At 63.5% G+C, this 101,874-nt stretch carries 111 protein-coding genes, 1 tRNA gene, 1 pseudogene and 1 riboswitch (1 of these 114 only partly in view); of the genes and pseudogenes, 53 read left to right on the top strand and 60 right to left on the bottom strand.

The features are described 5' to 3' along the window. A pseudogene (locus tag NKJ35_RS20450) lies at positions 1-572 on the bottom strand (helix-turn-helix domain-containing protein); the annotation flags it as partial. Positions 573-752: 180 nt separating this feature from the next. On the opposite strand from NKJ35_RS20450, the gene NKJ35_RS20445 reads away from it, so the two are divergent. Further along, positions 753-1,553, top strand: a complete 801-nt coding sequence (locus NKJ35_RS20445) for an SDR family NAD(P)-dependent oxidoreductase (protein WP_352649346.1) — start codon at positions 753-755, stop codon at positions 1,551-1,553. A 141-nt stretch (positions 1,554-1,694) separates the two neighbouring features. Here NKJ35_RS20445 and NKJ35_RS20440 read toward each other — a convergent pair whose 3' ends face one another. From NKJ35_RS20440 to NKJ35_RS20425, 4 genes are read right to left on the bottom strand one after another with little or no spacing between them, the layout of a single operon-like run. Then, positions 1,695-2,120, bottom strand: a complete 426-nt coding sequence (locus NKJ35_RS20440; RefSeq protein WP_254816701.1) for a DUF1178 family protein — start codon at positions 2,118-2,120, stop codon at positions 1,695-1,697. After that, positions 2,117-3,001 carry a carbon-nitrogen hydrolase family protein gene (locus tag NKJ35_RS20435; RefSeq protein WP_352649345.1) on the bottom strand — a complete coding sequence of 295 codons (885 nt, stop codon included), beginning with the start codon at positions 2,999-3,001 and terminating at the stop codon, positions 2,117-2,119. The genes NKJ35_RS20440 and NKJ35_RS20435 overlap by 4 nt, the downstream gene beginning before the upstream one ends. Positions 3,002-3,011: 10 nt before the next feature. Further along, positions 3,012-3,281 carry a glutaredoxin 3 gene (gene grxC, locus NKJ35_RS20430; RefSeq protein WP_254816699.1) on the bottom strand — a complete coding sequence of 90 codons (270 nt, stop codon included), beginning with the start codon at positions 3,279-3,281 and terminating at the stop codon, positions 3,012-3,014. Between the two features lie 37 nt (positions 3,282-3,318). Further along, positions 3,319-4,119 (bottom strand): ComF family protein, encoded by an 801-nt coding sequence (locus tag NKJ35_RS20425; RefSeq protein WP_352649344.1) that lies wholly within the window; start codon positions 4,117-4,119, stop codon positions 3,319-3,321. Between the two features lie 54 nt (positions 4,120-4,173). Between NKJ35_RS20425 and NKJ35_RS20420 the strand changes: the two genes are divergently transcribed. Continuing rightward, positions 4,174-5,046, top strand: coding sequence for a methyltransferase domain-containing protein (locus tag NKJ35_RS20420; RefSeq protein WP_352649343.1), 873 nt, complete (start codon positions 4,174-4,176; stop codon positions 5,044-5,046). 47 nt (positions 5,047-5,093) lie between these two features. On the opposite strand, the gene NKJ35_RS20415 is transcribed toward NKJ35_RS20420, so the two are convergent. The 5 genes from NKJ35_RS20415 to argJ all read right to left on the bottom strand — a co-directional run bounded on the left by NKJ35_RS20415 (position 5,094) and on the right by argJ (position 8,272). After that, on the bottom strand, positions 5,094-5,273 hold the full coding sequence (locus NKJ35_RS20415; protein WP_352476309.1) for a Flp family type IVb pilin: 180 nt from the start codon (positions 5,271-5,273) through the stop codon (positions 5,094-5,096). Positions 5,274-5,399: 126 nt separating this feature from the next. Further along, positions 5,400-5,705 carry a hypothetical protein gene (locus tag NKJ35_RS20410; RefSeq protein ID WP_352649342.1) on the bottom strand — a complete coding sequence of 102 codons (306 nt, stop codon included), beginning with the start codon at positions 5,703-5,705 and terminating at the stop codon, positions 5,400-5,402. A gap of 127 nt (positions 5,706-5,832) precedes the next feature. Beyond that, entirely contained in the window at positions 5,833-6,255 is a 423-nt protein-coding gene (locus NKJ35_RS20405; RefSeq protein ID WP_254816694.1) for a (deoxy)nucleoside triphosphate pyrophosphohydrolase, read from the bottom strand. Then, the gene (locus NKJ35_RS20400) at positions 6,252-7,031 is read right to left on the bottom strand and encodes a GNAT family N-acetyltransferase (RefSeq protein WP_352649341.1); all 780 of its coding nucleotides are present in this window, start codon (positions 7,029-7,031) and stop codon (positions 6,252-6,254) included. The genes NKJ35_RS20405 and NKJ35_RS20400 overlap by 4 nt, the downstream gene beginning before the upstream one ends. Next, positions 7,031-8,272 (bottom strand): bifunctional glutamate N-acetyltransferase/amino-acid acetyltransferase ArgJ, encoded by a 1,242-nt coding sequence (gene argJ, locus NKJ35_RS20395; protein ID WP_352649340.1) that lies wholly within the window; start codon positions 8,270-8,272, stop codon positions 7,031-7,033. The genes NKJ35_RS20400 and argJ overlap by 1 nt, the downstream gene beginning before the upstream one ends. A gap of 180 nt (positions 8,273-8,452) precedes the next feature. On the opposite strand from argJ, the gene NKJ35_RS20390 reads away from it, so the two are divergent. Beyond that, entirely contained in the window at positions 8,453-9,679 is a 1,227-nt protein-coding gene (locus tag NKJ35_RS20390; protein WP_352649339.1) for a caspase family protein, read from the top strand. A gap of 3 nt (positions 9,680-9,682) precedes the next feature. On the opposite strand, the gene NKJ35_RS20385 is transcribed toward NKJ35_RS20390, so the two are convergent. Next, positions 9,683-9,919, bottom strand: a complete 237-nt coding sequence (locus tag NKJ35_RS20385; protein ID WP_352649338.1) for a putative antibiotic biosynthesis monooxygenase — start codon at positions 9,917-9,919, stop codon at positions 9,683-9,685. A gap of 111 nt (positions 9,920-10,030) precedes the next feature. Here NKJ35_RS20385 and NKJ35_RS20380 point away from each other — a divergent pair, with 111 nt between their 5' ends. Then, positions 10,031-10,687: a TetR/AcrR family transcriptional regulator gene (locus NKJ35_RS20380; RefSeq protein ID WP_352649352.1), complete on the top strand. Its 657-nt coding sequence runs from the start codon at positions 10,031-10,033 to the stop codon at positions 10,685-10,687. A gap of 43 nt (positions 10,688-10,730) precedes the next feature. Here NKJ35_RS20380 and NKJ35_RS20375 read toward each other — a convergent pair whose 3' ends face one another. After that, positions 10,731-11,648 carry a peptidylprolyl isomerase gene (locus tag NKJ35_RS20375; protein ID WP_352476303.1) on the bottom strand — a complete coding sequence of 306 codons (918 nt, stop codon included), beginning with the start codon at positions 11,646-11,648 and terminating at the stop codon, positions 10,731-10,733. Positions 11,649-11,900: 252 nt separating this feature from the next. On the opposite strand from NKJ35_RS20375, the gene secA reads away from it, so the two are divergent. Then, positions 11,901-14,633, top strand: a complete 2,733-nt coding sequence (gene secA, locus NKJ35_RS20370; RefSeq protein ID WP_352649337.1) for a preprotein translocase subunit SecA — start codon at positions 11,901-11,903, stop codon at positions 14,631-14,633. Between the two features lie 340 nt (positions 14,634-14,973). On the opposite strand, the gene NKJ35_RS20365 is transcribed toward secA, so the two are convergent. Continuing rightward, positions 14,974-15,159, bottom strand: a complete 186-nt coding sequence (locus NKJ35_RS20365; RefSeq protein WP_254816687.1) for a hypothetical protein — start codon at positions 15,157-15,159, stop codon at positions 14,974-14,976. 275 nt (positions 15,160-15,434) lie between these two features. On the opposite strand from NKJ35_RS20365, the gene NKJ35_RS20360 reads away from it, so the two are divergent. Both NKJ35_RS20360 and NKJ35_RS20355 read left to right on the top strand, forming a co-directional pair. Beyond that, positions 15,435-16,835: a lipopolysaccharide biosynthesis protein gene (locus NKJ35_RS20360; protein ID WP_352649336.1), complete on the top strand. Its 1,401-nt coding sequence runs from the start codon at positions 15,435-15,437 to the stop codon at positions 16,833-16,835. Then, complete coding sequence (locus NKJ35_RS20355; protein WP_352649335.1) at positions 16,835-18,115, top strand: GNAT family N-acetyltransferase; 1,281 nt, start codon at positions 16,835-16,837, stop codon at positions 18,113-18,115. The genes NKJ35_RS20360 and NKJ35_RS20355 overlap by 1 nt, the downstream gene beginning before the upstream one ends. A 10-nt stretch (positions 18,116-18,125) precedes the next feature. On the opposite strand, the gene NKJ35_RS20350 is transcribed toward NKJ35_RS20355, so the two are convergent. Then, positions 18,126-18,470: a hypothetical protein gene (locus NKJ35_RS20350; protein WP_254816684.1), complete on the bottom strand. Its 345-nt coding sequence runs from the start codon at positions 18,468-18,470 to the stop codon at positions 18,126-18,128. A 395-nt stretch (positions 18,471-18,865) separates the two neighbouring features. On the opposite strand from NKJ35_RS20350, the gene NKJ35_RS20345 reads away from it, so the two are divergent. Beyond that, positions 18,866-19,474: a hypothetical protein gene (locus NKJ35_RS20345; protein WP_352649334.1), complete on the top strand. Its 609-nt coding sequence runs from the start codon at positions 18,866-18,868 to the stop codon at positions 19,472-19,474. Positions 19,475-19,589: 115 nt separating this feature from the next. Here the strand turns inward: NKJ35_RS20345 and NKJ35_RS20340 are convergent. Further along, positions 19,590-19,674 (bottom strand) — tRNA-Leu (locus tag NKJ35_RS20340). Positions 19,675-19,948: 274 nt separating this feature from the next. Between NKJ35_RS20340 and NKJ35_RS20335 the strand changes: the two genes are divergently transcribed. Both NKJ35_RS20335 and NKJ35_RS20330 read left to right on the top strand, forming a co-directional pair. Then, on the top strand, positions 19,949-20,536 hold the full coding sequence (locus NKJ35_RS20335; protein ID WP_352649333.1) for a YqaA family protein: 588 nt from the start codon (positions 19,949-19,951) through the stop codon (positions 20,534-20,536). A gap of 30 nt (positions 20,537-20,566) precedes the next feature. Further along, positions 20,567-21,085 carry a disulfide bond formation protein B gene (locus tag NKJ35_RS20330; protein WP_352476298.1) on the top strand — a complete coding sequence of 173 codons (519 nt, stop codon included), beginning with the start codon at positions 20,567-20,569 and terminating at the stop codon, positions 21,083-21,085. 220 nt (positions 21,086-21,305) lie between these two features. On the opposite strand, the gene NKJ35_RS20325 is transcribed toward NKJ35_RS20330, so the two are convergent. Both NKJ35_RS20325 and NKJ35_RS20320 read right to left on the bottom strand, forming a co-directional pair. Continuing rightward, positions 21,306-21,863 (bottom strand): HNH endonuclease, encoded by a 558-nt coding sequence (locus NKJ35_RS20325; RefSeq protein ID WP_254816681.1) that lies wholly within the window; start codon positions 21,861-21,863, stop codon positions 21,306-21,308. Between the two features lie 129 nt (positions 21,864-21,992). Continuing rightward, a complete protein-coding gene (locus tag NKJ35_RS20320; RefSeq protein ID WP_254816680.1) occupies positions 21,993-22,634 on the bottom strand; it encodes a DNA-3-methyladenine glycosylase family protein in 642 nt (213 codons plus the stop codon). 123 nt (positions 22,635-22,757) lie between these two features. Here NKJ35_RS20320 and gluQRS point away from each other — a divergent pair, with 123 nt between their 5' ends. After that, positions 22,758-23,633 (top strand): tRNA glutamyl-Q(34) synthetase GluQRS, encoded by an 876-nt coding sequence (gene gluQRS / locus NKJ35_RS20315; RefSeq protein WP_352476297.1) that lies wholly within the window; start codon positions 22,758-22,760, stop codon positions 23,631-23,633. Between the two features lie 149 nt (positions 23,634-23,782). Then, the gene (locus NKJ35_RS20310) at positions 23,783-24,658 is read left to right on the top strand and encodes a DMT family transporter (protein ID WP_352476296.1); all 876 of its coding nucleotides are present in this window, start codon (positions 23,783-23,785) and stop codon (positions 24,656-24,658) included. A 45-nt stretch (positions 24,659-24,703) separates the two neighbouring features. Here the strand turns inward: NKJ35_RS20310 and NKJ35_RS20305 are convergent, their stop codons facing one another. Then, entirely contained in the window at positions 24,704-25,555 is an 852-nt protein-coding gene (locus tag NKJ35_RS20305) for a YihY/virulence factor BrkB family protein (RefSeq protein WP_254816677.1), read from the bottom strand. Positions 25,556-25,612: 57 nt separating this feature from the next. Between NKJ35_RS20305 and NKJ35_RS20300 the strand changes: the two genes are divergently transcribed. The 7 genes from NKJ35_RS20300 (at position 25,613) to NKJ35_RS20270 (ending at position 31,023) form a co-directional block, all read left to right on the top strand. Continuing rightward, positions 25,613-26,479, top strand: coding sequence for an SDR family oxidoreductase (locus NKJ35_RS20300; protein WP_352649332.1), 867 nt, complete (start codon positions 25,613-25,615; stop codon positions 26,477-26,479). A gap of 23 nt (positions 26,480-26,502) precedes the next feature. Then, complete coding sequence (locus NKJ35_RS20295) at positions 26,503-26,694, top strand: twin transmembrane helix small protein (RefSeq protein WP_023677950.1); 192 nt, start codon at positions 26,503-26,505, stop codon at positions 26,692-26,694. 25 nt (positions 26,695-26,719) lie between these two features. After that, positions 26,720-27,301: a cob(I)yrinic acid a,c-diamide adenosyltransferase gene (locus tag NKJ35_RS20290; RefSeq protein ID WP_254816675.1), complete on the top strand. Its 582-nt coding sequence runs from the start codon at positions 26,720-26,722 to the stop codon at positions 27,299-27,301. A gap of 22 nt (positions 27,302-27,323) precedes the next feature. Continuing rightward, positions 27,324-28,127, top strand: a complete 804-nt coding sequence (locus NKJ35_RS20285; RefSeq protein WP_254816674.1) for a rhomboid family intramembrane serine protease — start codon at positions 27,324-27,326, stop codon at positions 28,125-28,127. A 205-nt stretch (positions 28,128-28,332) separates the two neighbouring features. Then, the gene (locus NKJ35_RS20280) at positions 28,333-29,082 is read left to right on the top strand and encodes an electron transfer flavoprotein subunit beta/FixA family protein (protein ID WP_352649331.1); all 750 of its coding nucleotides are present in this window, start codon (positions 28,333-28,335) and stop codon (positions 29,080-29,082) included. 18 nt (positions 29,083-29,100) lie between these two features. Next, on the top strand, positions 29,101-30,030 hold the full coding sequence (locus NKJ35_RS20275; RefSeq protein ID WP_352649330.1) for an electron transfer flavoprotein subunit alpha/FixB family protein: 930 nt from the start codon (positions 29,101-29,103) through the stop codon (positions 30,028-30,030). Between the two features lie 114 nt (positions 30,031-30,144). Further along, positions 30,145-31,023, top strand: coding sequence for a 3-hydroxybutyryl-CoA dehydrogenase (locus NKJ35_RS20270; RefSeq protein ID WP_352476291.1), 879 nt, complete (start codon positions 30,145-30,147; stop codon positions 31,021-31,023). Between the two features lie 9 nt (positions 31,024-31,032). On the opposite strand, the gene NKJ35_RS20265 is transcribed toward NKJ35_RS20270, so the two are convergent. Both NKJ35_RS20265 and NKJ35_RS20260 read right to left on the bottom strand, forming a co-directional pair. Next, positions 31,033-31,671: an NrsF family protein gene (locus NKJ35_RS20265; RefSeq protein ID WP_352649329.1), complete on the bottom strand. Its 639-nt coding sequence runs from the start codon at positions 31,669-31,671 to the stop codon at positions 31,033-31,035. 2 nt (positions 31,672-31,673) lie between these two features. Next, positions 31,674-32,216 (bottom strand): sigma-70 family RNA polymerase sigma factor, encoded by a 543-nt coding sequence (locus NKJ35_RS20260; protein ID WP_352649328.1) that lies wholly within the window; start codon positions 32,214-32,216, stop codon positions 31,674-31,676. 201 nt (positions 32,217-32,417) lie between these two features. Here NKJ35_RS20260 and NKJ35_RS20255 point away from each other — a divergent pair, with 201 nt between their 5' ends. The 3 genes from NKJ35_RS20255 to NKJ35_RS20245 all read left to right on the top strand — a co-directional run bounded on the left by NKJ35_RS20255 (position 32,418) and on the right by NKJ35_RS20245 (position 36,254). Next, a complete protein-coding gene (locus tag NKJ35_RS20255) occupies positions 32,418-33,425 on the top strand; it encodes an iron ABC transporter substrate-binding protein (protein WP_352649327.1) in 1,008 nt (335 codons plus the stop codon). Positions 33,426-33,591: 166 nt separating this feature from the next. After that, the gene (locus NKJ35_RS20250; protein WP_352476286.1) at positions 33,592-35,175 is read left to right on the top strand and encodes an ABC transporter permease; all 1,584 of its coding nucleotides are present in this window, start codon (positions 33,592-33,594) and stop codon (positions 35,173-35,175) included. After that, positions 35,172-36,254: an ABC transporter ATP-binding protein gene (locus NKJ35_RS20245; protein ID WP_352476285.1), complete on the top strand. Its 1,083-nt coding sequence runs from the start codon at positions 35,172-35,174 to the stop codon at positions 36,252-36,254. Before NKJ35_RS20250 ends, NKJ35_RS20245 begins: the two co-directional genes overlap by 4 nt. Before the next feature lie 22 nt (positions 36,255-36,276). On the opposite strand, the gene ugpC is transcribed toward NKJ35_RS20245, so the two are convergent. From ugpC to ugpB, 4 genes are read right to left on the bottom strand one after another with little or no spacing between them, the layout of a single operon-like run. Beyond that, positions 36,277-37,344: a sn-glycerol-3-phosphate ABC transporter ATP-binding protein UgpC gene (gene ugpC / locus NKJ35_RS20240; protein WP_352476284.1), complete on the bottom strand. Its 1,068-nt coding sequence runs from the start codon at positions 37,342-37,344 to the stop codon at positions 36,277-36,279. 7 nt (positions 37,345-37,351) lie between these two features. Beyond that, positions 37,352-38,200, bottom strand: coding sequence for a sn-glycerol-3-phosphate ABC transporter permease UgpE (ugpE, locus tag NKJ35_RS20235; RefSeq protein WP_352476283.1), 849 nt, complete (start codon positions 38,198-38,200; stop codon positions 37,352-37,354). 8 nt (positions 38,201-38,208) lie between these two features. Continuing rightward, positions 38,209-39,126, bottom strand: a complete 918-nt coding sequence (ugpA, locus tag NKJ35_RS20230) for a sn-glycerol-3-phosphate ABC transporter permease UgpA (protein ID WP_352649326.1) — start codon at positions 39,124-39,126, stop codon at positions 38,209-38,211. A gap of 48 nt (positions 39,127-39,174) precedes the next feature. Next, positions 39,175-40,485: a sn-glycerol-3-phosphate ABC transporter substrate-binding protein UgpB gene (gene ugpB / locus NKJ35_RS20225; RefSeq protein WP_352649325.1), complete on the bottom strand. Its 1,311-nt coding sequence runs from the start codon at positions 40,483-40,485 to the stop codon at positions 39,175-39,177. Positions 40,486-40,777: 292 nt separating this feature from the next. Between ugpB and NKJ35_RS20220 the strand changes: the two genes are divergently transcribed. Continuing rightward, positions 40,778-43,210 carry a bifunctional diguanylate cyclase/phosphodiesterase gene (locus NKJ35_RS20220; protein ID WP_352649324.1) on the top strand — a complete coding sequence of 811 codons (2,433 nt, stop codon included), beginning with the start codon at positions 40,778-40,780 and terminating at the stop codon, positions 43,208-43,210. Between the two features lie 2 nt (positions 43,211-43,212). Here NKJ35_RS20220 and tlpA read toward each other — a convergent pair whose 3' ends face one another. After that, entirely contained in the window at positions 43,213-43,896 is a 684-nt protein-coding gene (gene tlpA, locus NKJ35_RS20215) for a thiol:disulfide interchange protein TlpA (protein WP_352649323.1), read from the bottom strand. 35 nt (positions 43,897-43,931) lie between these two features. Between tlpA and argH the strand changes: the two genes are divergently transcribed. The 3 genes from argH (at position 43,932) to lysA (ending at position 46,896) form a co-directional block, all read left to right on the top strand. Next, positions 43,932-45,332 (top strand): argininosuccinate lyase, encoded by a 1,401-nt coding sequence (gene argH / locus NKJ35_RS20210; RefSeq protein WP_352649322.1) that lies wholly within the window; start codon positions 43,932-43,934, stop codon positions 45,330-45,332. A gap of 71 nt (positions 45,333-45,403) precedes the next feature. Next, the gene (locus NKJ35_RS20205; protein WP_023677931.1) at positions 45,404-45,610 is read left to right on the top strand and encodes a hypothetical protein; all 207 of its coding nucleotides are present in this window, start codon (positions 45,404-45,406) and stop codon (positions 45,608-45,610) included. 17 nt (positions 45,611-45,627) lie between these two features. After that, entirely contained in the window at positions 45,628-46,896 is a 1,269-nt protein-coding gene (lysA, locus tag NKJ35_RS20200; RefSeq protein WP_352476278.1) for a diaminopimelate decarboxylase, read from the top strand. Positions 46,897-46,906: 10 nt separating this feature from the next. Here the strand turns inward: lysA and NKJ35_RS20195 are convergent, their stop codons facing one another. After that, entirely contained in the window at positions 46,907-47,209 is a 303-nt protein-coding gene (locus NKJ35_RS20195) for an ArsR/SmtB family transcription factor (RefSeq protein ID WP_352649321.1), read from the bottom strand. A gap of 63 nt (positions 47,210-47,272) precedes the next feature. Between NKJ35_RS20195 and NKJ35_RS20190 the strand changes: the two genes are divergently transcribed. Together NKJ35_RS20190 and NKJ35_RS20185 are read left to right on the top strand one after the other, a co-directional pair. Continuing rightward, positions 47,273-48,214 carry a threonine/serine dehydratase gene (locus NKJ35_RS20190; protein ID WP_352649320.1) on the top strand — a complete coding sequence of 314 codons (942 nt, stop codon included), beginning with the start codon at positions 47,273-47,275 and terminating at the stop codon, positions 48,212-48,214. Positions 48,215-48,426: 212 nt separating this feature from the next. Next, complete coding sequence (locus NKJ35_RS20185; protein ID WP_352649319.1) at positions 48,427-51,042, top strand: TIGR02302 family protein; 2,616 nt, start codon at positions 48,427-48,429, stop codon at positions 51,040-51,042. A 71-nt stretch (positions 51,043-51,113) separates the two neighbouring features. On the opposite strand, the gene NKJ35_RS20180 is transcribed toward NKJ35_RS20185, so the two are convergent. Continuing rightward, complete coding sequence (locus NKJ35_RS20180) at positions 51,114-51,971, bottom strand: LysR family transcriptional regulator (protein WP_352649318.1); 858 nt, start codon at positions 51,969-51,971, stop codon at positions 51,114-51,116. A gap of 223 nt (positions 51,972-52,194) precedes the next feature. On the opposite strand from NKJ35_RS20180, the gene NKJ35_RS20175 reads away from it, so the two are divergent. Then, positions 52,195-53,145, top strand: coding sequence for a DMT family transporter (locus tag NKJ35_RS20175; RefSeq protein ID WP_352649317.1), 951 nt, complete (start codon positions 52,195-52,197; stop codon positions 53,143-53,145). A 19-nt stretch (positions 53,146-53,164) separates the two neighbouring features. Here the strand turns inward: NKJ35_RS20175 and NKJ35_RS20170 are convergent, their stop codons facing one another. The 3 genes from NKJ35_RS20170 to NKJ35_RS20160 all read right to left on the bottom strand — a co-directional run bounded on the left by NKJ35_RS20170 (position 53,165) and on the right by NKJ35_RS20160 (position 54,617). Further along, positions 53,165-53,536, bottom strand: a complete 372-nt coding sequence (locus tag NKJ35_RS20170) for a response regulator (RefSeq protein ID WP_352476273.1) — start codon at positions 53,534-53,536, stop codon at positions 53,165-53,167. 61 nt (positions 53,537-53,597) lie between these two features. Beyond that, positions 53,598-54,140 (bottom strand): hypoxanthine phosphoribosyltransferase, encoded by a 543-nt coding sequence (hpt, locus tag NKJ35_RS20165; RefSeq protein ID WP_254816654.1) that lies wholly within the window; start codon positions 54,138-54,140, stop codon positions 53,598-53,600. A gap of 186 nt (positions 54,141-54,326) precedes the next feature. Continuing rightward, positions 54,327-54,617, bottom strand: a complete 291-nt coding sequence (locus NKJ35_RS20160) for a hypothetical protein (protein ID WP_254816653.1) — start codon at positions 54,615-54,617, stop codon at positions 54,327-54,329. 236 nt (positions 54,618-54,853) lie between these two features. Here NKJ35_RS20160 and ftsE point away from each other — a divergent pair, with 236 nt between their 5' ends. The 3 genes from ftsE to NKJ35_RS20145 all read left to right on the top strand — a co-directional run bounded on the left by ftsE (position 54,854) and on the right by NKJ35_RS20145 (position 57,336). Continuing rightward, a complete protein-coding gene (gene ftsE / locus NKJ35_RS20155; RefSeq protein ID WP_023677923.1) occupies positions 54,854-55,513 on the top strand; it encodes a cell division ATP-binding protein FtsE in 660 nt (219 codons plus the stop codon). Next, on the top strand, positions 55,506-56,489 hold the full coding sequence (locus NKJ35_RS20150; RefSeq protein ID WP_352621635.1) for a cell division protein FtsX: 984 nt from the start codon (positions 55,506-55,508) through the stop codon (positions 56,487-56,489). The genes ftsE and NKJ35_RS20150 overlap by 8 nt, the downstream gene beginning before the upstream one ends. 88 nt (positions 56,490-56,577) lie before the next feature. After that, positions 56,578-57,336, top strand: coding sequence for a YdcF family protein (locus tag NKJ35_RS20145; RefSeq protein ID WP_352649316.1), 759 nt, complete (start codon positions 56,578-56,580; stop codon positions 57,334-57,336). A 30-nt stretch (positions 57,337-57,366) separates the two neighbouring features. Here the strand turns inward: NKJ35_RS20145 and NKJ35_RS20140 are convergent, their stop codons facing one another. Next, positions 57,367-57,987 (bottom strand): pyridoxamine 5'-phosphate oxidase family protein, encoded by a 621-nt coding sequence (locus NKJ35_RS20140; protein WP_352649315.1) that lies wholly within the window; start codon positions 57,985-57,987, stop codon positions 57,367-57,369. Between the two features lie 132 nt (positions 57,988-58,119). Here NKJ35_RS20140 and NKJ35_RS20135 point away from each other — a divergent pair, with 132 nt between their 5' ends. Both NKJ35_RS20135 and NKJ35_RS20130 read left to right on the top strand, forming a co-directional pair. Beyond that, positions 58,120-59,028 (top strand): LysR family transcriptional regulator, encoded by a 909-nt coding sequence (locus NKJ35_RS20135; protein ID WP_352649314.1) that lies wholly within the window; start codon positions 58,120-58,122, stop codon positions 59,026-59,028. 106 nt (positions 59,029-59,134) lie between these two features. After that, positions 59,135-59,935 (top strand): lysophospholipid acyltransferase family protein, encoded by an 801-nt coding sequence (locus tag NKJ35_RS20130; protein ID WP_254816648.1) that lies wholly within the window; start codon positions 59,135-59,137, stop codon positions 59,933-59,935. 27 nt (positions 59,936-59,962) lie between these two features. Here the strand turns inward: NKJ35_RS20130 and NKJ35_RS20125 are convergent, their stop codons facing one another. Beyond that, positions 59,963-60,583, bottom strand: coding sequence for a LysE family translocator (locus tag NKJ35_RS20125; protein ID WP_352649313.1), 621 nt, complete (start codon positions 60,581-60,583; stop codon positions 59,963-59,965). A gap of 78 nt (positions 60,584-60,661) precedes the next feature. Next, complete coding sequence (locus tag NKJ35_RS20120; RefSeq protein ID WP_352649312.1) at positions 60,662-61,609, bottom strand: aldo/keto reductase; 948 nt, start codon at positions 61,607-61,609, stop codon at positions 60,662-60,664. A 331-nt stretch (positions 61,610-61,940) separates the two neighbouring features. On the opposite strand from NKJ35_RS20120, the gene NKJ35_RS20115 reads away from it, so the two are divergent. Next, positions 61,941-62,921 (top strand): zinc-binding dehydrogenase, encoded by a 981-nt coding sequence (locus NKJ35_RS20115; RefSeq protein ID WP_352649311.1) that lies wholly within the window; start codon positions 61,941-61,943, stop codon positions 62,919-62,921. Between the two features lie 44 nt (positions 62,922-62,965). On the opposite strand, the gene NKJ35_RS20110 is transcribed toward NKJ35_RS20115, so the two are convergent. Beyond that, entirely contained in the window at positions 62,966-63,499 is a 534-nt protein-coding gene (locus tag NKJ35_RS20110; protein WP_352649310.1) for a gamma-glutamylcyclotransferase, read from the bottom strand. 114 nt (positions 63,500-63,613) lie between these two features. Between NKJ35_RS20110 and NKJ35_RS20105 the strand changes: the two genes are divergently transcribed. After that, a complete protein-coding gene (locus NKJ35_RS20105; protein WP_352649309.1) occupies positions 63,614-64,615 on the top strand; it encodes a DUF2125 domain-containing protein in 1,002 nt (333 codons plus the stop codon). Positions 64,616-64,646: 31 nt separating this feature from the next. On the opposite strand, the gene NKJ35_RS20100 is transcribed toward NKJ35_RS20105, so the two are convergent. Further along, complete coding sequence (locus NKJ35_RS20100; protein ID WP_352649308.1) at positions 64,647-65,582, bottom strand: prephenate/arogenate dehydrogenase family protein; 936 nt, start codon at positions 65,580-65,582, stop codon at positions 64,647-64,649. A gap of 6 nt (positions 65,583-65,588) precedes the next feature. Next, entirely contained in the window at positions 65,589-66,698 is a 1,110-nt protein-coding gene (hisC, locus tag NKJ35_RS20095) for a histidinol-phosphate transaminase (protein ID WP_352649307.1), read from the bottom strand. 138 nt (positions 66,699-66,836) lie between these two features. Further along, positions 66,837-66,914: riboswitch (SAM riboswitch) on the top strand. 95 nt (positions 66,915-67,009) lie between these two features. Here hisC and metX point away from each other — a divergent pair. Next, positions 67,010-68,179: a homoserine O-acetyltransferase MetX gene (gene metX, locus NKJ35_RS20090; protein ID WP_254816640.1), complete on the top strand. Its 1,170-nt coding sequence runs from the start codon at positions 67,010-67,012 to the stop codon at positions 68,177-68,179. Positions 68,180-68,351: 172 nt separating this feature from the next. Beyond that, positions 68,352-68,966 carry a methionine biosynthesis protein MetW gene (gene metW, locus NKJ35_RS20085; RefSeq protein WP_254817066.1) on the top strand — a complete coding sequence of 205 codons (615 nt, stop codon included), beginning with the start codon at positions 68,352-68,354 and terminating at the stop codon, positions 68,964-68,966. A 25-nt stretch (positions 68,967-68,991) separates the two neighbouring features. On the opposite strand, the gene NKJ35_RS20080 is transcribed toward metW, so the two are convergent. Continuing rightward, complete coding sequence (locus NKJ35_RS20080) at positions 68,992-69,312, bottom strand: DUF1330 domain-containing protein (protein WP_352649306.1); 321 nt, start codon at positions 69,310-69,312, stop codon at positions 68,992-68,994. Between the two features lie 272 nt (positions 69,313-69,584). On the opposite strand from NKJ35_RS20080, the gene NKJ35_RS20075 reads away from it, so the two are divergent. Both NKJ35_RS20075 and NKJ35_RS20070 read left to right on the top strand, forming a co-directional pair. Next, positions 69,585-70,331 carry an SDR family NAD(P)-dependent oxidoreductase gene (locus NKJ35_RS20075; protein ID WP_352649305.1) on the top strand — a complete coding sequence of 249 codons (747 nt, stop codon included), beginning with the start codon at positions 69,585-69,587 and terminating at the stop codon, positions 70,329-70,331. Positions 70,332-70,373: 42 nt separating this feature from the next. Beyond that, the gene (locus NKJ35_RS20070) at positions 70,374-71,399 is read left to right on the top strand and encodes an RNA polymerase subunit sigma-70 (RefSeq protein WP_352505083.1); all 1,026 of its coding nucleotides are present in this window, start codon (positions 70,374-70,376) and stop codon (positions 71,397-71,399) included. Positions 71,400-71,417: 18 nt separating this feature from the next. On the opposite strand, the gene NKJ35_RS20065 is transcribed toward NKJ35_RS20070, so the two are convergent. From NKJ35_RS20065 to NKJ35_RS20055, 3 genes are all read right to left on the bottom strand, one after another. After that, the gene (locus NKJ35_RS20065) at positions 71,418-72,224 is read right to left on the bottom strand and encodes a DUF1194 domain-containing protein (protein ID WP_352649304.1); all 807 of its coding nucleotides are present in this window, start codon (positions 72,222-72,224) and stop codon (positions 71,418-71,420) included. Between the two features lie 76 nt (positions 72,225-72,300). Then, the gene (locus NKJ35_RS20060) at positions 72,301-74,133 is read right to left on the bottom strand and encodes an ABC transporter ATP-binding protein/permease (protein ID WP_352649303.1); all 1,833 of its coding nucleotides are present in this window, start codon (positions 74,131-74,133) and stop codon (positions 72,301-72,303) included. A gap of 128 nt (positions 74,134-74,261) precedes the next feature. Next, positions 74,262-75,032 (bottom strand): class I SAM-dependent methyltransferase, encoded by a 771-nt coding sequence (locus tag NKJ35_RS20055; protein ID WP_352476256.1) that lies wholly within the window; start codon positions 75,030-75,032, stop codon positions 74,262-74,264. Positions 75,033-75,130: 98 nt separating this feature from the next. Between NKJ35_RS20055 and gloB the strand changes: the two genes are divergently transcribed. Then, positions 75,131-75,898 carry a hydroxyacylglutathione hydrolase gene (gene gloB, locus NKJ35_RS20050; protein WP_352649302.1) on the top strand — a complete coding sequence of 256 codons (768 nt, stop codon included), beginning with the start codon at positions 75,131-75,133 and terminating at the stop codon, positions 75,896-75,898. Positions 75,899-75,919: 21 nt separating this feature from the next. Next, positions 75,920-76,348 carry a cupin domain-containing protein gene (locus tag NKJ35_RS20045; protein ID WP_352649301.1) on the top strand — a complete coding sequence of 143 codons (429 nt, stop codon included), beginning with the start codon at positions 75,920-75,922 and terminating at the stop codon, positions 76,346-76,348. A gap of 99 nt (positions 76,349-76,447) precedes the next feature. On the opposite strand, the gene NKJ35_RS20040 is transcribed toward NKJ35_RS20045, so the two are convergent. The 5 genes from NKJ35_RS20040 to NKJ35_RS20020 form a co-directional block, all read right to left on the bottom strand. After that, a complete protein-coding gene (locus NKJ35_RS20040; protein WP_352649300.1) occupies positions 76,448-77,047 on the bottom strand; it encodes a short chain dehydrogenase in 600 nt (199 codons plus the stop codon). After that, complete coding sequence (locus NKJ35_RS20035; RefSeq protein WP_352649299.1) at positions 77,044-77,406, bottom strand: MerR family transcriptional regulator; 363 nt, start codon at positions 77,404-77,406, stop codon at positions 77,044-77,046. The genes NKJ35_RS20040 and NKJ35_RS20035 overlap by 4 nt, the downstream gene beginning before the upstream one ends. A 309-nt stretch (positions 77,407-77,715) precedes the next feature. Continuing rightward, complete coding sequence (locus tag NKJ35_RS20030; protein ID WP_352649298.1) at positions 77,716-78,384, bottom strand: lysoplasmalogenase family protein; 669 nt, start codon at positions 78,382-78,384, stop codon at positions 77,716-77,718. Continuing rightward, positions 78,384-79,271 carry an aromatic amino acid exporter YddG gene (gene yddG / locus NKJ35_RS20025; RefSeq protein ID WP_254816632.1) on the bottom strand — a complete coding sequence of 296 codons (888 nt, stop codon included), beginning with the start codon at positions 79,269-79,271 and terminating at the stop codon, positions 78,384-78,386. Before yddG ends, NKJ35_RS20030 begins: the two co-directional genes overlap by 1 nt. A 40-nt stretch (positions 79,272-79,311) precedes the next feature. Continuing rightward, the gene (locus tag NKJ35_RS20020; protein WP_352649297.1) at positions 79,312-80,103 is read right to left on the bottom strand and encodes a DUF3108 domain-containing protein; all 792 of its coding nucleotides are present in this window, start codon (positions 80,101-80,103) and stop codon (positions 79,312-79,314) included. Positions 80,104-80,698: 595 nt separating this feature from the next. On the opposite strand from NKJ35_RS20020, the gene rpmB reads away from it, so the two are divergent. From rpmB to NKJ35_RS20005, 3 genes are all read left to right on the top strand, one after another. Further along, entirely contained in the window at positions 80,699-80,995 is a 297-nt protein-coding gene (gene rpmB, locus NKJ35_RS20015) for a 50S ribosomal protein L28 (protein WP_006328411.1), read from the top strand. A gap of 82 nt (positions 80,996-81,077) precedes the next feature. Next, positions 81,078-81,758 carry a queuosine precursor transporter gene (locus NKJ35_RS20010; RefSeq protein WP_352649296.1) on the top strand — a complete coding sequence of 227 codons (681 nt, stop codon included), beginning with the start codon at positions 81,078-81,080 and terminating at the stop codon, positions 81,756-81,758. Positions 81,759-81,844: 86 nt separating this feature from the next. Continuing rightward, positions 81,845-82,516, top strand: a complete 672-nt coding sequence (locus NKJ35_RS20005; protein WP_352649295.1) for a spermidine synthase — start codon at positions 81,845-81,847, stop codon at positions 82,514-82,516. A gap of 106 nt (positions 82,517-82,622) precedes the next feature. Here the strand turns inward: NKJ35_RS20005 and NKJ35_RS20000 are convergent, their stop codons facing one another. The 4 genes from NKJ35_RS20000 to NKJ35_RS19985 all read right to left on the bottom strand — a co-directional run bounded on the left by NKJ35_RS20000 (position 82,623) and on the right by NKJ35_RS19985 (position 87,293). Continuing rightward, positions 82,623-83,648: an esterase-like activity of phytase family protein gene (locus NKJ35_RS20000; protein WP_352649294.1), complete on the bottom strand. Its 1,026-nt coding sequence runs from the start codon at positions 83,646-83,648 to the stop codon at positions 82,623-82,625. Further along, positions 83,645-85,543, bottom strand: a complete 1,899-nt coding sequence (cobT, locus tag NKJ35_RS19995) for a cobaltochelatase subunit CobT (RefSeq protein ID WP_352649293.1) — start codon at positions 85,541-85,543, stop codon at positions 83,645-83,647. The genes NKJ35_RS20000 and cobT overlap by 4 nt, the downstream gene beginning before the upstream one ends. An 11-nt stretch (positions 85,544-85,554) precedes the next feature. Beyond that, on the bottom strand, positions 85,555-86,541 hold the full coding sequence (gene cobS / locus NKJ35_RS19990) for a cobaltochelatase subunit CobS (RefSeq protein WP_023721131.1): 987 nt from the start codon (positions 86,539-86,541) through the stop codon (positions 85,555-85,557). A 122-nt stretch (positions 86,542-86,663) separates the two neighbouring features. After that, positions 86,664-87,293, bottom strand: coding sequence for a J domain-containing protein (locus tag NKJ35_RS19985; RefSeq protein WP_254816626.1), 630 nt, complete (start codon positions 87,291-87,293; stop codon positions 86,664-86,666). Between the two features lie 133 nt (positions 87,294-87,426). Here NKJ35_RS19985 and NKJ35_RS19980 point away from each other — a divergent pair, with 133 nt between their 5' ends. Next, positions 87,427-87,729 (top strand): BolA family protein, encoded by a 303-nt coding sequence (locus NKJ35_RS19980; RefSeq protein WP_352476246.1) that lies wholly within the window; start codon positions 87,427-87,429, stop codon positions 87,727-87,729. Between the two features lie 5 nt (positions 87,730-87,734). Here NKJ35_RS19980 and NKJ35_RS19975 read toward each other — a convergent pair whose 3' ends face one another. The 6 genes from NKJ35_RS19975 to NKJ35_RS19950 all read right to left on the bottom strand — a co-directional run bounded on the left by NKJ35_RS19975 (position 87,735) and on the right by NKJ35_RS19950 (position 92,005). Then, positions 87,735-88,127, bottom strand: coding sequence for a type II toxin-antitoxin system VapC family toxin (locus NKJ35_RS19975; RefSeq protein ID WP_352649351.1), 393 nt, complete (start codon positions 88,125-88,127; stop codon positions 87,735-87,737). Between the two features lie 2 nt (positions 88,128-88,129). Continuing rightward, positions 88,130-88,363 (bottom strand): type II toxin-antitoxin system Phd/YefM family antitoxin, encoded by a 234-nt coding sequence (locus NKJ35_RS19970; protein ID WP_352649292.1) that lies wholly within the window; start codon positions 88,361-88,363, stop codon positions 88,130-88,132. Between the two features lie 160 nt (positions 88,364-88,523). Next, positions 88,524-89,330 carry an alpha/beta hydrolase gene (locus NKJ35_RS19965; protein WP_352649291.1) on the bottom strand — a complete coding sequence of 269 codons (807 nt, stop codon included), beginning with the start codon at positions 89,328-89,330 and terminating at the stop codon, positions 88,524-88,526. A gap of 40 nt (positions 89,331-89,370) precedes the next feature. Continuing rightward, complete coding sequence (locus NKJ35_RS19960; protein ID WP_352649290.1) at positions 89,371-90,267, bottom strand: HlyC/CorC family transporter; 897 nt, start codon at positions 90,265-90,267, stop codon at positions 89,371-89,373. Beyond that, on the bottom strand, positions 90,264-91,406 hold the full coding sequence (aroB, locus tag NKJ35_RS19955) for a 3-dehydroquinate synthase (protein ID WP_352649289.1): 1,143 nt from the start codon (positions 91,404-91,406) through the stop codon (positions 90,264-90,266). The genes NKJ35_RS19960 and aroB overlap by 4 nt, the downstream gene beginning before the upstream one ends. Beyond that, entirely contained in the window at positions 91,403-92,005 is a 603-nt protein-coding gene (locus NKJ35_RS19950) for a shikimate kinase (RefSeq protein WP_352649288.1), read from the bottom strand. Before NKJ35_RS19950 ends, aroB begins: the two co-directional genes overlap by 4 nt. 161 nt (positions 92,006-92,166) lie before the next feature. Between NKJ35_RS19950 and NKJ35_RS19945 the strand changes: the two genes are divergently transcribed. The 5 genes from NKJ35_RS19945 (at position 92,167) to NKJ35_RS19925 (ending at position 96,093) form a co-directional block, all read left to right on the top strand. Next, positions 92,167-92,316 (top strand): hypothetical protein, encoded by a 150-nt coding sequence (locus NKJ35_RS19945; protein WP_023677884.1) that lies wholly within the window; start codon positions 92,167-92,169, stop codon positions 92,314-92,316. After that, positions 92,313-93,230 carry a site-specific tyrosine recombinase XerD gene (locus tag NKJ35_RS19940; RefSeq protein WP_352649287.1) on the top strand — a complete coding sequence of 306 codons (918 nt, stop codon included), beginning with the start codon at positions 92,313-92,315 and terminating at the stop codon, positions 93,228-93,230. Before NKJ35_RS19945 ends, NKJ35_RS19940 begins: the two co-directional genes overlap by 4 nt. A 99-nt stretch (positions 93,231-93,329) precedes the next feature. After that, the gene (locus NKJ35_RS19935; RefSeq protein ID WP_352649286.1) at positions 93,330-94,280 is read left to right on the top strand and encodes an acetyl-CoA carboxylase carboxyltransferase subunit alpha; all 951 of its coding nucleotides are present in this window, start codon (positions 93,330-93,332) and stop codon (positions 94,278-94,280) included. 209 nt (positions 94,281-94,489) lie between these two features. Beyond that, the gene (locus NKJ35_RS19930; RefSeq protein WP_352649285.1) at positions 94,490-95,818 is read left to right on the top strand and encodes a L,D-transpeptidase family protein; all 1,329 of its coding nucleotides are present in this window, start codon (positions 94,490-94,492) and stop codon (positions 95,816-95,818) included. 5 nt (positions 95,819-95,823) lie between these two features. After that, entirely contained in the window at positions 95,824-96,093 is a 270-nt protein-coding gene (locus NKJ35_RS19925) for a sulfurtransferase TusA family protein (protein WP_352649284.1), read from the top strand. Between the two features lie 158 nt (positions 96,094-96,251). Here NKJ35_RS19925 and NKJ35_RS19920 read toward each other — a convergent pair whose 3' ends face one another. Next, on the bottom strand, positions 96,252-97,397 hold the full coding sequence (locus NKJ35_RS19920) for a CobW family GTP-binding protein (RefSeq protein WP_352649283.1): 1,146 nt from the start codon (positions 97,395-97,397) through the stop codon (positions 96,252-96,254). 4 nt (positions 97,398-97,401) lie between these two features. After that, positions 97,402-98,580 carry a D-alanyl-D-alanine carboxypeptidase family protein gene (locus tag NKJ35_RS19915; protein ID WP_352649350.1) on the bottom strand — a complete coding sequence of 393 codons (1,179 nt, stop codon included), beginning with the start codon at positions 98,578-98,580 and terminating at the stop codon, positions 97,402-97,404. Between the two features lie 270 nt (positions 98,581-98,850). Here NKJ35_RS19915 and NKJ35_RS19910 point away from each other — a divergent pair, with 270 nt between their 5' ends. Next, positions 98,851-100,014 (top strand): M20 aminoacylase family protein, encoded by a 1,164-nt coding sequence (locus tag NKJ35_RS19910; RefSeq protein ID WP_352649282.1) that lies wholly within the window; start codon positions 98,851-98,853, stop codon positions 100,012-100,014. A 15-nt stretch (positions 100,015-100,029) separates the two neighbouring features. On the opposite strand, the gene NKJ35_RS19905 is transcribed toward NKJ35_RS19910, so the two are convergent. From NKJ35_RS19905 to NKJ35_RS19895, 3 genes are all read right to left on the bottom strand, one after another. Further along, positions 100,030-100,320 (bottom strand): hypothetical protein, encoded by a 291-nt coding sequence (locus NKJ35_RS19905; protein WP_352649281.1) that lies wholly within the window; start codon positions 100,318-100,320, stop codon positions 100,030-100,032. Positions 100,321-100,456: 136 nt separating this feature from the next. After that, positions 100,457-100,981 carry a hypothetical protein gene (locus NKJ35_RS19900; protein WP_502904654.1) on the bottom strand — a complete coding sequence of 175 codons (525 nt, stop codon included), beginning with the start codon at positions 100,979-100,981 and terminating at the stop codon, positions 100,457-100,459. Between the two features lie 127 nt (positions 100,982-101,108). After that, on the bottom strand, positions 101,109-101,435 hold the full coding sequence (locus tag NKJ35_RS19895) for a DUF1330 domain-containing protein (RefSeq protein WP_023677873.1): 327 nt from the start codon (positions 101,433-101,435) through the stop codon (positions 101,109-101,111). 173 nt (positions 101,436-101,608) lie between these two features. Here NKJ35_RS19895 and NKJ35_RS19890 point away from each other — a divergent pair, with 173 nt between their 5' ends. Next, on the top strand, positions 101,609-101,874 hold the 5' portion of the coding sequence (locus NKJ35_RS19890; protein ID WP_352649279.1) for a winged helix-turn-helix transcriptional regulator. 427 nt of this gene lie beyond the right edge of the window; only the first 266 of its 693 coding nucleotides appear in the window; its start codon is at positions 101,609-101,611; its stop codon lies off the right edge, out of view.

The raw sequence follows: 101,874 nt of genomic DNA, 5'->3' as shown, positions 1-101,874 counted from the left end.
CCTTCCCCCCCCCCGCCGCCGCCCGGGTCCCGCCCCCCCGCCCCCGCCGCGCCCCCCCGCCGCGGGCGGCGGGCCCGCCCAGGACCGGTCCGCAAGCGGCGGATGGCGATGCCGGCGACAGCCAGCTCGTGGGCGGCCCGCGATGCCGGCGGCAGCGGCGAGGGATCGAAGCCGTCCAGCCTGCGCTCGGCTTCGTCGAGATGGCCGATCAGCAGCAAGCGCCGGACTTCGAGGTTGCGCGCATGTGCGGCATTGACGCGGTCGCCATGCCTTTCAAGCGTCGCCCGCGCGGCGTCGAGTGTCTTGGCCGGCCAGGCGAGGTCGCGCGAGACGAGCGCGATCTCGGCCTCGGCGACTATACACCTCGCGCGGGCCACGGCCTCCCTCGGACTGAATGCGTGTGCCGCCCTTTTTAGAAGAACCTTCGCCCGAACCAGATCGCCAAGCTGCGCCATTGCGATACCGCGCAACGCCAGTGCCGGCGCATCGTCGCGCAGCGCAACCCGCTTCAAGGCGCCGAGCGGATCGCCCGCCGCAAGCGCATGCGCCGCGGCTGTAATCAGCGAGTCCATCGGAATCCCGTCACACTTGTCACTCCCATGGCTTCGACATCCGGCGCTAAGTCCATCTCACCAACCAGTCGTATCGACAACGGCGACTGTAGCCAACCTGAGTTGCGGCGCGCCAACCTTGAGTCGCGGCTAGATTGTGCACTGGGCTCGAACGCAACGATAAGCACTAGGAGAGACGCAGTGAAGATCGAAGGTACAGCCATCCTGGTGACTGGCGCCAATCGGGGCATCGGTCGGGCACTGGTCGAGGAAGCCCTGAGCAGAGGCGTAAAGCGCGTCTATGCCGCAACCCGCCAATCCATGGCCCACCCGGACCGGCGTGTGACGTCCCTGACCATGGATGTGACCAACGTTGCGCAGATCCGGGAGGCCGTCGAGAAGATCGATGCTCTCGATATCCTCATCAACAACGCCGGCGTATCGCCCTTCGATGACCTCAGCGACCGTCGTGTGCTCGAACAACAGCTCGCCGTAAACCTCTTCGGATCGTATGACGTTACCCAGGCTCTGCTGCCGTTGCTGGCCCGGTCGCGGGGAGCCATCGTCAACATTCTGTCGCTGGCCTCGATTGCCGCCGTGCCGTTCAGTCCGGCTTATTCGATCTCGAAGGCGGCCTCATTCTCCCTGTCGCAGTCGTTGCGCACCCTTTTGGCCGGACGGGGTGTCAGCGTCCACAGGGTCCTTCCCGGCCCCGTGGACACGGACATGACCCGAGGCCTGGACATAGCGAAGGCCTCTCCGGAGTCTGTTGCGTGGGCAATCCTGGACGGCGTGGAGAATGGCGAGGAGGAGATCTTCCCCGATCCCATGTCGGAATCCGTGGCGGAGGGCTGGCGCAGCAGCGCGGTCAAGGCGCTTGAACGCCAGTTTGCAGCCTATGCGGAAGCAAGCCCGGCAAGTGAAGCAAGCCCGTCAGGCAGTGGGCATGAAGGAAAGAGCGAAACGATTACCCGCGAGGCCCATCCGTGCTGCTCGGCCTGAAACGAACGCTTGTGGAAGAGAGCGGCAGCATCGCCGCCCTCGACGCAGCCGGTCGCCTGTCGCCGACGACGGCGCCGACCTTCACGATCATGGCTCTGCCTGGCGAAGAATGCCTCGCTATGTCTGGAGCAAGTTGACCGATCAGTTGCGGTCGTCGGGGAAACTTGGAATAGGCAAGAATTCGACGCCATCCTCGGCCAGGCTCTTGGCCTCCTCCAGCGTCGCCTCGCCATAAATGCCGCGCGGATCGCTCTCGCCAAAATGGATCTTGCGCGCTTCCTCGGCAAATTTGTCGCCAACATAATCGGCGTTCTCGCGCACCTTCTCGGCAAGCGCCTTGAGCTGCGCCAGCGCCTGCTTTTGTGCCTCGCCCATGGCCAGCGCGATCTTCTCCTGGCTGCGCCCGGTCGAGACGGCAGGCGCCATCAGCGCCTTCTCGACCTTGTGCGAGCCGCAGGCCGGGCAATCGATGAAACCGCGCCTCTTCTGTGTGTCGAAATCGTCGTTGCTGCGGAACCAGGCCTCGAATTCGTGCTCGTGTTCGCAGATCAGGGAAAAGCGGATCAAGAGGCGGCACCCCTGAGCGGCATTGCCTCCGCCGAACCGGCGTTTACGGCAAAATCGCGTGCGTTTTTGAGATTCGGTATCTTCTTGCGCGCGGCGACTGACTGCACCGGGTCGATCTCGGCGACGATCACCGCCGGCTCGTCATGCGCCGCCTCGGCGACGATGCGGCCCCAGGGATCGACGATCAGCGAATGGCCATAGGTTTCGCGGCCGTCCTCGTGCACGCCGCCTTGCGCGGCGGCAACCACATAGGCGCCGTTCTCGATGGCGCGCGCCCTGAGCAGCACATGCCAATGCGCTTCGCCGGTCTGGCGGGTGAAGGCGGCGGGCACCGAAAGCAGATTGGCGCCGGCCAGCGCCTCGGCACGGAACAGCTGCGGAAAGCGCAGATCGTAGCAGACGGCAAAGCCGAGCTTCACGCCATTGATTTCGGCGACGACGGCCTCGGTGCCAGGCTCATAGGCGGCGGATTCGCGCCAGCTCTCGCCATTGTCGAGATCGACATCGAACATGTGGATCTTGTCGTAGGTGGCAATCGTGGCACCGTCCGGCCCGAACAGAAGGGCGCGGTTGGCAAGCTTGCCGTCGGCGCGCAGAATGGCGGTCGAGCCGATATGCAGGAAGATGCCGAGCTCCTTGGCCAGCCTCCGCGACGTCGAGACGACGATGTCCTTGTCTTCGGAGGTGAAGGAAGCGGCCCGCGCTTGGCTGTCGCGGATCAGCGCGCCGGTCATTTCCGGCGTCTGGACATAGGACGCGCCAAGACCTGCCGCCTCGCGGACCAGCCGTTCCAGATCGACCGCATTGCGCTCCGGGCTGGTTCCCGAACGCATCTGGATCGCCGCTGCCTTGAAAGCACCCCCGGTCTTGAAAGCACCCATCGTCATGTCCTTACCTGGTCGAGCCGTTGGCGAGCAATCCGTCCAGCCGTCCTTCCGCCTCCAATTCGTGGAGATCGTCAGAGCCGCCGACATGCGTGTCGCCGATGAATATCTGCGGAAAGGTGGAACGGCCATGGGCCCGGGAAATCATTTCCTGGCGCAGTTCCGGCGAGAAGGAGGCGTCGTGCTCTGTATAGGCGACGCCCTTCCTGTCGAGCAGCCGTTTGGCCGCGGTGCAATAGCCGCACATCATCCGCGTGTAGATCGTCACATCGACCATCGGTCAGCAATCCTGCCTCGTTCTGCTGTCATATAGGCTATATAGGCGCCGATTCGTCGGCCCGAAAGTCCCCCGGCAGCACGCGCGCGAAGGTCAGTACGTCGACCGCGCCGGCACCGCCCTTCTTCAATGCCCTGGCGACCGCGCGGACGGTGGCGCCGGTGGTGTAGACATCATCGATCAACAGCACCCGGCGGCCGGCGATTTCGATCTCCGCCTCGTCCGGCACTTTGAATGCGGCGCGAACATTTTCCTCGCGTTCCCGCCGCTCCAGCCCGACTTGCTGGCGCGTGAGTTTGACGCGCTTGATGGCTGATGGCGCGAAAGGCCGCTCCCCGAGCTGCGCCACCGCCCGCGCCAGTTCCGCGGACTGGTTGAACTGCCGTCGGAAGAAACGCCGCCAGTGCAGCGGCACCGGCACGACCACGTCGGCCTCGGCGATGAGTTCGGCACCGGCGCGAAGCATCCAGCGCGCCATCCACGGCGCCAGATCGGTGCGGTCCTGGTATTTCAGCCCTTGCACCATCTGGCGGGCAACGCCGGAATAGGCAACCGCCGCCCGCGCGCGTTCGAACGGCGGCGGGTCGGCTATCGCCTCCGCCGACAGGAAACCCTCACCCATACTGTGGGTGAACGGCGTGCCCATCACCGGGCACCATGGCCGTTCCAGCAGCCTGAGTTTCGGCCAGCAGGCGCCGCACAACACGCCGGGCTGCGAGACATGGCGGCGGCAGCCGGCGCAGACCGGCGGGAACAAGAGGCGCGCCGGCCAGCCCACTGCCTTGCGGGCAATGCTCTTGATCGCAATACGCTTGATCTCTGGCATGGGATCGGCCACGTGGTTGGTCCTCCGCATCACTATATCAGAGAGCGAAGCACAAGGACCTGCCCATTGCAGCCTGTAATCGACACCTCGCTCTGGCTGGCGCGCAAGCGCCGGGCACTGGCCCGTCCTACCGCCGGCGCGGATTTCCTCATGCGGCGGGCGGCCGAGGATCTTGCCGACCGACTCGGCGCCGTCGAACGCAGGTTCGGCAAGGCGGCCTCATTGTTTTGCCAGACGCCGGCAGCAGCAGAAGTGCTCGCCGAAAGCGGCAAGGTGTCGGAAAACGTTCGCGTCGAGGCCGACGCCGCTTTCCTGGGTGGCCAGCCAGGGCTGTTGGCGCCGTTGGAAACCGTGCCATTCGAACCGGAAAGCCTCGACCTCGCAGTCTCGCTGCTGTCGCTGCAGGCGATGAACGACATTCCCGGCATGCTGGTGCAGATCCGCCGGGCGCTGAAGCCGGACGGGCTTTTCCTCGGTGCCTTCGCCGGCACAGGCACGCTTTCCGAGCTGCGCGAAAGCCTGCTTGCCGCCGAGACCGAGCTCTATGGCGGCGCCAGCCCGCGTGTGATCCCGTTCACCGACGTCCGCGACGCCGGCGCGCTGCTGCAGCGCGCCGGCCTGGCACTGCCGGTGGCCGACGTCGAGACGATCACGGTGCGCTACGATTCGCTATTTGGCCTGGTCGCCGACCTGCGCGCCATGGGCGAGACCAGTGCGCTTGTCGACCGCAGCAGGCGGCCGGGCACGCGAGAGCTGTTCGCGCGCGCCGCCGAAATCTATGCGGAGCGGTTTTCGGATGCCGATGGCCGCGTCAGGGCGAGTTTCTCGGTGGTCTGGATGTCAGGCTGGGCGCCCGATGCCTCTCAGCAAAAGCCGCTGAAGCCGGGCTCGGCAAAAATATCGCTGAAGACAATCCTGGAAAACCCCGGCGGCCCCTGAGCGTATCCTTGCGCAAAAGCTAAGCGTATCCATCAAAGCTAAGCGGGTCACTGCGCAAAAGCGTTGGCAAGCCTGCTGCTGTTGTCGCTGAACAGCCACTGAATCGCATCGGCAGCCCGGCCGACACCAGCGACAATGGCAAGCGACAGCACGGCAACGATCAAACCATATTCGATAACTGTCGCGCCCCTCTCGTCTTCTAAAAATCGTTGCAGCAAGATTTTCATGGGCGCCCATCCCTCTTGCCCGAACCTAGCGCCGACCCGTTAAGAAAGGTTAACGTGACAGGCTTAACGCGCGGTGAACCAGCCGCATTCTAGGAAACAGCCGAATCCTAGATAGTTGTTGAGGAGTCAGCAGTCGCCGCTGCTTCTGCCATCGGCCCGTATAACGCAGACCGAACTGGGCAGCGGCTGCAGCACGCTCTTGCGGAGCGTATAGCTATCGCGCTGGCCGATCGAGCCGGTGCTCATCGTATCAAGCCCATCGCGGGCAAACTGCGAGCGGGTCCGGCTGTTGAGGTAGGGCGTCGCGATCAAGGCCAGAGCCACCGCGGCCGAGCCGAACAAGAGGGCGATGCGCAATATTCCCATGCCGGCATTGGCCGCGCCAGGAAGGCGGTCGGGCCAAGGCGAGTCCCAGTCCTTGTCGAGGCTCATGCAAATCGGTCCCCAGCGGTGGAATCGGCGTAACCGCTTTGCGTCAATTTTTCACGACCAGATAAATCTTTCATTAATGCTGCCGATATCGCGTTGAGGAGTTGCCCGGTTTACGGCAGGCCGGCCGTTAGAGCAGATCGATGAGGAACTGGATCAGCGGGGCGTCGGCCGGCGGCATCGGAAAATCGCGCATCTGGCGCGGCCGTACCCATTTCAGCACCTGGCCTTCCTTCGGCCGGGCAATGCCGCGGAATCGACGGCAGACGAACAGCGGCATCAGCAGGTGAAAATCGTCGTAGGAATGGCTGGCGAAGGTGAGCGGCGCCAGGCAAGGGATATCGGTCTCGATGCCGATCTCCTCGTACAATTCGCGGATCAGGCATTGTTCCGGCGTCTCACCGGGCTCGACCTTGCCGCCCGGAAACTCCCACAGGCCGGCGAGTTGCTTGCCTTCGGGCCGCTGCGCCAAGAGGACGCGCCCGTCGGCATCGACCAGCGCGCAGGCGGCGACCAGGAGCAGGCGTTTGCCGACCGTATCCAAGCCGCTCATGCGCCTTGTGGCCGGCGATAGTGATAACGATAGACTTCGTCGAATCCGAGCGAGCGATAAAGCGCCAGCGCCGGCGCGTTGTCCGCCTCGACCTGCAGCCAGGCTTCCCGCGCCCCGCGCAGCCGCGCCCATTTCAATGCCGAACGGATGAGGTGGCGGCCATGGCCCTGGTTGCGCACCGACCTGTCGGTGGCGATCTCGAACAGGCCGGCAAGGTCGCCGTCATGCACGCAGATCAACGTTGCCAGCGGCTCGCTGCCGGCCTCCAGCGCAAACAGCCCGGCCTCCGGCTGGATGGCGCCGATGATCTCCGACAGGCCCGGCCGCAGCGACACATCCGAACCGCTCACCTTGAGCGCCGCGCCGATGAAACGGCTGATGTCCCTCAACGGAATCTGGTCCATGGCATCGTCGAGCGCGGCGTCGGCCAGCGGCAGCCGCATGACCAGCGACTCCGCGAACGTGCTCCAGCCTTCGCTGTCGAGGTACTTTGAAAGATCAGGCCCCGACAGCGGTGAGATGCGAAAGGTCAGCGGCCTGCCATAAGCGTCGAAGCGGCGGCTGGCGCGGCCGATGCGCTCGGCAATGTGCTGGATGTCGCCCGGATCGAGCGGATTGACCGAGTTCAGCCGCTTGGCCGGGTGGCCGGCCGTCAGCCGGACCACCCAGGTGCCGTCATAATGGACGGCGGCCGCCGGCCAGGCCCGAAAGCCGGCCGCCTCATAGCGGCGCACGATCGCCAACACGCTTGCCGGATGTCTGGAAGCCAACGCCATCAGCTCCGATAATCGCCGTTTATGGCGACATATTCCTTGGTGAGATCGCAGGTCCACACCGTCGCCTTGCCGCGGCCGATGCCGATATCGGCGCGGATGCGGATCTCGTCGCGCTTCATATACGCCGAAGTCGCCTCCTCGGAATAGGCCGCGTCGCGCTCGCCCTGATAGGCCAGGCGGTTGTCGCCGAACCAGATCGACAGAAGGTCGCGGTCGGCCGGTTCGCCGGCCTTGCCGACAGCCATGACGACGCGGCCCCAATTGGCGTCCTCGCCGGCGACCGCCGTCTTGACCAGCGGCGAATTGGCGATCGACAGCGCGATGCGCTTGGCCGAGCGGGCCGATTTGGCCCCGGTGACGGTGACCTCGACCTGCTTGCGGGCGCCCTCGCCGTCGCGCACCACCTGCAGTGCCAGCGATTTCAGCACCTTGCCGAGGGCACGGCGGAACGCGCCGAGGCGCGCATCCTTGGGGTCGGAAATTGCCGGCGCGCCGCGCCTGGCGGCAGCACCCGTGGCGAACATCAGCAGCGTGTCGCTGGTCGAGGTGTCACTGTCGACGGTTACCGCGTTGAAGGTCTTGGCCGTGCCGCGCGACAAGAGATCCTGCAGCACGGGTGCTGCGATCGGCGCGTCGGTGGCGACGAAGGAAAGCATCGTCGCCATATCGGGCGCGATCATGCCGGCGCCCTTGGCGATACCGTTGATGGTGACGTCCGTATCGCCGAGCTTGACCGTCACGGTCGCCAGTTTGGGATAGGTGTCGGTGGTCATGATCGCCTTGGCGGCTTCGGTCCACAATTCCGGCTTGCCGTCCTTGACCAGCCCGGCCAGCAGATGGCTGAACTTGCCGGCGTCGAGCGGTTCCCCGATCACGCCGGTCGAGGCCAGGAACACCTCGCCCGCTGTGCAGCCGGCCGCCTTCGCCGCCACCTCGCCCGTGAGTGCCGTCGAGGTGCGGCCCTTCTGACCGGTAAAGGCATTGGCATTGCCGGAATTGACCACCAGCACGCGTGCCTTGCCAGCCACGAGGTTCTGCCGGCAGAAATCGACCGGCGCCGACGAGCATTTCGACCTGGTGAACACGCCGCCGACGGTGGTGCCGGCGTCGAACACCATGGCCAGCAAGTCGGTGCGGTTCTTGTATTTTATGCCGGCCTCGGCGGTGGCGATGCGCACGCCCTCGATCACCGGCATCTTGGGATATTTCTTCGGCGCGAGCGGCGAAACCTGTGCGGACATGGAAGACCCCGGGCGGGAAAAATCGCGAAAGGAACGCCGGTTTGCCCGATAGCACGCGCCGGCGCAAGGCGTTTTCACACCCGTTATAGGTACCGGAAGCCTGACACCGTCTCATGCCGCAAGGAGGCTGTTGCAAATTTGTTGGTGTCGCTGCGACCGATAGCGCTATGATCCTGCCCCATGGGCAGGCTTGTGGTCTTGGCACTGGCGTTTCTGGGCTTTCTGCTGCTGCACGCCGATGCGCAGACGGCGCGGCGCGTGGCGCTTGTGGTCGGCAACGGCAGCTACGCCGAAGCCGGCACGCTGGCCAATCCGGTCAACGATGCGCTCGACATCGCCGACAAGCTGCGCGCCATCGGTTTCGAGGTGATCGAAGGCAACGATCTCGGCAAGCGCGAGCTCGAACGCAAGATCGGCGAATTCTCCGATGCGCTGCAAGGTGCCGGTGCCGGGTTGTTCTACTATGCCGGCCACGGCCTGCAGGTCGACGGGCGCAACTTCATCGTGCCGGTCGACGCCAGGCTGGACATACCGGTCAAGCTGCAACTCGAGGCGGTGCCGATCGACGAGGTTCTCGACATCATGGAGCAGCAGACCAAGGTCAGCCTGGTCTTCCTCGATGCCTGCCGCAACAACCCGTTTGCCCGAAGTCTCAGCCGCAGCGCCACGACGCGCTCGGCGACGGCTCTCGCCGGCCTTGCCCAATTCGAGTCGACACGCGGCTCCTTCATCGCCTTCTCGACGGCGCCCGGCGCCGTGGCAATGGACGGGACGGGGCGCAACTCGCCCTTCGCCGCGGCGCTTTTGCGGCACATGGCCGAGCCCGGACAGAGCATCAACGACATGATGATCGCGGTGCGCCGCGACGTCGTTTCCGCAACGCGCGAGGCGCAGCGTCCCTGGGAGCAGGGGTCGCTGCTCGAACGTTTCGAATTCGTTCCGGGCGGAGACACTGCCCAGCAACCGAAACCGGCCGTCAGCCCGGCTCCCGCGTCGCAGGTGGCTGCGCTCGAACGCTCCGTCGGCGACGAGGGTGCCATCGAAAAATTCTTGCGCGAAAACTATCTGGCGCCTGATGCCAGGAGAATGCGCGAAACCGTCAGACGGCTTTACGGTTCGTCGGCCACCATCTACGGCACGCGTTACGACAGCGAGGCCATCGTCAAGGTCAAGACCGACTGGTTCGCGCAATGGGCGTCGTGGTCGTTCGGTCTCGAGCCCGGCAGCCTTGAGGTGATGCCGCACGGCAAGGATCGTGCCGACGTGGTTTTCGCCATGAGCTACGACTATGTGCCGAAAGACAAATCGGCGCAGCGCCTGACCGGCAAGGCGCGGGTGACGCTGGAACTCGTTCTGGCCGACGGCGAATGGCGCGTTGCATCGGAAACGTCGCAAGCGCTGGAATGACCGTCACCGGACGGTCGGGTTGAGGAAGCCACGAAACATCCGCTGCACACCCGGAATCAGCCCCCAGATCATGATCGAGACCATCACCGGCGCGATGACCAGCGTGCGCTGCCAGATCTGCCATCCCTGCGTCAGCGGAAAAACCACGTACAAGATGGCAGTGATCAGCGGATAGACGCCGAGCAGTTCCAGCAGGGCGAAGCGCAGGCGCGAAAAAAGGATCACGACGGCCGAAGTCATTGCTGTCCCTCCTTATCGTTACGGAACGTTTCGTTACATATAAAACGGATCGTTCCGTTTCGTCAAGAGTTGTATATGATGACTGCTGAAATCGCGGGTAAGGAAGAAGAGATGGGCGAAATCACCGATCCCGGGCGCAAGTCAGCCGGCGCACGGCGCAGCCCCGAAAGCGCCGATGCCATTCTCGATGCCGCCGAGGCGGTGCTGGTCGAGGCCGGTTATTCCGGCTTCTCGATCGAGGCGGTGGCGCGCCGCGCGCGTGCCGGAAAACCGACGATTTATCGCTGGTGGCCAAGCAAGGCCGCCTTGCTGCTCGACGTTTACCAGCGGCAAAAGCGCGTCGACAATCCCGATACCGGGAACCTTGCGGAGGATCTCGCCGGCTTCCTGAAGAGCTTGTTCGCGCATTGGCGCGACACATCGTCGGGCAGCGTGTTCAGATCGCTGATCGCCGAGGCGCAGTCGGACGAAAAAGCCGCCGCCGTCCTTGCCGAATACGCGAGAGGGCGTCGCATCCACACCGGCCAGATGGTCGAACGCGCCAAGGCAAGGGGAGAGGTGGCAGCCGATGTCGATGCCACTGTCGTCGCCGACCTGATTGCCTCGTTTGCCTGGGCGCACCTTCTGACAGACCGCCTGGACGAGGACAAGGCGATCTTACGCAGGGCGGTCGGCTATGTCTTGAAAGGCATCGTCGCTGACCATGCCGGCGACGCCACGGCGGTCCGGCGGCGGCGTCGACGCATCCTCGCTCGCCCTACCAAATAGAAGCGACAGGGCGGCAGCGCGCCCTGTCGTAGCCCAATCTGGCTTATTTGGCGCTTTCCAGCGCGTCGACCGTCTTCTTCAGGTTCGCATCCGGGATGTCGACCTTGGCGTTGGCACGCAGCGACTTGACCAGCGCGAAATACTTGTCGCGGATGACCGCCTGGCGCGCCTGGTCCTTGACCTGGTCGAACGCCGGCGGCTGCTTGGTGCGCTTGTCCTCAACCTTGATGACATGCCAGCCGAACTGCGACTGCACCGGCTGCTCGGTGTATTTGCCGACCGCCAGCGCAAACGCCGCCTTGTCGAACTCCGGCACCATCTGGCCAGGTCCGAACCAGCCGAGATCGCCGCCGCTGGTCTTGCCGCTCGGATCGCTGGTGTGCTCGTTGGCGAGTTTCTGGAAGTCGGCGCCGCCGTCGAGCTGCTTGATGATGGCGTCGGCCTCTTCCTTCGTCTTCACGAGGATGTGACGTGCGTGCACCTCGTTGGTGGGCGGCGTGTTGGCGATTTCCTGGTCGTAGCGGGCGCGGACCTCGGCATCGGTAACCTTGTCGATGACGCCCTTCTCGACCATTTCGCCATGCAGCGCGCGCTGCTGCAGGAAGGCCATGCGGCGCTGGAAGTCGGGATCCTTGTCGAGGCCGGTGGTCACCGCCTGAGCCGCCATGACGCGGATTTCGATCGCCGCCGACAGTGCCGCGGCGCGGCGCTGCTCGGGCGGAAGCTGCGCGAACTGCTGCGACAGCTCGCCCTCGGCAAGCCCAAGGTCTGCCTCGGTCAGCGTCTGGCCATTGATGGTGGCGACCACAGCGTTCGGATCGACCGGCTTGGCCGCCGGGGCGGGTGCTGCCGGCTGGGCAGGGGCGGCTTCCTGTGCCATCAGCGGCGACAGCGAGAGGGCCGAGAGGCCGAAAGCCAGACCAAGGCTGGCGAGCGACGCACGGCGGAACAACAAGGACATTACGATTATCTCCAAAGCGGGGTAGCTAGAGCGGAATGGCTTCCAGACCAGCAGGATTGTGGCGGAATTTGGCGCGGTCGACAGGGCGAGCGCGGCGTTGACATCGAATGAGCCCCCTCTTATCTGTCCAACGACTTTGCGTCCAGAACCGTTTTCCGGGCGCTTTTTGCGTTTGTCCGCGTTCACGTGGATTTGATGGGGCCAGCCGGCGCCTGTCGCAACGACTTGGAATGCTATCGAAAGGGCCATTGGATGGTCAGTCTCGGCGGTCTCGCCCGTAAGGTTTTCGGCTCCTCCAACGATCGTCGGGTCAAATCGACCCGGCCCCGCGTCGAGGCGATCAATGCCATGGAAAACGAGATGCGGGCGCTCTCCGACGCCGAGCTTCAGGCCCGCACCGACAAATTCCGCCAGGACATCGCCAACGGCGCCAGCCTCGACGACCTACTGGTGCCGGCCTTCGCTACCGTCCGCGAGGCCGCCCGTCGCGTGCTCGGCATGCGCCCGTTCGACGTTCAGCTGATCGGCGGCATGGTGCTGCACAATGGCGGTATTGCCGAGATGCGGACCGGTGAAGGCAAGACGCTGGTGGCGACGCTGCCGGTCTATCTCAACGCGCTCGCCGGCAATGGCGTCCATGTCGTCACCGTCAACGACTATCTGGCCACGCGCGACTCCGAATGGATGGGCCGCGTCTACAAATTCCTCGGCCTTAAGGTCGGCGTCATAGTCCATGGCCTGTCCGACGAGGAGCGCCGGGTCGCCTACGCCGCCGACGTCACCTACGCCACAAACAACGAGCTCGGCTTCGACTATCTGCGCGACAACATGAAGTACGAGCGCGCCCAGATGGTGCAGCGCGGCCATAGCTACGCCATTGTCGACGAGGTCGATTCCATCCTGGTCGACGAAGCCCGCACGCCGCTGATCATTTCCGGTCCGCTCGAGGACCGTTCGGAAATGTACAACACCATCGATACCTTCATCGTCCAGCTGCAGCCGCAGGACTACGAGATCGACGAGAAGCAGAAGACCTCGATCTTCACCGAGGAAGGCACCGAGAAGCTGGAGAACATGCTGCGCGATGCCGGCCTGCTCAAGGGCGAGTCGCTCTATGACGTCGAGAACGTCGCCATCGTCCACCACGTCAACAACGCGCTGAAGGCGCACCGGCTGTTCCAGAAGGACAAGGACTATATTGTCCGCAACGGCGAGATCGTCATCATCGACGAGTTCACCGGCCGCATGATGCCCGGCCGCCGCTATTCGGAGGGCCTCCACCAGGCACTCGAAGCCAAGGAGCATGTGGCGATCCAGCCGGAGAACCAGACGCTCGCCTCGGTCACCTTCCAGAACTATTTCCGCCTCTACAAGAAGCTCGCCGGCATGACCGGCACGGCGCTGACCGAGGCCGAGGAATTCGCCAACATCTACAATCTCGACGTCACCGAGATCCCGACCAACCTGCCGGTCATCCGCATTGACGAGGACGACGAGGTCTACCGGACGGTCGAGGAGAAATACAAGGCGATCGTCAAGGAAATCAAGGAAGCCCGCGCCAAGGGCCAGCCGACCCTGGTCGGCACGACTTCCATCGAGAAATCCGAGCAGTTGGCCGAGCGCCTGCGCAGGGAAGGTTTCAAGGATTTCGAGGTGCTGAACGCCCGCCATCACGAGCGCGAGGCGGCGATCGTCGCCCAGGCCGGCAAACCCGGCGCCATCACCATTGCCACCAACATGGCCGGCCGCGGCACCGACATCCAGCTCGGCGGCAATGCCGACATGCGCATCGCCGACGAGCTTGGCGACATGCCGGCCGGCCCCGAGCGCGAGGCCAAGGAAAAGGAAATCCGCGACGACTTCGCCCGGCTGAAGGAAAAGGCGCTCGCCGCCGGCGGCCTCTATGTGCTGGCCACCGAACGCCATGAATCGCGCCGCATCGACAACCAGTTGCGCGGCCGCTCAGGCCGTCAGGGCGATCCCGGGCGGTCAAAGTTCTTCCTGTCGCTGCAGGACGATTTGATGCGCATCTTCGGTTCCGAGCGCATGGACGGCATGCTGCAGAAGCTCGGCCTCAAGGAAGACGAGGCGATCATCCATCCCTGGATCAACAAGGCGCTGGAAAAGGCGCAGAAGAAGGTCGAGGCGCGCAACTTCGACATCCGCAAGAACCTGTTGAAATATGACGACGTCTCCAACGACCAGCGCAAGGTGGTGTTCGAGCAGCGCCTCGAATTGATGGACGGCGAAGGCCTGTCCGAGACCATCACCGAGATGCGCGAAGGCGTCATCGAGGAGATCGTCGCCAAGAACATTCCCGAAAACGCCTATGCCGAGCAGTGGAACGTCGCCGGGCTCAAGGCCGAGATCGCCGAATTCCTCAACCTCGACCTGCCGGTAGAAGACTGGGTCAAGGAAGAAGGCATTGCCGAAGACGACATCCGCGAGCGCATCAGCCAGGCCGCCGACGCCGCCGCCAAGGAGCGCGCCGAGCGCTTCGGCCCCGACGTTATGACGTATGTCGAGCGCTCCGTGGTGCTGCAGACGCTCGACCATCTGTGGCGCGAGCACATCGTCAATCTCGACCATCTGCGCTCGGTCGTCGGCTTCCGCGGCTATGCGCAGCGCGATCCGCTGCAGGAGTACAAGAGCGAGGCGTTCGAGCTGTTCCAGGCGATGCTGGGCAATCTGCGCCAGGCGGTAACGGCGCAGCTGATGCGCGTCGAGCTGGTCCGCCAGGCGGCGGAAGCGCCGCCGCCAGAGGCGCCCGACATGTTCGGCAGCCATATCGACGGCTCGACCGGCGAGGACGATTTCGAAGGCGGCGACACGGCCGTCCTGGTCCGCCAGGAGACCAACGCCATCGTCGCCCCCGAAAACCGCGACCCGAAGAACCCGGCGACCTGGGGCAAGATCGGCCGCAACGAAGCCTGCCCCTGCGGGTCAGGGAAAAAGTACAAGCATTGCCACGGGGCGTTTGCGTAAGGCATTGCTTTGCTTCGCCCCGTTCGCGGGGAGAAGGTGCCCAAAGGGCGGATGAGGGGCAGCGGAGGCGTTGGCAATTAGCCAATCTCCGCACCTGAACGGGAGATGGCCGGCAGGCCAGAGGGGGCGCTCAGCCTTTTTGGCGATCTTAGGGCGACGCTCTGGCGTCATATTCTCGGCCCGCTTCGGGCCGCCTTTCGCGCCCAGCGCTTTCGCGGCAGGTCTTTACCGTCGTCAACCACGTCATCGGATTCCTCGCCTGTAGCAATACGCATGACGTGGACGGCATTGCCGATCACGTCGGCAGGACGCTTCTGGCCTTTAGGTCCGGTTGGCATTCCTAGTTCTCGGCATGGCTAAAGACGACAGCGCCGTTGTCCTTACGAACTTCAACGGACACGATTCCATCGTCACCCTTTCGGGTTTGAAACATGGAGGTTGCATGATCTTTCGCGGTCTTCTCGTCGTCGAAGATCAACTTGTCGACGATGCCCTGCCTTCCATACCAGATGACAGTGTAGACCATTGTTGCTGCCGTGCGTTCCGCTCAGCATATAGGCGTTTCGCATATGGGGCAAACGGGATAGGCGTTTCCGCGGATTTCAAACTGAGACACTCCCGAGCAGGTTGAAGGGTTGCGCGAATGATGAATATGAAGCAGCCAGCGCCGCGCCTCATCCGCCTGCCGGCAGCTTCTCCCCGTATAGAGACGGGGCGAAGGGAACTTCCCACCCAACCGTTTCTTAATGTGTCTCCGCTACACCAAGCCCCTGTAAATTGGCGGAAAACGGAGAGTATTGGGTGCGCTTTTCCGCGGCGACGACAGCCGGGCGGTTCCTGCCGCAGCGCCTTGCGCTGCGCATAAGGCCGCTGCTTGGCCTGATCGATGCCGTGCTGTTCACCGCCGGCGAGCGCGGCGAAGCCGGCCGCATGTCGCTGATCGCCTTTTCGGTCCGCATCGTCAGCGCCGTCATCGCCTTCGTCAGCCAGGTCCTGATGGCGCGCTGGATGGGCTCGTTCGAGTACGGCATTTTCGTCCTCGTCTGGGTGACCATGGTCATCGTCGGCAATCTCGCCTGCCTCGGCTTCCACACCTCTGTCATCCGCTTCATCCCCGAATATCGCGCGCGCGGCATGATGGCCGAATTGCGCGGCATCGTGCGGGCCAGCCGGCTGTTCGTGCTGATTGCCTCGACTGCGATCGCCGGCCTCGGCGCGCTCGCCGTCTGGCTGCTGTCGGCCTTTATCGAAGACTATTATGTCGTGCCGTTCATCCTCGGCATCATCTGCCTGCCGATGATCGCCATGTCCGACCTTCTGCAAGGGCTGGCGCGGGCCAATTCCTGGGCGCTGTTTGCGCTGTCGCCGACCTTTCTGGTGCGGCCGCTGCTGATCCTGGCGTTCATGGCGCTGATGCTGCTGGCGGGCTACGCGGCCGACGCCAGGACGGCGATCTTCGCCGCGATCGCCGCCACCTATGCCACCACGCTCGGTCAGCTCATCGGCGTGACGTCGCGCATGGACAGAAGGATCCCGGCCGGGCCGATGAAATTGCATTTCGGCCAATGGTTCATCGTCTCGCTGCCGATCTTCCTGGTCGAGAGCTTTTTCTTCCTGCTCACCAATGCCGACGTGCTGATGGTCGGCGCCTACCTCGATCCCAACGACGTCGCCGTCTATTTCGCCACGGTCAAGACGCTGGCGCTGGTGCATTTCGTCTATTTCGCGGTCAAGGCCGGCGTCGCCCAGCGCTATGCCCAGTTCACCCATGGCGAGCCGCAAAAGCTCGCTGCCTTTGCCCGCGAGACGGTGTCGTGGACCTTCTGGCCGTCGCTGGCGATGGCGCTGCTGGTGCTGGCACTGGGCGAGCCAATGCTGACCTTGTTCGGCCCCGAATTTTCCGCCGGCTATCCGCTGCTGTTCCTGCTGGTGTTCGGCGTCGTGGCGCGGGCCGCCGTCGGCCCTTGCGAAAGCCTGCTCACCATGAGCGGCAACCAGAACATCTGCGCCGCGGTCTACGCCCTGACGCTGGCCTTCAACATCGCGCTGAGCGTCGTGCTGATCCCGCTCTTCGGCCTGTGGGGCGCGGCGATGGCCACCGTCTTCGCCATGATCTTCGAGGCCGGCGCGCTGTCCTTCACGGTCTGGCGCAAGCTCGGCATCGTCATGGTCATTTTCGTATCAGCCAAAGGAGCCGCCTGATGGCTGCCGTCCCCCTGCTCGAGGAAACCAGCGGCGGCCCGGCCGGCGCCATGGTGTCCGGTCTTGCCGGGCTCGCCCGCGAGGCCGATCCCGCCCATATCGAGATCCTCGCCAACCACCGGCCCGAGCGCAAGCTCGCCATCTATCCAGCCTCCGCCGGCTTCGACCTGGTCGAGGAGCTCGACTATCTCTGCACCCGCACAATCGAGCCCAACGTCTTCTTCAACCCGCGCTTCCTGGCGCCGGCCATGCCCAGGCTGGAGGACCGTGAGGTGCGGCTGGCCGTCATCCGCGACGGCGACCAGTACCGCAACCGGCTGCGCCTGCTGGTGCCGTTCTCGGTCGAGCGGCCGGCGGTGCCGCTCGGGATTCCAGTCATGCGCACCTGGTCGAGCCCGTTCGGCCCGATCGGCACGCCGCTGGTCGATCGCGACGATCCGATCGGCGTGATCGAGGATTTCTTCTCGATGCTGTCGCGGCCGCATCTCAAGCTGCCGAAAGTCTTCGTGCTGCCCGACATAAGGCTGGACGGCCCGGTGGCCAGCCTGCTCGCCAGCGTCGCCGAAACGCGCGGCCTGACGCTGGTCACCACCGGCAAGGCCGACCGCCCGGTGCTCGAAAGCGCGCTCGACGGCGAGGAGTATCTGAAAGCTTCGCTGCGCGCCCACCATTATCGCGAGTTCCGCCGCCTGAAGCGCCGCCTCGCCGACCTCGGCCGGCTGGAACATGTGGTGGCGCGCGGGCCGGACGAGATCCGCCATGCCATCGAGAATTTCCTGACATTGGAGGCCGCTGGCTGGAAAGGCCGCGAGCGCACCGCCATGGCCATCGACCGCTACCGCGCCGCCTTCGCCCGCGAGGCGGTGCACCGGCTGGCCGAGCAGGATCTTTGCCGCATCCATTCGCTGACGCTCGACGGCCGCACCATCGCCTGCCTGGTCGTCTTCGTCGAGGCCGGCGTCGGCTACACCTGGAAGACCACCTATGACGAGAAGCTCGCTGCCTATTCGCCGGGTACGCTGCTGATGATCGAGGTGACCAGGCAGCATCTCGACGACCCCAACATCATGATGACCGATTCCTGCGCCGTGCCCGACCATCCGGTGATGAGCCGGCTGTGGACGGAGCGCAAGCCGATGGGCACGCTGGTGATCGGACTGACGCCGGATGCCGATCGCCCTGCCCGCCAGGCGGCATCGCAGCTTCACCTCTACCGCGAGACCCGCAACATGGCGCGCCTGCTGCGCAACCGGATGAAGAGCCTGTTGCGGCGGCGGTAGGAGCGATCGCCTAGAACGCGTCTGCCGGCGCGAAAAAGCAGTTTTCGTGTTCTTCGGTCGGATGAAGGCAGATGTGAAAGTTGTCGTCGCCGGACGGAATTACGCTATCGTAGGGGACAAAATATCGGTTCTGATGAGTGACCTTCTGGTGGTCGCCTGGCCGCAAAACGATCACATAGCCGTCGGGCCGCGGTGTGACGGTTATGCTGGGAATCTTGCCGCACTCTCCTGTCAGCGGATCGCCGTAGCAGCAGGCCGGTGGATAGGTCCAACCGCCATCGGAACTATGCGCAAATGCCGAAACACTCCCAAGTGCTGCAGCCGTGGCGATCACGCCTGCCAAGCTGGCGTCCATCCATCGTTTTCCGACCGCATGCACCCGAACGGCTCCAACCGCCAGTGACATTTGCGGCAATCATACATCATTAGCGTGCGCTAATATAGCGAAGCGGGCGTTCCGGATATCCATTCGAGGCATAGGCAATGCTGCTTCCGGGCTGCGGCCAAATCAATGTCCAGCAAACTAACGCCGAGGCCCAACCTGTTCTGGTTTCTGTCCGTCTGGGTTCTTCCCGCGCCATGCGCTGGGCCGGCTTGGGCCTAGGTCGTCAGGGTTAATTCTCCCAATCACCGGAAGGGACTAGCATCAACGCAGTCCCAACAGGGATGAGGCGATCAATTTCGGCCGCGCGTCCAGCATCATTGCCGCCTCGGTCCTGCACGGCCAGAAGAAAAAACTGGGAGGAATGCATGACGAAACCAACTCACCTCAGGCATCTCGGTATCCTCACATTGGCAGGTCTCGTTGGCGCGTGTCTGAGCGCCGCCGCGCCTCGGGCCGCCGAACCCGACAAGGCCGAGATAGATGCCCTGCGTAAATCGCTGTCCAGATATGAAGATTACAAGGTTGCCGTTCGCGAACTTTATCTGTCGACGGTTGGATGCGTCTTCTACAACGGCGAAAAGGTGGAAGGGGCGATGGACTACCCGAAGGGCGCAATGGGCATCCATTTCGTCAATGTCACGACTGTCGGCCCGACCGCAGATCCGACGCGCCCCAATGTGCTGATCTATGAGCCGGTCGGTAACGAGTTGCGCCTGGTCGGCGTGGAATGGCTCGTGCCCTTGACGCCGGACACCAAGGAGCCGCCGAAGCTTTTCGGCCAGACATTCATGGGGCCTATGGAGGGGCATTATCCGCTCATCCCGAAGGAGTTCCACCACTACGACCTTCACGCCTGGCTGTTCAAGGAGAACCCGCTCGGAATGTTCAGTCCGACGAACCCGGACGTGAAATGCGACAATTATGCGTTTCCGATGCCGGAGCAGCCGACCAAGATGGTGCCGGGGCCGATGTAAGCGACCTCGCTACCGCTGAGGCTGTCGGAGGGGCCGGCCGCGGCCTCAATAGCGGTTATCCCAGGAGGAGGGCTCCTGGGATAACGCCAGCCGAGCTCGCGGTTTCTCAGGTGGGTGGTGCCCCTAGCCGGGATCGAACCAGCACTCCTTGCGGAACTCGATTTTGAGTCGAGCGCGTCTACCAATTCCGCCATAGGGGCTCAGGCCGAGCGGCCTGGATGGGCGCGGACTATACGGTTGGAGGCCTGTTCGTCAACTGGCCAAATCCCGACATCCGGGCTCGCTCAAGCCTCAGCCTTTCGATTTCGTGAAGCAGCTGCCATTGTGCAGCGCGGAAAATCTTTCTAGACAGGCGGCGCATGTCATTGAAGCGCACCTTGTCCGACGAGGTTGATGCGGGGCGCTTCCAAGTCTTGTTTGTACATGTCGTGATCCCAAGACCGCTTCTGGTTTGGGCGTGCATTAGGAGTGCCGATGCTTCGCGGACTTTACGACTGGACCTTGTCGCTGGCGGCGAGCAAATCCGCCGAATGGTGGCTGGCCTTCATCGCCTTCGTCGAGAGTTCGGTGTTCCTGGTGCCGGCCGACGTCCTCTATCTGCCGATGGCGCTGTCGCGGCCGGATCGCGCCTATCGTTACGCGCTGGTCGCCACCGTCGCCTCGGTGCTGGGCGGCATCGCCGGCTGGTTCATCGGCCATTATGCCTATGATGCGGTGGCGCGGCCGATCCTCGAATTTTATGGCAAATATGACGAGTTCGAAGCGATGCGCGTCTCATCGGGTGTCGGCTTCATCATCCTGATGCTGGTCACCTCCGGCCTCGCCCATCTGCCGCCGATCAAGGTTGTGACGATCCTGTCGGGCGTCATCGGTGTTCCTTTGCTGCTGTTCATCGTGCTGGCAATCGCGGCGCGCGGTGCTCGCTTCCTGTTTCTCGCGTGGCTGTTGCGCCGCTATGGCGAGCCGATCCGCCACTTCATCGAAAAGCGCCTTGGCCAGATTGCGGGCGCCGGCGCCGCTGCCCTGATTTTGCTCTATATCGTCGTCAAATACGCCGTCTGAACGGCATCGAACCGAACGGACTGGAGCCCGATGACAGCGACCGTGAATGCCGATACCGGACGCCAGCGGCTGCGCACCGCCCTGTTTCTCGCCGTCGCCATGGCCGCCACGGTCGGCTCGGCGCTGGCCTTCCAGTATGTTGGCGGCTACATCCCCTGCAAGCTCTGCCTCGAGCAGCGCACGCCTTACTACGTCGGCGTACCCTTGATGCTGCTGGCGGTGCTTGCGTCGGCGCTTCGGGCGCCAGCTTGGGTAAGCCGTGGCCTGCTGGCCATTGGCGGCCTGCTGATGCTCTACGGCGTCTATCTCGGCGTTTATCACTCCGGCGTCGAATGGGCGTGGTGGCCGGGCCCGACCGATTGCACGGCAGCCGCAGGGCCGGTGGACACCGGCGGCAAGGGCGTGCTCGACGCGCTCGACAAATTCGTCCCGCCTTCCTGCGACAAGGCGGCGGTTCGCATCCTCGGCCTGTCGCTGGCGGGCTGGAATGCCATCGCCAGCTTTGTCCTCGCCGCAGTCGCGTTCCGCGGCGCCTTTGCCCGCGACTGAGTGGCACAACGCAGAATTCGTTCAGAAATTCGTCAGGCCGGAGTGCATGACGTAGTTTTCGAGAACCGGAGCGGAGCGTGCTAAACTACGTGAGCACCGGCCTACGCCGGCCGTAGCCTTAACTACCACGCCACGACCGCTCATGAATGCTTCGGCCGGCGAAGGCCGGAAGCGTAGAAAGCGGCGTCAGCCGACCGGCATGGCGGATTTCTGCCGAACTCTATGGTTCGAGTTCGACATCCCAGTACAGATAATCCATCCAGCTTTGGTGCAGATGGTTGGGCGGGAACAGCCGGCCGTTATTATGCAAATCATGCACCGTCGGCTGGTAGGGCTTCTGCAGCGGCCACATCTTGGCGTGGGCCGGCATCATGCCGCCCTTCCTCAGATTGCAGGGCGAGCAGGCAGCGACGACATTCTCCCAGGTCGTGGCGCCGCCGCGATGGCGAGGAATGACATGGTCGAACGTCAGATCGTCCGGTGTGCCGCAATATTGGCACTGGAAACGGTCGCGCAGAAAGACGTTGAAACGGGTAAATGCCGGATGCCTCGACGGCTTCACGTAAGCCTTCAGGCTGACGACGCTCGGCAGCTTCATCGAAAAGGTCGGCGAAGAGACGGCGTGTTCGTATTCGGCGACGATGTTCACCCTCTCGAGGAACACCGCCTTGATGGCATCCTGCCAGGACCAGAGCGACAGGGGGTAATAGCTGAGCGGACGGTAATCCGCATTCAGCACCAGCGCTGGAAGCCCATCCGGAGATACGGCAACCGTCACGTCGTTGACCTCCTTCACCCTAGAACCGGTCGACGCGGATACTGTAAGCCCGACATGACAGGGATGTGAAGCGGATTGTCGATCATGCCGGGTCTCAAAAACGCATGATTTCAATGCTTTTTTGCGGATTCAGGCCGGAGGCGCGGCATCCCTGCCCTTCAATTCGCGATAATAAGCCCAGAAAAGCCGCGATGCGACACCGCGCCACGGGCTCCATGATTCGGCAAGCCGGATTAGCATTTTCTCCGGCGGACGCGGGTCGATGCCGAGCGCATGGCCGACCGCGCTCTGCAAAGCAACGTCGCGCGCCGGAAAGATATCCGGGTGTCCGGCGGCAAACAAAAGGTAGACTTCAGCCGTCCACGGGCCGATGCCCGGCACTCTGGTCATGGCCGCGATAGCCTCGCTTGCATCGAGCCGGCAGAGGTGATCGAGGTCGAGCCCGTCGGCCACCGCCTGGGCGACGGCAATCAGGCCGCGCTGCTTTGGCCGCGACAGCCCCGCGTTGCGAAAGATCGCCTCATCGGCGGCAAGGATCGCCTGCGGCGTCAGCGGATCGAGCAGTTCCGTCAGGCGGCCGAAGATGGCATCGGCGCTCGCGCGGGACACTTGTTGCGAAACGACGATGGAAGCAAGGCTCCTGAACCCCGGCTCCGACAGCCTGAGCGGCACCTCGCCAGCCATGCCGCGCACTTTTTCCAGGCGTGGGTCGAGCAAGCATAGCCTATCCAGCCCTTGCGCAATGTCGTCGAGGCTGGCGATGCGTTGCATGTCTGCTTGTTCCAAAATCAAAAGTGCCGCACGTTTCGTCACGTGTCCCTCTGGACGCACGACGCCGCCGGCGCAAAGTAGCAATTGGCGAAAGCGCCGCACAACCCGATTGCCCGCCGGACAATGACACTGCTGACATTCCGCTTCGCGCCGAGCCCGAACGGCGAACTGCATCTCGGCCATGCCTATTCGGCGCTGCTCAATCAGAAATTGGCAAAGGCGGCGGGCGGACGCCTGCTGCTGCGCATCGAGGACATCGACACGACGCGCTGCACGCCGGAATTCGAAGCAGGCATTTTTCGCGACCTGAAATGGCTGGGGCTTGGCTGGGAGGAACCGGTGCGCCGCCAGTCCGAGCATTTTGCCGAATATCGGGCTATGCTCGAACGGCTGATCGAGGCGGAGCTTGTCTATCCGGCCTTCATGAGCAGAAGTGAGATCCGCGCCTTCATCGCCGACAGCCAAAAGCGCGGCCGCGACTGGCCGCGCGACCCGGACGGCGTGCCGCTCTATCCCGCCGCCGACAAGGCGCTGCCGGCGAGCGAACGCAAACGGCGCATCGCCGAAAATGTGCCATTTGCCTGGCGGTTGAACGTCGATGCGGCAATAGGGCGCGCCGGCAAGGACCTGTCATGGGCCGAATACACGGACGAGACGCTCTCCGCGACGCGTCGTGTCGAAGCCCATCCGCAGGATTGGGGCGACGTGGTCGTGGCGCGCCGCGAAATCCCGACCAGCTATCATCTCGCCGTCACCGTGGATGACGCACTGCAGGGCGTCAGCCATGTCGTGCGCGGCCAGGACCTTTATTCCGCGACCAGTGTGCAGCGGCTGCTTCAGCAGTTGCTTGGCCTGCCGCAGCCGGCCTATTTTCACCATCGCCTGATCCTCGGCCCGGACGGACGAAAACTGTCGAAGAGTCTTGGCGATACCAGCCTTGCCGCCCAGCGTGCGGCGGGCGCCTCGCCCGACGATGTAAGGCGGCTGGTCGGTCTCTAGCTGGACCGGCGAGCTGACGGCCATCAACGGCGCTCCTTCAATTCAAATGACTCTATGGATCAACCGTTTGGTTTTGCTTGCCGGCCCGAACGGCATTAAGCAGTCGCCGCAGTCGATCCCTCACCCGAATTCACCGCGGCCTCCTGAAAATGCACAGCCTCAAGCGGTTCATCCCCGCCTCTTTCGTCCTCCTGTGGGCGACCGGCTTCATCGGCGCGCGCTATGCCATGCCGTGGGCGGAGCCCTTTACTTTCCTGGCCGCGCGCTTTGTCCTGGCCGCAATCCTGCTTGTCGCTTTGATGGCCGCACTTGGTTCGAGCCGCGCCACCCGCGACGAGGCGCTGCACGCGACCGGCGCCGGCATCCTGATGCATGGGGTCTATCTCGGCGGCGTGTTCTGGGCCATCCACCGGGGCATGCCCGCTGGGCTTTCAGCCTTGATCGTCGGCCTGCAGCCGCTGATCACGGCAGTGCTCGCCGGCCGGCTTCTGGGCGAGGCCATCCTGCCGCGCCACTGGGCCGGTCTCGGCCTCGGGTTGATCGGCGTGGTAATCGTGCTCTGGCCGAAGCTCGGCGCGCTCGGCGGCGGGGTGACGGCCGAAACACTGGGCGCCTCGCTGGTCTCCGTACTCGGCATGAGTGCGGGCACGATCTGGCAGAAGCGTTTCGCCTCCGGCGGCGATCTGGTGGCTGCCACGTTCTGGCAATATGTCGGCGGCGCATCGGTGATGGCTCTGGCCTCGCTCGCCTTCGAGACCCGAACGGTCATCGTCAACGGCGAACTGATGTTTGCCATGGCCTGGCTTGTGCTGGTGCTGTCGATCGGCGCCATCTTCCTGTTGATGGTGATGATCCGCGACGGCGAGATGTCGAAGGTCGCCTCGCTGTTTTACCTCGTGCCGGCCGTCACCGCGGTCATCGCCTGGGCATTGTTCGGTGAGCAGTTGAGCCCGCTCCAGATCGCCGGCATGGCAATCGCGACGCTCGGCGTCGGGCTGGCGACCGCTCAGCCGCCAAAAGCATGATCCCAAAAAAGTGGGAACCGGTTTTCGGAAAAGATCATGCTTAACTCAGCCGACTCTCGCACGCGCCTCTAAATAGCGGCTGATCGCGGCGTTGAGCTCGCCACCGAGGATGAAGATCGCCGAGACGATATAGAGGAATACGACGGCGATCATGATCGAGGCGAGGCCGGCATAGGTCGTCACATAGGACGAGAAATGATCGAGATAGGCGGCGAAGATGGTCGACCCGATAAGCCAGCCGATCAGCGTGAAGATGATGCCAGGCACGATCGAAACGAAGCGGCGCTTGCCGGCCGGCAACCAGAAATGCACGGCGAACAGGCCGCCGATGATGACGACCGAGGCGATGACGTAACGCCACAGCGTGATCGTGCCCATGTAGGGCTTTATCCATTCGAAATGCGACTCGGCCAGCCGTGCCAGCAACGGCGCGAAGACCAGCAGCACGCTGATCGCCAAAAACCCGGCCGTCGCGATCAGCACGAAGATGATGCTCTGCACCCGCCGGTAGATGATGCCCCGCGTTTCCGAGACACGATAGGCGCGGTTGAGCGAGGTGCGCAGCGCCTCGATGCCGTTCGAGGCGAAGTATCCGGCAAGCACGATACCGTACGTCAACAGGTCGCTGCGCCTAACGGTAAGCACGTTGAGCACTTCGCGCGCGATCGGTTTGGCGATCTGCTCGGGCCATGTGTCGAACACAAGGTGCACGGCGGTGTCGGCGAAGGCCTGCGCGCCGAAAAAACTCGCCAGCGTCGTAGCGAAGATCAGGAAAGGAAAAAGCGCCATCAGCGCGGTGATCGCCAGATGGCTGGCCATTGCCCAGCCGTCGTCGGTGTTGAAATGGCCGAGCGCGTCGTAGAGGACGCGTTTAAGGGCTACGATCTTCCGCAACAAGAACCGCGTTCCCTTCGATTGTCCGGACGCCGCGAATATGGGAAGGGTTTGCAGTAAATGACAACCCTAGGTCAAACCACCATTCCTCCCGGAAAAGAGTTGCGCACCATCATTGTCACAGGTGCCTCTTCCGGTATAGGCGCCTATTGCGCCCATGCTCTTAAGAAGGAAGGCTGGGGGGTGTTCGCAACGGCCCGAAAGCCCGAGGATATCGCCGCGCTCGAGGCCGACAGCATTGAGGCCTTCTATCTGGACTACACCGAACCCGGATCGATCGAGGCGTTGGTGACGTCGGTGCTGGAACGGACCGGCGGCCGGCTCGATGCGCTCTTCAACAACGGCGCCTACGGACAGCCCGGCGCCGTCGAGGACCTGCCGGTCGAGGCTTTGCGGCAGCAGTTCGAGGCCAATGTCTTTGGCTGGCATGATCTCACTCGCCGCGTCGTACCGGTGATGCGCCGCCAGGGCCATGGTCGTCTCGTTCATTGCTCGTCGATCCTCGGCCTCGCGCCGGCGCCTTTTCGCGGCGCCTACTCGGCATCGAAGCACGCTATCGAAGGGCTGATGCTGTCCCTCTATCAAGAACTCCGGGGTAGCGGCATCCATGTTTCGCTGATCGAGCCGGGGCCGGTGAAATCGAAGATCGCCAGCAACAGCCTCGCATGGTTCCTGGCGAATATCGATCACGAGAATTCCGTTCATCGCCTCGCCTATGCGGCGCAACTCAAACGGCTGCGGGCCGGCGGCAGCACATCGCGGCTGAAGCCCGGGCCGGAGGTGGTTTATGCCGCCTTGCACCATGCGCTTCTGTCGCGGCGCCCGCGCCCGCATTATGTGGTAACAGTGCCGGCCAGGATCGGCGCGATCCTTAAACGCATCCTGCCGGCATCTGCACTCTACCGTCTGCTCGCCAAACGCGCCTGAACGCAATTCATCTGGAACACATAATGGCAACCGTCTTCAACATCCTCGCCGTTCTTGTCATGGTCGCAGTGGTGATCGTGCTGATCCGCGGCCTCATCAACATGATGCGCGGCGGCTCCAGCATGACCTCCAACAAGCTGATGCAGACGCGCGTGCTCTTGCAGTTCGTGGCCTTGGTGCTGATCATGCTGGCGGTGTATTTCACCCGTAAGTGACGCAGCACCAGCCGGGAGGTACCCCGTGGTCAAGCTCAACAAGATCTACACCCGCACTGGCGACGACGGCACCACCGGTCTCGGCTCCGGCGAGCGGCGGCTGAAATCCGACCTTCGCATCGACGCCTACGGCACGGTCGACGAGGCCAATGCCTGCATCGGCATGGCCCGCATCCATACAGCGGCAGTAAATCCGGCGATCGATGCGATGCTCGGCCGCATCCAGAACGATCTTTTCGATCTCGGCGCCGATCTGGCAGTTCCCGATAATGGCAAGCCGCTGGACTACGAGCCGCTGCGCATCGTAGCCTCGCAGACCGACCGCGTCGAACAGGACATCGACCTCCTCAACAAAAATCTGCAGCCGCTCAAATCCTTCGTGCTCAATGGCGGCACGCCGGCCGCTGCCGCCCTTCACCTCGCCCGCACGGTCGCGCGCCGCGCCGAGCGCATCATGGTGGCGCTGTCGCAAGACCCAAACGAGCCCGTCAACCGCGAGGCAATAAGGTACATCAACCGCGTCTCGGACTTCCTGTTCGTTGCCGCGCGCGCGGTCAATGACAACGGAAACGCCGACGTGCTATGGGTTCCCGGCAAGAACCGCTGAAATCCGCCGAGCTGGGGACCCGATGTTCATCCCGCTTTACGACACCAACAGGCTGCGGCACATCAAGCTGCAATATGTGACCATCGGCCTGATCGCGCTCAATGTGTTGATCTACCTTGTCACCACGCTTGGCGGTGAGGACTTCTCCAACGCCGCGGTGCTGGGCCTCGGCTTCATCCCGTCGGTCGTGCATGACAGCGTCGAGCTCGCTCCGCAATTCGTCGTCATTCCCGAGAGCCTGAGCTACCTGACTTATTCCTTCCTGCACGCGGATATCTTCCACCTCGGCGGCAACATGCTTTTCCTGTGGGTATTCGGCGACAATGTCGAGGATGCACTCGGCCACATCCGCTACCTCATCTTCTACCTGCTTTGCGCCATTGCCGGCGCTTTCTTCCAGGGTCTGGTGGCCTGGGATTCGCAAGTGCCGCTGATCGGCGCGTCGGGCGCCATCGCCGGTGTCGTCGCTGCCTATCTGATCCTTTATCCGCGCGTGAAGGTGTGGGTGCTGGCCTTCGCCCGCATCCCGTTGCGTATCCCGGCTTTCATCCCGCTCATCCTGTGGATCCTGTTCCAGATCTTCATGTTTGCCCAGGGAGGCGAGGATCAGGTCTCCTGGGCCTGCCATATCGGCGGCATCATCGCCGGAGCCGTGCTGGTGCTTGTCTTGCGCAGCCGCGGCGTGCCGCTGCTCGCCGCTGCGGATGAAGAGACTGTGGTGGTCGCCGGCCATGTGCCCGTTGCCGTAGAGCCGGCGCCAAGCGAACCGCAACCTGCGCAGCAGGCGCCGCGCTGGGGCCGGGGAAGCGTTTCCGGTCCGGACTGAACTGATTTGAGTGCTTCGCCGAGGATCCGAGTGCGCCGGATATTGACGCGCGGGGTCGCCGCAACTACGGAAGCGCCACCCTACTGGCGTGGCGAAGACCAGAATTCCGTCCGGAATGTCGGCTTTCGACAACTCTGAAGAGGTGCACGCTGCTATAGCGCGTCCGACGCGCGTGAGAGACTATCGTGAAAGAGGTGACAGGCAAATGAAGATCCTTGTGCCCGTGAAGCGGGTTGTGGATGCGAACGTCAAGGTCCGGGTGAAAGCGGACGGTTCGGCGGTGGAACTCGCCAACGTCAAGATGGCGATGAACCCGTTCGACGAGATCGCGGTGGAAGAGGCGATCCGGCTGAAGGAAGCTGGTAAGGCCGAAGAGATCATCGTCGTGTCGATCGGGCCGCAGCAGGCACAGGAGACCTTGCGCACGGCGCTCGCCATGGGCGCCGACCGCGCCATCCTGGTCAAGACCGACGAGCAGACTGAGCCGCTGGGCGTCGCCAAGGTGCTGAAGGGCGTCGTCGAGGCAGAACAGCCCGGCCTTGTCATTCTCGGCAAGCAGGCGATCGACGACGATTCCAACCAAACCGGCCAGATGCTGGCCGCACTTCTCGGCTGGGCGCAGGGCACCTTCGCCTCCAAGATCGTGCTCGACGGTGACAAGGCCATGGTGACGCGCGAGGTCGATGGCGGCCTGCAGACGCTGGAACTGAAGATGCCGGCAATCGTCACGGCGGATTTGCGGCTGAACCAGCCACGCTACGCGTCGCTGCCCAACATCATGAAGGCCAAGAAGAAGCCGCTCGACGAGAAGAGCCCTGCCGACTACGGCGCCGACGTCAAGCCGCGGCTGAAGGTGATCAAAACCGAGGAGCCGGGCGGCCGCAAGGCGGGCGTCAAGGTCAAGAGCGTCGCCGAACTGGTCGACAAGCTGAAGAACGAAGCCGGCGTGCTGTAGGCCAGGAAGGGATAAAAAATGACAATTCTTCTGATTGCCGAACACGACAACGCTGCGCTTTCCGACCAGACCGCCAAGGCGCTTGCGGCGGCGCTGCAGATCGGTTCGGACGTGCATGTGCTAGTTGCCGGCAAAGATGCCAAGCCGGCAGCGGACGCAGCCGCAAAGCTCAAAGGCGTCACCAAGGTGCTGCTCGCCGACGCTGACGAACTGACCGAGCGTCTCGCCGAACCGCTGGCGGCACTCGTCGTTTCACTTGCTGAGCCATACGAGACAATCGTCGCGCCGGCGACCTCGTCGGGCAAGAACGTCGCGCCCCGCGTGGCGGCGCTGCTCGATGTCGCCCAGATATCGGAAATCATCGAAGTCGTGTCGCCCGACACCTTCAAGCGGCCGATCTATGCCGGCAACGCCATCCAGACGGTGCAGTCGAGTGACGCCAAGAAGGTCATCACGGTGCGCACCGCTTCCTTCCAGGCAGCGCCCGAGGGCGGTTCCGCGCCGGTCGAGACGGTTCAGGCGGCGGCCAATCCCGGCCTGTCGAGCTTTGTCGAGAACAAGCTCTCCGAGACCGACCGTCCAGAGCTGACCTCGGCCAAGATCGTCATCTCGGGCGGCCGTGCGCTGGGCTCCTCCGAGAAGTTCCAGGAGGTCATCCTGCCGGTCGCCGACAAGCTCGGTGCGGCGGTTGGCGCATCTCGCGCCGCCGTCGATGCCGGCTATGCGCCGAACGACTGGCAGGTCGGCCAGACCGGCAAGGTTGTAGCGCCCGACCTTTATATTGCCGTCGGCATCTCCGGTGCCATCCAGCACCTTGCCGGCATGAAGGATTCGAAGGTGATCGTTGCCATCAACAAGGACGAGGAGGCGCCGATCTTCCAGGTCGCCGACTACGGTCTCGTCGGCGATCTCTTCGTCATTCTGCCGGAACTGCAAAAGGCGCTTTGACGCCTTCTGCCAAAGCGTATTAAATTCCGAGGGGTGGGGTAGACGAAGTCGCCCCGCCCTTTTAGTTTGCACTGCACAAAAAACGGGCCGCAAAGGCCTCGACGGGATCGGGTAATGAGCAAGATCGAGACGATCGGCATCATCGGCGCGGGCCAGATGGGCGGCGGCATCGCCCATGTGTCGGCGCTGGCGGGCTATAAGGTGCTGGTTTACGATATTTCGCCCGACCGCATCGAAAAGGGCATCGCTACGATCAGCGGCAACATGGCCCGTCAGGTCGGCTCCGGCAAACTCGAGGAAACGCTGCGCAATGAGGCGATGGCGCGCATTTCGGCGGCGCCGGCCATGGCCGACCTTGCGGGCGCCGATCTGGTGATCGAAGCGGCGACCGAGGACGAGACGGTCAAGCGCAAGATTTATGCCCAGCTCTGCCCGCAGCTCAACCCCGAGGCCATCCTGGCGACGAACACGTCATCGATCTCGATCACACGGTTGGCTTCGCAGACCGACCGGCCGGAACGCTTCATCGGCATACATTTCATGAATCCGGTTCCGGTGATGAAGCTGGTCGAACTGGTGCGCGGCATCGCCACCGAGGACCAGACCTTCGAGGCGGCAAAAACTTATGTGAAGCAGCTCGACAAGACGATCACCGTCTCGGAGGATTTCCCGGCCTTCATCGTCAACCGCATCCTGCTGCCGATGATCAACGAGGCGATCTACACGCTCTATGAAGGTGTCGGCTCGGTCGACGCCATCGATACCGCCATGAAGCTCGGCGCCAACCATCCGATGGGGCCGCTGCAGCTTGCCGATTTCATCGGGCTCGATACCTGCCTGTCGATCATGCAGGTGCTGCATGACGGACTGTCGGATTCGAAATACCGCCCCTGCCCGCTGCTGGTCAAATATGTTGAGGCCGGCTGGCTCGGACGCAAGACCGGGCGCGGCTTTTACGACTATCGCGGCGAGCATCCCGTTCCGACACGCTGATTCTTATCGCTACCAGCGCACAAAAAGTCGTCCGCCGAGCGCCCCGAGCACGGCAAGGATGGCGACCGCAATCGTGTACCAGGTGGCGACGAAAAGCGGCGAATCGTCGAAGCAATGCGCCGCATAGAAGGTCGCCGCCAGCCCGCCGGCAAGCAGGCCCGCGGCCGCACCGGCAAGCACCGGCCTTGTCGGCGCGCCATGGCGCAGGACCGCGAGAAAGACGGCAAGCGGGCCGATCCCGATCAACGGAATGAAGGTCAGGCAGATGACCAGGTTCGTGCCGACCAGGCGTGTGCCCCAGTCGGACGCAGGCACGGCGAAGAGTTCGAGAATCACGGCCACAATCACCAGCAGCGGGGCGGCGATCATCCAGCTTGCCGCTCGGCGGGTCGATGCACCGGGCGTCGACAGCGCATGCACCAGGGCAAAGGCGCTGGCCGAAAGAGCGATCGTGAAGACGAATTTGGACAGGAACCGCATCGTCTGCATGGCGATCGCGATGTCGGAACGGGGTCCGATCGTCAGCCAGAAAACCGCGGCCGCGATCACCATGGCCGCACCGGCGGCAAGCCACCAGGCGGCGCCTAGCGGCAGCGCCTTGCTGCGGGCATCGGCGTCGAGCGCCTTGATGAGATCTTCGGTCCTCATTTTTATTCCCGCCTCGCCCCGAACCGTTTGGCAATGGCGGCAAGCCCGCGGTGCAGTGACACCCGCACAGCCGTCTCGCTGATGCCGAACTTGGCCGCCGTCTCGCCGATCGAACGGCCTTCGACCGATACGGCCGAGACGATGGAACGCTGTGCCGGCGACAGGCTGTCGAGCGCCCGGTTGACGTCGCGCTCGCTTACCGTCTCCGCTTCCGGCTCGGCGAAGGTCTCGGCGATTTCGTCGATCTCGACCTCGATCCGCCGGCCGCGCCGCCGGAAGGCATCGATCAGCTTGAAGCGGGCTATTGCATAGACCCAAGGCAGCACCGGCGCATCATGGCGCCAGGTGTGTCGTTTCACATGAATGGCCAGCAAGGTTTCCTGCACGACATCCTCGGGATCCACCCCACCCTGCACGATCTTGCGCCGGGCAAAGCCACGAACGAGCGCGGCGATCCGGTGCAGAAAGTCGGCATAGGCCCTTTCGTCTCCGGCGATCGCGGCCCGCAGCAGCCGTGAAAGCTCGGCTTCGTCCTTGCCGCTCACAAGAGTTCACTCCCCGATATTCGCGTCTCGGCGCTGATTTGTTACGGGGCCGGCGAAATAATGTCCAAGGCAAATTAGCTGAGCATCACGAAAGTTTGGCCTTTTGAGCAATTGAGTGGGCCAGCAATGTTGACTGCGCTAGTCATGTATTGGTAGGTGCAGCGTGCCAAGCCAACGACCATCGAAATCGAGGACGACGCCATGAAATATGCTCTTTCCGCCCTTGCCGGTGCGACAGCACTTGCAATCAGCCTGATCGCCGGCCCGGCAATAGCAGAGGACGAGGGCATCGTCGTCTACAACGCCCAGCACGAAAACCTGACCAAAGCCTGGGCGGAGGGATTCACCAAGGAAACCGGCATCAAGGTTACCGTCCGCAATGGCGGCGACAGCGATTTCTCCAATCAGATCGTTGCGGAAGGCACCGCTTCGCCCGCCGATGTATTCCTGACGGAGAATTCGCCGGCCATGGCATTAGTCGAGGCGGCCGGCCTGTTCGCACCGGTCGACACCGAGACGCTGGCCCAGGTTCCGCAGGAGTACCAGCCGGCGAGCGGCAAATGGGTCGGCGTCGCCGCGCGCAGCACGGTCTTTGCCTACAACAAGACCAAGCTGGCCGCGGACCAGCTGCCCAAATCGCTTCTCGATCTCGCCGATCCGAGCTGGAAGGGCCGTTGGGCCGCATCGCCCTCCGGCGCCGATTTCCAGGCGATCGTCAGCGCGCTTTTGCAGCTCAAGGGTGAGGCAGCGACGGCCGAATGGCTAAAGGCGATGAAGGAGAATTTTACCGGCTATAAGGGCAACAGCACGGTGATGAAGGCGGTCAATGCCGGCGAGGTCGAAGGCGGCGTGATCTATCACTATTACTATTACGGCGATCAGGCCAAGACCGGCGAGAACAGCAAGAACGTCGAGCTGCACTATTTCAAGCATCAGGATCCCGGTGCTTTCGTCTCGGTTTCCGGCGGTGGCGTGCTGGCCTCGAGCAGGCACCCGAAGGAAGCGCAGGCTTTCCTGAAATGGGTCACCGGCAAGGGCGGCCAGGACGTGCTGAAGACAGGCGATTCGTTTGAATACGCAGTCGGCAAGGGCGCCGAGTCCAATCCGAAGCTGGTGCCGCTGGCCGATCTGCAGGCGCCGAAAGTCGACCCGACGACGCTGAACTCGAAAAAGGTGACCGACCTGATGACGGCGGCCGGCTTGCTTTAGCCGGCGTTCGTCCTAAAAGGGCAACCGACTGCGCTCCGGTGGGAATTCGCTTTCCGCGGGAGCGCTCTGTTTTCAAGATGGCATTTGTCCATGACCACAAGCTGCTCGCCGCATTCGCCGACGATTGTTTCCGCCTTCGGGCGGAAACGGCACAACGTCTGATCTGATGCAGTCGGCGATCGATCTCGCACCTTCAGGCTTGCCAGCCGATACCACGGCCGTGCGGGCACGTCGTTGGTCGGTCTCATGGATTGCGCTGGCTGCCGTCTTTGTCTCGCTTTTCGCGCTGCTGCCACTTGCCTTCATCGCCTGGGTGGCGGTGCAGACTGGGTGGGAAACCGTGGAGGCGCTGGTGTTCAGGCCGCGCGTCGGCGAACTTCTGGTCAACACCAGTCTGCTGGTGGTGCTGACCGTGCCGATCTCGATCGTGCTGTCGGTGGCGCTGGCCTGGCTCACCGAGCGCAGCGATCTGCCGGGGGCCCGCCTTTGGGCCTGGTTGTCGGTGGCGCCGCTCGCCATTCCCGCCTTCGTCCACAGTTACGCCTGGATCACCATGGCGCCCAGACTGCACGGCCTGTGGGCCGGCGTGCTTGTATCCGTCATCGCTTATTTCCCGTTCCTCTATCTGCCGATAGCGGCAGCTTTGCGCCGGCTCGATCCCGCTCTCGAAGATGCAGCAGCGGCCCTCGGGCTTGGCCCATGGCGCGTGTTTCGGCGTGTCGTGCTGCCGCAGCTCCGACTCGCCATTTGCGGCGGCTCGCTGCTGGTCGGCCTGCACCTCCTGGCCGAATACGGCCTTTACGTTTTCATCCGCTTCGACACCTTCACCACCGCGATCGTCGACCAGTTTCAGTCGACCTTCAACGGTCCCGCCGCCAACATGCTGGCCGGCGTGCTGGTGACCTGCTGCCTTGTGCTGCTCGGTCTGGAGGTGCTGGTGCGCGGCGAGGAGCGCTATGCCCGCGTCGGTTCGGGTGCTGCGCGCCAGCAGCAGCGCACGAGCCTTGGGCGCGCCACCATTCCTTGCCTGCTGCTGCCTGCCATTACCACGCTGCTGGCGCTCGGCGTGCCGTTCGTCACCATCGCCCGCTGGCTCATGGCCGGCGGCGCCGATGTCTGGCGGCTCGACGAGATCGGCCTGGCGCTTGGCCAGACGCTGTTCCTGGCAATTGCCGGGGCGCTGCTCGCCACCGTCGCGGCAATGCCGATGGCGTGGATCTCGATCCGCGCGCCGGGGCGGCTGCAACGCGTCCTGGAGGCCTGCAACTACATCGTCGGCGCGTTGCCCGGCGTTGTCATCGCCCTGGCGCTGGTCACCATCGCCGTGCGTATCGCCATGCCGCTCTACCAGACCCTGTTCACCATCCTGGTCGCCTATGCGCTGATGTTCCTGCCGCGCGCCCTGATTAGCCTCAGGGCGTCGATCGCACAGGCGCCGGTCGAGCTCGAACGCGCCGCCTCCAGCCTCGGCCGGTCGCCGCTCAAGGCGCTGTGGTCGACGACCATCCGCCTGTCGGCGCCGGGCGCCGCAGCCGGCATGGCGTTGGTCGCGCTGGGCATCATGAACGAATTGACCGCAACCCAGATGCTGGCGCCCAACGGTACCCGCACTCTGGCCATGGCGTTTTGGTCCTATAGCGGCGAGATCGACTATGCGTCGGCAGCGCCTTATGCCCTGATCATGGTGGCGATGTCGCTGCCTTTGACCTGGCTGCTCTACGTCCAGTCGAAGCGGATGGCCGGGCGATGAGCTTTCTCGAGCTGAGCGGCATCCACAAGCACTACGGGCCCGTCGCAGCACTTGCCGGCGTCGACCTCAGCGTGGCCAGCGGCAGCCGTACGGCAATCGTCGGGCCGTCCGGTTGCGGCAAGACCACCTTGCTGCGGCTGATCGCCGGCTTCGAGGCGCCGGACCAGGGCCGCATCGTGCTCGATGGCGAGGTGTTGGCCAATGGCGACACGGCCGTGCCGGCGCATCGCCGCGGCATCGGGCTGGTGGCGCAGGACGGCGCTCTGTTCCCGCATCTGAGCATCGCCGCCAATATCGGCTTCGGCATGGGGCGTCACGAGGAAAAGCGGGGCGAGCGCATCGCCGAGCTCGCCTATGTCGTCGGGCTGGACAAAGGTATCCTGAAGCGCCGTCCGCACGAACTCTCCGGCGGCCAGCAGCAGCGCGTCGCGCTCGCCCGCGCCATGGCCATGAAGCCGCGGCTGATGCTGCTCGACGAGCCGTTCTCGGCGCTCGACACCGGCCTGCGCGCCTCGATGCGCAAGGCCGTGGCCGAGCTCCTTGAAACCGCCGGCATCACCACCATCCTGGTCACCCATGATCAGGCCGAGGCGCTGTCATTCGCCAGCCAGGTCGCAGTGATGCGCGACGGCAAATTCTCGCAGATCGGCACGCCGCGCGAGCTCTATTTCAGGCCGAAGGACAGGATGATTGCCGAGTTCCTCGGCGACGCCATCGTCTTGCCGGCCAGGATCGCCGATGGCTTCGCTACCTCGCCGCTCGGCCGGATCGCCGTCGACAGCACCGAGCGGCGCGACATCGCCCGCATCATGCTGCGGCCCGAGCAGGTGCTGCTGAAACGAACCTCGCGTGAAGGCATGTCGGGCACGCCGGACATGCTGTTCGGGGAGGTCACGGAATCCGAATTCGCCGGCTCGATTTGCACCATCGCCGTGCGTCTCTTGAACAGTCCCGATCCGCCCGACGCGGCCGCCATCGGCAACACGCCATTGATCCTGCGCAAGCCGGGCATGGACGCGCCGGCGGTCGGCGAGATCGTGCGGCTGACCGTGTCGGGCAAGGCGCATGTGTTTGCCTGAACGGTTTTGCGCAAGGCCGATTTCAATCGACCCGTTTGCCCGCTTGATCGAACCAATGCAGCTTTTCGGACCTGGCCACGACGCGCAATCGGTCGCCTGGCTTGGCGCTGGCGCGGCCTGAGACGCGCACCACGATACGGCTGCCGGCTGCCACGCAATGGAGGAAGCTTTCGGCACCGACCGGTTCGACCGCTTCCACTGTCGCCGGCAGCGCGAGCGCGCCGGCCGGCGCCTCTGCCGCGAAGGTGATATCGGCGTCCTCTGGACGAAAGCCTAGTGTCACCACCTTGCCCTGTCGAGGCGCCAAGCCAATCACCGTACCGTCGGCCAATACCGAGCTTGGGGAGGCCCCTGTGAGCGCCAGCAGATTCATCGGCGGTGCGCCTATGAACGAAGCGACGAAGGTCGAAGCCGGTTTCTCGTACACATCAAGCGGAGCGCCGGTCTGCTCGACCAGTCCGGCGTTCATGACGACGAGGATGTCGGCCAGCGTCATCGCCTCAAGCTGGTCGTGCGTGACATAAACCGAGGTGACGCCAAGCGAGCGCTGCAGATTCTTGATCTCGATGCGCATCTGCCCGCGCAATTTCGCATCGAGGTTGGACAGTGGTTCGTCGAACAGGAAGACCTTCGGGTTGCGCACGATGGCGCGACCCATGGCGACGCGCTGGCGCTGACCGCCTGAAAGCTCGCGCGGGCGCCGGTCGAGCAGCGCCGAAAGCTCCAGCACCTTGGCCGTCGAGCGTACCCTGCTGTCGATCTCGTCCTTCGGCGTGCCGCGGTTGCGCAGGCCATAGGCCATGTTGTCATAGACCTTCATATGTGGGTAGAGCGCGTAATTCTGGAACACCATGGCGATGTCGCGCTCGGTCGGGCCGATGGCGTTGACCACCTTGCCGTCGATGGCGACTGTACCGGCCGAAATGGTCTCCAACCCGGCGATCATCCTCAGCAGCGTGGACTTGCCGCAACCTGACGGGCCGACCAGCACGCAAAGCTCCTTGTCAGGAATGGCGATTGAGACGCCCTTCACGGCTTCGACGCCGCTGGGATAGACCTTCTTCACGTCCTTCAGATCGACGGTCGCCATCAGAGTCTCACTTTTCGGATTCGACCAGGCCACGCACGAACCAGCGTTGCATCATCACCACGACGAGAATCGGCGGCACGATGGCCAGCATTGCCGTGACCATCACGAGGTGCCATTGGGTGTCGGCATCGGCGAAGGAAACCATCTTTCTCAGCGCGATGACGATGGTGTTCATGTCGTTGCTGTTGGTGACGAGCAGCGGCCAAAGATACTGCGTCCAGCCATAGATGAAGAGGATCACGAACAGCGCGGCGATGTTTGTCCGCGACAGCGGCAGGAGGATATCAAAGAAGAAGCGCCATGGCCCGGCACCGTCGACACGCGCCGCCTCGACCAATTCGCCCGGTATGGTCATGAAGAACTGGCGAAACAGCAGCGTTGCAGTGGCTGAGGCGATCAGCGGGACGATCAGGCCGGCATAGGTATCGATCATGCCGAGATCGACCATCACCTTGTAGGTCGGCAGGATGCGCACCTCGACTGGAAGCATCAAGGTGATGAAGATCAGCCAGAAGAAGGTCATGCGCAGCGGAAAGCGAAAGAACACGATCGCGTAGGCCGACAGGATCGAGATGAAGATCTTTCCGACCGCAACGCCGAGCGCCATGATCGTGGTGTTGAGGAGCAGCCTGCCGACGCTGACCCCGCCGATACGGCCGATGCCGCCGAACAGCGCCTCGCTGTAGTTGTTCCATAGCTGGCTGCCCGGCAAGAGCGGCAGCGGCGGCCTAAGGATCGTTTGCAGCGTGTGCGTCGAGGCCACGAAGGTGTAGTAGATCGGAAAAGCCACGATCAATATGCCGAGGATGAGCACGGCATGGGCGATGAAGGTGCGGAGCGGGGACTGGCCGATCATCGCTGCCCTCAGCCGTAGTGGACTTTGCGTTCCACATAGCGGAACTGGATCGCTGTGAGCGCGATGACGATGGCCATCAGGATGACCGACTGCGCCGCCGAGTCGCCCAGGATCAGATTGACGAAGCCGTCATTGTAGACCTTGTAGACCAGCGTCTCGGTCGTCTTGCCCGGCCCGCCGCCGGTGACGGCATGAACGATGCCGAACGTGTCGAACAGGGCATAGACGGTGTTGACGACCAGCAGGAAAAACGTTGTCGGCGCAAGCAGCGGGAAGACGATGGTCCAGAAGCGCTTGGTTTCGCCGGCGCCGTCCATGGCCGCCGCTTCGATCAGCGTTTTCGGCACCGCCTGCAGGCCGGCGACGAAGAACAGGAAATTGTAGCTGATCTGCTTCCAGGCAGCCGCCGACACCAGCAGGATCATGGCGTGGGTGCCGTTGAGCAGTGGGTCCCATGCGATGCCGAGGCTTCTCAGCAAATAGGCCAACGAGCCTATCGAAGGGTTGAACAGAAACAGCCACAGTATGCCGGCGATCGCCGGCGCCACGGCATAAGGCCATATCAACAGTGTGCGGTAGAGGCCTTTGCCGCGCACGGCCTTCTCGGCCATGACCGCGAGCAGCAGGGCCACAACCATGGCAACGATCGCGGTCGCAAGCGAGAACACCACCGTGACCTTGATCGAGTTGAGGTAGGCCGGATCGGCCAGCACCTTCCGGAAATTGGCAAACCAGACGAACCTGCTCTTCAGTCCGAACGGGTCTTGCCTGAGCATCGACTGGTAAAGCGCCTGACCAGCCGGCCAGTAGAAGAAAACCAGGGTTATGGCGAGCTGTGGCGCCACCAGCAGGTAGGGCAGGATCTTGTTGGGAAAGACGACGCGTGGAGACAGGCTGATTTCCCTCGCTATCCAGGCATCGCCCATGCGCGCTCGCGTGGGCGATATTCCAACCGACTGACCGAGACGATCTCGTTAGTTGTCCAGGGCTTCCTTGATCGCGGCGTTGCCGCGCGCGACCGCATTGTCGAGCGCCTGCTGGGCGGTTTGCTGGCCGGCCAGCATCTTCTCCAGCTCCTCGTTCTGGATATCACGCACCTGCGGCAGATTGGGCAGACGCACGCCCTTCGAATTGTCGGTCGGCGACTTGCCGATCATCTGCAGGATGGGTGTCTCGCGGCCGGGGTTCTTGTCATAGAAGCCTGATTTCTTGGTCGCCTCGTACGCGGCGAGCGTCACAGGCAGGTATCCCGACTTCTGGTGCAGGTATTCCTGTACATCGGTCTTGGACAGATAGGCAAAGAAGGCGGCAACGCCCTTGTATTCCTCGTCCGACTTGTTGCCGAACACCCATAGGCTGGCACCGCCCGGCGTCGTGTTCTGCGGGGCACCCTTGGCGTCACTGTCGTAGGGAAGCTGGCCGATGCCATAGTTCATGCCGGACTTGACGATATCGCCGAGGCCGCCCGACGATTCGGTGAAGATGCCGCATTCGCCGGCGAGGAATATCTGCTTGGCTTCGGAGGTGCGTCCGCCATATTTGAACGTGCCGTCCTTGGCCAGGTCGGCGAGCGCCTGGAAGTGGTTGACGAAAATCGGCGCATTGATCTTGAGTTCGACGTCGCCGCCGGCCAGGCCATTCTGCTGGGTGGCCCAAGGCAGGTCATTCCACGCCGCGAAATTCTCCAGATGGATCCAGGTCAGCCAGGTCGAGGTATAGCCGCAAGAAGCGGCGCCGCTCGTTTTGATCTTCTTGGCGGCTTCCCAAACCTCGTTCCAGGTCTTGGGCGGATTGTTCACGTCGAGGCCTGCCTTCTGGAAGATGTCCTTGTTGTAGTAGAGGATCGGCGAGGAGGAGTTGTAGGGGAAGGACAGCATGGTGCCGTCCGGCTTGGAATAATAGCCGACGATGCCGGGCAGATACTGGCTCTTGTCGAAAGTCATCCCGGCGCCGGTCATCACATCGGCCACCGGCTTTATCGCACCCTCGGCCGCCATCATCACGCCGGTGCCGACGTCGAACACCTGGAGGATATCGGGCGCTTGCCCGGCACGAAAGGCAGCGATGCCGGCATTCAGCGTCTCCGGATAGGTGCCCTTGAACACCGGAACGAGCTCATATTCGCTCTGGCTGGCGTTGAAATCCTTGGAGATCTTGGCGACGACCTCGGCGTTGGCGCCGGTCATGGCGTGCCACCAGCTGATCTGCGTGACGGCGAAGGCGGAGGTGGTGGAAAGCAGGGTCACGGTGGCGGCGATACCGGCCGCAAAGCCGAAGAACTTCATGTTTCATCTCCCGTTTGTCATTGGCGAAAGGGGCACCTCCGCAAAGCCAATATGTGGCGCTGATGACAATCGGACAACGGTTTTGTTGCCGATCAATGAACTCCATTCCTTCCTAAAGTGCACTCGCTACCGAAACCGGGCGTCAGAAACGACATCACCGCCTTTTTCGGCGCAGCGGCATCGGTTTTCCCCCGAAAAGACCCGCCTCATGGCCTACGGGTTAACTATTCGTTAAAATCTCCAAGAGCTAATCCGTCACACCTCCCTGTTAGTTTTGACCGAGTGAACCAGGATGCTGACGGTCTATAATTGTATCGTAAATCAGCACGACCTGAGACTGGTTGCGCTCGCCGCACTCGTCTGTGGAATTTCTTGTTTCTCTGCGGTTAATCTCCTTAAGCATGTCGGCCGATCGACCGAGCGAAACCGGCTTGTCTGGCTGATGATCGCCGCGGCCTCGACCGGGTTCGGCATATGGGCGACGCATTTCATCGCCATGACCGCGTTTACGCCGGGAATACCGAACGCATACAATCCGGGATTATCCGCCTTTTCGCTTGCCGCCGCCGTCATCCTGACCGCGCTTGGGATGTGGGTCGCCACCTTGCGGCGCGGCATCGACCATTTCCTCGTCGGTGGCGCCATTCTCGGCGGCGCCATCGCGACGATGCACTACATCGGCATGGCGGCTTTCGAGGTCGAAGGCCGGGTCGTATGGAACCTGCTCCTTGTCGCGATATCGCTTCTGGCCGGCGTGACCCTTGCGGCACTGGCGCTCCTGGTCGTCTTGCGCCGCCCGTCAGCGCTCTCGACTCTCGGCGGCGCCGCGCTTTTGACGCTGGCCATTTGCAGCTTGCATTTCATCGCGATGGCCGCGGTGTCGATCATTCCGGATTCCTCGATTGAAATATCCGAACATTCCATCGAGCCCATTTCCCAGGCCTTTGCCGCAGCGGTCGCCAGCCTTGTAATCCTTGTGCTGTCAGGTGCCGCGCTGTGGATCGATCTGCGTTTTCGCCGCCAGAAGCTCGAGGCCGATCGCATGCACGATCTCGCCAATGCGGCGGTGGAAGGTCTGATCGTTTGCGATGGCACCCGCATCGTCAGCGCCAATGACAGTATGGCGAAGCTGACCGGAACAGCGACAGCCACCCTGAATACGATGCAACTCGGCGAGCTTTTCGACGGACAGAGCGCAGCCGCTATGTCCGGCTTCGGCGAACAGGCGCAGGAAGCGACATTAAGGGGCAGCGACGGCGCGAGAATTCCTGTCGAGCTGATCGCCAGGAAGATCACCTACTGCGGCAGGCCTCATACGGTGCTTGCCGTTCGCGACATCCGTGAGCGCAAGAAAGCAGAAGAAGAGATCCTCCGCCTCGCGCATTTCGATCCGCTTACCGGGCTTGCCAATCGGCGGAGCTTTTCTTCCCGGCTGGAAGCAGAAGTCGCCTCGATGGATCGTGGCGGCAAGGATGGATATCTGGCGCTCCTGCTGCTTGACCTCGACCGGTTCAAGCAAGTCAACGACCTCTACGGCCACAGCGCCGGTGACGCGATGCTGCAGAAGCTCGCGCACTGCATCTCCGGCATCCCGCGCAACGGACAGATGCTCGCGCGTCTCGGCGGTGACGAATTTGCCATCATAGCTCCGAACCTCCCCGACCCCCTGGCCGCAGGCCGGATAGCCGAGGACTTGTTGGCGGCGATCCGCGAGGAAAACAGGGTTTCGGTCGGCTCCGGCCTCGTCTCGGCCAGCATCGGCATCGCCTTCTTTCCGCTGGATGCCGAAGACCAGGCCGGCCTGATCAGCCATGCCGACACGGCACTCCATCGCGCCAAAACCGAAGGCAGGGACAGTTACCGGTTTTTCGAGATAGCCATGGGCACCGCGGCCCGCGACAAGCGCGTGATGGAGCATGAATTGCGCCAGGCCATCGCCCGCAAGGAGTTCCACCTCGTCTACCAGCCTCAGAAGGAAATCCGCGGCGGCAGGATGATCGGCTTCGAAGCCCTGGTCCGGTGGCAGCACCCTGAGCGGGGGGACATTTCTCCGGCTGTTTTCATCCCCGTGGCCGAGGACAGTGGCGCGATCGCCCAGATCGGCGACTGGGTGCTGACGACGGCTTGTAACGATGCTGCTCGCTGGACAAATCCGCTGATGGTCGCAGTCAACGTCTCCGCCGTGCAGCTTCACAATCCGAACTTCAGCCGCAAGGTGCATGACGCACTGGCGAGGTCCGGCCTGGCACCCGGCAGGCTGGAACTGGAGATCACCGAAACAGCCCTGGTGAAGGATATGCCCCGCGCGCTGGCAGCCTTGAGGCAGGTCAAGGCGCTTGGCGTGCATGTAGCGATGGACGATTTTGGCACCGGCTACTCTTCGCTGTCCAACCTTAGCGCCTTTCCCTTCGACAAGATCAAGATCGACGGGTCGTTCATCAAATCGGTCGACAAGAACGCCCAGTTCGCGGCGATCGTCCGCGCCGTGCTGGGGCTTGGACGCGGTCTCGGCCTACCGGTCCTTGCGGAAGGCATCGAGACGCCCGGTGAATTGCAGTTCCTGGACGCCGAGGCTTGCGAGATCGGGCAAGGCTATTACCTCGGCAAACCGGCTCCGATCGAGACGTTCGGCGAACTGACGGGCGTGGCTGCTCCGGCAATCCGCACAGCCAGCCGACGCGGCGCAAGCATTGCCGTGCTCAAGCCGCGCCTGCGCACGGTCTGAGCCTATCCCGGCTGAAGCGCCGCCTCGACCAGACGCTTGGCATCCGGCCCCGACCATTCGGCCGGGCCGTTCATATGGGCGATGAGGCAGCCTTGCCCATCGATCAGCATGGTGACGGGCAGACCTAGCGCCAGGCCGCGCATCTTGACGTCGTTGAACAGCGCCATCGTAGCATCGCGATAGTAGCCGAGCGACTTGACGCCGGTGTCCTCCAGGAATTTCTTCGGTTTGGCATCGTCGCCGGCATCGACGTTGACGGCAACAACCTGAAACGCATCGCTGCCCATCTCCTTCTGCAGCGCATCGAGCGCCGGCATTTCGGCGCGGCAAGGTGCACACCATGTCGCCCACAGATTGAGCAGCACCGTCTTGCCGGCATGATCGGCGATCGTCGTCGGCTTGCCGTCGGGGCCGTTGAAGGCAAGGCTTTTCAGCGATTGCGGCGGATCCGCCGGCAAAAGCGCGGCAACCTGGCCGGTAGCAGCGGCGGCGATCTTCTTGGCACGGTCGGTCTTGGCGACGCAGGCGGCGTCGTCCTTGCCGCCGCCGGCGGCCACTTGCGCGGGCGCCTTGTTGCCAGAACTGCTTTCCCTGACATATACCGCGACCGCGCCGGCCAGCACGCCCGCAACCAAAGCGGCGAGGATGAGACGCAAAGCCGGGAAGAATCTATTGCCGTCTGCCATTTTTTAAAAACTGCTCCGGAGCACGGGTTATAGCGATGAACGACAAGAAGGCCAGCAACCAGATGTGGGGCGGACGTTTTGCCTCGGGTCCGGCCGCAATCATGGAAGCGATCAACGCGTCGATCTCGTTCGACCGCAAACTCTATGCGCAGGATATTCGCGGCTCGATCGCCCATTGCCAGATGCTGGCGCAAACGGGCATTATTTCGGCGGCCGATCAAGAAAAAATCACTCACGGGCTGAACACGATCCTGGCAGAGATCGAGGCCGGCACATTCGAGTTCTCCACCAGGCTGGAAGACATCCACATGAATATCGAGGCCCGTCTGGCCGATTTGATCGGGCCCGCAGCTGGCCGCCTGCATACCGCCCGCTCGCGCAATGACCAGGTGGCGGTCGACCTCAGGCTGTGGGTCAAGGACGAGTGCTTTCGCGTCGCCGAGGCGCTGAAGGGGCTGATCACGGCGTTCCTAGATCGCGCCGAGGAGCATGCGGCAACGGTGATGCCGGGCTTCACCCACATGCAGGCGGCGCAGCCGGTGACCTTCGGCCATCACTGCATGGCCTATGTCGAGATGTTTGCGCGCGACCTGTCTCGCGTCCGCGATGCGATTGAGCGTATGGATGAAAGCCCGCTCGGCGCTGCCGCCCTTGCCGGCACCAGCTTTCCGATTGACAGGCACGAGACAGCGAAGGCGCTTGGCTTCCGCGAGCCGATGCGCAATTCCCTCGACAGCGTTTCGGATCGCGATTTCGCGCTCGAGTTCCTGGGCGTAGCAGCGATCTGCGCGACGCATCTGTCGCGACTGGCTGAAGAGATCATCATCTGGTCGACGCCGCAATTCGGCTTCGTCAGGCTGTCGGATAGTTTCTCGACGGGTTCGTCGATCATGCCGCAGAAGAAGAATCCCGACGCTGCCGAACTGGTGCGCGGCAAGACCGGCCGCGTCACCGGGCACCTCGTCGGCTTACTGACAGTAATGAAGGGCATGCCGCTGACCTATGGCAAGGACATGCAGGAAGACAAGGAATCCGTCTTCGACGCGGCCGAGACGCTCGACCTGATGCTGGCGGCAATGACCGGCATGGTGCGCGACATGACAGTGAACACCGCGGCGATGAAAAAGGCGGCCGGCGCCGGCTATTCGACTGCGACCGACCTCGCCGACTGGCTGGTGCGCACGCTCGGCCTGCCGTTCCGCGAGGCGCACCATATCACTGGCCGGGCGGTGGCGCTGGCCGACGACAGGAAGATCGGGCTCGACAGGCTTTCGCTGGAGGATCTGCAGTCCATTCACCCCGGTATCAGCGCCGACGTGTTTTCGGTCCTTGCCGTGCAGAATTCTGTAAAGAGCCGCACGAGCTTCGGCGGCACCGCGCCGTCCGAGGTGCGCAAGCAGATCCGCTACTGGAAAAAGCGGCTCGCCAAGGCCTAAGACGTGGGGTGCAATGGCCGCAAAACTCGGCTAGAAGCGGCTGCGGGCAACAGTTTCGGACGGATGGCACGATGACCGGAAGCAGGATTTTGGTGACGCTGACGCTGTTGGCAGCAATGGCCACCGTTGCGGCCTGCGGCAGGAAGGCTGCGCTCGATACGCCCTACGCAGCAGCCGTGCAGGCCCGCAAGGACGCCGAGAAGGCCAAGCAACCTTTGCCGCCGGAACCGGAAAAACCTGTTGAGGACAAGAAATTCATCCTCGACCCGCTGCTCTGATTTTTCGGACCAATCTCGTGAACCATTTCGACTACCGCGACGGCGCGCTGCATGCAGAGGACGTGGCGATATCAGACATCGCCGCCAGCGTCGGCACGCCGTTCTATTGTTATTCGACGGCGACGCTGACCAGGCATTTTCGCGTCTTCACAGAGGCCTTTGCCGGGCTCGACGCCCTCGTCTGCTATGCCATGAAGGCGAATTCGAACCAGGCCGTGCTGAAGGTGTTGGCAAGACTCGGCGCCGGCGCCGACGTGGTCTCGGAGGGCGAATTGCGCCGCGCTTTGGCGGCCGGCATTCCGGCAAGCAAGATCCTGTTTTCGGGCGTCGGCAAGACCGGGCGCGAAATGGATTTTGCGCTCTCGGCCGGCATTCTCTGTTTCAACGTCGAATCCGAACCGGAGCTGGAGCTGCTGTCGGCCCGCGCGACCGCGCTGGGCAAGATCGCGCCGATCTCGCTGCGCATCAATCCGGATGTCGACGCCAGGACGCACAACAAAATTTCGACTGGGAAGGCCGAGAACAAGTTCGGCATTCCCTGGCAGCAGGCACGAAAGGTTTATGCCCGCGCGGCTGAGCTGCCGGGCATCAAGGTCACCGGCATAGACACCCATATCGGCAGCCAGATCACCGAATTGCAGCCCTTCGACGAGGCCTTTGCGCTGCTGGTGGAGCTGGTCGGCGCCCTGCGCTCCGACGGTCATGCCATCGAGCACATCGATGTCGGCGGCGGCCTTGGCATTCCCTACCGCGTCGACAACAACCCGCCGCCTTTGCCCGATGCCTATGCCCGGATCGTCAGAAAGCATGTCGCCGAGCTCGGGCTGAAAGTGATGTTCGAGCCAGGCCGGCTGATCGTCGGCAATGCCGGCATCCTGGTCTCGGCGGTGATCTTCGTGAAGGAGGGCGACGCCAAGAACTTCCTCGTCGTCGACGCCGCGATGAACGACCTGATCCGGCCGACGCTTTACGACGCTTTCCACGACATCAAGCCGGTGGCGCAGCAGCCGGCCGCAGCACCGCGCATGAAGGTCGATGTCGTCGGCCCGGTTTGCGAGACCGGCGACTATCTCGGGCTCGACCGTGACCTGCCCCGGCTGAAATCCGGCGACCTGATCGCTGTCGCCACCGCCGGCGCCTATGGCGCCGTCCAGGCCGGCACCTACAATACCAGGCTGCTGGTACCGGAAGTGCTGGTCGACGGCGACCGCTTCCACGTTGTGCGCCCGCGCCAGACCTATGACGAGCTGATCGGACTGGATTCGGTGCCGGACTGGTTGGAGTAGAACTCTGCAGCTACAGGCGGTGCTGAATGAGCGCCCTGGCTTCGGCGATCCTGTTCTCGTTCCGGCGATAGAATGTCCACTGCTTGATGCGCTTGCTGCGCAAAAGCCCTGCCTGGGTGAGCACACGCATATGTTCGCTGAGCGTCGCCTGGGTGATCCCCAGCTTTTCCGCGATCAGCAGCGCGCAGACTCCGTCGTCGACCAGATCGCCGTCCGCCTGCGGCGGAAAATGCGCGCGCGGGTCCTTGAGCCAATCGAGGATCTGCAGCCTGCGCTCGTTGGCAATCGCTTTGAAGACATCGACCTCTTGCATTTAGCTACTTTGCCAAGTTACTAAGTAATGTCAACTCTGAATGTCAGCCCTGGGAGTGAATGCATGCTGCACGGCCACACGATCACACGCGAGCGCATTGCGGCGATGGAACCACGCATCCGGCCCTTCGTGCGCCACACGCCGGTGCTGCGCGTCGACATGGCCGATTTCGGCCGTCCGCCTCTGCCGGTCGACCTGAAGCTTGAGTGCTTGCAGCATTCCGGCTCGTTCAAGGCGCGTGGTGCGTTCACCAATCACCTCGAACGGCCGGTTCCTGCGGCCGGCGTCGTCGCCGCATCGGGCGGCAATCACGGCGCCGCCGTCGCCTATGCCGCCATGCGACTCGGCCACAAGGCGACCATCTTTGTTCCCGAAGTGAGCCCGCAGGCCAAGCTGGACCGCATCCGCGGCTACGGCGCCGAGCTGATCGTCGGCGGCGCCCGTTATGCCGAGGCGCTGGCCGCCAGCGAGAGCTTCGCCGAAAAATCCGGCGCCCTGCAGATCCACGCCTTCAACCAGGAGGAGACGCTGGTCGGGCAGGGCACGCTCGGCCTCGAAATCGAGGCCGACCTGCCGGAGCTCGACACCCTGCTGGTCGCTGTCGGCGGCGGCGGCCTGATCGGCGGCATCGCCGCCTGGTTTTCCGGCCGCATCAGGATCATCGCGGTCGAGCCGGAGGGTGCGCCGACGCTTCATCGCGCGTTCGCGGCGGGCCGACCCGTCGACGCGCCGGCTGAGGGCGTCGCCGCCGATTCGCTCGCGCCAAAGCGTGTCGGCGAAATGATGTTTCCTATCGCCGAGGCATTCGTCGAGCGCTCGATCCTGGTCGGCGACGACGACATTGTCGCCGCCCAGGCGGCGCTGTGGGACCGCGTGCGAATCATCTCCGAGCCGGGCGGTGCGGCCGCCTTCGCGGCGCTCCTGTCCGGCCGCTACACACCGGCTAGAGGCGAGCGCGTTGCCGTACTGGTCTGCGGCGCAAACGCCAATCCGGCGAAATTCTGACAATATCCGGGGCATTATTGTTCACGTTTTGGGGAACCGCCTCGCCTTCGCCGTGTTTGTTGGTATCCTTAGGGCGATGTGCATCCGCTTGGACGCACGAAGTACGCGCTAAGATTTTAGGTCTTCGCATCGTGCTTCCCGGAAATCGACTTTTCGGGCCCATGCGATAGACTCGTGAGGCCTGGGCTATCCCGCCCGGCCAGGAAGGGCCGATGACGCAACGACCCATTTTCACCAGCGATCGCAGTCTGGCCAGGCGCCTTGCCTTGAGCCGGCTGGGGACGCAGGTCTCGATAATCGTCGAACGCGGCTGGCCATTGCTGCTGCCGCTGATCATCGTCGCCAGCCTGTTCCTCAGCATTTCGTGGCTCGGCCTGTTCCCATTTTTGCCCGATCTGGCGCGGATCGGTCTTATCACGGCATTCGGCGTCGCAGCGCTTGCCGCACTCTATCCGCTGCGTTTCTTCCGCACGCCATCCAGTGCCGAGGTCGACCGCCGCATCGAGGCGGCCAACCGATTGCTGCACAGCCCGGTGCAGGTCCAGACCGATCGCCCGAGCGGCAAGGAAAGCATTTTTTCGCAAGCACTGTGGCGCGAGCATCAGCGGCGCATGGCGGACCGGCTGGGCGAGCTTGGCGGCGACGTGCCGCGCACACGCGTGCCGGAACGCGACCCGTGGGCGTTGCGCGCCGTTGCCGCGCTTTTGTTGGTCACTGCCTTTGCCTTCTCCTTCGGGCCGTCGGGCGGCAGGCTGGGCGACGGCTTTGTTGCCCGTGCCGCCCGCGACGTCGTGCCGCCGCGCATTGATGCCTGGGTGACGCCGCCGGCCTATACCGGCAGGCCGCCGATATTCCTGAACGCCCCAGTCCTTGCCAACAACGCCACTCAAACGTCGCCGACCTTCACCGTTCCGGAGGGCAGCGATGTGTCGCTGCGCGTCACCGGCGGTTCGGGCGAGGAAACGCTGAGTTACGCCGACACCGGCGGCAACACCCGCGCCATCGATCCGACCGGGCCGCAAGCCGCCAAGACTGAGGCAGCTCCGGCAACGCCTTCCACCGTGCGCCAGTTCAGCGGCAAGTTGACGGCCGACGGCACGCTGACGCTGCAGTCCGGCGACGGCGAGCTCGGCCGCTGGGCCTTCGCCATAATTCCCGACAAGCCGCCGCAGATCCGCTTTGTCGGCGAGCCGAAGCGCGCCGTCAACGGCGCCTTCGAACTCAACTACCAGATCGACGACGACTATGGCGCGGCCTCCGCCAAGGCGGTTTTCGCATTGGCCGATCCGCAGCCGCCCAACGCGCATCCGCTCTATGGCCCGCCGGAAATGCCGCTGACGTTGCCGCGCCGCGGCGGCAAGGCGAATGCCGCTAAGACGACGAAGGACCTGACCGACCATGTCTGGGCCGGTGGCAACGTCAAGCTGTCGCTTGTCGCCACCGACGGTGCCGGACACACGGCGACCAGCGAAACCAAGACGCTGGTGATGCCGGAGCGGCCATTCTCCAACCCGTTGGCGCGGGCTGTTGTCGAGCAGCGCCGCATGCTGGCGCTCGACGCCTATGCCAAGGACCGGGTGCTCGACCTGATGGATGCGATCACGCTCAGGCCCGAAGACACGTTCGACAACATGACGCACTACCTCGCCATCATGAGTGCCCGCACCCGGCTGAAGATGGCCGACAGCGACGACCAGTTGCGAGACGAGGTCGCTTACCTCTGGGAGATCGCGCTCGGCATCGAGGAAGGCAATCTGTCGGCGGCCGAGAAGCGGCTGCGCCAGGCGCAGCAGGCGCTGCAGGATGCGATCAAGAACGGCGCCAGCGACCAGGAGATCGAGAAGGCGATGAAGGAACTGCGCGAGGCGATGAACCAGTTCCTGCAGGAATTCGCGGCGCGGGCGCAGCAGAATCCGAATGCGCCACAGATGCAGCAGAACGGCCGGGAACTGCGCCAGAGCGACATCGACCGCATGATGGACCAGATCGAGAACCTGGCGAAATCCGGCAATCGCGACCAGGCGCAGCAATTGCTGTCTGAGCTGCAGGACATGATGAACAATCTGCAGGCAGGCCGCCAGCAACAAGGCGGTCAGCAGGACAGCGAGATGCGCCAGCAGATGGATAAGCTGGGCGAGATCATGCGGCGCCAGCAGGAGATGATGAACGACACGTTCCGCATGGACCAGATGCAGCGTGGCCAGCAACAGCGCGGGCAGAACCGCGACGAGCAGCTCGGCGAGAACGGTGAGCCGGGCCCGATGGACGAACAGGGCAAGCCCGGTCTGGGCGACGACCGCGATCCGCTCGGCCGGCCGGGGCAGATGACGCCGCAGGAATTCGCCGATGCGATGAAGCAGTTGCAGGAAGGCCAGGGCAAGCTGCAGAGCGAGCTCGATCAATTGAGGAAGAGCCTCGAAGGCATGGGCCTCGACCCCAATGAGGGGTTTGGCGAGGCCGGCAAATCCATGGGCAATGCCGAACAGGCGCTCGGCGAGGGCGAAGGCGACCAGGCCGTCGGTCACCAGGGCCGCGCATTGGAAGCCTTGCGCAGGGGCGCCAAGGACATGATGAAGCAATTGCAGGCGATGCAAGGCGACCAGGGCGGCAACGGCCAGGGCGGACGACAGCAGAATGCCGACCGTGACCCGCTCGGGCGGCCCCGCACCAGCGAGGGCCCCGATGACGGGAGTTCGGTGAGAGTGCCTGACGAGATCGACGTGCAGCGTGCCCGCCAAATCCTCGAAGCGATCCGCAAGCGGCTCGGCAATGCACTCAGCCCCGATATCGAGCGCAGCTATCTGGAGCGGCTGCTGGAGCTGAAGTAAGGCTGCCTGTATTCGGAAGATCGCCGCGCGCGGTCCGTGCTGGCCGCCACCGCCGGACTGAGCGGCATTCTTTAACGGTTGGTGAAAGCCTCGCGGATCGCCTCTTCCATGCCGTCGATGGCCTCGCCGGAAGCGTTCGGGTTGCGCCGCAGCACCACGTTCGAGGAATCGATGTCGCCGAACCCGTCGGCGGTCGTAAGCTCGCGGCAGCCGGCCGGGATGTTGCTGCGCGAGATCGGCGCAATCGCCAGCCCGGAGGTGACGGCGAGCCGCAGGCCGCCATTGGTATCGCTGGTGTAGGCGACACGATAGGCGAGATCGCGCTGTTCCAGCGACTTTATCGCGAAATCCTTGCACCAACCGGCACGGTTGTAGAGCGCGATCGGCACCGGCCGCTCCTCATGCATGTGATGCAGCTCTGACGTCACCCACACGGTCGGGTCATGCATCAGCACCTCACCGCCCGACAGATCCTGCCATTCGAACACCACCGCCAGATCGAGCTCGCCAGCGGCGAGCGCCGCGATCTGCGCACCGGAATGCGCGTAGCGGACGGTGATGTCGACCTGAGGATGGCGCTTGGCAAAGGCGCCGAGCGCGCGCGACAGGATCGCGTGGCCATATTCCTCCGGGATACCGATGCGCACCGGCCCGCCAAGCGGCGCCGCGACCATCGATGCCGCCGTCTCGTCGAGCAGTGAAACGATGCGCCTGGCGTTGGCGATGAGCTCGCCGCCGCGCCGTGTCAGCGCCACACCGCGCGAGCCGCGCTCGAACAGGCTGTCGCCGATCATGCCTTCAAGCTTCTTCATCTGCATCGAGACCGCCGACTGGGTGCGGCCGGCCCGCTCCGCCGCCTTGGTGAAATTGCCACTGTCGGCGACCGCCACGAAGGTTCGCAACAGGTCGCTGTCGAGATTGGGTCGCATGTGCCCGCCATAAGAAAATCTGATTGCTGGCATCATTCCAATTCGTTTGCAACATGTCAAACGGCGGACGATAGTTCGCCTTACCCATTGGATATGCGGCCGCGAAATCGGCCGCGGACCAATCAAAAGTCCTCACTCGTACCCGCTGCCCGAAATGGCGGCGGGTTCTTTTTACCCGGATGCAGGCCTGCGTTCGGCCGCGCACGCGGGGACAGGAGCGCCTATGCAGAATCGGCTTGTGCTCGGCATCCTCAGCCTCTGTCTCGGCGTACTGGTCTTTTCGCTGCAGGACCCGCTGGTCAAGGCGGTGTCGAGCCACTATCCGGTCACCGAGGTGATGGCGATCCGCTCGATCGTCGCCTTGCCGATCCTGGTTTTCCTCGTCCACGCCGATGTCGGATTGCAGGCAATCCTGTCGAAGCGGTTCGGCATGCTGACGATGCGCGCCTTCATCCAGTTCACCTCCTACACGGCCTACTATCTGGCAATCGCCGCCCTGCCGCTGGCTGACGCGGTGGCGCTCTATTTCATGGCGCCGCTGTTCATCATGGCGCTGGCCGGCTCCTATCTCGGCGAACGCGTGTCCTGGCAGGCGCTCGCCACCGTCCTGGTCGGCATGCTCGGCGTGCTGGTGATGGTGCGCCCAGGCGCCGGCTTGTTCGACTGGGCGGCGCTGCTGTCGCTAGGTTCGGCTCTGCTCTACGGTTTCTCGCAGCTGATGGCGCGCAAGATCGGCGACACCGAATCCTCGACAGTCATGGCGTTCTATCAGAACGGCGCCTATCTGGTCGGCGCGGCCTTGGTAGCGGCATTGTTTTGGCTGGCAGGCATTGACCACGCCGTGCATCCGAGCCTCGAGTTCCTCGTCCGGCCATGGGCCTGGCCGGCGACGCCGGATCTCCTCAAGATGGGGGCATGCGGCTTCGTTGCCTCGGCCGGAATGATCCTGTTGTCGCAGGCCTACCGGCTGGCGCCCGCCAACAGCGTCGCTACCTTCGAATACACCGGTATCATCTGGTCGCCGCTATGGGGTTTTCTGTTCTTTGCCGAAATGCCGCGACCAGCGACGGCGGCCGGCGCAGCCCTCATCATCGGCGCCGGGCTTTTTGCGCTCAATGCCGGCCGGCGCCGGAGCGGCGAGCCAGCCATTGCGGCGACCGGCGACCCTGCCTGAAGGCGGTCGACCTTAGGCTTTAGGCGAAGCAGGCGAGCGCCTGTTCGACGCGGGCGCGGATTTCAGCCAGCGCGAACGGTTTTTGCACGACGTCGAGAATAATGCCGTCCAATTCCTCGGCGCGCTCGCGTTGGTCGGCATAGCCGGTCATCAGCACGATCTTCACCGCCGGGAACAGCGCCACTGCCGCCTTGGCCATCTCGATGCCGTCCATCTCGGGCATGCGGATGTCGGACAGCACAAGGTCGTAGCCCCCCTGCGCCGCCCCGATCAGAGAAAGACCGTGCGCGCCATCGGCGGCAACAGTGACATTATGCCCGGCGCGTTCGAGCGCACGGGCGGCGAGGCTGCGGACGGATTCATCGTCCTCGACGATCAGGAGCTTTGCCATGGGCAGGATATTTGGCGAGGAAAAGTTGATGTTTCCTGAACCGCGAGCGGCGACAACCCAACTAGGCGTCGCCCTTGACGATGCCGACGAACGGCAATTCGCGAAATGCGTGGGCGACGTCCATGCCATAGCCGACGACGAAATAATCGGGGCAGTCGAAGCCGACATAGTCGGCGTTGAGCGTGGTCTGGCGGCGCATGCGCTTGTCGAGCAGCACGGCGATGGCACAGCTCCTGGCGCCGCGCGACAGCATGAGGTCGCGGGTGAAACTCAGCGTTTTGCCGGATTCCAGAATGTCGTCGATGAGAAGCACGTCGCGACCGGCGACCTCGTTGTCGATGTCGCGCAGCACCCTCACCTCACCGCTGGTCGTGCCGGCGCCATAGCTGGAGATGAAGATGAACTCGACCTCCGGCGACAGGCCGACATCGTGCATGGCACGGATAAGATCGGCGGCGAAGATGAATGATCCCTTCAGCACCGAGATTACCAGAAGGTCGTGGTAGTCGTGCCCGGCGATCTCCTTGGCAAGTTCCAGGTTCCGCCGCGCAATGGCGGACGCTGAAAACAGGACTTCGATGTCCTTGCCGCGCACAACTGGCATTGGCTGCCCTTCCAGAAATGATCGCCGTGTAGGCGAAGCCGACCGAAACGGTCTTCAACCCCGTTTCTAGGCATGTCGAGCCGGCTGGCAAGGCCAAATCTTTCGCAGGACGCCCGCGAACGGTCGGATGCCCTCAGCGCGTCGCGAATCCGTTACCTGGTGACCTGTTGATTTTCTGGCGCCGTTCTAACGAACCAGCGCATGGCCGCCCGACATCCAGAAGGCGGCAAAGGCGGCACCGACGCCGACAATCCAGAAGATCGGCCCACCGTGCACCCACAGCGGCCGTTCGACGGCGGTTTCGGGCTTGCGCAACATGTCCATGCCTTCGATCGAAGGCGTGGAAATCATCCGGGCAGGCGGCGGCGCAAAGTCTGGACGTGTAAAATGGCGGGGCAGCACCTCATAGTCGGCATCGATGACGTCGGCGGTCACGTCATGCATGATGCGTTCCGGCCCGGCGGCCGGATCGGTCATGATTTCGCCGGAAACCGGGCGCGCGGTTCGATCCTCAGCCATCATGGCCTGACACTACAGCACCTGTTCGCTGTTCGTTTCCTTTGGGTAAACGGAAATGGTTAACGCTTCCCGACCGGAACCCCTGTGACTCGCTCGAAAAGCCGCCAAATTAACCGTCGGTTAACCATGCCGGCCGATGGTCTTACCACAGAAAGGGCTGGCATCTTGCCCCCAAGAATTTCAGGTCGTCGAAAGTGATCCGCTTCGAAAATGTCGGCCTCCGCTATGGCATGGGTCCGGAGATTCTCCGCGACATCTCCTTGCACATTCCGGAGCGCTCCTTTCAGTTCCTGAGCGGACCTTCAGGCGCCGGCAAGACGACGTTGCTGCGGCTTTTGTTCATGTCGCTGAAGCCGACGCGCGGCCTGATCACCATTTTCGGCAAGGACCGTTCGCGCATCTCGCGCACCGAATTGCCGCATCTGAGACGGCGCATCGGCGTGGTGTTCCAGGATTTTCGCCTGCTCGACCATATGACCACCTATGAGAACGTGGCCTTGCCGCTGCGCGTGCGCGGCCGCGAGGAGGCGACCTACCGCACCGACGTCACCGAGCTGCTGAAATGGGTCGGCCTCGGCGAGCGCATGCATGTGCTGCCGCCGGTGCTGTCTGGCGGCGAGAAGCAGCGCGCCGCCATCGCCCGGGCGTTGATCGAGCAGCCCGAGATCCTGCTCGCCGACGAGCCTACCGGCAATGTCGACCCGCCGCTGGCGCGACGCTTGCTGCGGTTGTTCATCGAGCTCAACCGGCTGGGGACAGCCGTGGTGATTGCCACCCACGACCTCGGCCTGATGGAACAGGTCGACGCACGGCGAATGATCCTGGCCGGCGGAAGGCTGGACATCTATGACTGAGCTCTCCGTCGAACATTTCGAGGGTCAGGACGCCGCGGCGGCAAAGCCCCGCGTCCAGCGCAAGATGGCGCCGATCGTGCCGGCGCAGAACATCGCCGGCCGGGCGCTGGTGCTGGTCATCGCCATCATGACGTTTCTGTCCTGCCTGACGTTTGGCGCAGTCACGCTGGTGCGTGACACCGCCTCCGTCTGGGAGAACCAGATCTCGCGCGAAGCGACCATCCAGATCAAGCCGGTCGACGGCCTCGACATGGAGGCCGCACTTGCGCTTGCCTCGCAGATCGCCGGCGAATTCCCTGGCGTGAAAAGCGCCAGGATCGTCGATCGCGAAGCAACGGCCCGACTGCTCGAGCCTTGGCTAGGCTCGGGCCTGAACATCGATGAGCTGCCAGTGCCCCGCCTGATCATCATCACTATTGACGAGAACAGTCCGCCCGATTTCGCCGCACTGCGTGCGGCAATCACGCCGAAGCTGCCGAGCGCCTCGCTCGACGATCATCGCACCTGGGTCGACCGGCTGGTTGCTATGGCCCGCACCACGGTAACGATCGGTGTCGCAGTGCTGGCGCTGATGCTGTCTGCGACGGTGCTGACCGTTGTATTCGCGACGCGCGGCGCCATGGCCGGCAACGGCCACATCATCGAGGTGCTGCATTTCGTCGGCGCCGAGGCGCGCTTCATCGCGCGCGAATTCCGCCGGCATTTTCTGGTCACCGGCATGAAGGGCGCCGCGGCAGGCGGCGCCGCGGCGATCCTCGTCTTCATCGTCTTCTCCTGGTGGTCGTCACGCAATATGGCGACACCGCAGGCCGACCAGGCGACCGCCCTATTCGGCAATTTCGCCATTGGCTCGGCGGGTTATCTCGGGGTCGCCGTCATGGTGCTGGTGATCGGCGCGCTGACGGCGGCAACCTCCCATTTCACCGTGGTTACCTATCTCAGCGACATCGATATTCGCCAGCCGGACGCCGGCTAAAGGAAAGATCGATCACGGATGAAAACGCCTCGTCACGAAAATTGCATTTTTTTCCTACCAAAGGCCGTATTTCGGGATTAACCATTTCATGATGGACGTTCGGGACTCGACCGATACCGGGTGCATGCCAGTGCTGGTTGCGCGTCCGCATGAATTCGCCGGGCCTGATGAATTTGCCAAGCCGGATCAATCCGCCAAACATGGGCGGCTGCTGGCAGCCCGCTCGTTGCGCCTCTCGGCTCTCCTTCTGCTCGCCCTTGTGGCGTTGTTTGTCGCCGGCTTCGGCTGGTTCGCCAATACCGTCAGCCGTCTGACGACGCCCGCCAATCCGGCAAGGGCCGACGCTATCATCGTGCTGACCGGCGGCCAGTCGCGACTCGACGCTGCTATGGGCCTGCTTGCGTCAGGCAAGGGCGAGCGGCTGCTGATCAGCGGCGTCCATCCTTCCGCCAGCCGCCGCCAGCTTCAAGCCGCGACCGGCGGCGACAAGAGGCTGTTTTCATGCTGCGTCGACATTGACCGCGCTGCGCTCGACACGATCGGCAATGCCGAGGAAAGCGCCAAATGGGTCGAGGACCATGCCTACGGCACCGTCATTCTCGTCACCAACAATTATCACATGCCGCGCAGCCTGCTGGAAATGGGCCGGCTGCTGCACGGCGCAAGGCTCGAGCCCTATCCGGTGGTCAACACCAACCTCGAGAATGGCGGCTGGCTGACCAAGCCGGAAGCGCTGCGTGTACTGTTCACCGAATATAACAAATACCTGCTGGCGCTGGCCCGCGGCATCATGCCGGTGAAGCAAACCGAGAGCGTCGCGCTGGCCGACGCCGCAGGCGGAAGCTGAACGGCACCGGCACTTTTTATTCCCTGGCTCTTATTCCCTGGCTGCTGCATCCGATCGCAAGCGTGCGATCTCCTGTTCGAGCCGTTCGATGCGCTTGTCGCGTTCGCCCAGCGCCGCCGCCACGTCGGCCGCTTCGAAACGCTGCGGGATGTGCTGCGAGCAATTTGAATCCCAAGCCGAAACCGCAAACAGGATAACCTGCTCGGGTCGCGCCTTATAGTCTTGCGGCATCAGCTTTGCCGTCAGCTCGGCATCGCCCTCGACGACTTGCGCTTTGCCCCAGATCTTGATGCGCTGCCGGTGCGCATAATCGATCAGAAACAGGAAAGCCTGTGGGTTGTCGCTGAGGTTGCCCTGGGTGATGAACTGCCTGTTGCCGGAAAAATCGGCAAAGCCGATCGTCCGTTCGTCGAGCACCTTGAGGAAACCGGCAGGCCCGCCGCGATGCTGGATGTAAGGCTGCCCGTCCGCATTGGCGGTCGACAGAAAGACGCTGGTCTGCGCCTCGATGAAGGCGGCGAGATCGGGCGTGATTGCCGCCTGCCAGCTGCCACGCTCCTCGACACGGGCATAGGCCTGGCGCGAGCCCTTGCGGGCCTGGATCGCCTTCACCGTCGGGGTGAAGGCGACATCGCTGGTGTGAGCGTTCATGAAGATCTCCTTAGGCGCCGAGTGCGCTGCATTGTTCTCTTACGAGAATAGGGCCTTCCGTCTTCGAGATGCAGATGCCATATCTGCAACCTATCCTTCCGTTTTTCGGAAGGGCAAATTTTCGGTAGAGTTATGGATCGCCTCCAGTCCATGTCGCTTTTCGTTGCCGCGGCGGAGACAGGCAGCCTCTCGGCTGCCGGGCGTCGCTTCGGCATTCCGCTGACGACGGTCAGCCGCAAGGTTTCGGACCTGGAAAGGCACCTGAAGACACGGCTGTTGAACCGCTCGGCGCGGCAGCTGTCGCTGACCGATGCAGGCCACGCCTATCTCGCCGCCTGTCGCCGCATTCTCGATGAGGTCGGCGAGGCCGAGCGTGCCGCCGCTGGCGAATACAGCACCCCGACGGGCGAACTGATCATCACCGCACCGATCGTCTTCGGCCGCCTGCATGTGCTGCCGGTCGTCAACGGCTTCCTCTCCGTCTATCCCGAGGTAAGTGTGCGGCTTACACTCGCCGACCGGATAACCCAGCTGGTCGAAGAGCACATCGACCTCGCCATCCGCATCGGCGAGCTTGCCGATTCGAGCCTGATCGCCACCCGCCTGGGTTCAATCCGCCGCGTCGTTTGCGCGAGCCCGGCCTATCTCGCCGAGCACGGCACACCGAAAACGCCGCAAGACCTTGCAGGACACAGTGCAATCACCTTCGAAGGGCTCACCGCCGCCAGTTGGAGCTTCGCCACCGGCAAGGCTGAATTCAGCGTGCCGATCCGCTCCAGGTTACGGGTCAACACGGCTGAGGCAGCAATCGATGCGGCGATTGCCGGCGTCGGCGTGACGAGGCTGCTTTCCTACCAGATCGCCCCCGCCGTCCGGTCTGGTACGCTGCGCCCGGTGTTGCAGGAGTTCGAGCCAGACCCATGGCCGGTGAGTCTCGTGCATGCCGGCCAGGGTCTGCTGCCAGTGAAACTGCGTGCGTTTCTCGATTTCGCCGCCCCGCGCCTGAGACAGCGCCTGCTGCAGGCGACGTGGCAAATGTGACGAAGACGGCCCATCGCAAGAGCGGCCGATCGCCCGCCTCGCAGCGTTTCCTTTTTGCCGGCGCTTGGTGTAACCAACGCACACCTCCTCACCGGGCACTTGCTGTATGCTCTATTTCCGCTCGCTGGCGTTCAATCTCGCCTTCTATCTCAACTTGATCGTCCAGATGATCCTCTGGACTCCGTATTATTTCCTGTCGCCGCGCCATCGCGCCTGGTTTGTGCCGAAATTCTGGTCGCGCACCAGCATGTGGCTCTACGACAAGATCGCCGGCACCAGAAGTGAGATCACCGGCCTGGAAAACCTGCCTGAAGGCTCCTTCATCCTGGCGCCGAAGCACCAGTCCTTCTGGGACACGATCGCTTTCCTGCCGTATCTCGACGATCCCGTTTACATATTGAAGCGGGAGCTGACCTGGATCCCGTTCTTCGGTTGGTACATCTTGAAGATGCGGATGATTCCGGTCGATCGCGGCAGCCGCTCGAAGGCATTGAAGATGGTGATCGCCGCGACCAAACAGGAATTGGCGCGCAATCCGCGCCAGCTCATCATTTATCCCGAGGGCACGCGCCGTGCGCCGGGTGACGAACCGGTCTACAAATACGGCATCGTCGAACTTTATGCGCAACTTGGCATTCCAGTGGTGCCCGTCGCTCACGTCGCCGGCCTCTATTGGCCGCGCCGCAAATTCCTGCGCTATCCCGGTACGATCAAGGCGCGCTTCCTGCCGCCGATCCCGCCGGGCCTCGGCAAGGAAGAATTCATGCACAGGCTGATCGGCGAGACGGAAGCCGCCTGCGACCAGCTCCTCGTCGAGGCGTCGCAGACGCCGAACCCGCCGCCGATGCCGCCGACGGCGGTGAAAAGGCTTGGTGAGCTGGACGCGAAACGTGAGTTGAAAGGCTGAGACACCCCGCCCGAACACCAGAAGGGCTCACGGCAAGGCAGCCAGGCCGGCTGTTGCAATCAGCGTCACGGCAAACACCAGATTGATGATCCGCGACGCCAGCGGTTTGCGCAGCAAACGTGCAAAAGCCGCGCCGGCGAGAAGCCACAAGAGATGAATGGCAACGATCATAAAGGCAAGGACCGCCAGCTTGGCTGAAATAGCAAGACCGCCGGTGCCGGAAGACGCGCCAGCAAACACGGCGGCAATCGCCACATAGGCTTTCGGATTGGCAACGGCCAGAAGGAACCCGCCAAGTAAAGTGGCACGCGCGGCCCTACCGCCGCGCGCCGCCAGGGGCGGCGCCGTCGCTATCTTGAACGCCAGATAGAGGATGTAGGCTGCCGAGGCGACCGCCAACAGCGCTGCGAGCTTCGGCAGCGCGGTGAGAACGGCCATGATGCCCGTCGCCACCACCAAAAGCACGAGGACCGTGCCGACAACGATTCCCGAGGCATAACGGAGCGAATCGCGCAGGCCGAACGCGGCGCCGATCGCGGTGACACTTATCGTCGCCGGCCCCGGGCTGCCCATAACGATGGCCGATGCCAGCACAAGCGCCAGCAATTGCTGCCATAGCTGCTGATCGAGAAGACCCTGTCCGGCCATGCGACGTCCCTGCATCCTGCGACGATGCAGGGACGGTAGGGCAAGGCAGCGGCGCCGGTCTTGAACGATCGTGCGCGGCTATGCGCTGCCCTTGTCGAGCTCGGCGATATCGTCCGGGCTGAGCTGCAACGACGCGGCACGCACCAGGCTGTCGAGCTGGTCGAGCGTCGTCGCGCTGGCGATCGGAGCGGTGACGCCGGGCCGCGCCATCACCCAGGCCAGCGCCACTTCTGCCGGCTTGGCCGAATGTCTGGCCGACACGGCATCGAGCGCTGAGAGGATGCGCATGCCGCGCGTGTTGAGATAGCCTTTCACACCGCCACCGCGCGGGCTTTTGCCGAGGTCGGACTCGCTGCGGTACTTGCCGCTCAAAAATCCCTTGGCGAGGCTGAAATAGGTGATGACGCCGATGTCCTCGGCCACGCACAGATCGCGCAGCGGACCATCGAAGGACGAGCGGTCGTAGAGGTTGTACTCCGGCTGCAGCACCTCGTAGCGCGGCAGGCCGCGCAGGCTTGCCACGTCGAGTGCGGCGCGTAACTGGGCGGCGTCGAGGTTGGAAGCGCCGGCATAACGGATTTTGCCCTTGTCGAGCAGTTTCTGGTAAGCGCCGAGCGTTTCCTCATACGGCGTCGCCGGGTCGGGCCAATGCGACAGATAGAGATCGACGCTGTCGACCTGCAGCCTCTTCAGCGAAGCATCGATGGCCTTTTCGATATAGGCGGCCGAAAGGTCCCTCTTGCCCTGTCCCATATCCGAGCCGACCTTGGTGATGACGACGACCTTGTCGCGGTTGCCGCGGCTCTTCATCCATCTGCCGATGATGGCTTCGGATTCGCCGCCCTGGTGGCCGGCAATCCAGCGCGAATAGGAATCCGCCGTGTCGATGGCGTTGAAACCGGCCTCAATGAAGGCATCGAGCAGGTCGAACGAGGTTTTCTCATCGGCGGTCCAGCCAAACACGTTGCCGCCCAGAACCAATGGCGCGATGGATAGGTCGGTGCGACCGAGACGACGTTTCTGCAAGACTGATCTCCATGGTGATTCATGCTGGGGCGGATGGGAGCCGCCGACCGGGCTAACCTATGTCGCGCCGTGGCAACGTCAAACGTATAGCCTCTTTGCCAACCCGCCGGCGCTTCACAAAGCCGCGACCCGCCGCACCGTGTCCGGCTCAAGGCGCTGGTTCCCGGAATCCAAACCAGCAGCCTCTGAAGAAACGATCTGGCAAATTTGGCACATAGATTGTCAAATCTGCCAATTCTGACTTTTGCCAGCCGACCGTAGGTTCCGCCGCGCCAACGCGGTCGGCCGGGCCCAGACTGTTGGCATGGGATCATTTGTTATGGAGAACGGCATGAAAGCAATCGTATTTGACGCCATCGGTTCGCCGCGCGACGTGCTCTACATGGACGACCTGCCGATTCCGCGCATCGGCGACGGCGAGGTGCTGGTCAGGATGGTCTCGGCTTCGATCAATCCGGGCGACTTCCTGTTTATCCAGGACCTCTATCCCGAACCGAAGAAGCCGCATTTTCCCCGGCAGATCGCGGGAAACCACGGTGCCGGCATCGTCGAAGCCGTTGGCGCGAATGTCTTGCTGGAACCGGGCACGCTTGTCGCGTTCAGCTATTATGGCAGCTGGGCCGAGTACGCGGCCATTCCCGCCGAATGGCTGATCCCGTTGCCTGCGGACTATCCGGTCGAACGCGCCGGGCAGATGGTGAACCCCATTACCGCGTGGGATCTGCTGACGGATTCCCGTGTCCGGCCCGGGCAGTGGCTGGCTGTCACGGCCGGCTATTCGTCGATTTCAACAATGGTGATGCAGTTCGCCCAACGACGCGGCATCAACGTCATCGCGCTGGTGCGGCGCTCGCACCAGAGCTTCGACCTGAAGACGCTTGGCGCCTCTGTCATTCTTGACCTTTCGGACTTGAAGGCAAGTATCCGGGAAGCGGTGATGGATATCACCGGCGGCGCCGGATTGAACGGGATTATCGACAATGTCGGCGGACCTGTCAGCGGCGAATTGATCCGCACCCTGGCGCTCGGCGGGCAGATGGTGATCAATGGCGGAATGAGTGCCGAGCGCTTCGAACTGCACAATTTCGATGTGTTGCTGAGCGGCGTCGAAATCAGGGCAAATATCTATCGCTACTTCTTTTCGCCGCCTGCCGAAGCCGACCGGCCTGTCCTACGCGAGATCATCGACATCTTTGGCCAGCCGGGCTCCCACGTTCCTGTCGGCGGTCTCCACGCGCTGACCGAGTTCAAGCTTGCGGTGGCAAACAGCCTGGATCGCGCCGACCTTGGTAAACAGATTTTCAGGATGTAGCCCGCGTCACGGCACCGAAAACATCATGATAACGATAAAAGGCGCTACGTCGCGATCCGTCTCGTCACGTCTTCCAGCCAATGATCGCTTATACCCAGTGCTTCGAGGTGCTCCAGCGTGCTGAGCACGTAATCCTCATTCCTCCCCGACTGGCCGACGGCGCCGCGAACGACGGCCGCCGCCTCGGCCGGGTCGAGCGCACCGGCATATTGCTCGTGGCTGCGGTCCACGACATAGGCGATGGCTTCGACCGTCCCGCTCCCATCCGTTTCACTTTTGTCGAGGCGAACGCTGAGCACACGTTCGAGATAGACGTTGGTGACCAGCTCGCGTTCGCGCAGATAGGTGATGACCTCGTTGCGCAGCTCGCCTGGGACCCGGAACGCCAGCCCGATGCAGGAGCCGCCGCGGTCGAGTCCGAGCACCAAGCCCGGCCGTTCGCGCGTGCCGCGATGCACGAAAGAATAGACGCAGAGCGAACGGCGGTAGCCATGCAGGCGGGCACGCCGCGTCTCGACATGCGCGAATCTCGGCCGCCAGATCAGTGAGCCGTAGCCAAAAACCCAAAAATCGCCCATATCGCCAAGCCTGATTGTAACGAACCACTCCACCGGTGGTGTTTCAGTCCGTCTACCTGTTGTTGCCGCAAGCGACAGCCCGCCCGTGCCACCCGCGTTAACGAAAGCCGCAGCATGACGTCAAGTGACGAGCGCCCGCCGCCCAGCCAGCGTCGCCGCCTGTTGTGGCTTGCCGCTTTCATTCTCGTGCTGTTCGGCATCTACAGCGCGGGCTGGTTCTACCTGGCGGATCTGGTCGAGAGCGCCGCCGACAAGGCGGTCGCCGATCTCGATGACAAGGGCGTCAAGGCCGACTGTGCCAATCTCGCGGTCAGCGGCTATCCCTTCAGCTTCACCCTTTCCTGCGACAGTCTGGCTTACGAGGACGACAGCCGCAACGTCGCGGCATCGACAGGCAAGATCAACGCTGCCACCCAGATCACGCAGCTTCTGTCGCCTGCCGCCGAGCTCAGGGGGCCACTCAGGACCTCCGTTCCCGGCATGACCCCGCTCTGGATCGACTGGGATGATCTGCGGGCCGACATGAAGCTGTCCTGGCCGCTGCCGAGACGCCTCTCGCTGCAGGCAGAAGGCCTGTCCGGCCAGACCGATCCCGCAGACGATACCGATCCCGTCTCGCTGTTCAGCGCCGGAACTGCCAGCGGGCAATTGCGCCCAAACGGCCCGGACATCGACTATGCCGGCAATTTCACCGATCTCGAAATCGACGCGGCGGCCATCGACGGGCGCGTCTTGCCGCCGCTCGATGGCAGCGGCGATGTGACGCTGAAGAACGGCGTGACGCTGATCATGGCAAACCCGAAGAGCCTGCGCGGCCTCGCGGCCGAAATCCACGAGCTCGATCTGTCGTCCGGAACTGCGCGCATCACCGTTTCCGGACCGCTGTCGGTCGATGACGACGGTCTCATAAATGCCGATCTGACGATCAAGCTCAATGATCCAAAGGCCGTCGCGGCGATCCTTGCCACCGCCATCCCCGAGCAGAAGAAAGAGATCCAAACCGGCTTTGCCGGACTGGCGCTGCTCGGCAACCAGCCGTCGATGCCGCTGAAGATCGTCAAGGGCAAGGCCTCGCTTGGCTTCATCCCGCTCGGCAAGATCAAGCCGCTTGACTAGGCGGTCTGGCCTGCGATCAGCCTGCCGCGGCTTATCCCTTCGGCGGGTGTTCGACTGCCTGGCGACCGAAATCCGGTACGTCGATGTCCTGGCCGGCCTCGATGATCGAGCGGCGGACGGCGCGGGTGCGGGTGAACAGGTCGAACAGCTTTTCGCCGTCGCCCCAGCGGATCGCCCGCTGCAGCGAGGACAGATCTTCCGAGAATCGCGCCAGCATTTCGAGGATGGCATCCTTGTTGTGCAGGCAGACGTCACGCCACATGGTCGGGTCGGATGCCGCGAGACGGGTGAAGTCGCGAAAGCCGGAAGCCGAGTATTTGATGACCTCGGACTTGGTCACCGACTCCAGATCGTCGGCGGTACCGACGATGTTATAGGCGATGATGTGCGGCAGGTGCGAAACGATGGCCAGCGCCATGTCGTGATGCTGCGGGTCCATCGTGTCGATGTTGGAGCCGCAGCGGCGCCAGAATTCCGAGAGCCTTTCCAGTGCCGCGGGATCGGTGCCGGGCAGCGGCGTGAAGATGCACCAGCGGTTCTCGAACAGTTCGGCAAAACCCGCATCTGGTCCCGACTTTTCGGTGCCGGCCAAAGGATGGCCGGGAATGAAGTGCACGCCATCAGGCACATGCGGCTGCATCTGCGCGATCACCGATGCTTTGGTCGAGCCGACATCGGTGAGGATGGCGCCCTTCTTCAGCGCCGGCGCGATCTCCGCGGCGACGATACCCGAAGAGCCGACCGGCACCGAAACGACGACCAGATCGGCATCGCGAACCGCCTCTTTCGCATCCGTCGTGTAGGTGTCGCCGAGGGCGAGTAGGCTTGCCCGCGCCAGCGTCGCTTCGCTGCGCGTCGAAATCGCGACTTGGCCGGCGAGCCCCTCGCGGCGGATGACGCGGGCCAGCGACGAGCCGATCAGGCCGATGCCGACCAGCGCGATCTTTTCGAACATCGGTGAGGTCATGGTGTTCTAGCTTTTCAGGAATGTCGCGAGTGCGGCGACAACGCCGCGGTTGGCCTCTTCGGTGCCGATGCTCATGCGCAGCGCGTTCGGAAAACCGTAGCCGGAAACGCGCCGCAATATGTAGCCGCGCGCACTGAGGTAGTCGTCGGCGGCGGCCGCCGAATGCTTTTTGTCCTCGCGAAAGTGGATAAGGATGAAATTGCCGACGCTCGGTGTCACCCGCAGCCCAAGCCCGCTTAGTTGCTCGGTCAGCCATGCCAGCCAGGTCTCGTTATGCGCCACGCTGCGCTCGATATGGACGCGGTCGCGGATCGCCGCGATACCGGCCTCGATAGCCGTCGCATTGACGTTGAAAGGCCCGCGCACGCGGTTGATCGCGTCGATGATATGCATTGGCGCATACATCCAGCCGATCCGCGCCCCGCCTAGGCCCAACTTGGAGAAAGTGCGGGTCATGACCACGTTTTCTGCGCTGCCCACCAACTCGACGCCGGCTTCATAGTCGTTGCGCCGGACATATTCGGCGTAGGCGGCATCCAGCACCAGAAGCACGTTTCGCGGCAGGCCGGCATGCAGGCGGCGCACCTCCTGGAACGGCACGTAGGTGCCGGTTGGATTGTTGGGATTGGCAAGGAAGATGATCCTGGTACGCGGCGTCACCGCGGCAAGGATTGCATCGACATCGGCGCGTTCATCGGTCTCCTTGACCGTCACCGGGACGGCACCGGCCGATTGTATGTAGATCTTGTAGACCATGAAGCCGTGTTCGGTGATGATCGCTTCGTCGCCGGGTGCGAGGTAGGTCTGCGCCAGCAGGCCCAGAATCTCGTCGGAGCCATTGGAACAGACGATGTTCGCCGGGTTGAGCCCGTGCACCTCGGCGATCGCTTCCCTCAGGCGCCTGGCGCTGCCGTCGGGATAGACCGCGAGCTTGTCGGCGACCGCGCGCGCGGCCTCTATCGCCTTTGGCGAAGGGCCGAGCGGGTTCTCATTTGACGACAATTTATGGACCTTGGCGACACCTTCAGGCGCCGTGCTCTTGCCGGGCACATAGGCTTCGATATCCATGATGCCGGCGCGGGGCCTTGGACGTGTCTGATCCGGTATCTGGCTCATTCCATGAAATCCGTCGAGAGTGCCTCCATCCGGAGGCCGCAGCGGAAATACAAGCCGTGGCCCGGAATGTCGAGGGGCGGTAAATCGGGATCAAGAACTTGCCGTTGACGAAGCCATGCGTCGGTCCTAGAAGAGCAGCGAAAGTCCCGTGGTGATTTGGCCGGTCGGCTTGCAGCCACGTTAAACAACTTGCTAAAGGGCCGTTTGCATCTTGTAACCGGCTTTGCGAAGGCATGGCCGGTTTTTTGTTGCCCTGGCTGGTTGTTGCCCAGACCGGCGGTGGACAACTGAAGGCCGGGCAAGGAGATGTGATGGTCGCTTTGCGCGCGCGAAAAACCAACAACGAGGCCGACCAGCCGTCGAGCCCGGTGTTGCGTTTCGGCGCCGACAAGCCGCTCAAGCTCGACGCCGGCACGCTGCTGTCGCCGTTCCAGATCGCCTACCAGACCTATGGCACGCTCAACGACGAGCGCTCCAACGCCATCCTCGTCTGCCATGCGCTGACCGGCGACCAGCATGTCGCCAACACCAATCCGGTGACCGGCAAGCCGGGCTGGTGGGAAGTGCTGATCGGCCCCGGCAAGATCATCGACACCGATCGTTTCTTCGTCATCTCGTCCAACGTCATCGGCGGCTGTCTCGGCTCCACCGGCCCCGCCTCGACCAATCCCGCCACCGCGAAGCCCTACGGGCTCGACCTGCCGATCATCACCATCCGCGACATGGTGCGCGCGCAGCTGATGCTGGTCGAGCATTTCGGCATCGAACAGCTGTTCAGCGTGCTGGGCGGCTCGATGGGCGGCATGCAGGTGCTGCAATGGGCCTCGAGCTATCCCGAGCGCGTTTTCTCCGCGCTGCCGATCGCCACCGGCGCCCGCCATTCCTCGCAGAACATCGCTTTCCACGAGGTCGGCAGGCAGGCAGTGATGGCCGACCCGGACTGGCATGGCGGCAAATATTTCGAGCACGGCAAGCGGCCGGAAAAGGGGCTGGCGGTGGCGCGCATGGCCGCTCACATCACCTATCTGTCGGAAGCAGCGCTGCACCGCAAGTTCGGCCGCAACCTGCAGGATCGCGAAGCCCTGACCTTCGGCTTCGATGCCGACTTCCAGATCGAGAGCTATCTGCGCCATCAGGGCATGACCTTCGTCGATCGCTTCGATGCCAACTCCTATCTCTACATGACGCGGGCGATGGACTATTTCGATCTCGCCGCCGACCATGGCGGCCGGCTGGCCGATGCCTTCGCCGGCACCAAGACGCGCTTCTGCCTGGTTTCGTTCACCAGCGACTGGCTGTTCCCGACCGAGGAGAGCCGCTCGGTCGTGCACGCGCTGAACGCGGCCGGCGCCTCGGTATCGTTCGTCGAGATCGAGACCGACCGTGGCCACGACGCCTTCCTGCTCGACGAGCCGGAACTGTTCGCCGCCATCAAAGGCTTCATCGCCTCGGCGGCGCGGGCCAGAGGGCTCGGCGCATGACCCTGAAAGGTTGCAGGCTGTTCGGATCAGGATCATGCGCCAGGCATCGGCGCATGACCCCGAAAAGTTGCAGACTTTTCGGATCAGGATCATGTGCCAGGCATCAGCGCATGACCCCGAAAAGTTGCAGACTTTTCGGATCAGGGCCATGCGCCAGGCAAGTGACGAGCCCATGAGCGTCAACCGCGCCCAGCGCGTCGACCTCGAGGTCGTCGCCGATCTCATCCCGCCGCAGTCGCGGGTGCTGGACGTCGGTTCCGGCGACGGCCTGCTGCTCGAATTGCTGCAGGCGACCAAGAAGGTCGACGGTCGCGGGCTGGAACTGTCGCAGCGCGGCGTCAACGAATGCGTGGCGCGCGGCCTGTCGGTCATCCAGGGCGATGCCGACAAGGATCTCCAATTCTATCCCGATAAGGGCTTCGACTTCGTCGTCTTGTCGCAGACCTTGCAGGCGACCCGCAATCCGAAATTGGTGCTCGACGAACTGCTCAGGATCGGCAACCGCGCCATCGTCTCATTCCCAAATTTCGGCCACTGGCGGGTGCGCTTTTCGCTACTGTTCAACGGCCGCATGCCGGTGACCAAGGACCTGCCCTATTCCTGGTATGACACCCCCAACATCCATTTCTGCACCATTCGCGATTTCGTCAATCTGTGCGACGAGCTTGGCGCGACGGTGGAAAAGGCGACCGCGCTCGACGCCAATGGCCAGCGGATCGGCTTCTCGATGCCGTGGTGGTTCTGGAATTTTTTCGGCCAGCAGGCGGTGTTTCTGCTGAAACGATAAGAGCCAATCGTCGCAGATCGTCCCCTTATTCGAGAACGTCGGTGGCCTTATGCGGGTGCTGGACGCCATCGACCAGGACCACGTCGGACTGAGAATTCTCGGTGCGCAGCGGCAAGATCTCCTGATAGGCGGGCGAGCGGTACCATGCGCGCGCCTGCTGCATGTCTGGAAATTCGATCATGACGAGGTGGCCCGGCCAGGTGTTTTCAACGACTTCCACCTCGCTGCCATGCACGATGAAGCGCCCGCCAAACGGCTCCAGCGTGGCATCGATCTTGTGCAGGTACTCGACGATCTGCGGCCCCGGCGTGACCTGGCGCATATGCGCGACGGCGTAGGCGGTCATGGCTGTACTCCCTGGTGGTCGAAGCCGGACAACCGGCTTGATGGGAGCAGTTTGCCGAGACCTTGCACGCTGGTCGATTACCCCCGAGGTAATGACACTGAATACAAAACCGACGCGCCTCTGCCGTTGCTGCTCCGAACAGGGCCGTGCGCGAGCCCTGCTGTCACCTGAAAAATATTTCCGCCTGGCGCCGATGATTTCCGCACGCCTGCGCTGTCCTTATCGATGAGCGCGCCTGGATGGTCCGGCGGCCGGGAACAGAGAGGTGATCCATGGGATCGTTGCAAGGTCAGAATGTTGTAGTCGTCGGAGGCAGCCGTGGGGTGGGCCGCTCCATCGCGGAGGCCGCCCTCAAGGAGAGAGCGACGGTGCTGGCCGTCGCCCGCGGAAAACAGGCCCTGGCGCAATTTGCCTGGGAGGTCTCGGGCGTGACGACGCTCGCGGTCGATGCGACGGTGGACTCCGCCCCCGATAAGGTCTTCGCCGCGCTGGAGCCGGACGTGCTGGTAATCTGCGCAGGCGCGCTGGCCCCTTCCGCGCCGGTGCACGAACAGAACTGGAAGGCGTTCTCGGCAAATTGGGACACGGACGTCAAGGCATCGTTCCTGTTTTGCCGGGCCGCTCTGCGGCGTCCGCTCAAGCCGGGAACCCGTATCGTTCTGATCTCCAGTGGCGCCGCCTTAACCGGCGGACCACCCAATACCGGCGGCTATGCCGGCGCAAAACGCATGCAGATGTTCCTGGCCGGTCATAGCCAGAAGGAAGCCGACCGGCTCGGGCTCGGCCTTCGCTTCATGGCGCTCGCGCCGATGCGCATCATGCCGGAAACCGGCGTGGGCAAGGCCGGCGTCGACAGCGTCGCTGCCTATATGGGCATCCAGCCGGCGGACTTCATCGCCGCCATGACCGACATGCAAACCCCGGCCGACGTCGGACGGGCGGTGGTCGCGCTCGCCACCGGCCAGCCGCAAGGCAGTTCCTTCATGGTCAGCGGTAGCGGGCTTGCACCGGCCGCCTGAGGCGCGCGTAATGCAAAGCTCACTCGTAACCGCACAGCCCGCATGACAGACGCTCAACCACCCCTGGAACCAGCACGCCAGCCGATCCTCGATCGGCTGGCCTTCGAGAAGGTCACGGCCGCCCATCGCCGCGAGCTCAAGCTGCATTGCTATCGCATGATGGGTTCGCTGCACGAGGCCGACGACCTCGTCCAGGACACGTTGCTTCGCGCCTGGCGTGCCAGGTCGGAGTTCGACGGGCGAGGTTCGGTTCGTGGTTGGCTCTACATGATCGCGACCAACGCTTGCCTCAACGCCATCAAGGCGAGGTCGAGGGCGCATCGCATTCTTCGGGAACCCGGACGGCCGCCCTCGCACGGGGCGGCCATAGGCGGGCCCGTAGCCGACATCGCCTGGCTGGAGCCCTACCCCGACGCCGAGCTTCCAGACATTGCCGGCAGCGAGCCAGGTCCGGAAGCCCGTTACGAGAGCCGCGAGGCCGTCCAGCTCGCCTTCGTCGCCGCGATCCAGGATCTGCCACCCAGGCAGCGCGCCGCGCTGCTGCTTGCCGACGTCCTGGGATGGTCGGCTGTCGAGACGGCGCGTTTGCTGGGTGGATCGACGGCTTCGATCAACAGCGCGTTGCAGCGCGCCCGCGCAACGCTGGCGGCGCGCTATCCTCAGGGACGGCCGGCCAGCCGATCACGACCCAGCCCTGAAGAAGGCCTGCTGCTCGAACGTTACATGCAGGCCTGGCAGGCCGCCAATCTCGACAGCTTGATCGAGCTGCTGCGTGAGGACGCCATCTACACAATGCCGCCTTGGCGCGAATGGTATCAAGGCCGCGAAGCGATCCGCGGTTTTTTCGAGACCGTCTGGCCGAGGTTTGGCGGCTTCCGCACGCTGGCCACTCGGGCCAATGCCCAGCCGGCGGTCGGGGTTTATTCCCGCAGCCACGATGGCCCTGAATGGCGGGCCCATTCCCTGCATGTGTTCGACGCAGCCGAGGGCGGGATCGCTTCCTTGACGATCTTCATAGGGCCGCTCGGGCCATCTCTGTTCCCGGTCTTCGGCCTGCCACCAGCCTAACCTACCCCTGGGCCAGCCTTATCGGTCAAGTTCCGGGAAGTACGGGTCCGAGAAAAACCGCCGGTCGCGCTCGCCTTGCAGGCAGTCGATCGGTGCGTCGATGCGGATCGTCCTCGGATCCACCTTGGGATACTCGATGCCGCTGACCTCGAGAATCAGTTTGCGGCGAGTGGCGGTGGCGAATTCGGAAGCAGCATAGATCGGTAGCACGAACGAGCCAGGCCCGCCGGTGACGCATTCGGCATAATACCGGTCGAGATGGCTGAAGGTGGGTGACGGGCTGATCAGGATCGGCAGCCCGTTGATGACGATGCCCTTCGCCAGCGCCGCATCGCGTGCCGTCGTGACCGGCAAGCCGGTGTTGTTTGGGCCGTCGCCCGAGACGTCGATGACGCGGCGTTTGCCGGCGAAGGCCGTGCCGTTGAAAAGCTCGGCGCCGAAGGCCACTGCACCGGAAATCGAAGTGCCGCGAAAGCTCCTGAACGGGCGGGCCGCGATCTTGTCGGCGAAAGCGTTGGCGCTCTCTTTGCTGTCGACGACCTGCCAGGCAATGACCGCGTCGTCGCGGATGGTGCCGGCCCATTCGAAATAGGCGATGGCGATGCGGCCGGAGGTGCCGGCACGCACGGCGTTGATGAAGTCGGGATGGCGCAGCGCCGCGACATAGCCGGCGCGCTGCAGGGCAAACTCCCTTTCATCCATCGACTGCGAGATGTCGACGGCCAGCACCAGCTCGACATCGACGGCAAGTGCATTGGCCGGCGCGGCCACGGGTGCCGCCGGGGCGCAGGCAAGGCAGGCGAGCAGGGCGAGAGCGTCAAGCATAGCCGATCGAAACGTTCCCATCTGAAACGATCGCGACAGTTTTTCGCCGCGATCGCGGCGAAATAAAGCTTGGTTTCTATTTCTTTCGGCCAGCCGAGGCGATGGCCGGGGGCGGTTCGATGGCCCCTGCCCTGATACGGGCCGGCTTGAGGGCCGGTTGGCCGGCATCCTTGACGATCGTCAACGCCCGCCGGAAGAAGCGGCCATTGTGCTGGCCGCGGCCGATATTGAGGATCGCGGCGTCGGGAAGGCGCTTCTCCAGCATCGACAGCACTTGCCTCAGCGTCGGGCCGTCGAACGCATCCAGCGCCTCGTCGATGATCACCCATTTCGGCCGTCGCAAGGCCAGCCTGGCAAAGGCCAGCAGACGCTGCTCGTCGTCGCTGAGCTCACGCTCCCAGCGCGCCGAGCGATCGAGCGAGGACGACAGGCGCTGCAGCCCGACATCGGCCAGCACCTCCGAGATCTCGGCATCGCTCGCCTCCACCGCGCCGTCTGCATGGTTGAGCACCTCGCGCAGCCTGCCGAGCGGGAAATAGGGCGTTCGCGGAACAAAGATCGGCGCTTCTCCGGCCGGCATGCCGATCCGTCCGCTGCCCCATGGCCACAGACCGGCAATGGCGCGGAAGAACAGCGTCTTGCCGGCGCCCGGATCTCCGGTGATCATGACGCGGTCGCCGGCGCGGATTTCGACATGCGGCTCGGCAAGCTTGGTGCATCCCTCCGGCGAGGCGACCTCGAGTTTCTCGAAGGTCAGGCTGCCGTCCGGGTTTTCGCCGAACGAAATGCGCCTTTCCGTATGGTGGAGCGCGTCGGTGTCGCCAAGCGCGATACGGAAGTCGGCGACCCGCATCAGCGTAGCGCGCCAATCGGCGATGCCCCCGATATTGTTGATGAACCAACGCAGCGAAGAATGGACCTGGTTGAAGGCACCGACTGCCATCATCAGACCGCCAAAGCTGATATCGCCGGCGAAATAGACCGGTGAGGCGACCAGGATCGGCGCGACGACAGTGATCCAGCCGTAGGTGTCGGTGACCCAGGAAAGATTGATCTGGGCGCGGTAGATGTGCCGCATGGCGCCCAGCACCATGCCGAGATCGAATTCGAGGCGGCGCCTGGCATCGGCCTCGCCATGCGCCAGCGCGATGGCATCGACATTCTCGTTGACGCGAACCACCGAAGAACGCAGCTCCGCTTCACGCGTATAGCGATCGTTGTTGAAGCGGATCAGCGGCCGCCCGACCAACCAGCTCAACCAGGAGGCGGTGCCCGCATAAAGGATCGCCGCCCAGACCATGTAACCGGGTATGGCCAGCGAATGGCCGCCTATGTGGAAGACGAAGCCGGAAGACAGCGACCACAAGACGCCGACGAATGAGGCAAGCAGGATCCAGGACTGCAGCAGGCCGATGCCGAGGCCGGTGGAAAGATCCGAGAGATGCGCGACATCCTGCTGCAGGCGCTGGTCGGGATTGACGCCGATGGCGCCGGCATGGGCCAGCCGGAAGGCGCGCGCCGGCCGCATCCACTCGCCGATCAGGTCGAGCGTCAGCGCCTCGCGCAGCTTCAGGCGGATCATCTGGTCGAGCCAGGTCTGGCCCACGTTAAACAGAAGCAGCCCGCCGGCTATTGCCGCAAAGACCAGAAGCTGATGCAGGAAGGCCGGCATGTCGCGCCGCGCCAGCGCGTCGAAGAACGGCTGGTTCCAGCGATTGAGCAGAATCTGCCCGACCGAGGTTGCGACAATGACGGCGACGATGCCGATCGCGGCCCAAAACAATTGCTTTCGCACCGGCGAGGTGGTCAGCGCTATCTTGATTGTTGCCAGCTGCTCACGCAGGCTGCTGGCTTCGATCGAGGTGGCAAGCTTCTGGGCGCTGGCCTCGACATCCGGATGATCATCCATTGGTTAAATCCTTGCATTCGGAGCGATGCCGAACCGGTCATAGGGATCGGCCGCACGGCCTTCAATCGGACAGCAAACCCGATCGCGTCAGATAGGCGTGAAAAAGCTTGTCCGAGATCACGAACGCGTCATCCTGCCGGCGCCGGATGTTCGGCCCGCGACAACCGGCCGAGCGTCGGGGCGCCATGCGGCGAGAGAACCGGCACGAAGACGCGGCGGGACGCGCGCTGGGCAACCGGCACGCCTTGATAGAGCCGCTTCTGCGCCTCGACGACGATAACGCCCGAAAAGATCGGCCAGAAGCGCCGGCCGGCGCGTTCCAGCACATTGTGGAACTGCATCATGAAACGTCGCGGCGACGGCGGGAAGAACAGCGCATCGGACCATGCCGCCGGCGTGAAATTCGCTTCGCGCAGCAATTCGGTGAGCTGGCCGCGCGAGAACGGCCGGCCATTGCCGAAAGGCGTATGCTCGAAGCGCGCCCAGACGCCGCGCCGGTTGGGCACAACGATGACGACACGGCCGGCCGGCGACAGCACCCGCCAGATCTCGTTCAGCGTCTCGCGCGGGTTCTCGACATGTTCGAGCGAATGGACGAGCAGCATGCGGTCGATGCAGGAATCGACCAGCGGCAGTTCCTCGTCGAACACCAGCGCGGTCGCCGTCGGCCCCGTCGCCGGCCAGACCACCGCGCCCTGTGTTGCCGGCATGAAGGCAAAGACACGCTCGGCATCGCTGCCGAAGCGTTCCAGCCACGGCAAGGTATAGCCGAGACCGACCAGCCGCTCGTTGGGCACTACGGCCCATATCGAGGACAGCGCCATGGTGATCGAGCGTTCGGCCAGGCGGCCGAGCGTGGTCGAATAAAACGAACGGAGATCGACAATGTCTGAATGCATGCGCGGAACGGTAGCTTCGAAGCAGTCCAAGTTCAACAAAGGCAGATGACATCGGCTGGCAGGCGCCCTATGTCTGCGGCAATAAAGGGAGAGATGCGATGCCGGTCGAGATCGAACAATTCATGTGCCGCAGCGACAATTTCGGCGTGCTGGTGCACGACCCGAAAAGCGGCCAGACGGCGCTCATCGATGCGCCCGAGGAGGCGCCCATCCTGGCGGCGATCAAGCGCACCGGCTGGACCCCGACGATGATCCTGACCACCCACCACCATCTCGACCATGTCGAGGCCAATCTGGCGCTGAAGGAGCGTTTCAAGCTGCGCATTGTCGGTCCGGAAGCCGAAAAGGCAAAGATTCCCGGCATCGACGAAACCGTCGAACAGGGCTCGGTTGTCCGCCTCGGCGACGAGCGGATCGAGGTCATCGCCACGCCCGGCCACACTGCGGGCCATGTCACCTATCATCTGCCGGCGTCGAAAGTGGCATTCGCCGCCGACACGCTGTTTGCGCTCGGCTGCGGGCGGCTGCTCGAATGCAAGCCGCCCGTGATGTACGAATCCCTGAAGAAGCTCGCGGCGCTGCCGGCCGACACGGTCGTCTATTGCGGCCATGAATATACGCTGGCCAACGCCCGTTTCGCGCTGACCGTCGACCCGACCAATTCGGCGCTGAAAGAGCGCGCCGCCAAGGTCGAGGCGTTGCGCGCCGACGGCAAGCCGACGCTGCCGACGACGATCGGCGAGGAACTGTCGACCAATCCGTTCCTGCGCTGGCACGATCCGGCGATCCGCAGACATCTCGGCCTGGAGAAGGCCTCCGACGCCGAAGTGTTCGCCGAGATCCGCAAGCGCAAGGACAATTTCTGAGCGGCGCCAGGAGCTAGGGTCATGACCAGTTCCGCCGAAATCATCGCTCTGCTCGGCCTGAAGCAGCATCCGGAAGGCGGCTGGTATGCCGAGACCTTTCGCGACGGCGCGGCAGGCACGCGCGGCCATTCGACGGCGATCTATTTCCTCCTCGAGAAGGACCAATTGTCGGCTTGGCACCGGGTCAAGGACGCGGCCGAGGTCTGGCATTTCTATGACGGTGCGCCGCTGGCGCTGTCGATACATCGAGAAGGCGGTCCCGTCATCGAGGAGATCCTCGGTACCGCGCTCGCTGCAGGCGAGCGGCCGCAGATCGTCGTGCCGGCAGGCTGGTGGCAGTCGGCACGCAGCCTCGGCGAATGGACCCTGGTCGGCTGCACCGTGGCGCCGGGTTTCGATTTCGCCGCCTTCGAACTTGCCGAACCAGGCTGGCTGCCGGGAACGCCATAGTGATGAAGACCTGACGCTTGGTATCCAACGACCACATCCGATGGAAACTACCCTTGCTATTCAGGGGACAGCCGATATGTCCCAACCCTTTCTGCGAAACTACCCGACGATGATCACTTGGCCGGTGATGGCCCCTTCCACGCTCTTCGCATAGGCCAGCCCTACCCGTTTCGACGAAACGGGCTCGTGACCGGGAAACCATTCGCCATATCTCGGCACGGACACGTCCAGAAGTCCGGGGCTCACAACATTGATGCGGAGACCGCGCGGCATCTCGATCGCCGCACCAAGAACAAAACCGCCGAGCGCGCCGTTTGCTGTTGCTGCCCCTGTTCCCATCCGAATGGGGTCGCGGTCGAGCACTCCGCTAGTTAGTGTGAACGAGCCGCCATCGCTGACAGTGGCCAACCCTGCCAACACCAGATTGACCTGGCCCATGACCTTATGGCGCAGGCCAATCATGAACGTCTCTTCGGTGTACTTGCCAAGCGGCCCGAAATGAACATTGCCTGCGGTCGAGATGATGGCATCCACTTTGCCACATTTGGCGTACATGGCGTCGAGCGATGCACGGTCAGCCATATCAACCTGAATGTCGCTACTAGAACGGCTGGCCTTGATGATCGCGTGGCGGGAACCCAACTCCTCGCAAACCGCTTTCCCGATGTCACCTTCCGCGCCGACGACAATAATTCTCATGACACTTCTTCTGCCATCTCGTTATATCGTTTGAGCTTGTAGCCAAGAAGCTCGGCGCAGCGATCCAAGGCAGCTCGCCGCATGTCCAGATGCGCTGCATGGTCAAGAAGAACCGCTTTCCGTTCGGGCAGAGTTTCGCGGCCCCGCTGATAGAGCCGCGCAAAGTATCGCATCTGCTCCATGGGCATACCTGTCTCGCGTAGCGAGGACAGGAGTATTAGCCATTCGACATTTTCTGCCGAGAAGTCACGCCTCCTGTCACGTCCTCGCCCGACCTTCGGAAGCAAACCCAATTTTTCATAGTAGCGGATGGTGTCGATACTCAGTCCGCTTGTAGCAGCCGCCTCCGAAATGCGCATGTGTCTACCCTGCCGATTGTGCGCTACGCTAACAAGCTGGAGCAGCTCTAGGTCAAGCGAGAATTTTACCCTCTGATCCGACGACCTCGAGGATAACGTCACAAAGGCTTGGAGTGCCCGTAGTGGATAAAGGTCGCGAAAATCGCGTCTAAGACGACGGCTTGGCGCCTGACTTTTGCGACACCGCATGAAGCAAGTTTCGCAACACCATCCGCTGGCCGCAGTCGGTCGGTTCCCGCCATTCCCATGGGCACCATGCGTTGGATCTTTCGCGGTTCCCAGGCTGGGATAACGTGAATATCGACAGACCTAGCCCACCAGGAAACCCAGCGTGATCGCCAGCTGGCCGACGTAATACAGCGCCCATGCCGCATGGCGCACCCAAATGCGATGCGGCGAGAGGGCGGGCAGCAGGAACTTTTCCACGGCGTGCAGCCCGTCGGACAGGATGAGCAGGACGATGCCGCCAATGACCCCGACGCTGTTCAGGGTGAGCGCCGCAATGCCCATGGCAAGCAGTGCCGCGGCATGCACGCCGATCGGCAAACGCAAGGCAGGGCCGACGCGGCGCCGGAGCGCGAAAACCATCGCCAGCACCGACACGGCCATCGCCAGCACGATCGCTGCTCGCCACGGCTCGGCCAAAAGCAGCCCGAGGCCGCCGCCGGCACGCAGGAACAGCACGACGTAAAGCACATGCGCGGCAAGAAAACTGGCGGTGCCGCCGAGAAATGCCTTCTCACCGTCACGCGACAGGAGGGCGTCGCCGACGGCACTGACGCCGAGTGCGGCGCCGAGCAGCCATGGGCCGCCCTGCTGCACGACCAGCACCGCAAGCATCGCCACCGCCAATGCCCTTGCCGCCGACCGCGAAAGGCGCGGCGCCATGCCGAGGCTGAACGCGTAAATCACCGCCGCCGCCAACGAAAACACCAGCGTCGCATTGGCATTGGCATCGATGCCGCCGGGAAACGGCATCAAGCGTTTGCCTCGCTCGTAGCCCTCTTGCGCAGGAACAGCGATTTCGCCGCGAGTGCCGCGCCGCCGGTGATCAGCACGCAGGCGGCGAGGATGCGCCATGACGGCTGGGCGAAGCCGGCGGCGATCAGCACCAGGGTGGACAGCAGCGGCGCGGCATAGCTCGCCGCCCCCAGCACCTGGATGTTGCCGCGCTTGACGCCGATGTCCCAGGCATAGAACGCCGCCCCCACCGGCATCAGACCGAGGCCGAGCACGGCCAGCCACTGGCCGGCGCCGGCGGGCAGCACCGTCTGTTCAAGCAATAGGTGGCAGACCAGCGAAAGGACCGCGGTGGCGGCGCAGAACCAGGTAACGATGCTGGTCGGCACCGACGGGAAGCGCCGCGACAACAGCGAATAGGACGACCACAGCACCGCGCAGACGCCGGCCATGGCGTAGCCGAAGGCATAACGCGCGTCGAAGGCAAGCCCGCCGCCTTTGGTGACGATCAGGACCGTGCCGGCAAGGCCGAGCAGCGCGCCGGCGACGTGGTTCCAGGCCAGCCGCTCGCCCGGCATCAGCGCCGACCCCAGCACGATCAGCAGCGGCCACAGATAGGCGATCAGGCTGGCCTCGACGGCCGGCGCATTGCGCAGCGCGGTGAAGTAGAAGAAGTGGTAGCCGAACAGGCCGGCAATGCCGATCACCCAGACCTGGCGCGGTATCTTCGCGGCGCCATCGGCTGCCGGCATCAACAGCCGGGCAACCAGCCCGACGCAAGTGCCGATCGTGAAGGTGATTGCCGAAAGCAGGAACGGCGGCACGGCGCCCGAAGCATCCGTAAGCAGCGCCAGCAGCGCCCACATGGCGACCGCGGAGAAGCCGATCAGTGTTGCGCGCGCCATATCCGTCGCCCCGTGCCCCGTTGGCGGCGCACCATCACGCCTATTCGTTTGCTTCGAACCGCTCCGCGCTGATCGTCAACGGACCGATTTGCGTGCTGACCGTGGCGCGGATCGGCGCATATACGCCGCTTTGGCCGACTGGTGCAAACGTCACCATGATGCGGCTGCGTTTCTTCAGGTAGTTGAGCGCCTTGCGGTTCTTGCGGTAGCCGGCCACCGGCTCGAAGCCCAGCCTACAGGTGACCGTATCGCCCTTGTAGCCGGCCACCGAGATCGACCCTTTGGACTCGTAGGTCAGTTTGAGATCGGCACGCATTTCGCCGTCATAAAGCTTCACCGTGCGCCCGCAGACCTGGTCGAGGCTGTCGGCATGGATGACGGTCGCGGCCATCGGATCGAGGACCGATACGAGATCGCTGCCGGCCAGCGGTATCCAGTTGTTGGGATTGCGCTTCTTCGGCTCAGGCACGACCTTGGTCGAGGTGACGACGCCGTTGGCAAACCGGATGTCGATCATCGATGCCTTCTTGCCGGACGTGTAGTCGGCGTGGAACGCTTGCGGCTGCAACCGCTTGCCCGAAATCTTGCCCTTCGACGAGATCGTGCCTCGCGTATCGTCGAACAAAGTGGCGAGCCCGGCGGCGGAGACGCTGCCCTCGATCGAATAGGTGTCGCCCTCGTAGTGGCTGGAGAATTTCGCTTTGGCCACGGAAAGGCCGAGGAACGATACCGAATACTCGCCCGTGAAGGATTGCGGCTCAGCGGCCGAAACCGTCGTCGACAGCGCGACGGCCATCAGCACGACCAGGGCATGGAGGAAAGAACGAGGCATGGCGGGTCCTTGGTTGTCGACCGGACGGGCGGCTCCGGTCTGGCATGTCCCTGTGCGACCGCTTATAGGCTGAATTCCGGCCTTAATGTGAAAGGCGGCGTCGGCAGGGAACGCTGGGGAGGGTCCAGGGCCAGAAAAAACCCGCCTCGGCGGGTCGTCGGTGCGAATCAGCACCACACCTAAATTAGTAGCATAGCTGCCGGCACAAAGCAAGAACAAAATGCGGCCATCGGCGAATTTGCGGATCTGCCTCGGCCCGGATGAGGGAAAGGGTTGCGGCTTCACTCCAGCTTGGGCTCCTCGCCCCACGAAAGTGGGGAGAGCGCAACCATCATGCGGTGGGCGAGGAACCCAGGTCTTGAGAGAACTGCGGGACAGCAACATCTCCTCCAGAAGAGGGCGATCAGCAGCTTCACTGACGACACCTACTCCGAAAGTGCGATTCCCCATCCCCGAAGCAACCCCCAAGCTTGACGCCTCGGCGAAATGCAACTATGGAACGCCAACTTTTTCCATGAGGCCGCCTGACCGAAACCGCGCGCCACCCGGCGCGGGTCGAATGTTTGGCCAGGACCGAGAACCGAAGGTTAGTATCATGTCCCGCACTTGCGAACTCACTGCCAAGGCAGTCATGTCCGGCAACAATGTGAGCCACGCCAACAACAAGACCAAGCGTCGCTTCCTGCCCAATCTCGTCAATGTAACGCTGATCTCGGAAGCGCTGAACCAGAATGTGCGCCTGCGCATTTCGGCCAACGCGCTGCGTTCGGTCGAGCATCGCGGCGGCCTCGATGCCTTCCTGGCCAAGGCCGATGCCAAGGAATTGTCGCAGCGCGCCCGCCTGTTGAAGAAGCAGATCGCCAAGAAGCTCGCCGAACAGCCGGCCGCCTGAGTTTTTCGGCGGCAGCCGCCTTCCAGGGCGTGACCCGGGTTCCGGATCGCGTTCCGCTGGTTCCATTACCCAGGATAAAAAAATGATCTTCCTCTCGCGGTACCTGCCCTTTGTGGCGGCCATGGCGCTCGTCGTCGTGGCCTCGAACATCCTTGTGCAGTTCCCGATGCAGGGTGCTATCGGCGGATTGTCGTTGGCCGACATCCTGACCTGGGGCGCCTTCACCTATCCGTTCTCATTCCTGGTCACCGATCTCGCCAATCGCCGTTATGGGCCGGCGGTGGCGCGCAGGATCGTCTTTGTCGGCTTCATGACAGCGGTGATCTGCTCGATCGTCATCCCGCCGCTGCTGTTTCGCCACGGCCTGATCGAATTCGAGACCGCCGCCGACCGGCTGGTGCGCATTGCCGCGGCCTCGGGCGCCGCTTTCCTCACCGCGCAGTTGCTCGACGTCACCGTGTTCAACCGGTTGCGCCGGCAGAGTTGGTGGCGCGCGCCGATTGTCGGCACGCTGGTCGGCTCTGTCTTCGACACGGTGGTGTTTTTCACCGTCGCCTTTGCGGCGGCTTTCGCCTTCGCCGGACCGAACGACGGCTTTGCGTTGGAAACCGCGCCGCTGATGGGCGTGTTGCCCGTCGAGACGATGCGCTGGGTATCCTGGGCGCTCGGCGATCTCAGCGTCAAACTGGTCATAGCGGTGGTGGCGCTGATCCCCTACCGGCTGCTTGCCACCCGCTGGAGCCAGCCGGCACTGGCGGCCTAGACCATGACCCCGAACCGAAGGTCGGCGTTAGCGGAAAGTGGGAACCGGTCTTCGGACAAGATCATGGTCGAACAAAGGGGCAGTCTTTGATCCCCTGGCTCCAACTGGATTCGGCAAAAACGCCTGACGGCGGACAGGAACTTCGCCTGAAACGGCGCGGCGGCGAATTCTCGATCATGCTTGGTGCGAACGAGCTGATGAACAGCCGGCTCAGCGGTTCCGAAGAGGCGCTTGCGAAACTGTCCTGTCAAAGGATTGCCGGCCGCCGGAACCCAAGCATCCTGATCGGCGGCCTCGGCATGGGCTTTACCTTGCGTGCGGCGCTGGCCGAGCTTGGCGACGACGCCCAGGTCACCGTTGCCGAACTGGTGCCGGCAGTCGTGATTTGGGCTCGGGGCCCGATGGCCGAGCTGTTCGGCGGCTGCCTTGACGACCCGCGCGTCAGCATTCGTGAGGCCGATGTCGGTCAGCTCATCCGATCGCAAGCCTCGGCCTGGGACGCGATCCTGCTCGACGTCGACAACGGCCCCGAGGGCATCGTCTACAAGGGCAACGACGCGCTCTACAGCGGCGCCGGCCTGAACAGCGCGAGAGCAGCTCTCAAGCCCGGCGGTGTGCTGGCGGTCTGGTCGCAGGGCCCTGACGCAGGCTTCACCCGGCGGCTCAAGCAGGCGAGCTTCACGGTCGAGGAGGTCAAGGCGCGGGCCCACGGCAAGCGCGGCGCCCGTCACGTCATCTGGCTCGCGAGCAAAGCCTAGCGGGAGCAATTTTGGGCGGATTGCTGTTTGGGCTCCGCCCGGCACAACGACTACTGCGGTTTCTGAAGCTCGGCGACGAGCGCCTGCAGCAGCCCGCGATCGCGCGTCAATCCTCGTGCAGGATGAATTCCAGGTAAAGATTGCGCTGCAGGATCGAGTGATTGTCGTCGGACATCATGGACACGATCAGCGCGCCATCGTCGCGGGTCCAGACGTCGAGCGCTTCCATATTGTCGATCTGGTAACCCATGTCGGCTTCGAGCAGCACCGGCCCGTCGGCGACGGCGCCCTTCTCGACGCTTTCGCCATAGATGCGCCGCAGCCGCATCTTGACCCCGCCGGCCATCGAAAAACTGCGCTCCAGAAGCAACAGGTCGCCATCCGGCAGGAAGGCGCCGTCGGTGATGTCGAAATCGCCATTGCGCTTGACGGTGAAGACGCCCTTGTGCGGCCCTTCGATGATCGCGGCAAAGATGTTACCGGCCTTGTCGAGGCTCTTTTCCGACACCACGACCAGCCCGCCCGCGTGCTGTCCGTAAGGATGGGCGCGGGTGACGGTCTCGAAGCCGCGATTGCGCCGAAGTTCCCAGGCCGGGATCAGGAAGTCCAATTGCCTGAACGGCGCCTTCATGTCATCCGGATCGATCTTGAACTCTGCGATACGGTGATCGCGCTCGAAACCGACCGTGGCAATGCCGTCCTGGACCGCGAGGCCTTCGGCATCGACCGCCCATTTCTCGTCGATCGGCTGGCCGGCCGCATCGACCATCTGCTGCATGCGAAAATTCTGGATGCCGGAAGGCCGCTTGTCGGCATCGTGGACGAGGGTACCGAAGAACCAGAAGCCGGTGTCGGCGACGCCGATGAAATCGCTGCCGGGCTTGAGGAACCGAAGCGCCGACAGCGCGCCGAAATCGCGCGTCGAAGAGGTCATTTCGAGCCCGCCGACGAATTCGAGCGGCCCGAACTGTTTGTCCGGCCGGCCGATGTGGAATTCGCTGATCGGCCGTGCCGTGATTTCGGCCGGCTCGACCGAGGCCGGGCCGGCAGCGACAGCCGGCGCCAAACTGATGCCTAGCAACGCAATGGCGGCCAAAAGCTTCTGCCAAAAGCCGCCGCGGAAAAAAATCATCCGGCGCGCCGTATGCCGCCGCGCCGCGTGTCGCGCACGGTTTCCTCGGCGAACAGCGAGGCCAGCTGCTCGGTCATGGCGCCGGCCAGTTCTTCGGCATCGACGATGGTTACAGCGCGGCGATAGTAGCGGGTGACGTCGTGGCCGATGCCGATGGCCAAAAGCTCGACCGGCGAGCGCGTCTCGATGAGCTCGATGATGGCGCGCAGATGCCGCTCGAGATAATTACCCGGATTGACCGACAGCGTCGAATCGTCGACCGGCGCGCCGTCCGAGATCATCATCAGGATCTTGCGCTGCTCCGGCCGCGCGATCAGCCGGTTATGCGCCCACAGCAGCGCCTCGCCGTCGATGTTTTCCTTGAGCAGGCCCTCGCGCATCATCAGCCCGAGATTGCGGCGCGCCCGCCGCCACGGATGATCGGCGGATTTGTAGATGATGTGGCGCAGATCGTTGAGACGGCCGGGGTTCGGCGGCTTGCCTTCCTTCAGCCATTTCTCGCGCGCCTGTCCGCCCTTCCAGGCGCGGGTGGTGAAGCCGAGGATTTCGACCGAGACGCCGCAGCGTTCCAGCGTGCGCGCCAGAATGTCGGCGCAGGTCGCGGCGACCGTGATCGGCCGGCCGCGCATCGAACCCGAATTATCGAGCACCAGTGACACCACGGTGTCGCGGAATTTTGTATCACGCTCCTGCTTGAACGACAGAGGCTGCATCGGGTCGATGACGACGCGCACCAGCCGTGCCGGATCGAGATAGCCTTCTTCGAGGTCGAAATCCCAGGAGCGGTTCTGCTGCGCCATCAGCCGGCGCTGCAGCCGGTTGGCCAGCCGCCCGACCACGCCCGAAAGGTTGGCGAGCTGCTTGTCGAGGAAGGCGCGCAGCCGGTCGAGCTCCTCCTCCTCACACAGTTCCTCCGCACCTACGGTCTCGTCGAAGGCGGTGGTGAAGACCTTGTAGTCGATCTCTTTCGGCAGATTGGTGAAGGGATTGTCGTTGCGGCGCGCCTCGCCGGGCGTCTCTGCATCGGCGTCGTCGTCGTCGGAGAGATCCTCGGCGGTGGCGTCGGAGGCTTCGGTCTCGGCCGATTGCTCGTCTTCGGACGATGCCTCGGTATCCTCTGACTGCGACTGCTCGGAGCCGGAATCGTCTTCACCGCCCTCCTCGCTCTGCTCCTCGCCTTGCGGCTGGTTTTCGTCGTTGTCCTCGGAGTCTTCCGTCTCCTGGTCGTCGCCAAGCTCCTCCGCCATTTCCATGGAGGCGAGCATCTCGCGCACGACGCGGGCGAACGCCTGCTGGTCGTCGAGCTTTGCCGACAGCCCGTCGAGATCGGCACTGGCTCTTTCCTCGACCCAAGGGCGCCAGAGATCGACCAGCCGTTCGCCGCTCTTCGGCACAGCGCGGCCGGTCAGCTTTTCGCGTACCATCAGCGCCAGCGCTTCCTCGATCGGCGCGTCGGCCTTGTCCTTGACGTCGACGAGGTTGGCCCTGGCGTATTTGTCCTCGAGCATCGAGCCGATATTGTCGGCAACGCCCTGCATGGCGCGGCTGCCGATCGCCTCGACCCGGGCCTGCTCGACCGCGTCGTAGATGGCGCGGGCCTGTTTGCCTTCCGGCGCCAGCCTGGTGTGGATGCGCGTATCATGGCAGGCGCGCTTCAGCGCCATGGAATCGCCGAGCCCGCGGGTAATGGCGATGTCCGCCTTGGATGCCTTCTTCGGCAGTTCCGGCAGCCGGGCGCGGCTGCCGGCTAGCGCCGGCCGGTCCTTGGCGAAACCGACCTCGAGATCCTTGTCGCCGGCGATGGCGCGCATGCAGACGGTAACCGCGCGCTTGAAGCTGTCGGCCTCAGCGCCGGTCTTGGATTTGTTTCGCGTGTTGTCGCCCGGACCCGCCATCGAGACTCTGCTTAGCCCAGCACCACATTCGCAGCCGATTCCGGCAAATCTTCGCCGAAGGCGCGCTGGTAGAATTCGGCGACCAGCGAGCGTTCGAGCTCGTCGCATTTGTTGAGGAAGGTCAGCCGGAACGCCATGCCGATATTGCCGAAGATTTCGGCATTCTCGGCCCAGGTGATAACCGTGCGCGGGCTCATAACCGTCGACAAATCGCCGTTGATGAAGGCCGAGCGCGTCATGTCGGCGACACGGACCATCTTGTTGACGATCTCCTTGCCCTTGCCGTCGCGATAGTGCTTGGCCTTGGCCAGCACGATGTTCACTTCATTGTCGTGCGGCAGATAGTTCAGCGTGGTGACGATCGACCAGCGGTCCATCTGCGCCTGGTTGATCTGCTGGGTGCCGTGGTAGAGGCCTGTGGTGTCGCCGAGGCCAACCGTGTTGGCGGTCGAAAACAGCCGGAAGGCCGGATGCGGGCGGATGACCCGGCTCTGGTCGAGCAGCGTCAGCCGGCCCGACGATTCCAGCACGCGCTGGATGACGAACATCACGTCCGGGCGGCCGGCATCGTACTCGTCGAAGCACAGCGCGACATTGTGCTGATAGGCCCAGGGCAGGATGCCGTCGCGGAATTCGGTGATCTGCAGCCCGTCCTTGACGACGATGGCGTCCTTGCCGACGAGGTCGATACGGCTGACATGGCTGTCGAGGTTGACACGCACGCAAGGCCAGTTGAGGCGGGCGGCCACCTGCTCGATATGCGTCGACTTGCCGGTGCCGTGATAGCCCGACACCATGACGCGGCGGTTATAGGCAAAGCCGGCGAGGATCGCCATCGTCGTGTTCTTGTCGAACAGGTAGTCCGGATCGATGTCGGGCACATGCTCGCTCGTCACCGAATAGGCCGGCACCACCATCTTGGAGTCGAAGCCGAATGTCTCCTTCACCGACACCGTGGTGTCGGGCAAGTTGGCGATGTCGCGATCGACCTTGTTCATCTCTATCACGTCTCCACAAGCGAAACGCCGCGTTTCGCTGGTAATCGATTTTGTTCGGGGGCGGTCTTAGAGCCTTTTCCAACCCTATGAAAGTTGGAAAGCGACACGAACCGTAAGGTCGCTCAGCACAAACCTGCCTGCTTGAGCACGCGATACGCCTGGAGCACATCGCGGAACCGGTCTTCCGAACCTCTGTCGCCGCCATTCGCATCCGGATGGTGGCGTTTCACAAGTTCCTTATAGCGCGCCTTGATATCCTTGCCACTTGCCTTTGTATCAAGTCCAAGCGTTTCCAGTGCCTTGGCCTCAAGCGGCTTGGCCTTGCGCTCGCGTGCTTCGCGCGGGTCCTTCGGGCCTTTGAACAGGTCGAAGGGATCGCGCATGCGATTGTAGTAGCCGGCACGGCCGGAACGCGCCTGGGCGAAGTCGGGCGAGGAGCGTGTCGAGGCGCCGTTGACGCCCATTTTCCAGGTCGGCCGGTGGCCGGTCATGGCTTCCTTCTGGAAGCGCGCGATCTCGGTGTCGGGAACGCCCGAGAAATAATTGAAGCCCTTGTTGTACTCGCGCACATGGTCGAAGCAGAACTGGAAATACTCGCCTTCCTTCATCCGCCCGACCGGGGCGCGGTGGGTACCGGCCTCCTTGCAGCCATCCCATTGGCAGATCGGCGAACGCGACTTCAGCTCCGCGTCCTTCTCCGGGCGGATACGAATCTTTTCGAAATATTTTGGGTACGGCTTCATCTCACCCATTTATGGGCCGTTCGCGGATGCGAAACAAGAATTGACATTTTCGCGATGATCGCCCTAACCGCTGAATCGCGGCATAAAACCGGCGAATGGCGAATTTTGTGCGATGACATAGATGTGGTGAAGGGAAGCGGCGATGTCCATACAGGCAACGATGGAAGATAAGCTGAAAAAGGCGTTTTCGCCGGAACGGCTGGACGTCATCAACGAAAGCCATCTCCATGCCGGTCATCATCACGTGGATTCCGGCCATCACGCTGCCTTCGACGGCGCCGGCGAGACGCATTTCCGCGTCCGCATCGTCGCGCCAGCCTTTGCCGGCATGAGCCGCGTCGAGCGTCACCGTGCAGTCAACGATCTGCTGGCCGAAGAGTTGAAATCCGGCGTCCACGCCCTGGCGATCGAGCCGGCGGCGCCCGGCGAAAAGACCCGCTGGTAGTTGCCCTACCAGATTGTCTTTACATATCGATAGTCTCGCAGCTTCTGATCCGCGGTCACCAAAGGTGCCGCAAATTTTCGACTGGTCGCGACAATGATCCGATCAGCCGGGTCCTTGTGAAACTCTCCCGGAAGTTCGACACTATTCACGGCAATCTCATTGTCGACGGAAATGAAGCTCAGTTTTTCAAGCTTGCTGACCGTTGCCAGCCATTCGCCGACGTCCATCGATAGCAGGAGACGCCCCCTGGAAATCAGCATGGCAATTTCCCATGCTGATATCGAGGAGATCAAAATCTCGCCGCCTATCCTCTCCCGCTCGATTGCGCGAAGTGCTGGTTCTGAAAGCATATCGGTCTCACCGCCGACCCAGCGGACGAGAACATGCGTGTCCAACACGATCAATTGCTGGCTTCCCAATCATCTTCGGCCACCGGATCCGCGGGGCGGTCGTAACGCAGCACAGACCCACGCAGCACCTCCAAAGGGTCGCGCCCAACCGACTCATAGCGTCGTATCTCTAGTGTGGGCTGGCCGTGATCGGTCACAATGATTGGCTCGCCACTCGTTTCAACCTGGCGAAAATACTCGAGAGCCTTTGCCTTGAATTTCGATTTCGACACCTGCGCGGTCATGCGCCACCTCAATGAACAAAATTGCCGTGTACTATGTAGGATCAGAGGTGACCCTGGTCAATGATCATGGTCACAGATCACTTCGGCCTTAGCCGCCCCTCGTTCCCCGAGTCTGGGCGCCTCTCACTTGCTTGCTGCCGTCCAAAAGACCGCAGGTAGATCAGCCGAGGTTCGCCCTCAGGAAAGCCATCACCGCCGCTGTCAATGCATCGCCGTCGGTGCCGAAGTCGCGATTGATCGACATGTGCGAATAGGCGCTGCCGTCGAACAGCGTGACCCTGGTTCCGGTGGCGCGCAGACGCTCGGCGAAGGCCTGCGCCTCCTCAGCACGGGTTTTCGCCCGTGAATGGGCGATGAAGGTCGGCGGGTGCTTGCGGCCTTCCACATAGGTGACCGGCGACAGCGCGCGCCACTGCGCCGGATCGGGAAAGGCGCGGGCATAGACCCCTGCCATGCCGCCGCTCCTGGCCAATGCCTCCAGGTCGTAAGCCCTGGTGTCGTCGAGGATCAGCGCCGCGACCCCGGGCAGGCCGCCGCGCAGGCCGGTCAATGCGACGAGATGGCAGCCGGCCGAATGGCCCATCGCGACGATCCGGTCCGGATCGCCGCCATGCCTGGCAATGTTGGCGCGGACGTAGCGATAGGCCAGTTCGACATCCGCCGCCTGGGTGGCGACGTCGGCCTCGGGCAGCATCCGGTAGTCGATCGAGACGAAGCAGAAGCCATTGTCGAGCAGGAATTGCGGCTTGGCATTGACGTTGCCGCGACTGCCGACCCGCCAGGCGCCGCCATGGACGAAGAAGACGACCGGCAGGCCGCTTGCGCCGTCGCGGGAATAGATGTCGAGCTTGGCCGGCCCATAGTCGAAGGTTTCGGGCGACGGCGAACGCAGCTGCAATGCCGCCGCCTGCCCCGGCAACAGCGCCGCCATCGACACCAGAAGCAGGCTTCGCCGATCGATTGTCATAGACTCCTGACTGCCCAAGGCTGCCACACGGTGCGCACTGTCATTCGCCAAGCATCGCCGGCTTGATCCTCAGCCGCGCGATACGGTTCTTGTCGCGCTTCATGACGACGAAGCGCTTGCCGTGAAACGTAAAGGCCTGCTTTTCGTCCGGGATCGACTGCGCCTCGTGGATGACAAGGCCGGCAATGGTGGTGGCTTCCTCGTCCGGCAGGTGCCAGTCGAGCGCCCGGTTAAGGTCGCGGATCGGCACCGTGCCGTCGACGACGACGGAGCCGTCGGCCTCCTGCTTGACGCCCTGGATGTCGATGTCGTGCTCGTCGGCGATCTCGCCGACGATCTCCTCGATGATGTCCTCCAGCGTCACCAGCCCTTCGACCTCGCCATATTCGTCGACGACGATGGCGAAATGCGCCTTGCGGCGCAGGAAGGCGTTGAGCTGCTCCTGCAGCGTCGTGGTGTCGGGCACGAACCACGGTTTCGACGCGATCTTCATCACGTCGATCCGGGAGAAATCGTTGCCGACCTCGTTCAGCGCGCGCAGCAGATCCTTCGCGTGCAGCACGCCGACAATGTTGTCGAGCGAACCCTTCCACAACGGCATGCGGGTGTGCGGGCTCTGCAGGATCTCGCGAACCACCGCTTCGGGCGGGTCATCGGCATTGACCGAGCGCATATTCGTGCGGTGGACCATGACGTCCGACACTTCGAGCTCCTCGAGGTCGAACAGGCCGCCGATGCGGGCGCGGTCCTCGCGCACCACCTGGCCGTCGCGGCGGAAATCGTCGACGGCGCCGCGCAGTTCCTCGCGCGCCGAGCGCTGCGGCTCGATGCGCTGCAGCTCATAGCCGAAGGCGGCGAGCAGGTGCCGGCGCAGGACGAAGCCCAGCAGGCCGAGGCCGGCGAGCACTGCAGCCGCGATCCAGCCGGCCTGACTCATCCCGGGCGGCTTTCCTGCCGACCCGGATGGTTCTCCCTGAGGAACGCCAGCACTTCCGAGGCCGGCACATCCCTGGCGATGAAGGCCTGTCCGACGCCGCGCGTCAGGATGAAGGTCAGCGCGCCGCGCGACACCTTCTTGTCCTGGGTGATGAAGGAGAACAGCTGCTCGGCATCGGGCAATTCGCCCGGAATGTCGGCCATGCGCCAGGGCAGGCCGACGGCGCGAAGATGCGCCTCGACGCGCGCCGCATCGTCGGGGCTCGCCAAATTGAGCCTTGACGAAAAGCGGTGCGCCAGCGCCATGCCGATGGCGACGCCTTCGCCATGCACGAGCCGTGTGCCGTCATAGCCGGTCGCCGCCTCCAGTGCATGGCCGAAGGTGTGGCCGAGATTGAGCAGGGCGCGGTCGCCGGTCTCGAACTCGTCGCGGGCAACGACGTCGGCCTTGGCACGACACGCCTCGGCGATGGCGGCAGCCCGCTCCGGCCCGCCGGCAAACACTTGGCGCCAGTTTTCTTCCAGCCAGGCGAAGAACTCCGGCCGGTCGATCAGCCCGTATTTGGCCAGTTCGGCATAGCCGGCGCGAAACTCGCGGATCGGCAGCGTGTCGAGCACTTCGGTATCGGCCAGCACCAGCTTGGGCTGGTGGAACACCCCGACAAGGTTCTTGCCGCGCTTGCTGTTGATGCCGGTCTTGCCGCCGACGGAGGAATCGACCTGCGCCAGCAGCGAAGTCGGAACCTGCACGAAATTCATGCCGCGCCGCGCGATGCCGGCGGCAAAGCCGGCCAGGTCGCCGATGACGCCGCCGCCGAGCGCGATGACGAGGTCGCCGCGCTCCAGCTTGGCGGCCAGCACGCCGTCGACCACCTCTTCGAGGTGCGCAAAGCTCTTGGTCTTTTCGCCTGGCGGCAGCGTGATGGCGGCATGTTGGATGCCACCGCTTGCCAGGCCGGCCGCAAGCGTTGCGAGATGCGCGCTAGCGACGTTTTCGTCGGTGACGACCGCCGCCCTTGTGCCCGGCAGACGGCGCGAGATCTCGGCGCCGGCGCGTGACAGCAGGCCGGGGCCGATCAAAATGTCGTAGGCACGCTCGCCAAGCCCGACTTCGACAGAGACCGTTGCATCAGCGCTCACGACCGCACCTCATCGATGTCGGCAACACCGAGATGGCCGCGCAGCGCGTCCACGACCTCGGCGGCAATGATCTCCTTGCGGTCGTCGCGGGTCGGCACGGTGACATCGGCCGCGGCGTAAACCGGGTAGCGTTCCGCCATCAGCCGTTCCAGCACGGCGCGCGGATCGGCGCTTTTCAGCAGCGGCCGGTTCTGCTTCTTGGAAACGCGCTCCATCAACAGATCGATTTCGGCCTTCAGCCATACCGAAACGCCATGGCTGGCGATCGCCTCGCGCGTCTGCGCGTTCATGAAGGCGCCGCCGCCGGTCGACAGCACCTGCGGCCCGTGCTCCAGCACACGCAGGATGACGCGCTGCTCCAGTGCCCGGAACTCCGCCTCGCCATAGCGCTCGAACAGGTCCGGGACGCTCATGCGCGAAACAGTTTCGATCTCCTGATCGCTGTCGATGAAGGGCAGCGCCAGCATCGCCGCCACCTTGCGGCCGATGGCCGTCTTGCCGGCGCCCATCAGCCCGACAAAGACGATGGAACGGCCGCCCAGCCGGCCGAGCAGCGCGGCATAGCTCTCGCCCGGAGGATTTGCTGGTAGCGCGTTCATGCTTCTAGAGCCTCTTTGCCGGCGTATCGACATCAAAAGCCTGTTTGCGTCAAGCGTGACGCACCCAGAACCGGATATGGCTTCTCCCTTGAATTGCCCGGATTGGCGTCTCATAAGGGCACAGGGTTGGAAATGCAGAATAAGACGACGGGCGAAAATTAATGCCAACACTGTTTCGCTTTGTCGTGACGCTCGCGATTCTGGCCGGCATTGTCTATGGCGCGATGTTCGCCTTGGTCATGTTTGTCGAGCCGAGAAAGGCGGAAATGAGCGTGCGTATCCCTCCGGAAAAGCTCAATCCGAAAAAATGAACAGCGCCGCCCGCATCGAAGCCTTCCTGGAAATGATGAGCGCCGAGCGCGGCGCCGCCGAAAACACGCTTTCGTCCTATCGCCGCGACCTCGAGGACGCTTCCGCCGGGATCGCCGGCGGACTTGCCGGTGCCACCAGCGCCGACATCCGTGCCTATCTCGACGACATCGCCGCGCGCGGCTTTGCCGCCACCTCGCAGGCGCGCAAATTGTCGGCGATTCGGCAGTTCTTCAAGTTCCTCTATGCCGAGGGCCTGCGCGGCGACGATCCGACCGGCACGCTGGACAGCCCGAAGAAGGGCCGGCCGCTGCCGAAGACGATGAGCGAAGCCGATACCGGCCGGCTGCTCGACCGCGCCGCGCAAGAGGCGAAGGACCCCTCCATGCATGACGGCGACACGCTCGCGGCGCTGCGCCTCCACGCACTGGTCGAGGTGCTCTACGCCACCGGCTTGCGCGTTTCGGAGCTGGTCGGCCTTCCCGTGACGGTGGCGCAGCGCGACGACCGCTTCTTCATGGTGCGCGGCAAGGGCAACAAGGAGCGCATGGTGCCGCTGTCGGCCAAGGCGCGCACCGCGATGCGGACCTGGCTTGCCGCACGGGCGGCGGTGCCGGTTCTTGCCGACAGCCCGTTCCTGTTTCCGGCCGCCGCCGACAGCGGCTATCTCTCGAGACAGGTCTTTGCCCGCGAGCTGAAAGCGCTTGCCGCGCGGGCCGGCATTGCCGCGGCGAAGATATCGCCGCATGTGCTGCGGCATGCTTTCGCCAGCCATCTGCTGCAGAACGGCGCCGATCTCAGGGCCGTGCAGCAGCTGCTCGGCCACGCCGATATTTCAACGACGCAGATCTACACGCATGTGCTGGAGGAGCGGCTGATGCGTCTGGTCAACGATCATCATCCGCTTGCCGACTAGGCGTCATGTCGCTATGTGAGAACGACGTTCCACCGCGCCCAGCCTGCATTTTCAGGCTTGCGTCAGTCATTGCCTTCCGACTTGCCGGTCCGCCCAAGAATGTACAATTACCTCGATTTCGAAAAGCCTGTACAGGATCTCGAAGGCAAGATCCTCGAGCTGAAGAAGCTTGCCGAGAACGGCGAGGCGGTCGATGTCGGCGATGAGATCGCCCGTCTCGAGAAGCGCTCGCGCGATGCGCTGCGCGACGCCTACAAGGCGCTGACGCCGTGGCAGAAAGTGCAGGTGGCGCGCCATCCGGACAGGCCGCACTGCATCGACTACATCAAGGGCCTGCTTACCGATTTCACGCCGCTCGCCGGCGACCGCAACTTCGGCGAGGACCAGGCGATCGTCGGCGGCTTCGCCCGCTTCCGTGGCGAGCCGGTGGCGATCATCGGCCAGGAGAAGGGTTCCGACACGGCAAGCCGGCTGAAGCATAATTTCGGCTCGGTGCGGCCGGAGGGCTACCGCAAGGCGGTGCGGCTGATGGAACTCGCCGACCGCTTCCAGATCCCGCTGCTGACGCTGGTCGATACGGCCGGTGCCTATCCCGGCGTCAACGCCGAAGAGCGCGGCCAGGCGGAGGCCATCGCCCGCTCGACTTCGGCCTGCCTTGGCCTGAAGGTGCCGTCGATCTCGGTGGTGATCGGCGAAGGCGGCTCGGGCGGCGCCATAGCGATCGCCACCGCCAACCGCGTCTACATGCTCGAACACGCCATCTATTCGGTGATCTCGCCGGAGGGCGCCGCCTCGATCCTGTGGCGCGATACCACGCGGTCCAGGGATGCGGCGACCAATATGAAGATCACGGCGCAGGACCTGCTGGAGCTGAAGATCATCGACGCCATCATTGCCGAGCCGCTCGGCGGCGCCCATCGCGCCCCTGAAACGGTGATCGCCGCCACCGGCGACCTCATCTCCAGGACGATGAAGGAATTCTCCGGCGCCAACACCGACTTCCGCGAGCATCGCCGCGAGAAATACCTGGCGATGGGCCGCAATCTGTAACCAACCCAGTCACGCGGCCTGAAATGTGGCGGCGTGAACCAGTTCCGCCACAAAAATGCCGCTGCATTCGGCTCAGTGGGCTTGCCGTAAGGGGACGCGCCGCATGCTTGCGGTAAGGAATTTTCAAGGTTAACGGGCTTAGAGTCCGTCAGTGGTCGGTTTAGCAGCTGCGGCATCCGCGGCGCAGAGATGAAGCGATAGCCATATCCATGTTTGCCAAGCTTGCCCGCACCGGAGTTCTGATCGCTGCGATCGGCGTCGCCGGCTGCAATGACGCTTCGATGAAGGATTTTGCGCCGCAAGCCAACAAGCCGCTGCCGGACAAGATCCTGGCCGAAATGAAAGCCAAGGGCATGGTCCGCACCTCCTCGGTGATGGCCCGCATCTTCAAGGAAGAAGGCAAGCTCGAAATCTGGAAGGCCAAGACCAACGGCCGCTACGACCTGGTCGCGAGCTACGACATCTGCAAATGGTCGGGCAAGCTCGGCCCGAAATTCACCGAAGGCGATCGCCAGGCGCCGGAAGGCTTTTACACGGTCCGCCCGGCACAGATGAACCCGCGGTCGAATTACCACCTGTCCTTCAATATCGGCTACCCCAACGCCTATGACCGTGCCAATGGCCGCACCGGTTCCAACCTGATGGTCCATGGCGCCTGCTCGTCGTCTGGCTGCTATTCGATGACCGACGCGCAGATCGAGCAGATCTACGCTTTCGGCCGCGACGCCTTCCAGGGCGGCCAGACCGAGTTCCAGATCCAGGCCTTTCCGTTCCGCATGACTGCAGCCAATATGGCGCGCTATCGCAACGACCCGAACTACGAATTCTGGAAGATGCTGAAGGTTGGCTACGACAATTTCGAGGTCACCAAGGTGCCGCCGAAAGTCGACGTCTGCGAGAAGCGCTACGTGTTCAACCAGGTTGCAGCCGACGGCTCGACCTTCAATCCGACCGGCCCCTGTCCGCCGACCACCCAGCCCGATTCGCTGAAAAGCGCCATCAACGCCTATCAGAGCACCTATGAGGCGGCCTTCAACGGCGCCATAAAGGCCAGCGTGCCGGCGCCCAAGCCGACCATCGCCGGGATCAAGGAAGCCAGCATCGTTTCCGACTGGTCGAAACGGCGTGCGCGCGGCGAACGCGTGCCGATCGAGCCGCCCTCGCTCAACCCGGACGGCACGGTGACCGAAACGGCGCGCATGGGCCGCGTCGATTCGCCGGCGGGCCGCAAGATGGCGGCGCTCGACGCCGAAAAGGCTGCCAAGCAGAAGGCCGAGGAACAGCGGCTTGCCGCGATAGAAGCGGCGAAGGCAGCGAAAGCCGCAGCCAAGGCGCAAGCCCTGGCCGAGAAGGAAGCCGCCAAGGCGCACGCATTGGCCGAAAAGGATGCTGCCAAGGCGGCGGCCGAAGCGCCTGTCGCGACCGCAACCGTCGCGCCATCCGCGGAGGCCGTTCCGGTCGCGGAAACGCAGGCTGCGGACGCCGAAAGCACGGCGACACGGCTGAAGAAGAAGCTGCTCGGCATGTTTGGCGGCTGAGGTTCATGGTTGAACAGGAAGATGAGGGCCAAGAAGACAGGCCCTCAACCAGCCCCGCCGCCGTCTACGACCTCAAAGGCTTGAACTGTCCGTTGCCCGTGCTCAAGGCAAAAAAGCGCCTGGCTGCAATGCAGCCGGGCAGCCGCCTGTGGCTCGAAACCACCGACCCGCTCGCCGTCATCGACATTCCCGCCTTCTGCACCGAGAGCGGCCATCGGCTGATCGAAACGACGGCGATCGCAGGCGGCCGCCGCTTCCTGGTCGAGCGCGGCTGAGCGCGTGATCTCCCCCCTTGAGGGGGAGATCTCGCCGAAGGCGACAGAGGGGGTTGCCTCGGCTGGCGCGACGCCATGTACGACCAAAGAGAAAGTTGGCGCTTCACGCGCGGCAACCCCCTCTGGCCTGCCGGCCATCTCCCCCTCGAGGGGGGAGATCACGATCCGGCGATGGCCAGCGGATTGCTCTCCAGTGCCGCCCGGTCCGGCGTGTCGATCGACGGCTGGTTGGTGAAGGCGGCGAACAGCCGGCGGACATAGTCTTCCGGCATGTCGAGCGTGATCAGCACCAGCCTGGTGCCGCGCTGGCTGTCCGGCCAGGCCGGCAGTTGCACCGGCGGATGCAGGATCTTCTGCACGCCATGGATAACCAGCGGCCGCGACGGGTCTTCTGCAAGCTCAATGACGCCCTTCATCCGCAACAGGCGCTCGCCATGCGCCGAGCGCAGCAGATCGAGGAACATCTCGATTGCCGAAAACGGCACCGGCCCGTCATGAACCAACGAATGCGAACGCACGCGGGAATCGTGCCTATGGCCATGACCATGACCATGACCATGGTGATGGTGATCGCCACCGTCATGCCCCTCGTCATCATGCCCGCTGTGGTCATGCCGGCTATGGTCATGGTCGTGGCCGGCTCCTTCGCCGAGCCAACGCTGCACATCGACGGATTTGGTGGCCGGATTGTAGAGGCCGCAATCGAACAGGGTCGCCACGCTTGCCTGGCTCGCGTCGAGCACCACGGCGCCCGGGTTGAGCTGCCTGAGCCGCGCCCGCAACGCCTTGGCATCGCCCGCATCCGTGGCCAGGTCGGCCTTGCTGAGCACGATGCGGTCGGCGACGGCCACCTGCTTCACCGCCTCGACATGGGCATCGAGCGTCGCATTGCCGTTGACGGCGTCGACCAGGGTGATGACGCCGTCGAGCCGGAAGGCCTGGACCAGGGCCGGATGCGCCATGATCGACTGCAGCACGGGGGCGGGATCGGCGAGCCCGGTGGTCTCGACGACGACGCGGGCAAGCCGGTCGATGCGGCCGGTCTGCAGCCGGTCGACGAGGTCGGCCAGCGTGTCGACCAGCTCGCCGCGCACCGTACAGCAGAGGCAGCCATCGGAGAGCTGGATGATGCCGTCGGAGGCCTGCTCGACCAGGAGATGGTCGATCGCCACCTCGCCGAACTCGTTGATGATGACGGCGGTGTCGGCGAGCGCGGGATCCCGCAGCAGCCGGTTGAGCAGCGTCGTCTTGCCCGCACCAAGAAAGCCGGTGAGCACCGAAACGGGGATCGGGAAGCCGGCCATCAGGTTAGTTCAACGCCTTGGCCGGCTGCTGGACCTGCGCGGCGGTGGCGGATCCGGCCACAACAGGCTCGGCGCCGGACGGCGGCGCCCGGTCCGGCCGCCATGTCGGCAGCGGCACGTCGGCATATTCCTGCCCGGAGGCGTCGAGCATCGCCTTCGGCGTCGGTCCCGTGGCGCCCCCGAGGCCGACAGCGATCAGCGTCGGCACATGGTCGAGCTTTTCCTGATAGGGCGATTTCGGCACGTCCTTGCCCTTGTCGCCAACCGCGGGCGCGGCTTCCGACTGCTCCGCGACCGGCTTCTTCTTGCAGATTTCGTCATTCATGTCGTTGGCCGACATCGTGTCGCCATAGGCGGGCAGCGCCGCGACCGTCAGCCAGCTCGGCGCCGGCGTTGCAAAGCCCTGGTCGAGCAGTTTTGCCGCCGTTTCGGCGCGGGTAATGGCTGACCGTTCGCCGAGCACCACGGCGACCAGGGTGCGGCCGTTGCGGGTCGCCGAGCCGATCATGTTGAAACCGGACGAGCAGACGAAACCCGTTTTCATGCCGTCGGCACCCGGATAGCGGCCAATCAGGAGGTTGTAGTTGGAGATTTCCTTTTTGCCGACGGCAAGGCCTTCGATCGAGAACCAGGGGGCATATTGCGGGAAGTCCTTGCGGATCGCCATCACCAGCAAAGCGAGATCGCGCGCTGTCGTATACTGGTCCGGCGAATAGAGCCCGTTCGGATTGACGAAATGCGACCCGCTCATGCCGAGCCGCCGCGCCTCGGCGTTCATGCGTTCGGCAAAGGCTGCTTGCGAACCGCCGATATTCTCGCCGACCGCCATGGCGATATCGTTGGCCGATTTGACCAGCATCATCTTCAGCGCGTTGTCGAGCCGCATCACCGAGCCCGGCTTGAAGCCCATCTTGCTCGGCGGCTCGCCGGCCGAATGTTTCGTTACCTTGATCGGCGAATCGAGCTGGACCTCACCCGCGGCAATCGCCCGAAACGCCACATAGGCGGTCATCAGCTTGGTCAGCGATGCCGGGTACCAGCGCCTGAACGCCTCCTGGTGCTGCAGGATCTTGCCGCTGTTCAGGTCGAACAGGATGGTCGGATTGGCCAAGGCAGGCCCGGCCAGCGCCGGAAGCACCACCGCGCCCGCCACCAACAGTTTGAGGAAATGCCTGTAGCGCATCATGAAAACCGAAATAGCCTCTTGCCGCAGTCGCACCTGGCTCCGTAAGATTTCGTTACACGATCGCCAGGATAATGGTCCGGCTCTCTGTTCCCGGACCACAGTCGCGGTGCTATTTACTCTATGTGACGTCAACATGGCAAAGTGCTGCCGATCACAATGTGGAAGCAGCAGCACAATGCAAAGCAGCGTGCATGGTTGCAAGGCAGCAGGCACAATTGCAAAGCAGCAGGCCAAGAGCACCTGCTCCAACAGCGAAATGGAACCATCATGCCGATCCTGAACCGAGCCGCCGAAATGCAGGACGAGGTGGCCGGCTGGCGCCGCCATTTGCACCAGACGCCGGAGCTGAATTTCGACGTCTTCAAGACCGCCGCCTTTGTCACCGAGAAGCTCAAGGCGTTCGGCTGCGACGACATCGTGACGGGTTTGGGCAAGACCGGCGTCGTCGGCATCATCCGCGGTCGCCACGGCGGAGGCTCGACCATCGGCCTGCGCGCCGACATGGATGCCCTGCCGCTCAACGAGATCACCGGCAAATCCTATGCCTCGACGGTCCCCGGCAAGATGCACGCCTGCGGCCATGACGGCCACACCGCGATGCTTTTGGGCGCCGCCAAATACCTCGCCGAAACGCGCAATTTCGCCGGCTCGGTCGCGGTCATCTTCCAGCCGGCCGAAGAGGGCGGCGGCGGCGGCAACGAGATGGTCAAGGACGGCATGATGGAGCGCTTCGGCATCTCCAAGGTGTTCGGCATGCACAACATGCCGGGCCTGCCGGTCGGCCAGTTCGCCATCAGGCCGGGCCCGATCATGGCGGCGACCGCCGAATTCACCATCACCGTCAAGGGCCGGGGCGGCCACGCGGCGATGCCGCACGGCACCATCGATCCGATCGTCATCGCCAGCCAGCTCGTCGGCGCATTGCAGACGATCGCCTCGCGCAGCACCGATCCGGTCGAGGCGGTGGTCGTCTCGGTGACGAAATTCCATGCCGGCGACGCCTACAACGTCATTCCCGAGAGCGCCGAGATCGCCGGCACGGTACGCACGCTGAAGAAGGAGGTTGCCAAGAAGGCCGAAGAACGCATCCGCGCGCTTTGCCAAGGTCTGGGCGCTGCCTTCGGCGCGACAATTGAGGTCGACTACAACGCCAACTACCCCGTCACCTTCAACCATCCCGAAGAGACGGTCTTTGCCAGCGACATCGCGGCCGACGTCGCCGGCGACAGCCATGTGCACCGCGCCATCCAGCCGGTGATGGGCGGCGAGGATTTCTCCTACATGCTGGAAGCGCGGCCGGGCGCGTTCATCTTCATCGGCAATGGCGACACCGCCGGTCTGCACAACCCGGCTTACGACTTCAACGACGAGGTCATCCCGCACGGCATGAGCTATTGGGTGAAGCTGGCGGAAACGGCGCTGGCGGCGTAGCCGTTCGGCATTGGCTTACGGCCCGCTCTTCGGATCCTCGACCTCCAGCGCTTCCATGACCGGCGCCAGCTCGTTGTCGTCGGCGGGTTGCGGTTCTTCGCCTGTCCTCGCCTTCTTCAGGGCTGCCTCAATCGCCTCCTGGATGTTGCCGAGTTCGTCTTCGCGAACCTCGTGGCCATAGCCGGCAGCGTCGGCATCCTGCTCGAATTGCTGCGCCAGAACGGCGACGCTCACTTCGCTCTCGGTCGGCAAATTGCCGACATTCTCCTGCAGCCAGGTTTCAAAGAACTCTTTTGTGGCGCTCATGCGGGTCTCTCCTTCGGGACACTAAAGCGCGCTGGCATCCCGAAAGTTCCGCTATCTGAGCCGTCTTTGCGCCCGTTGCTGGCTGTCCCGCAATTCAGAGCGGCCCGGCGGCGATGGCGCCCCCTGGCTCGGCTGCTTACTGGCTGGCAGCAGTCGTCGGTTCGCACGACACGTTCGGGTTCATATCGGCGAACGCGCCGGTCGGGTTGCCCTTCCAGGCCCAGACATGCAGCTCGTAGAAAGGTCCGAGGCCATAGCGGTTGGGCGCACTGTTGAAATTGAACAGATGTCCATCGAGCGAGGCCGGGCCTTTCGAGGTGATGTATTCGACCGCGATCAGTTTTAGCGTGCCGTCGGCCATCGGCTCGTACATGACGGCTTCAGGCTTGGCGACATCGACCGCGTCGTCCTTGAGGTAGCCGGGATTGACGTAGTGGATGCCCATGGCGCCACCGGTGATGCCGCTGGCGCAAGGAATGGGCGCATAGCCCTCGGCGGTCGCCGCCGCCACATTCTCGAAGCGGCTGTTGGCGGCGCGCACCTTGTCGGCCAGCGGATTGGGACCGGACGTGGGCGCTGCCTGATGCGCCTGCGCCAGCGCAGTGCAGGCCGACAGCAGCGCCGCGGCAGCGAGGAACTTGTTGCGAAAGTTGATTGTCATAGTCATTCCATTCTTCTTGAAAAGCACAGCCCGGCCGGCCGCCGGAAGTAGGGAGGTCCGGCAGGTGGGCGCTGTGGCTGTTGTTGCTGGGAGATCCCTGTCCCGATGCGACGAATGCAGGGGAAGATCATCCCTTCGGCAAATACGGGATGGTTCCGGCCAGATCGGAATTGTCGATCAGCTGGAAACGGCTGTCGCTGCCGCCCTGACGGGCCGAAACGAAGGGTGCGTAGGCAGGATCGTCGGTAAAGGCGCGCGCCGCGGCCTCGGTCGGGAACGCCATCAAGGCAATCAGCGTGGTGTCGAGCGGCTTGCCTTCGAGCGTCTTCACATTGCCGCTGCGCGACAGATATCTGCCGCCGTGCTTGTGGACGAGGTCGTGGACCGACGCGGCATAGGCCGGCATCCACTTTGGGTCCCTCACCTTGATGTCTGCGATAACGTAAGCGGTCATGGGTCATGTCTCCTGGTCGTGCACAGGGGTATCCCGTGCAGCGGCAGAGGGGTCGCATGGCAGGGCCGGCGCCAGCCAGTCCGCGATCTGTACTGGGCCGGTACAGTTTCTGTACTCGCCGCGTTGCCGGGAAAGGCCTATGGTTCCGGCGGAGTTTGAGGGAAGGCAACATCGTGACCCAGTCCGGATACAAACAGTTCTGCCCGTTATCGATGGCCGCGGAGGTGCTGTGCACCCGCTGGACCATGGTTCTGCTTCGCGAATTGGTGGCGGGCTCGACCCGTTTCAACGATCTGCGCCGCGGCGTCCCTAAAATGTCGCCGACCCTTCTGTCGCAACGCCTCAAGGAACTCGAGCTGGCCGGGATCGTCGAGCGCAGGGAGGTGCGCGGCGAGAAAGGCATCTTCGAATACCGGATGACCGAGGCAGGCAGGGATCT

It is taken from the genome of Mesorhizobium sp. M0136, assembly GCF_040322515.1.
GTDB lineage: Bacteria > Pseudomonadota > Alphaproteobacteria > Rhizobiales > Rhizobiaceae > Mesorhizobium.
This window is presented reverse-complemented; position numbering and strand designations above follow the sequence as displayed.

Excerpts from the sequence above, each read along its gene's own strand:
- NKJ35_RS20435 (WP_352649345.1), bottom strand. The coding sequence starts at position 3,001 with ATGGGTGCTTTCAAGACCGGGGGTGCTTTCAAGGCAGCGGCGATCCAG.
- grxC (WP_254816699.1), bottom strand. The coding sequence starts at position 3,281 with ATGGTCGATGTGACGATCTACACGCGGATGATGTGCGGCTATTGCACC.
- NKJ35_RS20415 (WP_352476309.1), bottom strand. The coding sequence starts at position 5,273 with ATGAAAATCTTGCTGCAACGATTTTTAGAAGACGAGAGGGGCGCGACA.
- NKJ35_RS20410 (WP_352649342.1), bottom strand. The coding sequence starts at position 5,705 with ATGAGCCTCGACAAGGACTGGGACTCGCCTTGGCCCGACCGCCTTCCT.
- NKJ35_RS20405 (WP_254816694.1), bottom strand. The coding sequence starts at position 6,255 with ATGAGCGGCTTGGATACGGTCGGCAAACGCCTGCTCCTGGTCGCCGCC.
- NKJ35_RS20400 (WP_352649341.1), bottom strand. The coding sequence starts at position 7,031 with ATGGCGTTGGCTTCCAGACATCCGGCAAGCGTGTTGGCGATCGTGCGC.
- argJ (WP_352649340.1), bottom strand. The coding sequence starts at position 8,272 with ATGTCCGCACAGGTTTCGCCGCTCGCGCCGAAGAAATATCCCAAGATG.
- NKJ35_RS20390 (WP_352649339.1), top strand. The coding sequence starts at position 8,453 with ATGGGCAGGCTTGTGGTCTTGGCACTGGCGTTTCTGGGCTTTCTGCTG.
- NKJ35_RS20385 (WP_352649338.1), bottom strand. The coding sequence starts at position 9,919 with ATGACTTCGGCCGTCGTGATCCTTTTTTCGCGCCTGCGCTTCGCCCTG.
- NKJ35_RS20380 (WP_352649352.1), top strand. The coding sequence starts at position 10,031 with ATGGGCGAAATCACCGATCCCGGGCGCAAGTCAGCCGGCGCACGGCGC.
- NKJ35_RS20375 (WP_352476303.1), bottom strand. The coding sequence starts at position 11,648 with ATGTCCTTGTTGTTCCGCCGTGCGTCGCTCGCCAGCCTTGGTCTGGCT.
- secA (WP_352649337.1), top strand. The coding sequence starts at position 11,901 with ATGGTCAGTCTCGGCGGTCTCGCCCGTAAGGTTTTCGGCTCCTCCAAC.
- NKJ35_RS20365 (WP_254816687.1), bottom strand. The coding sequence starts at position 15,159 with ATGGTCTACACTGTCATCTGGTATGGAAGGCAGGGCATCGTCGACAAG.
- NKJ35_RS20355 (WP_352649335.1), top strand. The coding sequence starts at position 16,835 with ATGGCTGCCGTCCCCCTGCTCGAGGAAACCAGCGGCGGCCCGGCCGGC.
- NKJ35_RS20350 (WP_254816684.1), bottom strand. The coding sequence starts at position 18,470 with ATGGACGCCAGCTTGGCAGGCGTGATCGCCACGGCTGCAGCACTTGGG.
- NKJ35_RS20345 (WP_352649334.1), top strand. The coding sequence starts at position 18,866 with ATGACGAAACCAACTCACCTCAGGCATCTCGGTATCCTCACATTGGCA.
- NKJ35_RS20335 (WP_352649333.1), top strand. The coding sequence starts at position 19,949 with ATGCTTCGCGGACTTTACGACTGGACCTTGTCGCTGGCGGCGAGCAAA.
- NKJ35_RS20330 (WP_352476298.1), top strand. The coding sequence starts at position 20,567 with ATGACAGCGACCGTGAATGCCGATACCGGACGCCAGCGGCTGCGCACC.
- NKJ35_RS20320 (WP_254816680.1), bottom strand. The coding sequence starts at position 22,634 with ATGCAACGCATCGCCAGCCTCGACGACATTGCGCAAGGGCTGGATAGG.
- gluQRS (WP_352476297.1), top strand. The coding sequence starts at position 22,758 with ATGACACTGCTGACATTCCGCTTCGCGCCGAGCCCGAACGGCGAACTG.
- NKJ35_RS20310 (WP_352476296.1), top strand. The coding sequence starts at position 23,783 with ATGCACAGCCTCAAGCGGTTCATCCCCGCCTCTTTCGTCCTCCTGTGG.
- NKJ35_RS20300 (WP_352649332.1), top strand. The coding sequence starts at position 25,613 with ATGACAACCCTAGGTCAAACCACCATTCCTCCCGGAAAAGAGTTGCGC.
- NKJ35_RS20295 (WP_023677950.1), top strand. The coding sequence starts at position 26,503 with ATGGCAACCGTCTTCAACATCCTCGCCGTTCTTGTCATGGTCGCAGTG.
- NKJ35_RS20285 (WP_254816674.1), top strand. The coding sequence starts at position 27,324 with ATGTTCATCCCGCTTTACGACACCAACAGGCTGCGGCACATCAAGCTG.
- NKJ35_RS20280 (WP_352649331.1), top strand. The coding sequence starts at position 28,333 with ATGAAGATCCTTGTGCCCGTGAAGCGGGTTGTGGATGCGAACGTCAAG.
- NKJ35_RS20275 (WP_352649330.1), top strand. The coding sequence starts at position 29,101 with ATGACAATTCTTCTGATTGCCGAACACGACAACGCTGCGCTTTCCGAC.
- NKJ35_RS20270 (WP_352476291.1), top strand. The coding sequence starts at position 30,145 with ATGAGCAAGATCGAGACGATCGGCATCATCGGCGCGGGCCAGATGGGC.
- NKJ35_RS20265 (WP_352649329.1), bottom strand. The coding sequence starts at position 31,671 with ATGAGGACCGAAGATCTCATCAAGGCGCTCGACGCCGATGCCCGCAGC.
- NKJ35_RS20255 (WP_352649327.1), top strand. The coding sequence starts at position 32,418 with ATGAAATATGCTCTTTCCGCCCTTGCCGGTGCGACAGCACTTGCAATC.
- NKJ35_RS20250 (WP_352476286.1), top strand. The coding sequence starts at position 33,592 with ATGCAGTCGGCGATCGATCTCGCACCTTCAGGCTTGCCAGCCGATACC.
- NKJ35_RS20245 (WP_352476285.1), top strand. The coding sequence starts at position 35,172 with ATGAGCTTTCTCGAGCTGAGCGGCATCCACAAGCACTACGGGCCCGTC.
- ugpC (WP_352476284.1), bottom strand. The coding sequence starts at position 37,344 with ATGGCGACCGTCGATCTGAAGGACGTGAAGAAGGTCTATCCCAGCGGC.
- ugpE (WP_352476283.1), bottom strand. The coding sequence starts at position 38,200 with ATGATCGGCCAGTCCCCGCTCCGCACCTTCATCGCCCATGCCGTGCTC.
- ugpA (WP_352649326.1), bottom strand. The coding sequence starts at position 39,126 with ATGGGCGATGCCTGGATAGCGAGGGAAATCAGCCTGTCTCCACGCGTC.
- ugpB (WP_352649325.1), bottom strand. The coding sequence starts at position 40,485 with ATGAAGTTCTTCGGCTTTGCGGCCGGTATCGCCGCCACCGTGACCCTG.
- NKJ35_RS20220 (WP_352649324.1), top strand. The coding sequence starts at position 40,778 with ATGCTGACGGTCTATAATTGTATCGTAAATCAGCACGACCTGAGACTG.
- tlpA (WP_352649323.1), bottom strand. The coding sequence starts at position 43,896 with ATGGCAGACGGCAATAGATTCTTCCCGGCTTTGCGTCTCATCCTCGCC.
- argH (WP_352649322.1), top strand. The coding sequence starts at position 43,932 with ATGAACGACAAGAAGGCCAGCAACCAGATGTGGGGCGGACGTTTTGCC.
- NKJ35_RS20205 (WP_023677931.1), top strand. The coding sequence starts at position 45,404 with ATGACCGGAAGCAGGATTTTGGTGACGCTGACGCTGTTGGCAGCAATG.
- NKJ35_RS20195 (WP_352649321.1), bottom strand. The coding sequence starts at position 47,209 with ATGCAAGAGGTCGATGTCTTCAAAGCGATTGCCAACGAGCGCAGGCTG.
- NKJ35_RS20190 (WP_352649320.1), top strand. The coding sequence starts at position 47,273 with ATGCTGCACGGCCACACGATCACACGCGAGCGCATTGCGGCGATGGAA.
- NKJ35_RS20185 (WP_352649319.1), top strand. The coding sequence starts at position 48,427 with ATGACGCAACGACCCATTTTCACCAGCGATCGCAGTCTGGCCAGGCGC.
- NKJ35_RS20180 (WP_352649318.1), bottom strand. The coding sequence starts at position 51,971 with ATGCGACCCAATCTCGACAGCGACCTGTTGCGAACCTTCGTGGCGGTC.
- NKJ35_RS20175 (WP_352649317.1), top strand. The coding sequence starts at position 52,195 with ATGCAGAATCGGCTTGTGCTCGGCATCCTCAGCCTCTGTCTCGGCGTA.
- NKJ35_RS20170 (WP_352476273.1), bottom strand. The coding sequence starts at position 53,536 with ATGGCAAAGCTCCTGATCGTCGAGGACGATGAATCCGTCCGCAGCCTC.
- hpt (WP_254816654.1), bottom strand. The coding sequence starts at position 54,140 with ATGCCAGTTGTGCGCGGCAAGGACATCGAAGTCCTGTTTTCAGCGTCC.
- NKJ35_RS20160 (WP_254816653.1), bottom strand. The coding sequence starts at position 54,617 with ATGACCGATCCGGCCGCCGGGCCGGAACGCATCATGCATGACGTGACC.
- NKJ35_RS20150 (WP_352621635.1), top strand. The coding sequence starts at position 55,506 with ATGACTGAGCTCTCCGTCGAACATTTCGAGGGTCAGGACGCCGCGGCG.
- NKJ35_RS20145 (WP_352649316.1), top strand. The coding sequence starts at position 56,578 with ATGATGGACGTTCGGGACTCGACCGATACCGGGTGCATGCCAGTGCTG.
- NKJ35_RS20140 (WP_352649315.1), bottom strand. The coding sequence starts at position 57,987 with ATGAACGCTCACACCAGCGATGTCGCCTTCACCCCGACGGTGAAGGCG.
- NKJ35_RS20135 (WP_352649314.1), top strand. The coding sequence starts at position 58,120 with ATGGATCGCCTCCAGTCCATGTCGCTTTTCGTTGCCGCGGCGGAGACA.
- NKJ35_RS20130 (WP_254816648.1), top strand. The coding sequence starts at position 59,135 with ATGCTCTATTTCCGCTCGCTGGCGTTCAATCTCGCCTTCTATCTCAAC.
- NKJ35_RS20125 (WP_352649313.1), bottom strand. The coding sequence starts at position 60,583 with ATGGCCGGACAGGGTCTTCTCGATCAGCAGCTATGGCAGCAATTGCTG.
- NKJ35_RS20115 (WP_352649311.1), top strand. The coding sequence starts at position 61,941 with ATGAAAGCAATCGTATTTGACGCCATCGGTTCGCCGCGCGACGTGCTC.
- NKJ35_RS20110 (WP_352649310.1), bottom strand. The coding sequence starts at position 63,499 with ATGGGCGATTTTTGGGTTTTTGGCTACGGCTCACTGATCTGGCGGCCG.
- NKJ35_RS20105 (WP_352649309.1), top strand. The coding sequence starts at position 63,614 with ATGACGTCAAGTGACGAGCGCCCGCCGCCCAGCCAGCGTCGCCGCCTG.
- NKJ35_RS20100 (WP_352649308.1), bottom strand. The coding sequence starts at position 65,582 with ATGACCTCACCGATGTTCGAAAAGATCGCGCTGGTCGGCATCGGCCTG.
- hisC (WP_352649307.1), bottom strand. The coding sequence starts at position 66,698 with ATGAGCCAGATACCGGATCAGACACGTCCAAGGCCCCGCGCCGGCATC.
- metX (WP_254816640.1), top strand. The coding sequence starts at position 67,010 with ATGGTCGCTTTGCGCGCGCGAAAAACCAACAACGAGGCCGACCAGCCG.
- metW (WP_254817066.1), top strand. The coding sequence starts at position 68,352 with ATGAGCGTCAACCGCGCCCAGCGCGTCGACCTCGAGGTCGTCGCCGAT.
- NKJ35_RS20080 (WP_352649306.1), bottom strand. The coding sequence starts at position 69,312 with ATGACCGCCTACGCCGTCGCGCATATGCGCCAGGTCACGCCGGGGCCG.
- NKJ35_RS20075 (WP_352649305.1), top strand. The coding sequence starts at position 69,585 with ATGGGATCGTTGCAAGGTCAGAATGTTGTAGTCGTCGGAGGCAGCCGT.
- NKJ35_RS20070 (WP_352505083.1), top strand. The coding sequence starts at position 70,374 with ATGACAGACGCTCAACCACCCCTGGAACCAGCACGCCAGCCGATCCTC.
- NKJ35_RS20065 (WP_352649304.1), bottom strand. The coding sequence starts at position 72,224 with ATGCTTGACGCTCTCGCCCTGCTCGCCTGCCTTGCCTGCGCCCCGGCG.
- NKJ35_RS20060 (WP_352649303.1), bottom strand. The coding sequence starts at position 74,133 with ATGGATGATCATCCGGATGTCGAGGCCAGCGCCCAGAAGCTTGCCACC.
- NKJ35_RS20055 (WP_352476256.1), bottom strand. The coding sequence starts at position 75,032 with ATGCATTCAGACATTGTCGATCTCCGTTCGTTTTATTCGACCACGCTC.
- gloB (WP_352649302.1), top strand. The coding sequence starts at position 75,131 with ATGCCGGTCGAGATCGAACAATTCATGTGCCGCAGCGACAATTTCGGC.
- NKJ35_RS20045 (WP_352649301.1), top strand. The coding sequence starts at position 75,920 with ATGACCAGTTCCGCCGAAATCATCGCTCTGCTCGGCCTGAAGCAGCAT.
- NKJ35_RS20040 (WP_352649300.1), bottom strand. The coding sequence starts at position 77,047 with ATGAGAATTATTGTCGTCGGCGCGGAAGGTGACATCGGGAAAGCGGTT.
- NKJ35_RS20035 (WP_352649299.1), bottom strand. The coding sequence starts at position 77,406 with ATGCGCATTTCGGAGGCGGCTGCTACAAGCGGACTGAGTATCGACACC.
- NKJ35_RS20030 (WP_352649298.1), bottom strand. The coding sequence starts at position 78,384 with ATGCCGTTTCCCGGCGGCATCGATGCCAATGCCAATGCGACGCTGGTG.
- yddG (WP_254816632.1), bottom strand. The coding sequence starts at position 79,271 with ATGGCGCGCGCAACACTGATCGGCTTCTCCGCGGTCGCCATGTGGGCG.
- NKJ35_RS20020 (WP_352649297.1), bottom strand. The coding sequence starts at position 80,103 with ATGCCTCGTTCTTTCCTCCATGCCCTGGTCGTGCTGATGGCCGTCGCG.
- rpmB (WP_006328411.1), top strand. The coding sequence starts at position 80,699 with ATGTCCCGCACTTGCGAACTCACTGCCAAGGCAGTCATGTCCGGCAAC.
- NKJ35_RS20010 (WP_352649296.1), top strand. The coding sequence starts at position 81,078 with ATGATCTTCCTCTCGCGGTACCTGCCCTTTGTGGCGGCCATGGCGCTC.
- NKJ35_RS20000 (WP_352649294.1), bottom strand. The coding sequence starts at position 83,648 with ATGATTTTTTTCCGCGGCGGCTTTTGGCAGAAGCTTTTGGCCGCCATT.
- cobT (WP_352649293.1), bottom strand. The coding sequence starts at position 85,543 with ATGGCGGGTCCGGGCGACAACACGCGAAACAAATCCAAGACCGGCGCT.
- cobS (WP_023721131.1), bottom strand. The coding sequence starts at position 86,541 with ATGAACAAGGTCGATCGCGACATCGCCAACTTGCCCGACACCACGGTG.
- NKJ35_RS19985 (WP_254816626.1), bottom strand. The coding sequence starts at position 87,293 with ATGGGTGAGATGAAGCCGTACCCAAAATATTTCGAAAAGATTCGTATC.
- NKJ35_RS19980 (WP_352476246.1), top strand. The coding sequence starts at position 87,427 with ATGTCCATACAGGCAACGATGGAAGATAAGCTGAAAAAGGCGTTTTCG.
- NKJ35_RS19970 (WP_352649292.1), bottom strand. The coding sequence starts at position 88,363 with ATGACCGCGCAGGTGTCGAAATCGAAATTCAAGGCAAAGGCTCTCGAG.
- NKJ35_RS19965 (WP_352649291.1), bottom strand. The coding sequence starts at position 89,330 with ATGACAATCGATCGGCGAAGCCTGCTTCTGGTGTCGATGGCGGCGCTG.
- NKJ35_RS19960 (WP_352649290.1), bottom strand. The coding sequence starts at position 90,267 with ATGAGTCAGGCCGGCTGGATCGCGGCTGCAGTGCTCGCCGGCCTCGGC.
- NKJ35_RS19950 (WP_352649288.1), bottom strand. The coding sequence starts at position 92,005 with ATGAACGCGCTACCAGCAAATCCTCCGGGCGAGAGCTATGCCGCGCTG.
- NKJ35_RS19945 (WP_023677884.1), top strand. The coding sequence starts at position 92,167 with ATGCCAACACTGTTTCGCTTTGTCGTGACGCTCGCGATTCTGGCCGGC.
- NKJ35_RS19940 (WP_352649287.1), top strand. The coding sequence starts at position 92,313 with ATGAACAGCGCCGCCCGCATCGAAGCCTTCCTGGAAATGATGAGCGCC.
- NKJ35_RS19935 (WP_352649286.1), top strand. The coding sequence starts at position 93,330 with ATGTACAATTACCTCGATTTCGAAAAGCCTGTACAGGATCTCGAAGGC.
- NKJ35_RS19930 (WP_352649285.1), top strand. The coding sequence starts at position 94,490 with ATGTTTGCCAAGCTTGCCCGCACCGGAGTTCTGATCGCTGCGATCGGC.
- NKJ35_RS19925 (WP_352649284.1), top strand. The coding sequence starts at position 95,824 with ATGGTTGAACAGGAAGATGAGGGCCAAGAAGACAGGCCCTCAACCAGC.
- NKJ35_RS19920 (WP_352649283.1), bottom strand. The coding sequence starts at position 97,397 with ATGGCCGGCTTCCCGATCCCCGTTTCGGTGCTCACCGGCTTTCTTGGT.
- NKJ35_RS19915 (WP_352649350.1), bottom strand. The coding sequence starts at position 98,580 with ATGCGCTACAGGCATTTCCTCAAACTGTTGGTGGCGGGCGCGGTGGTG.
- NKJ35_RS19910 (WP_352649282.1), top strand. The coding sequence starts at position 98,851 with ATGCCGATCCTGAACCGAGCCGCCGAAATGCAGGACGAGGTGGCCGGC.
- NKJ35_RS19905 (WP_352649281.1), bottom strand. The coding sequence starts at position 100,320 with ATGAGCGCCACAAAAGAGTTCTTTGAAACCTGGCTGCAGGAGAATGTC.
- NKJ35_RS19900 (WP_502904654.1), bottom strand. The coding sequence starts at position 100,981 with ATGACAATCAACTTTCGCAACAAGTTCCTCGCTGCCGCGGCGCTGCTG.
- NKJ35_RS19895 (WP_023677873.1), bottom strand. The coding sequence starts at position 101,435 with ATGACCGCTTACGTTATCGCAGACATCAAGGTGAGGGACCCAAAGTGG.